The organism is Streptomyces sp. NPDC038135 (assembly GCF_055601245.1).
In genome coordinates, this window is sequence record NZ_JBVJXS010000003.1 from 167,526 (window position 1) to 280,747 (window position 113,222).

Consider the following 113,222-nt stretch of genomic DNA (forward strand, 5'->3'; position numbering starts at 1 on the left):
CACCATGGTCATGAGCAGCGAGCCGCCCCACACCAGGAACGAGGCGCGCGTCACGGACGTACGGCGGAGCCTGCGCGTCGCCCACAGGCCGGCGGCCAGCAGGATCAGCGCGGCCGGGATCAGCCAGGAGATCTGGCTGCCGATCTCCGAGCCGAACATCCGGTCCCAGCCGGTCTCGCCCCACTGGCCGGAGCCGCCCGCGCCGCCACCGCCGCCGACGCTGCCTGTCTCGTCGCCGCTGATCCGCCCGAGGCCGTTGTAGCCGAAGGTCAGTTCGAGGAAGCTGTTGTTCTGCGAACCGCCGATGTACGGGCGGGAGGAGGCCGGCCACAGCTCCACGACCGCCACCCACCAGCCGCCCGCCACCACGAGCGCGACGGTCGCCAGCGCCAGTTGCGCGAGCCGTTTCCGCAGCCGGACCGGACCGCACACGGCGTAGACGACGGCCAGCGGCGGCAGGATCAGGAAGGCCTGCAGGGTCTTGGCGAGGAACGCGAAGCCGATCGCGACGCCCGCCCACACCAGCCACCGGGTCCGCCCGTCCTCCACCGCGCGCACGACGAAGTAGCAGGCCAGCGACATCAGCAGGGCCAGCAGCGCGTCCGGGTTGTTGAACCGGAACATCAGCGCGGCGACCGGGGTGAGCGCGAGGACCGCGCCCGCGACCAGGCCGGCGGCGGGGCTGAACCGGCGGCGCACCGCGGCGTACACGACCGCCACCGTGCCGACGCCCATGAGCACCTGGGGCGTGAGGACCGCCCACGAGTTCAGGCCGAAGATCCGCACCGACAGCTCCATCGGCCACATGAAGGCCGAGGGCTTGTCGACGGTGATGGCGTTGCCCGCGTCCAGCGAGCCGAAGAAGAACGCCTTCCAGGACTTGCTGCCCGCCTGAACGGCAGCCGAGTAGAAGGAGTTGGCGTAGCCGGAGGCGCTCAGGCCGTACAGGTAGGTGGCGAGGGTGAGGGCCAGCAGGCCGAGGAGGGCGGGCCGCGCCCAGCGCGGGTCCTCGGGGCGGCCGCGCCACACCCGGGACACCAGGGGCCGGCGGGGCTCGGCCGCCTCCGGGGCCGGCGGGGGAGCCGAGGGGGGCGGGCCCCAGCCGGCGGCGGCGCCCTGCTGGGCGGGCTGGTCGAAGTGCGTGCTCATCGGGGGTCCCCCGGGTCGGTGTCGTGAGGGCGCACCGGCTGCAGCGGCAGGGTGCCGTCCCTCCAGGTGCCGTCCGCGGCTTCACCGGCGCGGACCTGGGCGGTCGTTTCGTGGTGGCCGTACGCCGGGTGTGGCAGCGGGCGGCGCGGGAGCGGCCCGTCCGGCCGGTACGGCGCGGGCGTGGCGTGGGCCGGCGCGGACGTCGTGGCGTACGTCGGCGAGGACGCCGTGGCGCGGGCCGGCGTGGACGGGGTGTACGCGGACGGGGTGTACGCGGACGGGGCGTACGCGGACGTGGCGTACGGGGACGGGCTGCACGCGGACGGGGCGTGTGCCGATGGGCTGTGCGCGGCCACGGTGAAGTGCGGGCCGTCCTCCGGACGGTCCGGGAACACCCAGGCCCGGAAGAGCAGGAAGCGCAGCACGGTCGCCGCGAGGTTGGCGGCGATGAGCACCGCCAGCTCGGTGGAGTGCGCGGGGCTGCCGCCCGCCGCGTTCAGGGCGGCCAGGGAGCCGCTGGTCAGGGCGAGTCCGATGGCGAAGACGACCAGGCCCTGCGCCTGGTGCCGGACCGCGCCGCCCCGGCCGCGCACCCCGAAGGTCAGCCGGCGGTTGGCGGCCGTGTTGGCGACCGCCGAGACCAGCAGCGCGAGCGCGTTGGCCACCTGCGAGCCGGAGAACTGCCGGAAGGCGCTGTACAGCAGCAGGTAGAACAGCGTCGACAGGCCGCCGACCACGCAGAACCCGACGAGCTGGCGGGCGAGGCCGCGGGGCACGTCCTGGATCTCGCGGTCGCGCGGGTCGTCCCCGAAGGGCCGGGCGAGCCGGTCCAGCGGCAGCGAACCGGTGGCCAGCGCCCGGCCGACGCGCCACACGCCCTTGAGGTCGTCGGTAGCGGTCCGCACGATGTGCACCGTCGAGTCGGGGTCGTCGACCCAGTCGACCGGCACCTCGTGGATCCGCAGCCCGGCCCGCTCGGCGAGCACCAGCATCTCGGTGTCGAAGAACCAGCCGGTGTCCTCCACCAGCGGCAGCAGCACCTGCGCCACGTCCCGCCGGATGGCCTTGAAGCCGCACTGCGCGTCAGAGAACCGGGCCTGCAGCGAGCCGCGCAGGATCAGGTTGTAGGCCCGGCTGATGAACTCCCGCTTGGGGCCCCGCACCACCCGTGAGGCACGGGCGAGCCGGGAGCCGATCGCCAGGTCGGAGTGGCCCGAGATCAGCGGCGCCACCAGCGGCAGCAGGGCGTTGAGGTCGGTGGACAGGTCGACGTCCATGTACGCGAGGACCGGCGCCTCGGAGGCGGACCACACCGTCCGCAGGGCCCGGCCGCGGCCCTTCTGCTCCAGCCGGCAGGTGGTGACCTCGGGGAGCTGGGCCGCCAGCCGTGCCGCCACCTGGGGCGTGCCGTCCGTGGAGGCGTTGTCCGCGACGGTGATGCGGAAGGCGTACGGGAAGGTGCGCGCGAGGTGCTCGCGCAGTCTGCGCACGCACGGCTCGAGGTCCTTCTCCTCGTTGTAGACGGGGACCACTACGTCCAGGACAGGCGTACCGGCGTTTCCGGCCGGGAGGTGCTCCCGCGCCGGCAGGGCGCCGGAAGAAGGGTCGGTTCGCATGACGCCGACTCTCGTCAGGCGCCCTGTTCCGCCCATGTGGTGGCCCTGTGCTGTGCCTGTGAGTGCGAGTCCCGGTCCGTACCGGGGGCCGGATTCACCTCGGCGGGGCCGAGCGCGGGCAGGTGCACGGTGAAGACCGTCCGCCCCGGCACGCTGTCCACGGTCACGGCGCCGCCGTGCGCGGCCGCGACGGCCTGCACGATGGCGAGCCCCAGACCGGTGGACCCGGTGGCCCGTGAGCGGGCGGAGTCCCCGCGGGCGAACCGCTCGAAGACGCGCGGCAGCAGGCCGGCCGGGATGCCCGGCCCGTTGTCCTCGACGTCGACGCGGAGCCACGCCCCGCGCCGCCGCACGCGCGCGGTGACGGTCGTCCCCGGCGGGGTGTGGTTGCGGGCGTTGCCCAGCAGGTTGACCAGCACCTGCTGCAGGCGGGCCGCGTCCGCGGAGACCGGGGCCGGTGCGTCGGGCAGGTCGAGCCGCCAGTTGTGGTCAAGCCCGGCCGCGCGGGCGTCGCTGACGGTGTCGACGACGAGCGGCACGAGATCGGTCTGCTCGAACCGCAGCGGGCGTCCGGCGTCGAGCCGGGCCAGCAGGAGGAGGTCCTCGACGAGCAGCGTCATCCGCCCCGCCTCGGACTCGATGCGGCCGAGGGCGTGCCGCGTGTCGGGGCCGACCTCCTCGCGTCCGCGCCGGGTGAGTTCGGCGTAGCCGCGGATGGAGGCGAGCGGGGTGCGCAGTTCGTGGCTGGCGTCCGCGACGAACTGCCGTACCCGGGTCTCGCTCTGCTGCCGGGCGTGCAGCGCGCCGTGCACGTGGTCCAGCAGGCGGTTGAGCGCGGCGCCCACCTGGCCGACCTCGCTGTGCGGGTCGCACTCGGCGTCGGGCACCCGCTCGCTCAGGTTCACCTCGCCGGTGTGCAGGCGCAGTTCGGAGACCCGGGTGGCGGTGGCGGCGACCCTCCGCAGGGGGCGGGTGGCGACACCGACCAGCGCGTAGCCCGCGATGACGGCGGCGGCCAGACCGGCCGCGGTGACGCTGATCTCGACGAGGATCAGGGTGTCGATCGTGTTGTCGACCGAGGTCGTCGGTACGGCGACGTAGTAGGCGCCGTTGTCGCCGGTCCGGTACTCGACCCGGTACTCGCCGAGGCCGGGCAGGCCGACGGTGTGCTGTCCCCCGTCCTCCCGCGGCACCGCCTGGAGGACGGCGATCTGCGCCTTGGTCAGCGGCTTCGGCTTCATCTCGTAGTCGCTGGGGGACTGCTTGCCGCGCTCGGCCTCGGTGATCACACCGTCCTCGACCACGGCCGCGACGGTGCCCTGCGGCTGCGGGCCCTTCGTGACGAAGTCGGCGAGGACCGGGGGACGGGTCCTGGGCTTCTGCCCGTGCGGCGCGATGCCGCCCCCGGGCTGCTCGCCCGGCGGGCCGAAGGAGCCGGACGCGCGTGCGGCGACCTCGTCGAGCTGGCCGTTGAGCTGGTCGTAGAGATGCGAGCGCAGCGCCAGCGTGGTGACGGTGCCGATCACCGAGCAGACCACGGCGATCAGTACCACCGACGCGACGACGAGCCGGGTCCGCAGGGTGCGCGGCTGGCCCGCTCGTCTGCGCGGACGCGGCCGTCGTCGTCCGCTCATGACACGGCGGGCTTGATCAGGTAGCCGGCTCCGCGCCGAGTGTGGATCATCGGTTCCCGGCCGGCGTCGATCTTCCTGCGCAGATAGGAGATGTACAGCTCGACCACGTTGGCCTGCCCGCCGAAGTCGTACGACCACACGCGGTCCAGGATCTGCGCCTTGCTGAGCACCCGCCGCGGATTGCGCATCAGGAAGCGCAGCAGCTCGAACTCGGTCGCGGTCAGGTGGATGTTGTCCCCGCCCCGCGACACCTCGTGACTGTCCTCGTCCAGGGTCAGGTCGCCGACGACGAGAGTGGAGTCGGGCCGCCGGTCGGCGGCGCCGGAGCGCCGGATCAGCCCGCGCAACCGGGCCACGACCTCCTCCAGGCTGAACGGCTTGGTGACGTAGTCGTCGCCGCCCGCGGTGAGCCCGGCGATCCGGTCCTCCACCGCGTCCTTGGCGGTCAGGAAGAGCACGGGCACGTCGGGCAGTTCGCGGCGCAGCCGCTGGAGGACGGCCAGGCCGTCCATGTCCGGCAGCATCATGTCCAGGACGACGGCGTCGGGCCGGAACTCGCGGGCCGTCCGGACGGCGCCCTGCCCGTCGCCCGCGCTCCTGATCTGCCAGCCCTCGTAGCGCAGAGCCATGCTCAGCAGTTCGGTGATCGACAGCTCGTCGTCCACCACAAGCACGCGGACGGGGCTCCCGTCCGGCCTCAGCAGTTCGGTGCGCCCCTGGGGCGAGATCGTGGTCATGCCGGACACCCTGTCGGGGCCCTCTGAGAAGACGCTTTCCCCCGTCTGTGATTTCGCTGAGAAACACACAGGCGGCTCTCAGGGAACACCTGGGAACCGCCCGTCCCCGCCCGCGCCTTCAGAACAACCCGTCCGGCTCCCTGGCGAACTCCCGCACGGGGAGGCTGATTTCACCGGCCTCCGACGACCGGGGGACCACCTCCCAACCGGTCATCAGACGCGTGTCGAGGACGACGACCCCGTGCCGTCCGCCGACCGCCAGATGCAGATCGGGCCCGGCGGCAGCGACCAGCTCCCCGCTCACGGCCCCGCCCGGCACCAGCTCCGTCACGTCGCCGGTGGCGGCCCGCGCCGCCGGGGCGAGGAGCCCGAATCGCTCGACGTGGTCCACCACCCGGCAGGGCTCCCGGCCCAGCGACTCCGGCCAGCCGCCGAGAGCGACGGCCCGCGCGTGCAACTCCTCCACCTCGGAGGCCCGTTCGGCCGCCGTCCCGGGCAGGGCCGCCCGCACCGCCCGCTTTTCGGCGTACGGGATCCGGTCCGGCACCCGGAGCGCGGCCCGCAGCAGCTCCTCCGTCCGCCGGGCGGCCATCAGCGGGCCGGCGCCCAGCCAGGAGAAGCAGACGGCGCCCTGCTCCAGCAGCCGGGCCGGACCGCGCTCGACGGCGGTGATCCCGACCTTGACCATGCCGGGCCCGAACCAGGCCAGGTACACCCGGTACGGCCGCGGATCGTCGGCCAGGGTGTCGGCGGCCACCGAGTGCGCCCGGTCCAGCCGCGCGCACTCCTCGCACCGGGCGCCTCTGCTCCGGCCCGGCACCCCGGCCGCCACCGGACACGTGTTCCCCCGCGCCCCCACACACCGCCGCACGGCCCCCTCCGGCACGGCGAAGGCCACCCGCTTCCCCCAGGACAGCCCACTGCGCCGGCCCCCGTCCCAGACCAGCACGGGGCCGTCCGCCGTCCACCGCAGCCCCGAGCACTTCCACACGCGTCGCATCACCCGCGAGCGTAAGGGCGACCACTGACAGCGCCCTGGGCCCCTGGCCGGCCCGGAGGTTTCACTCGACAGGCGCCAGAGGCCTGGCTCCGGCGCCGGCCTCACCCGGCACCACCACCACCCGCGCGCGCCGCCGCCCCCGTCCCGCGAGGCGGCAGCCGACGCAGCCCGGGTGCCCTTCGCGGGCCTGGGCGTCCCGGACCCGCATGCCCCACTGGTGCCGCGGCCGCACGCCGGGCGGCTTGCCCCAGCCGGACAGGTGCAGCGCCCAGGTCACCAGCACGCTCGCCGCGACGACCACCAGGCCGCCGGCCACCCCTGCCGCCGAGGCCGCGCAGACACCCCAGCCCAGCACGGCGGTTCCGGCGGTCGCGACACCGACACCGGTCCAGCCGGCGCTCGTGTGACCCTCGTCGTACAGACTCATACGGCAGCCTCCAAGGACAGCGACAGCTTTCCCTCACGAGCTAAGACATTTACCGAACGAATATCTCACGAGCTAAGGGATTACGGAAGATGGACGGCACGCCCCGACCGCCCGCCGATCCGGCGCAGGCGCTGTCGGCGATGGACCACCTGATCGCCGCCCACCTGATCGGCCAGCAGGAACTGGCCCGGCGACTGGGCCTGAACGTCACCGACCTCACCTGCTTCGGCTTCGTCCTGGAGGCGGGCGAGGCACTGCTCACGGCCGGCGACCTCGCGGCCCGGGCCCATGTGACCACCGGCGCGGTCACCGGAATCCTCAACCGTCTCGAACGCGCGGGCTTCGTCACCCGCCGCCCCGACCCGGCCGACCGCCGCCGCGTCCGGGTGGCCCCCGTCCCGGACGCCGTGACCCGCGTCGAGGCCGTGTACGCCGGCCACTACCAGCGCGTCACGGCCCTGTTCGCCGACTACTCCCCCGAGGAACTCTCGGTCATCACCGACTGGTTCACCCGGGCGACGGCCCTGGCCCACGAGTACCTGGAGAAGCTGAACCGCAACGACCCGGAGGAGGACTGCTGACCGCCCACCCCGGCACCGGGCTCGCGCCACCGCCGGCGACCGTCCACACCCGGCGCCGATGCGCGGGCCCGGGGCCTCGGGGCCGGCGCTTTCGTCGGGGTCGACACGGTGGCCGCATCCCTACAAAACGCCGAAGGCCCCGGATCTCTCCGGGGCCTTTAACCTGTGTGCACTCGGCAGGATTCGAACCTGCAACCTTCTGATCCGTAGTCAGATGCTCTATCCGTTAAGCTACGAGTGCTTGTTCTTTTGTTTTCGTCTTCCGCTCCCGGCCCTTCCGGCCCGCTCGCGGCGACAGGAAGAACATTACATGACTGCCGCCGTCATGTGAAATCCGATCCGCATACCCCTTGTGACCTGCGAAAACGTGGATCAGGGCGGTTGGAGCCGACAACGCCGAAGCCCCGGTCCTGGGACCGGGGCTTCGGGATGAGCGCGGAGGCGGAGGGATTTGAACCCTCGATGGGCTTTAAGACCCAAACCGCATTAGCAGTGCGGCGCCATAGACCGGACTAGGCGACGCCTCCAGCACAACCACTCACGCGAGCGCGCGACTGGTGCGTGCAGATGATGACACAGTCGAGCGTGCTGTCACCAATCGACCCCTACGGTACTAGGCACCCGGGTCACAGGGCAAAGGGCTTCGCCCGGCGGTGCGGCGCCGCAACGTCCGGGCGCCGTGGGCGTTGATCAGGGCATGGTCTCTGTCATGTCGGTCGTCCCGCGGGGCGTCCTGGTGTCGGCCCTCGCCGCCCTCTCGGTCCCGTCCCTGTCCGTCCTCACCGCCGCACCGGCAACGGCCGCCCCGGCGGCAACGGCGTCCCCGGCAGTAACGGCGGCATCGGCGGCCCCGGCTGCCACCGCCGTGCCCACCCCGCCCGGCGCGGCCCTCATGCCCCCGCCGGCGCGGCCCGAGGACGAGACCGGTGATCACCTGACCGTCGTCGTTCGGCACGCCGGCCGCGGGCTGGACGGTACGTACCAGGTGTCCTGCCACCCCACGGCCGGGACCCACCCGGACGCGGCGGGAGCCTGCCGGACGCTCGACGCGAACACGCAGTGGGGGCGCGACACCTTCGCCCCGGTCGCCCCCGACAGCGTCTGCACCCTGGTCTACGGCGGGCCGGCCACCGCCCGGGTCACCGGCACCTGGGCCGGCCGCCCGGTCGACGCCGCGTACGACCGGGGCAACGGGTGCGAGATCGGGCGGTGGGACCGGATGGTGCCGCTGCTGCCGGACCTCGGTTCGCCCGCCTAGGCGGTGCCCTGCGCGGCCGCCGCGCAGGTGGCGGCCGTCGCTCACGTAAAGGTCCCGCGAAGGTCTCGCGGATCCCGGACCAGGGCGCGGCACGACCGGGACGCGGCCCGGCCGCACGACGGACGCGTACGGTCACATGTTCGCCGTCACTTCGTCGTGCGACCTCCCTCTCATCCGGCGTCGCGAGCGCAACCCGTGCCTTTAGACTCCCTCGCGTGACACCCTGCGGGCCGGTTGGCAAGATGGCCCGAGCGGTAGGCAAGGTGCGGTAACAAGGAGGAAGCGTCTCGTGAGCAGCAGGCCATCCCGAGGCGCTGCTCGCCTCGCAGCCATACTCGACGCGCTGCCCGATGCGTTGGTCCTGGTCAACGCCAACGGAACCGTCGTCAACGCCAACACCATCGCCCTGGAGGCCTTCGAGGCGCCGGGGACCGCGCTCGTCGGGCGCGGGCTGCTCGATCTGCTGCCGCAGTTCGACTCCCGGCTCATCCCCGGCTCCATGCGGCGGCCCGATCACATGGACCCGCGCGGGCGGACCAAGCCGACCCGCATGATCGCGCGGCGGACCGACGGGACGGAGTTCCCGGTCGAGGTCACGAGCGCGAATCTGGAGAACGGGCAGCAGGCGTACGACGGTTACGGCTACACCGGTGACGAGCTGCTGATGCTCGTGGTGCGGGACCTGTCGGGAACCGTGGACACCGAGGCCGAGCTGGCCCGTTCGCAGCGGCAGACCGAGATGATCCTGCGGGCGGCCTCGGAGGGTGTCGTCGGCACGGACACCGACGGGCGGATCGTGCTGGTCAATCCGGCCGCCGCCCAGATACTGGGATACCGGGCCGGTGAGCTGGGCGGCAAGGAGCTGCACACCCTCGTGCTGCACTCGCGCGCCGACGGCTCGCCCTTCCCGTACGCGGAGTCCCCGCTCGCCGACACCCTGCGCTCCGGACGCAAGCACCGGGTGCGCGGCCAGGTGCTGTGGTCCAAGGCCGGGGAGCAGGTCGCGGTCGATCTGACCACCGCGCCCGTGCGCGACGGCGACCAGCTCGTCGGCGCCGTGATGACCTTCGCCGACCGCCGGCCGTACGACGACCTCGCCGACGAGAAGTCCGCCCTGGAGAAGGCGCACGCCGAGGAGTTGGAGCGGCTCTCCGAGGAGCACGCCTCCGACCTGACCGCGCTGCGCCAGGCGCACGTCACCGAACTCGAGGAACTGCGCGAGCAGCACCAGGAGGAGCTGGCGGCCGGCGAGGACCGGTACGCCGCCCTCGGCGAGCGGGAGAAGGACCGTTACGAGGCGCTCGCCGGGCGGCACGAGCAACTGCTCACGCTGCTGGGGCGGTCGCTGCGCGGGCCGCTGGACGAACTCCGCCGCGAGCTGGCCGTTCTCGCCGCCGACGACGCCGGCCAGCTCTGGCCGGAGGCCAACCAGGTGCTGCACCACCTGTCCGCCGGGTACTCGCGCATCACCACGCTGATCGACAACGTGCTCGGCTACCAGCACCTAGACGCGGGCAGCGAGGACATCACCCGGACGAAGGTGATGCTGGACGCCGTCGTCGCGGCCGGGGTGGACGGGGCCGTCGAGCTGATCGGGCCGGGACGGGTGCAGTTCGCCGTGCACGCGCCGCCCATCGAGGCCGAGGTCGACGCCCAGCGTCTCGCCACCGCGCTCGCGCATCTCGTCGCCGACGTGGCCGGGGTCGACGCCACCGGCAACGCGCCCGTCTCGGCGGGCGGATACATGGACAACACGGTCGTGGTCGCGGCCGCCCAGCGCGGTGAGGTCGCGCGGATCGAGGTGCGCGGGCCGTACAGCGGGGGAGACCCGGTGCACGAGCCGATCGTGCGGGGCATCGTCCGGGCGCACGGCGGGGTGCTGCAGACGCACGAGGTGCCCGGCATGAGCGGCAGCGCGTTCGTGCTCGAAGTGCCGCTCGGCGGTGGGGCCGGGGCGGTCGCCGCCCCGGCCCCGGCCGCGGTGGAGGCCGCGGCGGAGAGCGCCGGACCGGGTGCCGGTGGCGGACGGCGCCGGGCCCGCCGGGCCTCGACCGACGCCTTCCTGGAGAGCGACGTTCCGGCCGAGTCCGGTGAGCCCGCCGACGGCGGGGCGGAGTCGCCCTCGCCGACCGGGCGCCGCAGGCGTGCGGCGGCCGCCGTCGAGGCGGCGGCGCCGGTCGTGGCCGAGGCCCAGGACGGCGCGACCGGACGGCGGCGCGGCCGGGCCGCCGATCCCGGCGCCGGTGGTGACGGCGTGAGCGAGGGCGCCGTGATGACGGCGGCCGAGCATGCCGCGGGCACCGCCGCCGCGGGCAACGGGCTCGGCGCCGCCGTGCCCCCGCAGGGCGTGCCCCTGCCTTCGGGCCGCCGTGCCCGGCGTGACTCCGACGCACCGCAGGCCGCCCTGCCGCCCGCGCTGCCCGCGGCCGGTGCGGAGCAGGCCGGTGCGGCCGACGACGCGCAGCCGACCGGCCGGCGCCGCCGGGCCCTGGCCGCGGCGCAGGAGCGGGCGGCGGCGCAGGAGGCCGGCGCCCGTACGGTCTTCGCCCTGCCGCCCGCCGACGCCGACCGCTCGCCCGGACCCACCGCGACGGCGACGGGTGTCGCCCAGGTGACCGGTCAGGCGCCGGTGGCCGCTCAGGCACCGGTGACCGCTCAGCCCCCGGTGGCCGTCGCCGGCGGCACTGACGGCACGGACGACGACGGTCGGCACGACGCCATGACGCCCGATCAGGCCGAGGACCACACCCCGCCGCAGCCGCACCCCACCAGCGCGCCGACCGGCCGCCGCCGACGGGCCGTGGCCCGGCCGGACGAGGCGGCGCGGGCGGCGGAGCCGGTTCAGGGCGCCGCCCCGGCCGGGGACGCGCACGCCCAGACGGGTCCCGCTCAGGCGGCTCCGGCCGTCCCGGCCCAGGCGGGTCCTGCGCAGCCGGTTCCCGGGCAGGCCGTCGCCGGGCCGGCCGGGCAGCCGATGCCGACGCCGGGGCACGGGCTTCCGGCGCAGGGTGCGGCCGCGGCGGCGGGTCCCGGTCAGCCGGGCGGTGCGCCTCAGGCCGGTGTGCCGGCTCAGGCCGGTCCCGGTCGGCCGGCGGCGCTGCCGCACGCCTCCGTACCCGCGCAGGGCACCCACGGCCAGGGCGTACCCGTACCCCCCGGCCGGCCCGTTCCGGCACAGGTGGCGCCGGGCGGACCCGTACCCGCACAGGGCGCTCACGGCCGGCCCGTACCGCCCGCGCAGGGCACCCACGGCCAGGGCGTACCCGTGCAGGGCGCCCCGGCCCAGGCGGTGCCCGTGCCCGCGCAGGCCGGGCCCGAGGCGCACCCCCCGGTCCAGGGGCAGCGGGCCGTCGGGCAGGCCGCTCCCCCGGCCGGTGCTCCGGCCGCCCAGCCGTTGCCCGCCGAGGCGGCCGCCGGCCGGGCGCCGGCAGCCCAGGGCGGGCCGGCCACCCCGGCCGCAGGCGCCCCCGCGGCCGCCGTGCCGCACCAGTGGCCCGGCGCCGACGCCACCTCCGGCGCGGGCGTGGCCGTACCCCCGGCCGGTCCGGCCGCCACCCCTGCCACAGGCACCCCGCTTCCCGCGGAACACGCCGCCGCTCAGCCGCTGCCGCCCGCGCAGCCCCTGCCCGCCGAGGCGCCGGGGAACGCCGGCGATCCGAACTCCACTCAGGGCCGGGCGATCAGTGTCCGTACGCTCGGGCAGGGCGTGCCGTTCGCGCGGCAGGCCCTGCAGGTGCAGCAGCCGACGCCCACCCCGCCCCCGCACACCCCCGGCGGATCCGGGCGCCGGCGGAAGCTGGGCACGCCGCCCGACCCGGCCGCACGCCAGGAGACGCAGCCGGAGCAGGGCGCCCGGCCGCATCCGCCGGCCGAACAGCCGCCCGCCCAGCCCTCGCTCGCCGGGCAGTCCAGGCTCGCCCCCACCGCCGAGGGCGGCGGACGGTCGTACGCCATAGGCGCCCCGGACGCGAACGCGGCCGAGGGACCGGAGCCGCTGGACGGTCCCGGCGGGGCCGTGGAGGTCGCCGACACCCCGCGCCCGCAGCCGCTGGACGACGAGCTGCCGCCGGAGCCGCTGGACAACCCCCGCCGGCTGCTGGTGTGGCCCGCACCGGACGTGACGACCCAGCAGGCGCTGAGCGACCGCGGCTACCGGCCGGTCGTCGTGCACTCCCGTGAGGAGGTCGACGCTCAGATCGCGGCCTTCCCCGCCGCGCTGTTCGTGGACCCGCTCACCGGCCCGATCACCCGTACCGCGCTGCAGTCGCTGCGCCAGGCGGCGGTCGCCGCCGAGGTGCCGGTGCTGGTCACGGCCGGACTGGGGCAGGCGACGCGCGAGGCGGCGTACGGCGCCGACCCCGCCGTCCTGCTGAAGGCGCTGGCGCCGCGGGACAGCGAGCAGCATCCGCCGCGCGTGCTGCTGATCGAGGAGCACGCGGAGATCGCGCTGGCGCTGACGTCGACGCTGGAGCGGCGCGGTATGCAGGTGGCGCGGGCCGCGAGCGACGGCGACGCGGTGACGCTGGCGGGGCAGTTCCGGCCGAACCTCGTGGTGATGGACCTGATGCAGGTGCACCGCCGGCAGGACGGGTTCAGCGGGATCATCGACTGGCTGCGCGCGAACGGGCAGCTCAACCGCACCCCGCTCGTCGTCTACACCGCGGCCGTCGATCCGGCCGACCTGCCCAGGCTGGGCTCCGGTGAGACCGTGCTGTTCCTCGCCGAGCGGTCCACCAGCCCCGAGGTGCAGAGCCGGATCGTCGACCTGCTGGCCGGCATCGGCACGAACTGAGCGGCGAGGGCGCTCCGCCGTCGTACCCGCCCCGCACGAACGGACAGCCCCCGGCGCGCAGCCGGGGGCTGTCCGTTCACACGGCGATCGTCAGCCGAGCCTGGTCACGTCCAGGTCGCCTGCCGCGTACTGCCTGCGGAGCACCTTCTTGTCGAACTTGCCGACGCTGGTCTTCGGGACCGTCGGGATGATCGTCCAGCGCTCGGGGAGCTGCCACCGGGCGATCTTTCCCTCCTCGGCGAGGAACGCGCGCAGCGTCTCGAAGTCGGCGCTCGCGCCCTCCCGCAGGACCACCGTGGCGAGCGGACGCTCGCCCCACTTGTCGTCCGGCACGGCGACCACGGCGGCCTCCGCGACGTCCGGGTGGGACATCAGCGCGTTCTCCAGCTCGACCGAGGAGATCCACTCGCCGCCGGACTTGATGACGTCCTTGGCGCGGTCGGTGAGGGTGAGGAAGCCGTCGGGCGAGATGGTGCCGACGTCGCCGGTCTTCAGCCAGCCGTCCTCGCTGAACTTGTCGGCGGGACGCAGCGGTTCGCCGTCGGGGCCGTTGTAGTAGGCGCCCGCGATCCACGGGCCGCGCACCTCGAGCTCGCCCGCCGACTCGCCGTCCCACGGGATGCGCTCGCCGCCGGGGCCGGTGAGCCGGGCCTCGACGCCGACCGCGAAGCGGCCCTGGGTCAGGCGGTACCCGAACTCCTCGTCGGTGCCGACCGCGTGGGCCGGCGGGCGGGCCACCGTGCCCAGCGGGGAGGTCTCCGTCATGCCCCAGGCGTGGCAGACCCGCATGCCGAGCGCGTCGAAGGCCTCCATCAGGGAAGGCGGGCAGGCCGATCCGCCGATGGTGACCTGGACGAGGGCGGAGACGTCACGGGGGCGGGCGGTCAGCTCGGCGAGCAGACCCTGCCAGATGGTGGGGACGGCCGCCGCATGGGTCGGCCGCACCTGTTCGATCATCTCGGCGAGCGGGGCGGGCTGCAGGAAGCGGTCCGGCATCAGCATGTTGACGCCGGTCATGAACGCGGCGTGCGGCAGGCCCCAGGCGTTGACGTGGAACTGGGGGACCACGACCAGCGAGGTGTCCTGGTCGGTCAGGCCCATCGACTCCGCCATGTTGACCTGCATGGAGTGCAGGTAGACCGAACGGTGGCTGTACACCACGCCCTTGGGGTCGCCGGTGGTGCCGGAGGTGTAGCACATCGCGGCGGCCTGGCGCTCGTCCAGCTCCGGCCAGTCGTAGGCGGTGGGCCGGCCGGCGATCAGTTCCTCGTACTCGTGCACGCGCGCGGTGGCGCCCTCGAGCGGGGCGCGGTCGCCGGGACCGGAGACGACGATGTGCTCCACCGTCGGGAGCTTCGTCAGCAGCGGCGCGAGCAGCGGGATCAGCGAGCCGTTGACGATGACGACGCGGTCGGCGGCGTGGTTGACGATCCACACCAGCTGCTCGGCGGGCAGCCGCAGGTTCAGGGTGTGCAGCACCGCGCCCATGGAGGGGATGGCGTAGTACGCCTCGACGTGCTCGGCGTTGTTCCACATCAGCGTCGCGACGCGGTCGTCGTCCCGGACCCCGAGTCCGTCCCGCAGCGCGTGGGCGAGCTGTGCCGAGCGGGCCCCGATCTCGGCGAAGGTGCGGTGGTGCGGCTCGGCCTCTCCGGTCCAGGTGGTCACCCGCGACTCCCCGTGGACCGCCGACCCGTGGGTCAGAATCCTCGAGATCAGCAGCGGTACGTCCTGCATGGTGCTCAGCACGGCGGTCCTCCCGGGCGACTTTGCCTACGCGGTGGTCGAGGTTGCGCTGATTCTGCGCACATACCGCGCGGTATGTCACTAGGAGAGGCGACACAGTTTGACGACGGTCGTCCGAGTCCGGCCGGCCCCGCGCGACGGCCCTAGCGGACCAGGCCCAGTTCGGGGTCCTCGCGCAGCTTGCTCAGGGCCCGGGAGACCGCCGACTTCACCGTGCCCACCGAGACGCCGAGCACCTCGGCCGTCTGGACCTCGCTGAGGTCCTCGTAGTACCTGAGGACGACCATCGCCCGCTGCCGCGCGGGCAGTCTGGTGATCGCGCGCCACATGGCGTCGCGCAGCGCCTGCCGCTCGGCGGGGTCGCCCGCGCCGGGCACGGGCTCGGGTTCGGGCAGCTCCTCGCAGACGAACTCGTCCACCCTGCGCTTGCGCCATTGCGAGGTACGGGTGTTGAGCAGCGCCCGGCGCACATAGCCGTCCAGCGCCCGGTGGTCCTCGATCCGCTCCCAGGCCACATAGGTCTTGGTCAGCGCGGTCTGCAACAGGTCCTCGGCGTCGCTCGGGTTGGCGGTCAGCGACCGCGCGGTGCGCAGCAGCACCGACTGGCGGGCCCGCACGTACGACGCGAACGACGGGAACGAGTGGGTCTGCCGCGCCGGTGCGGCGGCGGCCGAGGCGCTGGTGCAGACGGGTGTGGTCATGGCTCCACGCTAGGAGCGGACCGGCCGCCCTGGGATCGGCCCCAGGTCCCGATGCCGGGTCCCCCTCAGGTTGTAGGGGTGGGGCCGTCCCCACCTCCTGAAGGTGGACCGCGTGATGACGGCCCCTGAGGGTTCTCCCCTGCGGGCCCGCCCTCGGGCCGCCGGGTTCAGGCCCGCGACAGGCCCTCGGGCCGCCGGGTTCAGGCCCGCGACAGGCCCTCGGGCCGCCGGGTTCAGGCCCGCGACAGGCCCTCGGGCCGCCGGGTTCAGGCCCGGCGCCGGCGTCCGCGGGTCCTGCCGCCACCGGGGCCGGCGAACCGGGAAACGGCTGCGCGGCGGTGCCGAAGCACCGCCGCGCAGCCGTCCTACGACCCTGAAGCACGCCTCGCGGGGACCCTCACCACAAGGGCCCCCGCCCCCGGCTCACCACAGCGGGGTGAAGCGGAAGGCCACGTTCTCGGTGCCCTGCTGGAGGGCCGTGAGATCGGAGCCGTTGACCTGTGCGACGTTCCCGCCGTTGTCGCGGCCGACGCCGCTGCCGCCGAGGCTCGTCACGCCGGCGATGGATCCGTCGCCCGCGAGGGCGCCGTTGTCCGCACCCGCGACGCCGGTGAAGAGGGCGGCTGCGAGTGGTAGTGCGGAGACGGCGGCCAGAACGCGGGCGGTACGGATACGTGCCATGTTGTCCCTCCAGAACCGGGCTCCTTCCGGCCGAGGCGGCCGGAAGGTCCGTGAAGTGCGGCTGGCGCCAGGGCGGTTGGCCGACCGCCCCGGCTGGTGTGAACGACGTCGCGCATCCAGACTTGCCCACCGAATCCCGGCGAACCACCCCTTAAGTCCTCATTCGCACGCAAGCGTGATGACATATCGATAAACCCCTTTCGCCGCCTTTCCCCACTCCGCGCCGCACCGGCTCGCGACCCGAACTCCCCCCTCCCCGACCGGCACAAGGGACGAATCGTTCCGCCCCGTTCCCGGCGAAAATCCCCCGTTCCCGGCACGTCACCCCGCCTCCCTCTTCCCTTTTTCGAACGTACGTACGAACATGGATCCATGGCCACCACCGACCGGCAGGCCGCGACGCTGGCCCTCGCACACGCCCTGTCAGCCGCCGAGCGCGGACTGGCCGTCATCCCCCTGTCCCGGAGCAAGCTCCCGGCCCTGCGCTCCCCCCACCACGACGGCTCCGGCCCGGCCTCCTGCCACGGCGAGTGCGGCCGTTTCGGGCACGGTGTGTACGACGCCTCAACGGACCCCGCCCGCATCCGCGAGCTGTTCGCCGCCGCGCCCTGGGCCGGCGGCTACGGCATCGCCTGCGGGCTGCCCCCGCACCACCTCATCGGCGTCGACCTCGACACCAAGACGGGCACCGACGCCTCGGCCGCGCTGCGCGAACTGGCCCTGCGGCACCTGTTCACGATCCCCGCGACGGTCGTGGTGATCACTCCGAGCGGCGGCCGCCACCTCTGGCTGACCGGCCCGCCGGACGTCGTCGTCCCCAACTCCGCGGGACGGCTCGCCCCCGGCATCGACATCCGGGGCGCCGGCGGCTACCTCGTCGGCCCGGGTTCCCGCACCGACCACGGCGTGTACGCGACCGCCCCGGGGACCGCCCACCTGGGCCCCGCCGCCTGCCCGCCGGCCCTGCTGCACCTGCTCCTGCCCCCGCCGCGCTCGGCACACCCGGCACCGCCGCCGGCGGGCGACCACGGGCGGGGACTGATCCACTTCGTGCTCACCGCGCACGAGGGCCAGCGCAACACCCGCCTGTTCTGGGCGGCCTGCCGCGCCTACGAGAACGGCATCGGCCCCGCCCTGCTGGTCCCCCTGATCGAAGCGGCCGTCGACACCGGCCTGACCGAACGCGAGGCCCGCGCGACGATCGCCTCGGCCGCCCGCATGACGGGCCACCGGCCCTGACGCCCCGCGCGCCGGGCGTCACCGCCGGGGATAACCGATGGAACAGGAATCCACCGTTGGTTAGCCTCGCGCGAATGGAGATTCGGGCTTTCGAAGAAAGTGACTGGCCGCAGACCTGGCCGTTCATGGAGCCGATAATCCGCAAGGGGGACACCTTCTGCTACGACCCGCTCCAGAGCGAGGCGCAGGCCCACGAGATGTGGGTGGTCCCGCCGCCGGGGCACGTCGTGGTGGCGGTGGAGGACCGGCGCGTGATCGGCACCTCGAACATGTATCCCAACCGACCGGGGCCCGGTTCGCACATCGCCAGCGGGAACTTCATGGTCGCGCCCGAGGCACGCGGGCGGGGCGTCGGCCGGGCACTGGGCGAGTACCTGCTCGACTGGGCGCGCGGCAGCGGCTTCACCGGCGTGCAGTTCAACGCCGTCGCGGCCTCCAACGCACCGGCGCTCGGACTGTACGACCGTCTCGGGTTCGCCGTCGTCGGCACCGTTCCCGGCGCGTTCCGGCATCCGTCGCTGGGCCCGGTCGGCCTGCACGTCATGTACCACGCATTCGAATCGGTCCGCGGATAGGCCGCGCCGGGCGGCCGCCCCGCACCGGGCCCGGCGCTAACGTGGCAGCGCGTCGAAAGCCCGACAGCGCCGAAGGAGCACGCGGCATGGAGATCGTGACGTCCCAGAAGATCACCACGTTCCTGATGTTCGAGGGGAACGCGGAGGAGGCGATGGCCTTCTACACCTCGCTCTTCGACGACGGCGAGATCGTCGGCGTCACCCGCTACGGCGCCGACGGCCCCGGCAAGGAGGGGACCGTGCAGCACGCCACGTTCTCGCTCGCCGGCGGGCAGTTCATGTGCATCGACAGCCCCGTGAGCCACGGTTTCACCTTCACCCCCGCGATGTCCCTCTTCGTCCAGTGCGAGGACGAGGCGGAGATCGACCGTCTCTACGCGGCCCTCGTCGACCGGGGCACCGCGCTCATGCCGCTCGGAGACCACGGTTTCAGCCCCAAATTCGGCTGGGTCAACGACCGCTTCGGCGTCTCCTGGCAGCTGAACCTCCCCGCCTGAGCCCGCCCGCCCCCGGCCCCCGGCGCCAGCGGCCGGCCGGGAACCCGTACGTCCCCTCTTCCATCCTCCTGATCAACGAGTCCCGAACCGCACTGACCACGACCAGGCGGCCGGGGCTCATCACCGGGGGAAGGACCCGACTCTTGCGCGACAAGCTCGGACGTACGATCACCGGCGCAGCAGTGCTCGCCCTCACCGCCACCGGTGCCATCACGGGAACGGCCCACTGGGCCTGGATGTGAGATGCCCAGGTTCAAGCGGAGCCACACAGCGGCCGGATGGCTGGCGGCAGCCGTGCTGCTGACGTCCGGATGTACCGCCCTCGACAGCAGCTCTGCCGACGACGCGGGGGAGGGCGCGTCCTACGAGCAGGCGTACGCCGACCACGAGCCGTTGCACGTGGTCGGCTACCCCTCCACCGGCTCATTGCGGGTCGTCCAGGAACTCGTGTGGGACATCGCCGACGGCAAGGCGGACGAGCTGCGCAAGCTGGCCACCGGCGACAGCGGCGAGGCGGAGGCCAGGAAGACCGGCGAGAACTGGATCAAGGCTTTCGGCACCGGCGCCGACGGGAAGGTGACGGGTGACTTCTACGACGGCGGTTCGGAGCGCCAGGTCGTGGTCCTGTACTTCCACGACACCCGGCAGAAAGCGGAGTTCACCGTTCGACTCGACGGCGACACGGGCGGGGAGAACTGGCGCGTCCTGATGAAGTCGCCCGATTTCAAGGACGCCACCCGGACCCCCGGCTGGGCGCCGAAGGAACCGGGAGGAACCGGCTCCAGGATGAAGAACAACGGCTGACCAGCCGGCTCCCACGCGGAAGGGGTGCCCCTCGACGAGGGGCACCCCTTCCGGCATGCGACGCTCATGACCTGTGCGGAGGCGGTGGGATTTGAACCCACGGTGACATCGCTGCCACGACGGTTTTCAAGACCGCCTAGCTACTACCGTCTACAGCCTTTTGACCTGCTCCTTTCCTAGAACGTCAGTGTCCTGGGCCGCTTTCTGGCCAGAGGATGGCCACCGAGCAGTCTCCCGGCCCACCTACAGTCGGCCTGTACGGTCAAGATCACCACTCGCCACGAATGCGGTTTGCGTCGAGGAGCCGTGCCAGTGCACTGCTGCGGGCGAACAAGTTGGGAAGCGGCCGAACCACTGGTGGGCGCTAGCCCTTCAGCGCCGTGATCAACGCTGCCAGAGCAGAAAGCATGCCTGCCCCTGCGGTGATCCCAGTGAGCCAAAGCGTGGCCCTGGTGTAGCGAGTCTCGCTAGTCTCCTCATTGAGAGGGCCGTCCATCTTCGTCACGGCGGTACTCCACCCTCCGGCCCGGTTGTCCGCCAGCCAGGCCCTAGCAAGTTGCGCCCCGTTCTCACCGTGCCAGCGGTGAGAACGGGGCATCCGTGACTCTGAGTGAAGCTGTCCGGGTCCCGAGAGACCAACTAGACGGCCACTTACGGCAACACCCGGACGCCAGCTGCTGAGTTGACCTAGGCTTCTTCCCTGCTGCGCGGACAGGGACGGACGCACACGGACATCGCCGGACGTGAGCGGCCACGCGCGGACGCCTAACAGGGGGGCCATGAGTAACAGCTTGGTTAAGCAGCTGAATGATCTTCACGCGCGGGCAGGTCATCCGACCTACAGGGAGCTTGAGCGCCTCGTGCGAGCCCAGCAAGGCCGGCTACCTATGGGCCGCTCCACTATCCAGGAGAAGCTCTCCGGAAAAACTCCAGCGAAACTCACGCAAGTCTTGTCTCTGGTTGCCGCTATGGCAGAATACGGACGACTCAACGGTGCGCCGCTAACTCCACAGGAGGTCGATGAAAACAGTTGGCGGGCGAAGTATGTTGCGGCAACTGGTAATCAGGTACACACCCAAAGCCCTGAAATACAAAATGCGTCACCGATGCAGCCAAAGCGAACATGGGACCCGGCGCCTCTCAGGCATGCGGGAATGACAGATCTCGTGGACTTAGTCGCACAATCTGAGGGCGCACCGCCTGTGACGTGGATTCCGCACGTAACGAGCGAAATGTTTCGTGCCGGAATGTCCTGCGAAGGCCTCATGGAATGGCTTGCGGGCGGGAGTGTTAAAGACGTAGTTGAGTGCACGCAAGCACTCAATCAAATATTCCCGTTGCCGTCAGAAGAGGCTCCTACCCCCTGGGGCAACTGGTCTCCGGCTTACGGCGCATCGATAAGTCATTTGCTTCGCTATGCCGCTCGATTTCACGGACCCAACTCGGCACCGATGCTAGTAGTTGGTCTCCGTCGGGCTAACATCGGACACCTGGTGACACCGCTCCTTGCGTCTATTGCCACGTGGCACCTTGCCCACAATATCGAGAAGTCCGTTCAGCTACTTCGAGCGGCTGAACTATCCCTAGATGCTTCGAACCTCCTACGAAGCGTTGGAGGCCAGCGGGCGGATACACGAGTGCTCGAAGTCGTTCACCATTTCTTCGACACTGAGGCAATTAAGGACGCCGAAACGGTCTTGAGCGGCATGGCTTCCACCAGCGCAAAAAGGCTCATCATAGCACTTCGCGACCCCAGATCTAAGGGCTCTCAAGAATCCTTTATCCAGGCAATCCCTTGGAATCAGCGTTCAAAATATGCCGCTACATTGCGAGGCCAAGGTTTCAGCGAACTCGCCGATCAAATAGACCCCCCAGATACGGGATACAGCGACGAGCCACCTTTCTGAGGCGCTTGCAGCGACGAGCCTAACCAAGCAAGCGGAGGCAGTCCGACATGCCTCATGAGTCGACGGTTTCCGAAGCAGCATCCGTGGTCACGGACAAGCGACCGCTCTGATCTATGCGTCCGAGGTTCGCCCCCAGTCGGGGTTTCCATTCACGTCCAGCGGCATGGCTTCCAGACCTAGGTACCGAGGCCCAGCACCCGTCGCCGATCCCGCCAGCCGCTGATACAGAGCACCAGAACGCCTATGGGCAAGGTCGACGGTCCTGACATGTGCGAAGCCCTGCGATTCGTAGTACCGCCCAAGGGCTGGATTCGTCTTCCATGCGTCGACACGAAGCCAGGACTTACCCAACTTCGCTGCCTTTTCGGAGGCCCAGTCGAGCATCGAAGCACCCAACGAGATTCCGGCAGCATTCGCACGCACGATGATTCTGTGCGCGTAAAGGGCATCATCGGGGAAGTCGTTCGCAAGCCAGAATTCAGGGTCGGCGAACGCATCTACCGTGATGGTGCCAAGATATTCAGCGCCGTCGACAACCAGGTATGCGGAACCCCGCTTGATATCTTCAGCGATCTTTTCCCTGTTGGGAGGATATTGCCACTGGTTGATTCCCCGCGCCTTCAACCGCTGGCCAGCCTCATCCCACATGGAAGCGATGATGTCGGCTTCATTTCGGCCGGCAGGCCGAATGGTGACGTCATCATGCATTGCTTTCCCCTGTTCCCAGCTCATAGCGGAGCACGTTCCGGTCTGTAGGCATTGCCGTAACGGTGACCCGCACCGGACCCGTCTCTGTGTAGCCGACCCGGGCCCTGACTAGCAGGGGAATCCCGGCCTCAACAGCCAGATCCGTGGCCTGCTTTGGGTTGGGCATCACTGCTGTGACGTCATCCACGTATCGAATTTGCTTATGCCCGATACTTGCCATGTACGCGATAACCCCTTCGGGGATATCGGCCGGTTCAGCGATGGGCGTGTTTTTAACAAGCTCGTGTGGATAGTAAGAATCCTCCGTCGACCACGGCTGTTCGTCTACAAACCGAAGCCGTCGCCGAACTAGGACGAGAGCGTCAGGCTGCAATCCGAGGCGCCGGGCGATATCCGGGCTGGCGGTCTCGATGCTGACTGAGATCTGTTGGCTCGGCGTTCGCCCCTGCTCCTGAATGTCTTGCACCCACGCATCCACACCCGCAGCCAGTCGCCTGTTGTGCTCTTCCGATCGGGAGGAGTTGTAAACGAGGACATCCTGCCGGTGGACCATGTAGGCACGACCCTGGTTGGCGAACACGAGCCCTTCGGCCACAAGCCGTTGCAGCCCGAGGCGCACAGTGTTGCGGGAAGCGTCGTACAGCTCCATCAGCTTCCGCTCGCTCGGCAGCTTGCTGCCCGGCGGATACTCCCCACTGTGGATCTTCGCCCGCAGGCTGGCCGCCAACTGCATGTACAGGGGATCTGAACGCGTCGCCATGCCCCCATCATGCCCCAGCCGTCCCACTGGTTGGTACAAGAGGAACCAAAAAGCTTGACAGCTCACACCGAGCGGTGCAGCATCATGGCTGCGCACTGGTTGGTACCAGTAAGACCAGAGGTGCCAATCGCTTGTCGTGCAGTCAGCGGGGATCGAGCTTCTTGTGCTTGATCCCAAGGGGTCCGGGACAGAGCGGGCCGAGGGCGCACCCGACCCTGGTCATTCGGGAGGGCTTAGACCGAAAGGTCACGTCTCCATACGCCTGAAATGGGAGCCCGTGTTCCCAAAGGAGACACACGCACCATCACACCGCCGCAGCGCTCGCCGCTGCGGCCGGTTGCCTCCGCTGCTCGTCTCGTACGAGCAGCGCTGAGGGGAGCCGGATGTTCCGACTTCAACGGCAAGCGCCCCCGGAGCGGCTACTCCGGGGGCGCGGTTCGGGCCGTTCCTGTGTGAGAGGAACCAGACCCAATGAAGAACATCGTCACTGTTCAGGACGCTGTTACCGCGTTCGCCGACTGGCGCGAGCCGACGGCTGCGGAGCTGGATGCGATCGAGCAGGAGTTGCCGCTGATCCTGGCGGAAGTTGACCTGCTCGACGCGCAGATCGTCACCCTGGACCGCGCCCCGTCCGAGCTGGACGCCCGCCGTACCCGCCGGGCGCTGGCCCGGGTGCTGGCGGAACGGGCGGCGCTGGCGAACCACGCGGCCACGGTGAGCCTGCCGGGCGGCGCGGCATGAACCGCAAGGGACGCATCCTGCTGGTACTCGCGCTGGTCGCGGTGGTCGGTATGGCGTTCCGCGTCTCGTGGAACGCACTGCGGGACATCGCCGGCGCCGTCGGCGCGGACGAAACGGCGGCGACGCTGTACCCGTTCGTGGTCGACGGACTCATGGCGCTCGCCCTGGTCGCCACCCTCGTTCTGGCCGACCGTGACCGGTCGTTCGCGCTCAAGGTCCTGGGCACCTACACGGCCGCCTCACTGGTCCTGAACTATGTGCACGGCCTGGTGCCCGAGCTGCACGGCCGTGGCGTCGACTGGGGACGGCTCGCCGACTGGGACCCCGCGAACTGGGCGCTCGTCCTGCTCGCAACGTCGCTTCCGGTCGGGTCGATCTACTTCGGGTCCGACCTGGTCGCCAAGGTGCTGCACCACCGCCCGGCCCCGATCCCGATCCCGGATGCGAATGCGGAGGAATCCACCAAGACCGAGATGATTCGGTCTACGGCTGACCTGCCGGAATCGACCCCGGTCCCGGCCACCGTGTCGGTGGTGCGGGTGCCCGATCCGGTCCCGGTGGACCTGGGGAAGTCGGCTCTTCCGTTCAAGCCCGTGCCCGCCCTCGCCCCGGTCGAGTCGGCCCCGGCCCGGTCGACCGTGGGTCGGTCGGTGGCGGCTGAGTCGACCCGGCCGCCCCGGACGACGTACCGGGTCCCGGACGCCGCCAAGACGCCCCGGACCCGGCGCACCCCGGAACAGCTCATGGCCGAGGCCCGCACCCTGACGGCCGACTGGCCCGACGGAAAGGTGACCGCCGAAGGTATCCGCCGGGCCCTGCGCACTTCCCCGGTCAACGCCCGCAAGCTGCGTGACGCGGTGCTCGCCGAGCGAGCCGCGTGATGGGGGCGCTGCCGGTCTTCCGGTGGCGCCTCGCCCCGGACGGCTACGCCACCCGCCGACAGCTCCGCGCCCAGGGCTTGCGGCCGGGTGGTCAGGAAGTGGCGGCGCAACTCGAACGGCCGCGCCGCCGCCGGCCCCCGCTCATCGCCTACCTGTACCGGGTCGACCTGGCCAAGCCCGTTCGGCCCATGACGGACGCGAAACGGGCAGCGCTGGCCAAGGCCAACGCCGCCCGCCGTGTCTGCCCCGCCTGCCTGCGTGATGCGGGCTACGTCATCCCCGCCGCGCTGGGCATGTGCGTGCCCTGCGCCTTCCCTGAACGCGCCCAAGCCCTGAGGAGTGCCTGACATGGGCAAGCCCGACACCCGCCGCCTGGACAAGGCCATCCAGCAGACGAACCGCAAGCTCGAAGCCGTCCGCAACCGCGAGATGTGGCCGCTGGACGGCCGCGAGCGCCGCGCCGTATTGGGAGCGCTCGCGTCCGGCTCCTATCGGATCACCCGGGGCGACAGCACCGCCCGTGCTGAGCGGAAGCTGGACACCGCCTGGCAGTCGGCGGAGACCCGACTGGTCGCGGAGATCGCCGCGCTGCACACCGAGCGCCAGCGCGTGGTGAACGAGGCCGCCGCCGCCCGGGCCGCGAAGAAGTCCTCCGGCTGGTGGTGACCAGCCCGGCCGGGCCGCACTGGTCCGGCCCTCTCGCCGCACCTTCCCCTCTCGCTTCGCCCCGCGTCGGGGCAGTCAGGAGTCTGCCGTTATGATCGGCACCGTCGTCCACCTGCACAAGGAAGAGCCCGAGCCCCTCGCCAACGAGGCGGCCGTGACCACGCTGACCGTGGTCCCCGACCCGCCGGCACCCCGGCCGGTCCCGCTGTGGCTGCGTTCCGGACGCGCCGTGCGCACAGTGGTCACGCACGAGGCCACGAAGACGACCGCCCGCACGGTGGCCAGGCACGGCCTGTACGTCGTCGGCGGCGCGCGGATCGTGGGCCGCCGGGCGTGGGACGGCCGCACCGCCGCACGGTACGAACGGATGTTGCGCGCGGCGGAAGCCGCGGGGAACTACGAGGCTGCGGCTGAGTGGGAGGAGCGCGGGCAGCGCTTCCGCGACGCTCGCCACCGCCGCCGCATGGATCTCCTGCACTCGCCCCTGGACGTGGCCAAGGGCGCCGCCGTGAGTGCCGGTATGGGCATCGGCGGCTTGGTCCTGCTCGGTATCGCGATGGCTGTAGCCACGAAGGACGCCACGGATGTGGTCACGCCGCTGATGGCGGTCGTGAAGTTCATCAACCTGCTGATCACCATCGTGCAGGTGGTGTGGGGCCCGCTGCTCTCCATCGGCCCGTTCCTCACCCTGCTCGCCCTCTGGGCCGTCGGCAGCAAGCAGCAGGCCGCACCTCAGTGGGCCCTGCCGGCAGGCGCCCGCAGCAACGAGGGCGAGCCGATCACGCCGTCGATCGTGGTCAAGGCCCTGCGCGACCTCGGCGTCCCCGCCCTGCGTAAGGCGATTCAGGAGATGGGCGACGCCGGCGCGTCGATGCTGTCCCCGATCGTCATCGCCGGATGCGGCGTCGAAGTCGACGTCACCCTCCCCTCCGGAGTGTCCACGATCGAGGTGCAGAACCGACGCCGCAAGCTCGCCGAGAACCTCTCCCGGCACGAACACGAGGTGTTCATCACCATCCCGACCGCCGCCCGCACTGTCCGCCTGTGGGTGGCCGACTCCGGGGCCCTGGACGAGCCGATCGGCCCCTCGCCGCTGGCCACCGACGACACCATGACTGCCGACTACGCCAAGGGCCGCGCCCCGTGGGGTCAGGACCTGCGCGGCGATGCCGCCGCCCTGAGCCTGTATCAGCGGCACCTGCTCATCACCGGCCTGTCGAACCAGGGCAAGACCGTGGCCCTGCGGTCCCTGGCGCTGTGGCTGTCGCTGGACAAGTCGGTGCAGTTCCTCATGGGCGACCTCAAGGGCGTGGGCGACTGGGCCATGTTCGACGGCCTCGCCCTCACCCTCATCCAAGGACCCACCGATGAGCACGTGATCCAGGTGACCGAGATGGTGGAAGGTGCGGTGGAGGAGATGAACCGCCGTATCCAGGCCCCGCCCGGCACCGTGTTCCCGCCGCTGATCGTGCTGGTAGATGAGGCGCAGGTGGCGTTCATGTGCCCGGCCAAGGACGAGGACAAGCGCCCCTACGGCGGCGCGAAGGCCAACTCCCGGTACTTCATGGCCGTCCGCAAAATCCACAACCAGGGCCGCGCCGTCAACGTGCTGATGTGGCAGGGCACCCAGGACCCCACCAACGAGAACCTTCCCAAACTGGTCCGCGAGGGCGCCCACACCCGCGCCTCCCTCGCGCTAGGCACCGAGTCGCAGGCCCGCATGGCGCTGGGCGACAAGGCCGTCGACGGCGGGGCGGCTCCGAACCTGCTGCGGCCGGGGCTGGACCGGGGAACCCTGGTCGTCGCCTCCGACGGCATCACCATCCCGGCCGGACAGTCGTCCATCACCGTGCGCACGCACTACATCGACGACGCCACTGCCGAAGCCATCACCGACCGCGCCAAGGCCCTGCGCGACGGCGTCACCACCCTGCACGCCGTCGAACGGGGCGAGGAACGCGACCCGCTCGCCGACATCGCCGCCGCCATCGGCGACGCACCCCGCCTCCGCACCCAGGACGTCATCAAGCGACTGTCCGCGCTGAACCCGGACGCCTACGGCGACTGGTCGCCCGGCGACCTCACCCGGGTCCTGGACGGCACCGGCGCCGAGCCTTACAAGTCCGACGGCCGCATGGTCGTCTCCCGCGACCACATCGCCCGCGCCCTCGCCAACCGCGACACCGAGGATTCCGCTTCCGACTCGGAATGACAGGGAGCCGACCCCGCCCGGGTCAGGGAGGCAGGGAGAACTCCCTCACCCCCTCCCTGCCCCGCCTCCCTGGCCCTGACCAGCGGAGATGATCGCTCAGGGAGGCAGGGAGGCACCCCAGCTCAGAGGCCCGAAACCCCCTCCACACGGCATCCCGAAGGGGGTGCCTCTGCCTCCCTCACCGCACACCAGAAGGGATTCCGCATGTACCCCGAACCCACCCCGATCGCCCCCGCCGGCCGGACCGTCGACCTCCACCACCCGACTCCGCTCACCCCGGCCACCGTCATCCCGGCCCCGCTCGTACCGGTGCAGCCGGGTGCCGTTCCGACCGTGGCGAGCATCGTCCTTCCCGACGGCCGGGTCGTCACCGGCTACGCCATCCACCAAGCCCAGCCCGAACCCCTCGCGGCCAAGCCGCCCGTGTCCCGGGCGGCGGTGAACGTCGCCCTCGGAGGCGTCGGGTTCCTCGCGGTGTCCGGCGGTCTGCTGCTGCTGACCACGTTCATCACCGCGCTCACCGCGCTCATCGCCCAGCTCATCACCCTCGCCGCCGTCATCTTCGGCGGCTGGATCGCCGTCGAGGTCCTCAGTGCCAACCGCCACGGCACCGGGACCACGGTCAACATCCGCAAAGCCGTCTTCAAGCGCAACCACTTCCACGGCTGAACCGACCCGAAGGAGCCCCGTCCATGTTCGCGATCCGCATCGTCTGCGACCCCGCCGAGGCCGACAGCATCACCACCGCCCTGCGCCGCCTGTTCGTTACGGGCACCGCCCGGCAGTACCCGGCCCGAGACGGCAACAACGTCCGCCTGTACCTCACCGCCGAAGAGCGCGAGCTCGACACCACCGCCCCGGCCGCCGAGGCCGACGGCATGACGCAGTGGCCCTGGTACCTGCCCACCGACCGCTAGCTACGCCAAGGGCGGCCCCCACCGTCTCGCCAAAGCCGCGGGGCCGCCCTTGTCCCAGCACCGATTCCCAAGGAACTGGAGATATCCAGCATGACGCAACCGACCGACGTTCGGGGAGAGTACGTGCGTGCCGCTCTCTGCCTGGCAGCCTCCGGCATCCCGGTGCTGCCGTTACGGGCCGGGAAGGTGCCGTTCGGGAACTGCCGCCGCTGCGCGGACAACGCGTGCGGCGGCCGACCGAATATGAAGACCCCCGGCCCCTGTGCCTGCCCGCAGCCGTGCCACGGCTGGGCCGCCGCCACCACCGACACCCACACCATCGACTCGCCCACATGGGCGCGGGCGTGGCGTGAGGCGGCGGCGGTGGCCTACCACCCCGGCGGCGCAGGCCTCACCGTCGTGGACCTGGACAACGCGGCCGCCGTCGCCTGGGCCCATGAGACGCTGCCCGCCACCCGCACCGTGGCCAGCACGCGCGGAGAGCACTGGATCTACCGGGGTGCCGTGCGGTCGGTGAACGCGGTCCGGCCGGGCGTGGACATCAAGTCCACGATGGCTTACGCCCGGTGGCTCGGCCCTGGTACCGGCAGCATGGCCGAGCTGCCCGATGCCGTGCGCGCGCTGGCCGTCAAGGAGCCGACCACACCCCGGCCGATGCCGCAGGCCGTCCACGTGCCCGCACCGGCCGGGGCCGGGGAGTGCCCTCACCGGACGCCCGCCTATCTGCACCGGGGCATCGCGATGGCGGAGCAGCGCATCACCGAGGCCCGCAGCGCGGTCCACGCCACGGTCTACCGGACGTTCCTCGCGGTGCTGTCCACGCACGGCCGGTGCGGCTGCCTGACCGACACCCACATCGCCCGGCTGTTCACCGCCGCTCAGGCCAAGGGTGAATCGCCCCGGCACTGCACCGACGCGTGGACCAACGCCCGCACCAGGTTGGGACTGTGACCATGTCCGACGACGAGAAGAACCCGGCCCGCGAAGTCATCGCCGACTACGCGCAATCACACTTCCGGTACTTCCGCACCGCCGACGGAACCGTGTACGCGCAGAAGAACGGCCACCCCGTGGCCCGTCCGATGCGCTCCCAGGGCACGACGGGCAGTCACCGGCAGGAACTCATGGTCGGCCTGTTCAAAGACGGGCTCGGCGTGTTCAACGGGACCGCCCTCAAAGAGGCGCTGGATTTGATCGAAGCGCTCGCACTGTCTGAGGCGGTACAGCCCGTCCACATCCGCGTCGCCCCCGGCTTCGACGGCGCGACGTGGCTGGACCTGGGCCGCGATGACGGGCAGTCCATCCGGATCCACCCCACCGGCTGGGACATCGCGATTCCGGACCCACGCGAGGTGTGCTGGCGGCGCACCCAGCTCACCGGAGAACTGCCCCTGCCCGCCAAGGACACCGACGGCAAGGGCATCGACCTGCTGATGCGACTGTGCAACTTCGCCACCGCGGAAACCGAGTGCCTGGCCATCGCCTGGCTCATCGGCTGCCTCGGCCCCTCCGTGCCCGTCCCCGCCCCCTTCCTCACCGGCCCGCAGGGCGCGGGCAAGTCCACCGGCGGCCGGATGCTCGTGCGGATCATCGAAGGCATGACCGGCGACCTGCGCCGCGCCCCCAGGGACGAGGAGAACCTGATCGCGGCCGTGGCGGCCGGATGGGTCACCGCCCTGGACAACCTCTCCCACATGACCCCGGAACTGTCCGACGCGATGTGCTGCATCGTGACCGGAGCCGAGAACGTCAAGCGCGCCCTGTTCACCGACGGGGACGTGTTCCGCGTCGGCTACCGCCGGCCCCTGCTCCTGACCGGGATCGACGTGGGAGTTATCCGGCCCGACCTCGCCGAACGGCTCCTGCCGCTGCGCCTGGAGAGGCCGAAGGTGCGGCGCACCGAGGCGGAGCTGTGGGCGGAGTACGCGGAAGCGCTGCCCATCGTTCTCGGCTCCCTCCTGGACCTCACCGTCAAGGTCCGGGCGGTCGAGGCGGAGACCCCCACCGATCTGAGGATGGCGGACTTCGCCCACCTGTGCGCGCAGCTCGACGCCGCGACCGGCCTGGGAGCACTCACCGCCTACCGGGCCAGCCTGGACGACCTCAACGACGACGTCATCGAGGGCGACCTCCTGGCGCAGACCGTCCTCAGGCACGCCGCAGAACTCGAACCGGGCGCCGAGCAGCGGATGACCTCCACCGAGTGGCTGCACTGCCTCAGCCGCCTCTACAGCGGCGAGGACTTCCGCGCCCTGCCCAAAGGCTGGCCCACCACCGGCAAAGTCCTCTCAGACCGCCTCAAGCGCCTCCAGCCCACCCTCGCGGCCCGAGGCGTCATCATCGACTCAGGCCGCACCAAAGAGGGCCGCTACATCGAGATGACCCGCTCACCCGCCCCGCCCGCGCAGGAACAGCAGGCATTCTGACCGGCACCACGCCGACCGCAACAGCAAGAAGAGCACCCGGGCGGGGCGTGCTCCTCTTGCTGTTCGGCGGCAGCGCCGCCCAGTAGTCGCGCCGCGCAGCGGCTCCTTCTTCACGTCCTGAGCCGCACCGCACCACCACAGACACGGCCCCTTTTTTCCTAAGTAGGAAATCCTGCGTCACCTGCGTCACCCGGGCCTCGAAAACGGCCGGTGACCTGCGCAGACGAGGGTGACGCAGACGGCCTCTGTCTGCGTCACCCTGCGTCACCTGCGTCACCCGATGACGCGGGCCTGCGTCACCGGTGACGCAGGCCCAATGCCCTGCGTCACCCAAAACCCGCAGGCCAGAAGCCCGGATGACGCAGATGACGCGGGTGACGCAGAAATCCGCACCTCGGACACACACGGCCCCAGAACGACCTCACGAAGAAGGAGTCACCACCTTGGCCGGCACCAAGATGCTCAAGCTCCCCGAAGTCCTCGAAGAGATCGAGATGAGTCGCGCCGCCTTTTACCGCATGCGCGCTCGGGGCAAGGCGCCGAAGCTCATCAAGCTGCCCAACGGGCAGCTCCGTTGCCGCCGCAGCGACTTGGACGCGTGGTGGGCCAACTGCGAGATGAGCGCCTGAACGTGCCCGCCCAGAGGGACCCCGCCAACCGGCAGGGTCCCTCTCGTGTGAAGGAGAACAATGCACAGCTACGACGTGCGCCTTTGGAATGTCCGGAAGCGTCCGAGTAAGGCTGCACCGTTCCAACTGCGGTGGCAGGTGGACGGTAAGGAGCATCAGGAGAGGTTTGCTACCAAGACGCTCGCCGACGCGCGCCGCGCGGAGCTGCTGACTGCGACGCGCAAGGGCGAGCCGTTCGACACGGAGACCGGGCTTCCCGTCTCCGAGGTGCGCGAGCGGAACCGCACGAACTGGTACTCCCATGCGCGTGCGCACGCTGCCCGCAAGTGGCCGACGGCAGCAGCAAAGCACCGCGCGAGCATCGCGGAGAGCCTGACCATTGCCACGATGGCGCTCTGCCCCCCGGGGAAGGGTCGACCGGCGGACGATCTCTTGCGCCGTGCGCTCTACCAGTGGGGGTTCAACGCGGGACGCCACGACCAGCAACCGCCGGAAGCGGAGGCCAAGGCACTGGCGTGGGTGGAGCACAACGCGCCGGCGGTGGTCGACCTCGACAGCGCCCAGCGCGTGCGCACCGTGTTGGAGCACCTGGCCAAACGGCAGGACGGGAAGCCCGCCGCCGCCAATACGTTCAGGCGCCGTCGCGCGGTGCTGAGCAACTGCCTGCGCCTGGCCGTCGAGCATGAGTTGCTGCCCGGCAACCCGCTGCACCGCGTCCACTGGGAGACCCCCAAGGCCGTGGAAGAACTGGACGCGCGGAGCGTCGCCACACCGGCGCAGGCGCGTGCCCTACTGGACGCCGTCCGTGCGCAGGGTCCCCGCGGAGCCCACCTGGTCGCGTTCTTCGCCTGCATCTACTACGCGGCAATGCGGCCCGAGGAAGTGTCCATGCTCAGCGCCGATCAATGCGACCTCCCATCGGAAGGGTGGGGGCGTCTCATGCTCGCCGGCGCACGGCCACAGGTCGGGTCGGCATGGACGGACGACGGCAAGCCTTACGAGGAGCGGCAGTTGAAGCACCGGGCCCGTCGCGCAGTCCGCCCGGTGCCGATCCCGCCCGTGCTGGTCGGCATCCTGCGGGATCACCTCGAAGCGTCCGGCGCCACGGCCGACGGCCGGTTGTTCAGCGCCGTGCGCGGCGGTCCGGTCCGGTCACAGGAGTACGGAGCCGTGTGGAAGGAGGCCCGCCGGAAGGCGCTCACGCCCGCGCAGGTCGCCTCTCCGCTGGCCGCCATCCCGTACGACCTGCGACACGCGTGCGTGTCCTTCTGGCTCCGCTCCGGGGTGAGCCTGGCCGAGACCGCCCGCCGCGCGGGACAGAGCGTCGCGGTACTCCAGCGCTACTACGCCAAGGTGCTGGACGGCGAGGAGGAAAGGATGAACGCGCTCATCGAACAGGGTCTGGCGGAGCAGGAGAGCGGGGCCGAGGGGCTGTGATTTCTGGCCGCAGGTTGGCCGCACGCGCTGGTCAGAGGTGAGATACCGGCGGATCGGGGTGAGACAGGGTTCATGCAGAAGGGGTGCCCCGGACGATGGGGCACCCCTTCTGACCTGCACTGTCTATGACCTGTGCGGAGGCGGTGGGATTTGAACCCACGGTGACATCGCTGCCACGACGGTTTTCAAGACCGTTCCCTTAGGCCGCTCGGGCACGCCTCCCCGCGGCCGCCCGTGATCGGCGGCGCGCGTACAGATTACCGGGCCGCCGCCGGGGCGTGGGTACACCGGGGTGCCGCCGGTTTCCGAGCGGCACCCCGTGCGGAGGCGTCAGCTGTCGCCCGCCCGGGAGCCCAGGGTGAGGTCCACCGTGTGCTCCTGGCCGCCGCGCTTGTAGGTGATCGTGACCTTGTCGCCGGGCTTGTGGGTCCAGATCTCGCCGATCAGGGTGGGGCCGCTGTCGATCACGTGGTCGTCCAGCTTGGTGATCACGTCGCCGGGCTTCAGGCCGGCCTTGTCGGCCGGGCCACCGGACTCGACCGCGGCGGAGCCGGACGCGCCCTGGTCGGTGATCTTGGCGCCGGCCGTGGAGTCCTCCAGCGACACCGAGGCGCCGATCTTGGCGTACACCGGCTTGCCGGACTTGATGAGCTGCTGGGCGACGTACTTGGCCTGGTTGATCGGGATCGCGAAGCCGAGGCCGATCGAACCGGACTGCCCGGAGCCGAAGCCGCCGCTGCTGCTGGACTGAATCGCCGAGTTGATGCCGATCACCGCGCCCGAGGCGTTCAGCAGCGGGCCGCCCGAGTTGCCGGGGTTGATCGACGCGTCGGTCTGCAGGGCGCTCATGTAGGACGCCTTGCTGGAGGAGCTGCCGTCACTGGAGGCCACCGGACGGTTCTTCGCGCTGATGATGCCCGTGGTGACGGTGTTGGACAGCCCGAAGGGGGCGCCGATGGCGATGGTCTCGTCGCCGACGGCCACCTTCTCCGAGTTGCCGAGCGCGAGCGGCTTGAGGTCGGAGGGGGCGTTCTTCAGCTTGATGACGGCGACGTCGTACCCCTGGGCGTGCCCGACGACCTCGGCGTCGTACTTCCTGCCGTTCGGGAAGGTGGCGGAGAGCTTGCCGCCGTCCACCGCGTCGGCCACCACGTGGTTGTTGGTGACGATGTGGCCCTGGGTGTCGAAGACGAACCCGGTGCCCGTGCCGCCCTCGCCGCTGGTGCTCTCCGCCTCGATGGTGACGGTGCTGGGCAGCGCCCGGGAGGCCACGTTGGCGATGGTGCCGGGGGCGCGCTTGACCTGGGAGGCGCCGTCGGAGGCGGAGACGGTGGTGGAGCCGGAGCTGTCGCTGTCCTTGGCCAGGGTGTAGCCGATCCCGCCGCCCAGGCCGCCCGCGACCAGCGCGGCCACCAGGACCGCCGCGACCAGCCCGCCGCGCCCGTTGCCGGGCTTGGGGGCGGGCTGCTGGTACGACGAGCCCCAGCCCGCGCCCGCCGCGCCGGAGCCGCCGTCGCCGTAGGAGGGCGCGGCGGTGGGCGGCGGCCAGGAGCCGTCGGGGGCGGGGGCGCCGGGGGCGCCGTAGGGCTGGTGGGCGTCGGAGGCAGGGCCGGGGGTCCCGTGCGGCGGGCCCGCGGGGGCCTGCGCCGCGGGGGCCGGGTACTGCGCCGGGGTTCCCTGGGGTACCGGCGGCAGCGGGGTCGTCGGCGCGCCCCCGTCGGGCGCGGAGCCCTGCGGGGAAGCAGCGGGAGATGCCACCGGCACGGGAGGTGCGGACGGGGCCGGGGGTACCGCGTTGCCCTCGTTCTCGGTGCTCACAGCTCTTCTCCTCGATCCACGGCTGTTGTTCCAGGTCGCACTCGGACACACTCGCTCAGGCACGCTCGTCGGGGCGTGCACGCCGGTCGCCCGTGCGACAGGGGCCCGGTGCGACAGCTGCGCATGTTTCGGTGTTCCGCTTGTATGCAGTCAGCTTTTCCCATGGGCCGTCAGAGCACCATAAGCGGTGGCTGTGGGTCCAGGGCCACTCTTTATATGGGATATTTCTCGCAAAAGTCTGACCGAGGTGCAGAACGGATGCCACTGCTCGCCGCACGCCCCGTCGGCGCCGCCCCCGTGTACCCCCCGTCGGTGGCACCATGACGCGGTGACCCACGCACCACACCACACCATCCAGGTCGTCGCCCACCGGGGGGCCTCCGAGGACGCGCCGGAGCACACCCTGGCCGCGTACAAGAAGGCGATCGAGGACGGGGCGGACGCCCTCGAGTGCGACGTACGGCTCACCGCCGACGGCCATCTGGTCTGCGTCCACGACCGCCGCGTGAACCGGACCTCCAACGGCCGCGGGGCCGTGTCCGCGCTGGAGCTGGCCGATCTCGCCGCCCTGGACTTCGGCTCCTGGAAGACCCGCGAGGCCTGGCGCGGACGGGACGAGGAGCCCGACTGGGAGCACCGGCCGGAGGACCCGGCGGACACCTCGGTGCTCACGCTGGAGCGGCTGCTCAAGCTGGTCGCGGACTCCGGGCGCCGGGTGGAACTGGCCATCGAGACGAAGCACCCCACGCGCTGGGCGGGCCAGGTCGAGGACCGGCTGCTGCAGCTGCTGAAACGGTTCGGGCTGGACGCTCCGGCCTCGGCGGCCGAGTCGCCGGTACGGATCATGAGCTTCTCGGCCCGCTCGCTGCACCGGGTGCACGCCGCCGCCCCGACGCTGCCCGCGGTCTACCTGATGCAGTTCGTCTCCCCCCGGCTGCGCGACGGCCGGCTCCCCGCGGGCGTGCGCATCGCGGGCCCCTCGATCCGCATCCTGCGCAGCCACCCGGCGTATGTGGAACGGCTGAAACGAGCCGGCCACCAGGTCCACGTCTGGACCGTGAACGAGCCCGCGGACGTCGACCTGTGCGTCGGCCTGGGCGTCGACGCCATCATCACCAACCGCCCGCGCGCGGTGCTCTCCCGGCTGGGCCGCTGACCGGAAGGGCACACCGGCCGCGCGGGGCCGTCCCGCGCGGCCGGACACAAGAACCGGGTGAGGACCGGTGCACGCCCCTTGACCCCGGCCGGAGGGCTGCAGCATCCTCCGTTCTCGGCCACACCCACGAAATCCAGCCACAAAGTGACCAGACCGTCACAGGGAGTGCTCCGGCGTATTCGCCATGTGTGCAGACGTTGCGAATGCGTCAGCGGAAGAGGACTGGCCGGTTTCCGGTACAGGCCATTGGGGCATCCACACCGTGGCGTGGGGCGAAGGAGGTCTCGGGGGTGGCGTTGGTGGTGGCACAGGAGGTGCCCACGTCGTCGAGCATGGCCGTTCCCCATGGCCCTGCGGGCGTGGGGAAGGCGAGACACCGGATGCGGGCGCAACTGCGCAGCGGCGGGGTGTCGGAGTCGGTGGTCGACGACGCCGTACTGATCCTTTCCGAACTCTTGAGCAACGCCTGCAAACACGGGCGGCCGCTCGGGGACGCCCCGGCCGGGGACGGCGCGGTACGCGCCGCGTGGAAGGTGGACGCGCGCGGACGGCTCATCGTCGAGGTGACCGACGGCGGCGGCCCGACCCGCCCCGCCCCGGCGACCCCGTCGGTCACCGCGCACGGCGGCCGCGGGCTGAACATCATCACGGCGCTCGCCGACGACTGGGGCGTGCGCGACGACACCCAGGGCGAGGTGACGGTCTGGGTCGTGGTCCACGAGGACGTGCACGATCCGGACGCCGGGTGCCGGCGCGGTGGTTTCGCTACGCGCGTCACCGCGGCCCCGGTTGCGGCCATGGCCGAACTGGACTTCGCGGACGCGTTCGACGATCTGGGCTGAGCCCGCGCCCTCGTCGGCGGAGCGCGGGCGTACGCCGCCGGCATCGCCCGCGTGTCCGTTGTCCACAGGTTCCCGTGGGTCAGGGCGTGAACGGCTAGGCTCCCGCCCGTACCAGAACGAGCCGTAACCGGGAGACCCCACGATGGCCAAGAAGCGACCCCAGACGAAGGCCAAGCGCCCGCAGCAGGCAGACGGGGACATCCCGGTGGTCGGCGCCCGCGAGCCCTGCCCCTGCGGCAGCGGCCGGCGCTACAAGGCGTGCCACGGCCGGGCCGCCGCGCACGCCGTGACCGAGCTGGTGCGCCGCCCGTTCGAGGGGCTGCCGGGCGAGTGCGACTGGGTGGCGCTGCGCGAGCTGGTGCCGGCCGCCACGGTCGAACTGACCCTCGCCGGCGGTCTGCCCGAGGGCGTCCCCTCGGTCACGCTGGCCACGGTGCTGCCGATGGCCTGGCCCGCGCTGCGCCGCGACGACGGCTCGGTCATGCTCGGCCTGCAGAACGACACGCCCTCCGGGGACATCAGCCGCGACCTCGCCGACACCCTGCGGCGCGCGCTCGAGGCGACGCCGGGCTCCCCGGTGGAGGGCCGCCGCGCGCCCGCCGAGGGCCCCAGGCTGCAGGAGCTGCTGGACCCGGAAGGCCCGTTCGAGCCGGTCGTGCACAGCGGGTTCGAGTTCTGGGTGCCGGACGCGGAGAACGCGACGCCCGAGGTGACCGCCTCTCTCGAGCGGGCCAACGCCGCCGCGATCCCGACCGCGAAGCTGTCCGGGGTGGACGCCGCGTACTGGTGCGAGACCCCGGAGAAGAACCACCTGCGCTGGGTCATGCCGCATCCGGAGGAGCAGCTTCTGGACGCTCTCGCCCGGTTGCACGCGGCGGGCCGGTCCAGCCTCGGCGAGGGCACCCGGCTGGTGGGCTCCTTCCGTGCTCACGGGCTCACGGTGCCGGTCTGGGACCTGCCGAGCGGGGTCACGGCCGAGGACGTGGAGAAGCCGGCCGCCGAGTTCGCCGAGCGGCTCGCCGTCGCCCTCGCGTCGGGGGAGCCGCTCACCCCCGAGGAGCGCCGGGCCCGCGGTGGACTGACCAACCGGCAGGTCACGCTCAGCTGACGTGCCGCGACGCCCGCCTCACGGCTGACCGACCGGTCAGCCGTGGGGACGGAACGGGAATCAGGTGACTCCTGTCACAACTGCCCGGACCGGCCTCGGAATCGGTGTCCGAATAGCCGAGATCGAATTTGCTAACCGCCGATCTCTTGTTACCGTTCCAGTAGCCCGGTTGCTGGTGCATCCCCCGTCGCCAGCAACCGGGCCTTTCCATGTCCGCACCCGGTCGACAGACCACCGCGACGCGTCAACTGCCTTGCGTCAGTTCGGAGTTGCTGCCCGAGCGCAGCAGCAGCGGCTCGTCGGCCCCGCGTACGGCGAACTCGGTGACGGCCGTGTAGGCGTCCGGCGCGCCCCGGGTGTGCTCGCGAGGCGTCTCGCAGGTGGCGGGTTCGTCGTCGGAGCCGGCGGCGCAGTGGATCTGCACGGTCCGGCCGCCGGGTCCCATCATGCTCAGCACGGGTTCCATGGCCTCGCCGGTGGCGTTGCGGAAGTAGGTGCGCGCCCAGGTGTCCTCGCCCTGGGTCAGCACACAGGTCTGCGCCTCGACGCCGTCCGACGACGAGAGTTCCGGCCCGCAGCGGGCCGCGGTGGCCAGACCCAGGCCGAGCACCCGGGGCGAGCGCGAGGGGCCCGCGGAGGGCATCTTCGCGTCGCCGCCCGCGGCCGGTCCGGCGGCGTCACGGCCGCCCGCCCGCCGGGGCGCCGCGGCGTCGCCCACCTGTCCCGTGGACGCCACGGCCAGCGGCAGGGCGACCACGGCCACCACGATGCCCGCGAGGGCGAGCAGACGGAGCCTTCGGGAGTCCGGCCCGCCGCGGTGCGGCGACCGCGTGCGGCCACCCCCAGAAATGCGCAGCATGTAGCGGAAGATAACGATCGCGGACGGGCGGAGGCCGTGTCCGCGCCGGACACTCCTACAACTCGGGCGCGCTCACACCCGTACGAGTGAGGGCGTCGACCACGGCGTCCACCACCGCCTCCACGTCGGGCACCCACGGCGAGGCCGAACCGGGCAGCGGGGCGCGCTCCCAGCGGACGGCGCCCTCACCGGTCTCGGACGGCGGCAGGGCGATGTAGCCGCCCTCTCCGTGGAAACGCAGGGAGCCGGGCACGAAGTCCTTGGCGTAGAGCAGTTCGCCGAGCTGCTCCATGGAGTACGGCTTGACGAGCACCGCCCAGCGGGTGGGCGCGGCGACCACCGGGCCGAGGCGCATGCCCCGCCGGTCGAGCAGGTCGAGGGCGCGGGCCGCCGCGGGCGCCGGCAGGCTGACCGCGCAGGGCGCCGTGCCGCCGGTGGCGAGGACGATCGGCGCGGCCGGCCGGTTGGTCCACCACCAGCGCACCATGCGCGCGTCGGTGGTGGCCGCGAGCAGGCCGGGGTCGAAGGGGTGGGCGCCGGGCACCGTGCACTCCGGGTCCGGGCAGGCGCATCGGGCCCGGCCCTGCGGGTCGGGCGCCACACCCGGGAGTACCGGCCACTGCCATTCCGTCGCGAAGGTCAGGGCCGCGCTGATCGGCTCAGGCCTCCCGTCGTTCCGCCTGGACAGGAGCCTGCGTCGCCTTCCGAGGATCTCGCGCATGAGCGCTCGTTCCTTTCCGTTGCACCGCTGGCAACACCGTGGACCACATCACACCATGTGTCGATCACTGCACTGTGCGTACCTGTTGGCGCATCACACCCCCGCGCACGGCGGGGGGACCCCGGGGGTCGGTCGTCGGCCGCGTCCTCAGTGCGTCCATCGGAGCACGGGTGCGGCGCGGGGGTGGCGAAGTATGGCGTTTTGCCGTCGCGCGTGTTTCTCTCCGCCTCCGCCACGGGAGGATGGGGCTCGGCCGTCGATGGTTATGACGTCCGGGTCCGGCGCCAGGTTCCGGGTGGCCCCCAACCACCCCTGGCCTTCATCGAGTACGTACCCAGCACGACCGTTGTGACGCTCCGTGGAACGACGCCAGTCGACCGCAGAGAGCCGTCACCCGAGGCAGTTTTAGGCCAACTTGGCAGTAAGGCAAGGGTTTCGAGAGAAAGCCACTTCAAACCCATGGACACCAGGAATCCCCGCAGGACAATGCTGGACATCCCCTCACGAGTGCGTGTACATGTGGAGACACTGCAGGCGGCGCAGAATGACATGGGGGTTTGCGATGCTTCTGAGCAATACGCACCGGTCTGAAGGCCGGACGCCATGAACGCCCCCCACCCCCCGAAAGTGGCCGGAATCGATCCAACGGTTCCCACTCCCGCACACACTGTCGCGCCCGCACCCCCCGCACCGGACGCCGCCCAGGCACCCGACGCCGCGCTCGCGTCCAGGAGCACCCCCGCTCCCGCCGGCCCCGCCCCCGGGACGCTGCTCCAGGACCGGCTGGCCGGCTGGGTCTCGGATCTCACGACCCTGCACGAACTCACCGAGCGCCTCTCCGCGACCGACGCGCTCGAGCCCGCCCTCCAGGAACTGCTGCACGCCGGTTCCGCCCTGGTCGGCGCGCGCCGCGGCCTGATCGCCCTGGAACCCGGCGACGGACTCGGCCCGCGCACCACCGCCGGTCTCGGACTCGGCCGCGCCGATCTCGGCCACCTCGAGACCGTGCCGCGGGACGCCCTGCCCCACGGCGCCCTCCTGGACGCCGGCCGGGGCGCCGGCGCGCACGACGGGATCGCCCACCCCGACCTCTTCGCCGAGGACGGTCTCGACCCGCGCCACCGCGAGGTGGCCGCCCGCCTCGGCTACGCCGCCAGCTACGCCCTGCCCCTGTCCACCGGTTCCGCCGGTCACCTCGGCGCCGCCGTGTGGCTCTACGACGAGCCCGCCGAACCGGACGAGCGCCGCCGCCATTTGGCCGGCCTCTACGTCCGGCACGCCTCCGAGCACCTGGCCCGGCTGCTCGAAGTGGAGCGCACGCGCGCGTGCATGGCCACCATCACCGAGGAACTGCTCCCGTCCCGGCTGCCCCGGGTGGCCGGCGTCCAGCTCGCCGCCCGGCACCGCACCTCCCCGCGCGGCGGCGGCGACTGGTACGACGCGCTGCCGCTGCCCGACGCGGCCCTCGGCCTCTCCGTCGGCTCGGTCACCGGCTCCGGGCCCAGCGCGGTCGCCGCCATGGGCCGGCTGCGCGCCTCCCTGCGGGCCTACGCCGTGATGGAGGGCGAGGATCCGGTCGCCGTGCTGTCCGACCTGGAGCTGCTGCTACGGCTGACCGAGCCCGCGCGTTCGGCCACCGCGCTGTTCGCCTACTGCGAACCGGCGCTGCGCCGGGTCACCCTGGCCGGCGCCGGGCACAGCCCGCCGCTGCTGATCGGCGAGCGGCGCACCGAGTTCGCCGAGACCTCCGTCTCCGCGCCGCTCGGCATGCTCGCCTGCTGGGAGGCGCCCAGCGTGGAGGTGCAGGCCGAGGCCGGGGACACCGTCCTGCTCTACACCGACGGGCTGCTGCACCGTACCGGCGACCCGATGGACCGGGCGTTCGCCCGGCTGCACGCGGCGGCCGCGGGCATCCCGCGCGCGCTGCGCCACGACCCCGAGGCGGTCACCGACCACGTGCTGCGCACGGTGCTGCCGGACGGCCGGGACACGGCGGACAGCCCGGAGGACGTGGTCCTGCTCGCCGCCCGCTTCGACTGAGATCCGCCCGCCGCCGAGGCCCGGGCGGCCCCGGGCCGGCCGGTATGACCGGCCATAACAGCCGTCGCGGCCCCGGGCCGCCTCCGGTGCGACCGTACGATGATGGAGGTCCCCGCTCGGCCACAAGCAGGAGCGTCGCGGGCCCGGGGGAGATCACAAGGCGTATCGAGGAGGATCACGTGGCCGACGAGCTCAACCCGGCTGTCACCGACGAGGCTGCCACCGCAGCTGGTCCGGAAGCCGAGGCCGAGGAGCCCATCAAGCAGCGGAAGAACGGCCTGTACCCGGGCGTCTCCGACGAGCTGGCCGAGAACATGAAGTCCGGCTGGGCCGACACGGAGATGCGTGACCTGCGGCCCGTTCCGCAGGCCGCCGAGACCGCGCGCCGCCGCGCCGCGCTGTCCGCGCGCTTCCCCGGCGAGCGCCTGGTCGTCCCCGCGGGCAACCTGAAGACCCGCTCGAACGACACGGAGTACGCCTTCCGCGCCTCCGTCGAGTACGCCTACCTCACCGGCAACCAGACCGAGGACGGCGTCCTCGTCCTGGAGCCCACCGCCGGCGGGCACCGGGAGACGATCTACCTCCTGCCCCGCTCCGACCGCGAGAACGGCGAGTTCTGGCTGTCCGGCCAGGGCGAGCTGTGGGTGGGCCGCCGCCACTCGCTCACCGAGTCCGAGGCGCTCTACGGCATCCCGGCCGCCGACGTGCGCGAGCTGGCGGAGCTGCTGCGCGAGGCCACCGGCCCGGTCCGGGTCGTGCGCGGCCACGACGCCGGCATCGAGGCGGCCCTGACCGACAAGGTCACCGCCGAGCGCGACGAGGAGCTGCGCGTCTTCCTCTCCGAGGCCCGGCTGGTCAAGGACGAGTTCGAGGTCGGCGAGCTGCAGAAGGCCGTCGACTCCACGGTCCGCGGCTTCGAGGACGTGGTGAAGGTCCTCGACAAGGCCGAGGCGACGAGCGAGCGCTACATCGAGGGCACGTTCTTCCTCCGCGCGCGCGTCGAGGGCAACGACATCGGCTACGGCTCCATCTGCGCGTCCGGCCCGCACGCCTGCACGCTGCACTGGGTGCGCAACGACGGCCCGGTGCGCTCCGGCGACCTGCTCCTGCTGGACGCCGGTGTGGAGACGCACACGCTGTACACCGCCGACGTCACGCGCACGCTGCCCGTCAACGGCACGTACAGCGAGATCCAGAAGAAGATCTACGACGCCGTGTACGAGGCCCAGGAGGCCGGCATCGCGGCGGTGAAGCCGGGCGCCAAGTTCCGCGACTTCCACGACGCCGCCCAGCGCGTGCTCGCCGAGCGGCTCGTCGAGTGGGGCCTGGTCGAGGGCCCGGTCGAGCGCGTCCTGGAGCTGGGTCTGCAGCGCCGCTGGACGCTGCACGGCACGGGTCACATGCTCGGCATGGACGTCCACGACTGCGCGGCCGCGCGCACCGAGACGTACGTGGACGGCACCCTGGAGCCGGGCATGGTCCTCACCGTCGAGCCGGGCCTGTACTTCCAGGCCGACGACCTGACGGTCCCGGAGGAGTACCGGGGCATCGGCGTCCGCATCGAGGACGACATCCTCGTCACCGAGGACGGCAACCGGAACCTCTCGGCGGGCCTGCCGCGCCGCTCCGACGAGGTCGAGGCTTGGATGGCGTCGCTCAAGGGCTGACCGCACCCACCGACCGCCGATGGCCGGGCGCCCGCGGGGGCGTCCGGCCATCGGCGTTCGCGGCGGGTCCGGGAGCCTCCCTCACGGAAGGGGGGCGTGGTCGTGGAGCACGCGCTGGAAGAGCCGGCAGTCCCGCCATGCGCCGTTGATGTGCAGGTACCGGGGGGCAAGACCGATCGGCGTGAAACCGCACTTCGCCAGCACCCGCTGCGAGCCGGTGTTGCAGGTCAGCGTCGACGCCTCGATCCGGTGCAGCCCGACCGTGTCCCGGGCGATCCGGCAGACCTGTTCCACCGCGGCGCTGGCCAGCCCCTTGTTCTGCTGGTCGGCCGCGACCCAGTATCCGAGGTGGGAGCTGCAGAAGGGACCGCGGGAGATCCCGGACAGGGTGATCGCCCCGACGATCCGGCCGTCCGCGGCCTCGAACACCCACGGCACCACGGAGCCCTCGGCGCGCTGCCGCAGCAGCCCCGCTATCCGCTCGGCCTGGCCCCCGGCGGTGAAGAAGACCTCCGGCCGGACCGGCTCCCAGGGCTCCAGATGCGCGCGGTTGCGCACGTAGGCGGCGGCGAGCGCGACGGCGTCGTCCGCGGCGAGCGGGCGCAGGACCGCTCCGCCGGGCATCCCCGAACCGCCCAGGTCGTCGACATGCATGCGGGCACCCTAGCGGCGCGGGCCCGGACCGGCGCCCGTCATGCCGTGAGCAGCGACGGGTCCTTCTTCCACTTGAGGATCTTGTCGAAGCTGACCACGGTCCCGCCCCGGCCCGGCTTGCCGCCGATGTGCACGTGATCGGCGAGTTCCCGGATCAGACAGAGCCCGCGGCCGTGCTCGGCGTCCGACCGCGCGGGCCTGAGCTCCTGGGCCATGGTGAAGCCGGGCCCCGAATCGGCCACCTCGATACGGCACTTCTCGCCGTCGAGGTAGGCGGTCACCCGGTACGCCTCCGAGCAGCCCGTGCGGACACCGTCCCCGCCGTGCTCGACCGCGTTCGCGCAGGCCTCGCTGAGGGCGACGGACAGGTCGTAGGAGACCTCCGGGTCGACGCCCGCGGTCTCCATGGTGCCGATGAGCAGCCGGCGGGCGAGCGGGACGCTGGCGGGCTCGCGGCGCAGATGGAGTGACCACCAGATGCTCATGCTCCAGCCTCCCGGCCGCGGCTCGACATACCGTTACCTATTGCCGCGCGTGCCCGGCCGTAAGCACACCGTTCCCGTGCGGCCGCCCAGAAGGACGACGCGCCCCGGACGGAAACGGTGTACGGAAGATCCGATTCCGGCGGAAGGGGATCTTCCGGTCAGGTCAACGGCGTTCGCGGGATGACCGGATCCGGCGACCTGCCGCGGGTCGCGGTCGGGTCCAGTGCGATGATGACCCCGCCATGACTGCCCCCCACCCCCGCACGGCACCCTCCGGAGCCGGGCTCCGGATGCTACGGGCCGCGGTGTTCGCCGCGGTCTGCGTCGTGCTGGCCGCGGCCGGGCACACGCTGGCCTCCTGCGCGCGGGTACCCCTGTGGACGCTGGGCGCGGGATTCGCGGGCTCCCTGCTGATCGTGGCGCCGCTCGCCGGGCGGGCGCGGTCGCTGCCGGGCATCGCCGCGCTCCTCGCGCTCGGCCAGACCGTGCTGCACACGCTGTTCGGACTGGGCCAGCACGGGGCCGCGGGCGCGACGCCCATGGGCCCCATGACCACGCCGGACAGCGACGGCGTGCTCGTCGAGCGGGCCGCCCGGCTGCTGTGCGGGTCCAGCGCCTCGGCGCTCACCCCCGGGCACGCCTACCGGCTCCTGCTCGACGCGCACCTCGTCGACCCCGCGGGCGCCCCCGCGGGCGCCATGCCGCCCATGCACCACATGGCCGCCGGCTCCGGCGGCTCGCCGGCGTCGATGCTGCCCTCCGTGCCGATGGTCCTCGGCCACGTCCTCGCTGCCGTCATGACCGGCTGGCTGCTGCGCCGGGGCGACCTGGCCGTACTGCGGCTGATCGAGCTGTCGGCGCACGGAGTCACCGAGGGGGCGCTCGTGCGTTCCCTGCGCGCCGCGCTCGCGCTGACCCGCGTCCTGTGCGCCGGGCTGCTGCCCGCGGCCGAGCCGCACCCGCGCGGCCGCCGGGCCGCCCGCGACGAACCGCCCGCCCCGCGCACCACCGCACTCCAGCACACGGTGATCCGGCGCGGCCCGCCCGCGGCCGCGTTCCTCCTCGCCGCCTGACACGACGCGAGCACCACCGCCCCGGAGCCGGAAACGGACGAGCCGGACGGGAGGGGCCGCCGTCGTGCGGCACGCGCGCGCATCTCACCCGGTGGCACGCCGAACGGCTCCGCCACGCGCACGCGTACTCCCGATCACCACCGAACTCACTCGAAGTGGAGTGCTCCCTGCCATGAAGGCTTCTCGTATCGCCGCCGCCACCGCCGTCGCGGGCTCGGCCGTCCTCGCCCTGTCCGGCCCCGCCTTCGCGCACGTCAGCGTGCAGCCCGAAGGATCCGCGGCCAAGGGCGGCTACGCGGTCGTCGACTTCAAGGTCCCCAACGAGCGCGACGACGCCTCGACCGTCAAGCTCGAGGTGAACTTCCCCGCCGACCACCCGCTGGCCTCCGTCATGCCCCAGCCGCTGCCCGGCTGGAGCGTCAAGGTCACCAAGTCCAAGCTCGACAAGCCGCTGACGATGCACGGCGAGAAGATCGACGAGGCCGTCACCAAGGTCACCTGGACCGCCGACGGCAAGGGCGTGGAACCCGGTTACTTCCAGAAGTTCCCGCTCTCCGTCGGCGCCCTGCCCGAGGACACCGACCAGCTCGTGTTCAAGGCGATCCAGACGTACTCCGACAAGGAGGTCGTGCGCTGGATCGAGGTGCCGCAGGAGGGCCAGGCCGAGCCCGAGAACCCGGCCCCGGTGCTGGAGCTGTCCGCCGCCGCCGACGACCACCACGGCACCTCGGCCGGCGCCGACAAGGCCGCCGACGAGACCGACGGCAAGACCGGGCAGACCGCCGCCGCCGACGACAACGAGGGCGCGAAGAGCGGCAGCGACACCACCGCCCGCGTGCTCGGCGTGGCCGGCATCGTCATCGGCGCCGCGGGCGTGGCCTACGGCGTCCTCGCGGGCCGCCGCCGGACCGCCTGATCACCGTTCCGCACGCGCACCGGGGGTCGTGCGACCCTTTCACCGGACCCCCGGTGCGCGCCGGAGTCATCACATCTGGGACATTTTTCTATGCGCAAGAAGACGTTCGCCGCGGCCGCGCTGCTCGCCGCCGCCTCCTTCACCCTCTCCGCCTGCGGCAGCGGTGACGACACCTCGTCGCCGGTCTCCGTGGTCTCCGAGGAGTCCGACTCGGGCAAGGCCGCGACCATCCTCGACCGGCCGTTCGAGAAGCCGGACCTGGTCCTGACCGACACGCACGGCAAGAAGTACGACCTGCGCGCCGAGACCAAGGGCCACCCCACGCTCGTCTACTTCGGCTACACGCACTGCCCCGACATCTGCCCGACGACGATGAGCAACATCGCCGTCGCCAAGAAGGCGCTGCCCAAGGCCGAGCAGGCCGATCTCAGGGTCGTCTTCGTCACCACCGACCCCGACCGCGACACCCCCGCCGAGCTGGGCAAGTGGCTCAAGGGCATCGACCCTGGGTTCACCGGTCTGACCGGCGACTTCGCCACCATCCAGGCCGGCGCCCGCTCACTGGGCATCTCCATCGAGCCGACGACCAAGGACAAGAACGGCAAGACCGTCTCGGTGCACGGCACCCAGGTCATCGCCTTCTCCCCGAAGACCGACGGCGGCTACGTCCTCTACGGCGAGGACACCACCGTCGACGACTACACCAAGGACCTGCCGAAGCTCGTCGAGGGAGCCAGGCCGTGAGGCGTGCCCTCCTGCCGGCGGCCGTGCTCGCCGGCGCCCTCGCCCTGACCGGCTGCGGCTCCGGTTCCGGAGCGGACTCCGGCTCGGGCTCCGCGGCGGCCGAGCTGTCCGTGAGCTCGGTCTACATGCCCCAGCCGGTCTCCCCCGACATGGCCGCGGGCTTCCTGACGATCACCAACCAGGGCGGCGCGAAGGACGCGCTGACCTCGGTCGGCAGCGACGTCGCCGGCCGGGTCACCATGCACAGCACCGTCGGCGGGGCGATGCGGGAGAAGTCCTCCTTCGCGATACCCGCCCACGGCAGGCTGGTCTTCCGAAGCGGCGGCAACCACCTGATGTTCGAGGAGCTGAAGCGCAGGCCGAAGCAGGGCCAGCACGTGACCCTGAAGCTCACGTTCGCCGAGTCCGGGCCCCTCACCGTCGAGATGCCGGTGAAGTCCGCCACGTACAACCCGTCGACCGGACACTGAGGGAGGGACCACCTTGACGCGGACCATCACCCCCCGCCTGCGCACCCTGGTGCTGCTGCTCATCGCCGTCACCGGCGCGCTGCTCGCGGGCGCCGGTCCGGCCTCCGCGCACGCCGCGCTGACCGGCAGCGACCCCGCGCAGGGGGTGGTGGTCGACAGGGCGCCCACCCAGGTGTCGCTCACCTTCTCCGAGAAGGTGGCCATGAACGACGACTCGGTGCAGGTCCTCGACCCCAAGGGCCGGAAGATCCAGGCCGGTGCGCCGGTCAACGTGAGCGGGACCACCTACGCGGTGAAGCTCAAGGGCGGCCTGGCCAAGGGCACCTACACGGTCGGCTACCAGGTCGTCTCGGCGGACAGCCACCCGGTCGCCGGCGCCTACACCTTCTCCATCGGGGCGCCCTCGCAGACGGTCGTCTCCGGTGTCGGCACCACAGCCTCCGACACGGCCGTCGGCCGGCTCTACTCCGCCGGACGGTACGTCTCCTACGCCGGCTTCATCGTGCTCGCGGGCGGCGCCGCCTTCGTGCTGCTCTGCTGGCAGCGCGGCTCGGGCGTACGGCCCCTGCAGCGGCTGGTGGTGGGCGGCTGGCTGGCGCTCACCGCGTCCACGCTCTGGCTGCTGCTCCTGCGCGGCTCGTACACCTCCTCCGGGAAGTTCGGCGACGTCTTCGACCTGGACCTGCTCGGCCAGGTGCTGCAGACCAAGACCGGCGCGGCGCTGGTCTCCCGGCTGCTGCTGCTCGCCGCCGCCGCACTGTTCATCGCCGTCCTCTTCGGCGCCTACAACCGGCGGGAGGAGGCCGAGGAGAAGCGCGACCTCACCTTCGGGCTGGCCGTCGGCGGAGTGGTCGTGGCCGCCGGGCTCGCGGCGAGCTGGGCCATGGCCGAGCACGCCTCCACCGGACTCCAGCCGGGCATCGCCATGCCCGTGGACGTGGTCCACCTGCTGGCCGTCGCCGCCTGGCTGGGCGGCCTCGCCGCCCTGCTCGTCGCCCTGTACCGGGCGCCCGCCGACACCCCGGTCGAAGCCGCCGCCGTCCACCGCTTCTCCCGTCTCGCCTTCGCCTCCGTCCTCGCCCTGGTCGCCACCGGCGCCTACCAGTCCTGGCGCCAGCTCGGCTCCTGGTCGGCGTTCACCGAGACCCGGTACGGGCAGCTGCTGCTCGTCAAGATCGCGCTGGTGGCCCTGCTGGTCGGCCTCGCGTGGATCTCCCGGCGCTGGACGGGACGGCTCGCGGACCCGGCGGCCGAAGCCGCAACGATCGGGGAGCCGGAGCGGGAGTCCGTCTCCGCGCCGGTCTCCGCCGGCCGGGAGGACGCGGAGGGCGCCCCCGGTGGCGGCGAACGCGCCGCCCAGCTCGCCCGGCAGCGGGCCGCGGTCGACGCCGCCCGGCAGAAGCGCCGGCGGGACGCCGACCCGAACCGCTTCGGGCTGCGCCGCTCGGTGCTCACCGAGGCCGGTGTCGCGGTCGTGCTGCTCGCCGTCACCACCTGGCTGACCCAGACCGAGCCGGGCCGCACCGAGCTGGAGGCCAAGGCCGCCTCCTCGTCCTCCTCCAGTTCCTCGTCGTCGTCCGGCGCGCTGACCCTGGACATGCCCTTCGACACCGGAGGCGCCGACGGCAAGGGCCTGGTCCGGATCGACTTCGACCCCGCGCGCGTGGGCGGCAACGAGATGCACGTCTACGTCCAGCGGCCCAACGGACGCGCCTTCGACGTCCCCGAGGTGAAGGTCGCCCTCACCCTCGCCGCGAGGAAGATCGGGCCGCTCCCGGTCACCCCGGACCACATCACCACCGGCCACTGGGCGGCGAGCGGGGTGCAGATTCCCATGGCGGGCGACTGGAAGGTCGCCGTGACCGTGCGGACCTCCGACATCGACCAGGCGACCGTCTCCAAGAACGCGCAGATCGGCTGAACCACACCATGCCCGACCAGTCCCTTCCCGAGACCCGCACGCCCGGCTCCCCGGCATCCGGGACGAGCGCCCACCACGGCGGCGCAGCCGAGGGCCACGGTGGTGTCTCCCGGCGTGCGCTGCTCGGCACCGCCGGGGCCACCGGGCTGGTGCTCGGCGCGGCCGGCGGGGCCGTGGGATACGCCTCGGCGCCCGCCCAGGCCACTCCGCTGACCTCGGTGGGCGCCGGCCGGGCGATGTTTCACGGGAAACATCAGCCCGGCATCACCGAGGGACTCCAGGCCCGCGGCCACCTCGTCGCCTTCGACCTCGCGGCGGGGGCGGGCCGCAAGGAGGCTGCGGCCCTGCTGCGCCGCTGGTCGGCGACGGCCGAGCGGCTGATGGCGGGTGAGACGGCCCCGCACGGCGACACCGGTGTTGCCCGCGACGCGGGACCGTCCTCGCTGACGATCACCTTCGGTTTCGGGCACAGCTTCTTCGGCCGGACCGGCCTGGAGAAGCAGCGCCCGGCGGCCCTGGACCCGCTGCCCGACTTCTCCTCCGACCGGCTCGACAAGGCACGCAGCGACGGCGACCTCTGGGTGCAGATCGGCGCCGACGACGCCCTCGTGGCCTTCCACGCACTGCGCGCCATCCAGAAGGACGCCGGGCACGCGGCCCGCGTCCGCTGGCAGATGAACGGCTTCAACCGCAGCCCCGGCGCCACCGCGCACCCCATGACGGCCCGCAACCTCATGGGCCAGATCGACGGCACCCGCAACCCCAAGCCCGCCGACGCCGACTTCGACCGGCGGATCTTCGTGCCCGCCTCGGCGGAGCCCGCGTGGATGGCGAACGGCTCCTACGCCGTCGTACGCCGTATCCGCATGCTCCTGGACGACTGGGAGACGCTGTCGCTCGCGGCCCAGGAGGCGGTCATCGGGCGCCGCAAGGACACCGGGGCCCCGCTGTCCGGGGGCGACGAGACGACGCCGATGGACCTGGACAAGACCGACGCCCAGGGCGAGCCGGCCGTTCCCGTCAACGCCCACGCCCGGATCACCCGGCCCGACCGCAACGGCGGCGCGGCCATGCTGCGACGCCCGTTCTCCTTCCACGACGGCATCGACCAGGACGGCACGCCGGACGCCGGGCTGCTCTTCGTCTGCTGGCAGGCGGACCCGCTGCGCGGCTTCGTCCCGGTGCAGCGCAAGCTCGACCGGGGCGACGCCCTCTCGCGGTTCATCCGGCACGAGGCCAGCGGCCTGTTCGCGGTGCCCGGCGGCGCGGCCGCGGGAGAGTACGTGGGCCAGCGGCTTCTGGAGGGGTGAATCCGGCCGGGGAATCACCCCTGCGGGGATTCAAACCACCCGGTCGAGTGGCGTCGATGAGACACGGAAGCCGCGCGCCCCGGCGCCCATTAGGGTGAGGACATGCCAGCGAGCTATGCGTATCTCGGTCCCGAAGGCACCTTCACCGAAGTCGCCCTGCGCACGCTTCCGGAGGCGGCCACCCGGGAGCTCATGCCCTACGTCTCGGTGCAGTCGGCGCTGGACGCGGTGCGGGCCGGCGAGGCCGAGGCCGCGTTCGTGCCGATCGAGAACTCCGTCGAGGGCGGCATCACCACCACCCTGGACGAGCTGGTCGCGGGCGAGCCGCTGACGATCTACCGCGAGGTGCTGCTGTCGATCACCTTCGCGCTGCTCGTCCGGCCGGGCACCCGGCTGGCGGACATCAAGACGGTCTCCGCGCACCCGGCGGCCCAGCCGCAGGTGCGCAACTGGCTCAGGAACAACCTGCCGGACGTCCACTGGGAGTCGGCCGCCTCGAACGCGGACGCCGCCCGGCTGGTCCAGGAAGGCCAGTACGACGCCGCCTTCGCGGGCGAGTTCGCCGCCGCCCGGTACGGCCTGGAGGCCCTGGAGACCGGTATCCACGACGCGGAGAACGCGCAGACCCGCTTCGTGCTCGTCGGCCGCCCGGCCCGGCCCGCGGCACCGACCGGCGCCGACAAGACCTCGGTGGTGCTGTGGCAGCGGGACGACCATCCCGGCGCCCTGCGCGACCTGCTGGGCGAGTTCGCCTCCCGGGGCATCAACCTCATGCTGCTGCAGTCGCGGCCCACCGGCGCCGGCATCGGCAACTACTGCTTCTGCATCGACGCCGAGGGGCACATCTCCGACCGGCGGATGGCCGAGGCGCTGATGGGACTGAAGCGGATCTGCCTCCAGGTGCGGTTCCTCGGCTCCTACCCGCGCGCCGACATCCTCCCCGGCGAGGCCCGGGCCACTCCCGCGGGCACGTCGGACGGGGAGTTCGTGGCGGCCGCCGACTGGGTGGCGCGCTGCCAGGACGGCCGGTTCTGAAGCGGCCGTAGACTGCTCCGGTCAGTCCTACCTGCATATCTTCGTTATCCACAGAAGTTATCCACAGGCCCGCTTCTCGACCTGGGGACAAGTCGACAAGGGCGCGCGATCCCGTCGACAAATCGCCCTGCAAGTCCCTCTTGCGGCCACCGTCCCGCACGTCACCCTTCGTCCACCCGTTTCCTTTGGTTCATCTTTTGGGGCGACCCCTTTCCACTCGAAAGTGGGTGTCATCCCAGCTCGCGGCGAGAATTCCTTCGCCGGGCCGAAACTTCCGGAGTGATCAATTCCGGAATCCACAGAGTTTCCGCACAGCCTGTGGATAACTCCCCTGGGGGGCCGGATCGCTGTGGACAACGGCCTCTCCAAGTCCCGCCCCCCGCAAGGAAATCCGGTCAACCGGGAATCCGCCGCCTGCCTCGTTCCAGGGATTGAGACACCTTTTCTTGACACCCGCCACCACTCTGCGCAATTGGCCCGAAACGGCATGTAAGGCGCGAGTCGCAATAGTGAGTCGTGACCTGCGAGCTCGCACCGGTAGCCTTGCTCGCGTGATTGACCTTCGCCTGCTCCGTGAGGACCCCGACCGTGTGCGCGCGTCCCAGCGCGCCCGTGGAGAGGACGTCGCGCTCGTCGACTCCCTCCTGTCTGCCGACGAACGGCGCAGGTCCTCCGGCGTCCGCTTCGACGAGCTGCGCGCCGAGCAGAAGTCGCTCGGCAAGCTGATCCCCAAGGCCACTCCGGAGGAGAAGGCCGAGCTGCTGGCGCGCGCCGAGCAGCTCAAGGCCGACGTCAAGGCCGCCGACGCGGAGCGCGACGCGGCCGACGCCGAGACCCAGCGGCTGCTGCAGCAGCTCGGCAACCTCGTCCACCCCGACGTGCCCGTCGGCGGCGAGGAGGACTTCGTCACGCTGGAGACGCACGGCGTCATCCGCGACTTCGGCGCCGAGGGCTTCGAGCCCAAGGACCACCTGGAGCTCGGCCAGGTGCTCGGCGCGATCGACGTCGAGCGCGGCGCCAAGGTCTCCGGCTCCCGCTTCTACTTCCTCACCGGCGTCGGCGCCCTGCTGGAGCTGGCCCTGGTCAACGCGGCGATCGCGCAGGCCACCGAGGCCGGCTTCACGCCGATGCTGACCCCGGCGCTGGTGCGCCCGCAGTCCATGGCCGGCACCGGCTTCCTCGGCCAGGCGGCCCAGGACGTCTACCACCTCGACAAGGACGACCTGTACCTGGTCGGCACCTCCGAGGTCCCGCTGGCGGCCTATCACATGGACGAGATCATCGACGCCGACCGGCTGCCGCTGCGGTACGCGGGCTTCTCGCCCTGCTTCCGCCGCGAGGCCGGCTCGCACGGCAAGGACACGCGGGGCATCTTCCGCGTGCACCAGTTCGACAAGGTCGAGATGTTCTCCTACGTGACTCCCGAGGACTCCCAGCAGGAGCACAAGCGCCTGCTGGAGTGGGAGAAGCAGTGGCTGACCTCGCTGGAGCTCCCGTTCCGCGTCATCGACGTGGCCTCCGCGGACCTCGGCGCCTCGGCCTCCCGTAAGTACGACTGCGAGGCGTGGATCCCGACCCAGGGCAAGTACCGCGAGCTGACGTCGACCTCGGACTGCACCGAGTTCCAGTCCCGCCGCCTGTCGATCCGGATGCGCGACGGCAAGCAGGTCCGCCCGCTGGCCACCCTCAACGGCACCCTGTGCGCCGTACCGCGCACGATCGTGGCGATCCTGGAGAACCACCAGCTGCCCGACGGCTCGGTCCGTGTTCCCGAGGTGCTGCGCCCGTACCTGGGCGGCCGGGAGGTCCTGGAGCCGGTCGCCAAGTGAGCGCCGGATTCCCCTTCCAGCTGATCGCGACCGATCTCGACGGAACGCTTCTGCGCTCCGACGAGTCGATCTCGCGGCGCACCCGTGACGCGCTCGCCGCGGCCACCGCGGCGGGCGCGGCCCACATCGTCGTCACCGGCCGCGCGGTCCCCTGGACCCGCCACATCCTGGACGACCTCGGCTACGACGGCCTCGCCGTCTGCGGCCAGGGCGCCCAGGTGTACGACGCCGGCGCGCACCGCCTGCTGACCTCGGTCACCCTCGACCGGCAGCTCGCGGGCGTGGCCCTGGCGAAGCTCGAGGCCGAGGTGGGGCCGCTGTACCTGGCGGCGAGCCGGGACGGCCTGGACGGCGAGGTGCTGGTGGGGCCGGGCTACGCGGTCACGGGCAACCTCCCCGCCACCCCGTTCACGGACGCGGCCGACCTGTGGTCCGCCCCGTTGAACAAGGTCTACATACAGCACCCGACGCTCGGCGACGACGAGCTGGCGGACGTGGCCCGGCGTGTGGCCGGCGGTTTCGTCACGGTGGCGATGGCGGGCGCGGGCATCGTGGAACTGCTGCCGCTCGGCCTCTCCAAGGCCACGGGCCTGTCCCTGGCCGCCCGCCGGCTGGGGGTCAAGGCCGCGGGCACCATCGCCTTCGGCGACATGCCCAACGACATCCCGATGTTCGCCTGGGCCGCCCACGGCGTGGCCATGGCCAACGCCCACGAGGAACTCCGGGCGGTGGCGGACGAGGTCACCGCCTCCAACGAGGAGGACGGCATCGCGGCGGTCCTGGAGCGGCTGCTGCCGTAGTCCGCGCGACGTACGACGACGGCGCCGCCACCCGCCCTGGTGGCAACGTCTCGCGGAGGATGCACGACTCGAACGTGCGCGGGCTCTCACACCCGACCTCGGCCCGCTCCGGCTCGACCTCGGCCCGGTGATCGAAACCGGCCTCGTGATCGAACACGGTGCGCGCCAGTGCCTTACCGCTCGGCCAATCCTCCGGGTGGGCGGCCCACGCGAGAGCGACATCGCGTGCTCGAAGCGGCCGCCCCGGGCAGCTCCCCTGAGCTCCACGGAGCGGTGGCTTTCACTCCGGAGCCCGCCCCGGGCTGCCCTGACGGGAGCCGGGCGTACTGTCGTGCATGGACATCGCCCAGCTCCTCTCCCGGTCCGTGCGCCGGGTCCGTCCCGGCCGGTGGGGCACAACCACTGTGCTCCGCGCGGGGGTTGGGCGCCACCGGATTAACCGGGCCCGCGACCGTCCTACCGGCGCCGCCATCTGCGCCGGCGCGCCTTGCCGAAGAACCATCCCGCGGGCGGCTCGTCCGACCGCCAGGGCTGCGGCTCCGGTGACTCGGCGCGCCAGCGGGCGGCGAGCATCCGGGCCCGCGCGGACGGCTCGGAGGTCTCCGCGGCCCGTACGAACGCCTCGTCCAGGACGGTCTCGTCCCAGTCGTCGCCCTCGGCCCCGGCTCCGCCGTGCTCCGGTGTCCGCTCAGCCATCGCGGCCTCCCAGCCGTACGTCCGCTGCGTCCAGTGTGCCCACGCGGAGGTGAAGGCCCCGTCAAGGTGGACCGGGGCCCCCGCGGAACTACTCCTCGCCCGCCAGCTTCAGTGCCCGCAGCTTCTGCCCGGCGTACCAGGTCGCCAGGACGGTGACCACGACGAGCAGCACGGTGGCCGTCGTCAGCCCGACGTCCGAGGTCACCAGGTCCCCGCCGGCGACCTTCTGGGCGACGGCCAGCGACCACTGCTGGACGCTCAGCGTGCGCGCGCCCGGCACCAGGGAGCCGAACAGGGCCTCCCAGACGAGCGCGTAGACGAGCCCGAGGACCACCGCGTGCCGGGACACCGTGCCCAGCAGCAGGAACAGCGCCGAGTAGGCGATGGAGGAGACCAGCGCGGCGACCGTGTAGGCGACGGCGATCTGCTGGCCGTTGCCGTTCAGGATCAGGCCCGCGAGCATGGTCGGCACGGCGGAGAACACCATGGTCACCGCGATCGCGACGATCAGCTTCGTCAGGATGATCGTGGGCCGCTTCAGCGGCTTGGACAGCAGGTACACCACGGAGCCGTCGTCGATCTCCGGGCCGATCGCGCCCGTGCCCGCGATGACTCCGATGATCGGCACCATCGTGGCGAGCGCGAAACCGCCCAGGACGTCGGCGGCCGTCTGGTCGTCCGCGCCGGTCAGGGCGCGCACGGCCACGGAGATCACGAGCAGCAGCAGCGGCAGCGCGCCGAGGATGAGGGCCCGGCGGCGGCCGAGCAGGGCCCGGTAGGTGAGCCGGGCGACGGTGGGGTCGTACATCAGGGCCTCCTACGCCGCGACCAGATACGAGAAGACGGACTCGAGGGACTCGTCGGACGGCGAGACCGTGAGCAGCCGGATGCCGTGGTCCCGGGCGACCTTCGGCAGCAGCGCGGTGAAGCGGCCGAAGTCGACGGCCTGGATGCGCAGCGCGCCCTCGGCGACGTCGACCTCGATGCCGGACGTCGACGGGTCGGCGATCAGCGCGGCCGCGAGGGCGCGGTCGTCGCTGGAACGCACCAGGTAGCGGTGCGGCCGGTCGGTCATCAGGCGGCGGATCCTGCGGAAGTCGCCGCTGGCGGCGTGCCGGCCGGCGACGACCACCTCGATGTGCCGGGCGAGCTGCTCGACCTCCTCGAGGATGTGCGAGGAGAACAGCACCGTGCGGCCCTCGTCGCCCATCCGCCGCAGCAGGTCCATGAGCTGCATGCGCTGGCGCGGGTCCATGCCGTTGAACGGCTCGTCGAGCAGCAGCAGCGAGGGGTCGTGGACCAGCGCGGAGGCCATCTTCACGCGCTGGCGCATGCCCTTGGAGTACGTGGAGATCTTCCGGTCCTGCGCGTACTCCATCTCGACCGTGGCGAGCGCCCGCTGGGCGGCCTTGGCGCCGAGTCCGTGCAGCTCGGCGTTGGCGACGACGAACTCGCGGCCGGTGAGGAAGTCGTACATCGCCTCCCGCTCGGGGACGATGCCGATGTGCTGGTAGATGGCCTCGTTGCGCCACACCGGCTGCCCGTCGAGGGTGACCGAGCCGGTGGAGGGGGCGAGGAAGCCGCCCATCATGTTGATGAGGGTGGACTTTCCCGCGCCGTTCGGGCCGAGCAGGCCGGTGACCCCGGGGCCGATGGTCATGGTGATGTCGTTGACGGCGACCACGTTGCCGAACCAGCGGGAGACGTGGTCGATGCTGAGGGTCGTCACAGCCCCACCTTCTTGTAGCGGCGGATCAGAAGGGCGTAGCACGCGGCGATCAGGCCGAGCGCGACCAGGACGTACACCACGCCCTCGCCGCCGGTCGGACCGGTGCCGCCGGGGAAGCCGGAGTCGCCGCCGAGGAACGCGGACTGGACGCCGTCGATCAGGGTGACCGGCGAGAACAGGCCGATCCACGGCACGGCGCCGGTGCTGCCCTGCACGTCGGCGATGGCCTGGAGCGTGGAGACGGCTCCGTAGGAGATGGTCAGCACGGCGATCACGGCGGCGATGCCGAAGCCGCGGCGCGGGGTGACGGCGGCGATGACCAGGCCGATCCCGGCGAACAGCAGGGACAGCAGGGCCACGGAGACCAGTCCCTGGGCGAACTCCTCGGTCTGCTGCGCGAAGCCCATCTTGGCCAGCAGCGCGCCCGCGTACATGACCAGCAGGGGAGCGCCGGTGAGGACGAACAGGGCCGAGGCGAGCGCGGCGAACTTCGCCCGCACGTAGTCGGCGGTCTCGATGGGCCGCGAGAAGTACAGCGGCACGGTCTTGAAGCGCAGGTCGCGGGAGACGGACTGGGGCGCCTGCGAGGCGACGTACAGGCTGATCACGGCCTGCATGACGATCGCCCAGCGGGTGTAGGCGTGGGCGAGCGGCAGGGAGTGCGCCTTGGTGGCCACCGCGACGGCCACCATGATGGCCGCGGGCACGCACATCACCACGAACAGCAGCATCGGCAGCACCTTGGACTTCACCGAGCGGCCGAGGCCGTAGGCGCCGCGCAGGGACTGCGAGTACAGCGAGCGGCGGGCGTAGGCGCGGCCGAGCCGCGGGCCGTCGTAACCGCGGTAGCCGATGTCGTGGATGCGGGACTGGTCGCCGCCGGCGGTCACCGGCGCGGGCTGCTCAACCGCCATGGCCGACGGCCTCCTTCCGCTGCTCGTCGCTGCTGGTGAACACCTCGGAGATGTGGTGCCGGCGCTGCTCCATGCGCACCAGCCCGAGACCGAGGTCGGCGACGACGTCGCGCACCAGGTCGTACGTCTCCTCGCCGGGGGCGGTCAGCAGCAGGATGCGTCCGGCGCCCGGCAGGCCGCCGCCCTCGTCGTGGGTGTCCACCCCGCGCGCGAGAAGCGCCTCGCGGACCGCGCGGGTGCCGTCCGGGTGGCTGTCGCTGTCGGTGACCTCGATCGCGAGGGTGGTCGTGGTCTGGGTGAAGTCGGTGGTGGAGCTGGAGCGCAGCAGCTTGCCGCCGTCGATGACGACGACGTGGTCGCAGGTGCGTTCCAGCTCGCCCAGCAGGTGCGAGGTGACCAGGACCGAGATGCCGAAGTCGGTGTGGATGCGGCGGATCAGGCCGAGCATCTCGTCGCGGCCGACCGGGTCGAGGCCGTTGGTCGGCTCGTCCAGGAAGACCAGCCGCGGGTCGTGCACCAGGGCCTGCGCCAGCTTCACCCGCTGCTTCATGCCGGTGGAGTAGCCGCCGATGGGGCGGTAGCGCTCCTCGTACAGACCGACATGGCGCAGGGTGTCCGCGGTGCGCTCACGCGCCGCGGTGGGCGGCAGGCCGGACATGCGCGCCATGTGCACGACGAACTCGGTGGCCGAGACGTCGGGCGGCAGGCAGTCGTGCTCCGGCATGTAGCCCACCCGCTCGCGGATGGCGGCGCCCTCGGTCGCCACGTCGAGGCCGAGCACGGCGGCGCGGCCCTCCGTGGCGGGGGACAGACCCAGCAGGATCTTGATCAGGGTGGACTTGCCGGCGCCGTTGGCCCCGACGAGTCCGGTCACACCGGGTCCGATGTCCATGGACAGCCGGTCGAGCGCGGTCACCCGGGGGAACCGCTTGCTCAGGCTCTCGGTCGCGATCACAGTCACGCTACGAAGGTAGTGACGCCTGCCACGCCGGTCGTCAGACCTCAGAGCCGTCTTCACGTCAGACTCCAGGAGGACGGCACCCTGAGCGATCCCCTGCCCCGGACCTACCCGGCGGCCCTGCGCCGTCCGTCGTCCCCAGCCCTTGATCCACCCTATTGACGCCGCCTCTAACAACTGGAACATTCGCCGGTGTCAAGTTACGGACGCGTAGCGCAGTCGACGGACGGGGCGGCATGACGACGGCAGTGAGCAGCGAACTCTCCGCGGAGCTGCGGGGATTCAGGCGGGTGCAGCGCCTCGCCTACGAGTGCGCGGAGGCCGTCGCGGCACGTCTGGAGCCGGGCGTCACCGAGCGCGAGGCGGCCCGGATGCAGCGGGAGTGGCTGCGGGAGCGCGGGGTGCGGGACTGGTTCCACCTCCCCTTCGCCTGGTTCGGCGACCGCACGGCGTTCGTGGACTTCCGCCTGCCGCTGCAGTTCTTCCCGACCGGCCGCCGGCTGGAGCCCGGGATGCCGTTCATCCTGGACATGGCCCCGGTGTACGAGGGGTGCACGGCGGACATCGGCTACTCGGGCTCGCTGGGCGTCAACCCGGTGCAGGAGCGGCTGACGGCGGATCTGGAGGCGCACCGCGAGCTGATCCTGCGGGAGGTGCGCGAGCGGCGCCCGCTGCGCGAGATCTACCAGAACGTGGACCGCCTCATGGTGCGCCAGGGCTACGCCAACCGGCACCGCGCGTACCCCTTCGGGGTGATCGCCCACAAGGTGGACCGGGTGCGGGCCCGCCGCTTCTCTCCGCATCTGTTCGGCTTCGGCACGCAGTCCCTCAAGGGGCTCGCCGCCGACGCCCTGCACGGCCACCGCGAGGGCTGGTCGCCCCTGTGGTCGCCGTACCGCTTCTCCGACCACCCGCCGCGGCCGGGGCTGTGGGCGGTCGAACCCCACCTCGGGTTCCGGGGTACCGGCGCGAAGTTCGAGGAGATCCTGGTGGTCACCGACTCCCGGGACCCCGCGGAGAGCGCCTTCTGGCTGGACGACGATCTGCCGCACGTGCGGCGCTGGGCGGAGGCGAAGTGACGCTGAAGGGGGCGCGTGAGCGCCGGGTGGACACCGGAGGGGTCGAGCTGTGCGTGGCCGAGCTGGGCGATCCGCAGGCGCCCACGGTGGTGCTGGTGCACGGCTACCCGGACAGCAAGGAGGTCTGGTCGGAGGTGGCCGCACGCCTCGCGGACCGCTTCCACGTGGTGCTGTACGACGTCCGGGGCCACGGCCGATCCACGGCGCCGAAGCCGCTGCGCGGCGGCTTCACCCTGGCCAAGCTCACCGACGACTTCCTGGCCGTGGTGGACGCGGTGAGCCCGGACCGGCCGGTGCACCTGGTGGGCCACGACTGGGGCTCGGTGCAGTCCTGGGAGTTCGTCACGGTGGGCCGCACGGAGGGCCGCATCGCCTCCTTCACCTCCATGTCCGGGCCGTCGCTCGACCACTTCGGGCACTGGATCAACGCGCGCGTGAAGCGTCCGACGCCCCGCCGGGTGGGCCAGCTCCTCGGTCAGGGCGCCAAGTCCTGGTACGTCTACCTGCTGCACACCCCCGCCCTGCCGGAACTGGCCTGGCGGGGTCCACTCGGCAAGCGCTGGCCCCGGATCCTGGAGCGGGCCGAGAAGGTCCCCGCCGGTGACTACCCGACCGCGTCGCTGCCCTCCGACGCGGCGCACGGCGCCTGGCTGTACCGGGACAACGTCCGCGCCCGCCTGCGCAGGCCCCGCCCGGACGCGTTCGCGCACGCCCCCGTGCAGCTGATCACGCCCCAGGGCGACGCGTTCCTGTCGGAGCGGCTCTACGACGACCTGGACGCATGGGTGCCGCGGCTGACCCGCCGTACGCTGCCCGCCAAGCACTGGATCCCGCGCACCCGGCCCGACCAGGTGGCCTCCTGGATCGGGGAGTTCGTCTCGAGCGTCGAGGGCGGGCGGCCGGAGCCGAAGGCCGCCGGCCGCCACGCGGACCGGTTCGGCGGGCAGCTGGTGCTCGTCACCGGCGCGGGCAGCGGCATCGGCCGGGCCACGGCGTTCGCCTTCGCCGAGGCCGGGGCACGGGTGGTGGCCGTCGACCGCGACGCCGAGGCGGCCGCCCGCACCGCCGAACTGTCCCGGCTGATCGGCGCCCCCGAGGCCTGGGCCGAGACCGCGGACGTCTCGGACGAGCAGGCCATGGAGCAGCTGGCCGAGCGGGTGCACGGCACGTACGGCGTCCTGGACGTCCTGGTCAACAACGCGGGCATCGGCCTCTCGGGCTCCTTCCTCACCACGACCACCGACGACTGGCGCCAGGTGCTCGGCGTCAACCTGTGGGGTGTCATCCACGGCTGCCGGCTCTTCGGCGCGCGCATGGCCGAGCGCGGGCAGGGCGGCCACATCGTCAACATCGCCTCGGCGGCCGCCTACCAGCCGTCCCGGGCGCTGCCCGCCTACAGCACCTCCAAGGCGGCGGTGCTGATGCTCTCCGAGTGCCTGCGGGCCGAACTCGCCGGACGGGACATCGGGGTCACGGCCGTCTGCCCGGGGCTGGTCAACACCAACATCACCGCCACGGCCCGCTTCACCGGCGTCGACGAGGCCGAGGAACGCCGCCGCCGGCAGCGCTCCGCCCGCCTGTACGGCCTGCGCAACTACCCGCCGGAGAAGGTCGCGGACGCCGTCCTGGACGCGGTGGCCCACAACAGGGCGATGGTCCCGGTGACCCCGGAAGCCCGGGGCGCCCATCTCCTGTCCCGGTTCCTGCCGGGCGCGCTGCGCAGGCTGGCCCGCGTGAACCCGAGACTGTGAGAAGACGGGACGACTGGGGGCAGTAGGCGATCAAAGCGCGCGCATCGCCCGCTCGTTGTCCACAAGTTGCCCAAACAGCTTGTGGATAACGCCAGTTGTCTGTGGACCAAACCTCGAGACGGAAAACCACCTGCGTGATCCGCGTCTCTCCCGCACCCTGGAGGGATGGACGACAGACGCACCGTGAAGGTGTCGAAGTACCTCTCGAAACACCTCCGCCACCAGCCCGAGCGCATCGGCCTCACGCTGGACCCGGCCGGCTGGGTCGAGATCGACACCCTGATCGCCGCGGCCGCCGCGCACGGATTCCGCTTCACCCGCGGGGAACTCGACCATGTGGTGGCCGCCAACGACAAACGGCGCTTCGCCGTGGAGGGCACCCGGATCCGCGCCAGCCAGGGACACAGCGTCGAGGTCGACCTCGGCCTGCCCCCCGCGTCCCCGCCGCCGTACCTCTACCACGGCACCGTCGCCCGCAGCCTGGACGCGATCCGCGCCGAGGGCCTGCGGCCCATGAACCGGCACGACGTCCACCTGTCCGCCGACCGCGAGACCGCGACCCGGGTCGGCGCCCGCCGCGGCCGGCCCGTCGTCCTCGCCGTGGACGCGGGCGCCATGCACCGCGACGGCCACGTCTTCCACGTCAGCGCGAACGGGGTGTGGCTCACCCGGGCGGTACCGCCCGGCTACCTGCGCTTCCCCGCCGCGCACTGACCGCCGGCCGGCGCCCTCGCGCGGGACCCGGCCCTTCGTGTCGCCCGGCGGCCCCGGACGGTGACCGGTTTCGGCCGTTGCCGGGGCGCCCCCGTACGCTCGGACCCATGAGTCTGCGTCTGAGCACCGTGATCCTGCCGTACCGCCGCTGGAGCGAGGGCGGCCGCGTGGCCTGGGTACGGGCCGAGGAGCTCGGTTTCCACACCGCGTACACCTACGACCACCTGTCCTGGCGCAGCTTCCGCGACGGCCCGTGGTTCGGCGCCGTGCCGACCCTGACCGCCGCCGCGGGCGTCACCGGCCGGCTGCGTCTGGGCACGCTGGTCACCTCCCCGAACTTCCGGCACCCGGTGACCCTCGCCAAGGAACTGATCTCCCTGGACGACATCTCCGGCGGCCGCGTGACCCTGGGCATCGGCGCGGGCGGCACCGGCTTCGACGCCACCGCCCTCGGCCAGGAGCCGTGGACGCCGCGCGAGCGTGCCGACCGGTTCGCCGAGTTCGTGCCGCTGCTCGACCGGCTGCTCACCGAGGACTCCGTGACGTACGAGGGCCGGTTCTACTCGGCGGTGGAGGCGCGCGACATCCCCGGCTGTGTGCAGCGGCCCAGGCTGCCCTTCGCCGTGGCGGCCACCGGCCCCCGCGGGCTGCGGCTCGCCGCGCGGTACGGACAGGCATGGGTGACCACCGGCGACCCGAAGCTGTACGAGAACGGCACCCCTGAGGAGTCCGTCGCCGCACTGCGCGGGCAGACCGAGAAGCTGGCCGCGGCCTGCGCGGAGGCCGGCCGGGACGTGGCCGAGCTGGACAAGGTGCTGCTCACCGGCTTCACCCCGGACCGCGGCAGGCCGCTGGAGTCGCTGGACGCGTTCGTGGACTTCGCGGGCCGGCACCGGGAGCTGGGCTTCACCGAGATCGTGCTCCACTGGCCGATCCCGGACTCCGACTTCGCCGCGGACGAGAAGGTCTTCGAGCGGATCGCCATGGAAGGCCTCGCCCAGCTCGCCTGATGCGGGGGCGCGGACGTCGTCCGTCGGCCGACTGTGGTGTGTCGGTGGACTCATCTGTGCGGACTCTCGCACGGGCGTGCGGGCATATGCGCCAGAATGGCCGGGTGACCTCAGCGACCAGACAGCCCGGGACCCCGGCCGCCGCCTTTCGGCCGCGGCTGATCGCCACCGACCTCGACGGCACCCTCCTGCGTGACGACAAGTCGGTCTCCCCGAGGACGGTCGCCGCACTGGCCGCCGCGGAGGAGGCGGGCGTCGAAGTCTTCTTCGTCACCGGCCGGCCGGCCCGGTGGATGGACGTCGTCAGCGAGCACGTGCACGGCCACGGTCTGGCGATCTGCGGCAACGGCGCCGCCGTGGTCGACCTGCACGGCGGCCCGGGCACCCACCGGTTCGTGAAGGTGCGGGAACTGGCCCGCCGGAACGCGCTGGACGCCGTGCGGCTGCTGCGCGACGCGGCCCCCGGCACGGTGTTCGCGGTCGAGCAGACGTACGGCTTCCACCAGGAGCCCGCCTATCCCAAGCTGCACATGGAGACGCCGGACAACCTGCTGCCCGCGGAGGACCTGCTCGCGGCCGACGGCCCGGACTCCGACCAGCCGGTCCTGAAGATCCTCGCCTACCACCCCGACCTCGACCCGGACGCCTTCCTCACGCTGGCCCGGCTGGCGGTCGGCGAGCGCGCCAACGTCACCCGTTCCAGCCCCAGCGCCCTGCTGGAACTCAGCGGCCCCGGCGTCTCCAAGGCCAGCACCCTCGCCCTGTGCTGCGCCGAGCGCGGCATCTCGCACGAGGAGGTCGTCGCCTTCGGCGACATGCCCAACGATGTCGAGATGCTGACCTGGGCGGGCCGGTCGTACGCGATGGGCAACGCCCACCCGGACGTCGTCGCCGCCGCCTCCGGCCGCACCGTCGCGAACAACGAGGACGGCGTGGCGGTCGTCATCGAGCGGCTGCTGGCCGAACGGGACTGACGCCCGCCCGGTCCGGCCGTACCTGTCCCGGCGCGCCCCTCAGCGCGCCGCCACCAGCGACTGGGCGGCCGCCTCCCGGCGGGCCATCGTCCGCAGCGGCCCGTCCACGGCGGCCAGTTCCGCGTACGTTCCCCGCTGCGCCACCCGGCCCTCGGCGAGTACGACCACCTCGTCCACCGCGTCGAGCCCGGCCAGCCGGTGGGTGATCAGCAGCGTCGTACGGCCCTCGGTGGCGGCCAGCAGATCCGCGGTGAGCGCGTCGGCCGTCGGCAGATCCAGGTGCTCGGCGGGCTCGTCCAGCACGAGCACCGGGAAATCGGCCAGCAGCGCGCGGGCCAGGGCGAGGCGCTGCCGCTGACCGCCGGACAGCCGGGCCCCGTGCTCGCCGACGAGCGTGTCCAGCCCGTCCGGCAGTCCGTCCACCCAGTCCAGCAGCCGGGCCCGGGACAGCGCGTCCCGCAGTCCGGGCTCGTCGGCGTCCCTCCGGGCGAGCAGCAGGTTCTCGCGCACCGTGCTGTCGAAGAGGTGGGCGTCCTGGGCGCACAGTCCGACGAGCCGCCGCACGTCGTCGCCGTCCAGGGCGTAGGCGTCCACACCGCCGAGCGTGTACGAGCCCGCCCCGGCGTCGAGGAACCGCAGCAGCACCTGCGCGAGGGTCGTCTTCCCGGAACCGGACGCGCCGACCACGGCGATCCGCCGCCCGCGCTCAAGGGTGAGATCCAGTCCGACCAGGGCGTCGCGGTGCCGGCCCGGGTGACGGGCGGTCAGGTCCCGGACCACGAGCGGGAAGGGCGAGACGGGGGCCTGCCGCGGCCGCTCCGGCTCGGTGACGGGCTCCGGGGCGTCGAGCACCTCGAACACCCGCTCCGCGCTGCGGCGCACCCGCTGGCGATGCCGCACGGCGAGCGGCAGCCCCAGTACGGCCTCGAAGACGGCCAGCGGAGTGAGCACCACCACGGCCATCGCCACTCCGCCGAGCCGGCCCGTGGCCACCGCCTGGGCGCCCAGCCACGCGGTCGCGGTGACGGTCAGCCCGCAGACCAGTGCGGTGAGCCCGTCGCCCAGGGCGGTGGCGGTCGCTCCGCGCGCCGCGATCCGGGTGAGCGTGCCGTCGGCCCGCCGGGCCGCTGCGGTGCGGGCCGGCAGGGCGCCGGCGACCGTCAGTTCGGCGGTGCCGGTGAGCAGGTCGGTCACCCGGGTCGCGAGCGCACCGCGGGCGGGCGCCAGTCGCCGCTCGGCGCGCCGGGCCGTGGCGGCGGTGACCAGGGGGACACCGGCGCCCGCCAGGAGCAGACCCGCGGCGAGGGCGGCACCGGCCTCGGGCAGCAGCCAGGCCGTGAAGGCGACGGAGACGGCGGAGACGGCGGCGGCGACCCCGGCGGGCAGCAGCCAGCGCAGCCAGTAGTCCTGGAACGCGTCGACGTCGGCGACCAGCCGGGTGAGCAGGTCGCCGCGGCGGGCCGTCCGCAGACCGGCGGGCGCCAGCCGCTCCAGCCGCCGGTACACGGCGACGCGGGTGTCGGCCAGCATCCGCAGCACGGCGTCGTGCGAGACGAGCCGCTCGGCGTACCGGAAGACGGCCCGGCCGATCCCGAACGCCCGCGTCGCCGTCACGGCCACCATCAGATACAGCACCGGCGGATGCTGCGAGGCCCGGGAGATGAGCCAGCCGGAGGTGGCCATCAGTCCGACCGCGCTGCCCAGCGCCAGAGCGCCGAGCAGCAGCGCGAGCAGCAGCCGGCCGCGCCGGGGACCCGCGAGGGCCCGCACCCGGGACAGGATCCGGCCGCCCCGTGCCGGGACACCGGTGTCCGGCTCCGTCCCGGCCGGGCCGCTCCCCTCGGCCGGGCGCCCGCCGGAACCGCCGGTGCCGGCGGCGGGCGTCACAGCGGCGGCCGTCCCGACGGCGGGCGGCTCGGGGACGTCCAGCCGGACGACCCGGTCCGCCACCTCCAGCAGCGCCGGTCGGTGCGCCACCAGCAGCACCGTGCGGCCGACCGCCAGCCGCCGCACCGCTGCCACGACGTCGGCCTCCGTCGCCCCGTCCAGCGCGGCCGTCGGTTCGTCCAGCAGCAGGACGGGCCGGTCGGCGAGGAAGGCACGGGCCAGCGCGAGCCGCTGGCGCTGGCCGGCGGACAGTCCCGCGCCGTCCTCGCCGAGCACCGTCCCGGCGCCCTCGGGAAGCGCGTCCACGAACTCCAGCGCACCCGCGTCCCGCAGCGCCCGGCGCACGGCGTCGTCGTCCGCCTCGGGCCGGGCCAGCCGTACGTTCTCCGCGATGGTCCCGGCGTACAGGTGCGGCCGCTGCGGCACCCACGCGATCCGCGAGCGCCACTGCGCGAGGTCGAGGTCGGCGAGGTCGGTCCCGGCGACGTGCACCCGGCCGTCGACGGGACGGACGAAGCCCAGCAGCACGTTCAGCAGACTCGTCTTGCCCGCGCCACTCGGTCCGACCAGGGCCACGGTCTCCCCGGGCTCCACGGTGAAGGACACACGCGTCAGGGCGTCGGCCGAGCGCTGGGGATAGCGCACGGTCACCGCGTCGAAAGCGATGGCGCCCGAACGCACCGGCGCCGTGCCGGACGCCGGCATCGGTGTCTCCAGCACGGCGAAGATCTCCTCCGCAGCGGCCAGCCCCTCCGCCGCCGCGTGGTACTGCGCCCCCACCTGACGCAGCGGCAGATAGGCCTCAGGTGCCAGCACCAGGATGACCAGCCCGGTGTACAGGTCCATGTCGCCGTGGACGAGGCGCATGCCGATCGTCACGGCGACCAGCGCGACCGAGAGCGTGGCCAGCAACTCCAGGGCGAACGAGGAGAGAAAGGCGATCCGCAGGGTCCGCATGGTGGCCTGGCGGTACTCCCCGGTGATCCGCCGGATGGACTCGGCCTGTGCCTTGGCCCGGCCGAACACCTTCAGCGTGGGCAGCCCCGCGACCACGTCCAGGAAGTGACCGGACAGCCGGGACAGCAGCCTCCACTGACGGTCCATACGGGACTGGGTGGCCCAGCCGATCAGCATCATGAAGAGGGGGATGAGCGGCAGGGTGGCGACGATGATCGCCGCCGAGACCCAGTCCTCGGTCACGATGCGCGCCAGCACGGCCACCGGGACGACCACCGCGAGCCCCAGCTGGGGGAGGTAGCGGGAGAAGTAGTCGTCGAGGGCGTCGACTCCGCGCGTGGCCAGGGTGACCAGCGAGCCGGTCCGCTGCCCGCCGAGCCAGCCGGGACCCAGCTGCACCGCACGGTCCAGGATGCGCCCGCGCAGTTCCGACTTCACGGCCGAGCTGGCCCGGTGCGCCGCGAGCTCGGTGAGCCATGCGATGACCGACCGGCCCACGGCGACGGAGGCCAACAGCAGCAGGGGCGTGCGCAGTTCGGCACTCGCCTGGCCGCGCTGGAACGCCCCGGTGACCACCTCGGCGATGAGCATCGCCTGGACGATGACCAGCCCGGCCCCGACGGCTCCCAGAGCGACGACCGCCACCAGGAAGAGACGGGTGGCACGGGCGTATCGCAGCAGGCGCGGGTCGATCGGTTTCACGTGAAACATGCCCTTCCATCCGGAGGGTGCGTTTCACGTGAAACACACCCTCGGCGGGTCTCAGTGCGCGGCGTCGGCTATGTGCTGCGTACCGATGCGCTTGCGGAACACCCAGTAGGTCCACCCCTGGTAGAGCAGCACGAGCGGGGTGGCGATGGCCGCGCACCAGGTCATGATCTTCAGGGTGTACGGGCTCGACGACGCATTGGTGACCGTGAGGCTCCAGTCACTCTGCAGCGTGGACGGCATGACGTTCGGGAAGAGCGACAGGAAGAGCATCGCCACGGCCGCCACGATCGTCACGCCGGACAGCGCGAACGACCATCCCTCGCGCCCCGCCTGGTTGGCCACCAGCGCCGCCACCAGGGCGACGACCGCCACGACCAGCGCCACCAGGCTCTTGGCGTCACCGCTCTCGGCCTGCGTCCACAGCAGGAAGGCGAGCGCCACCACGGCGGTGACGAGCCCGACCCGCAGCGCCAGCTTCCTCGCCCGCAGCCGGATGTCACCCACGGTCTTCAGTGCGGTGAACACCGCCCCGTGGAAGGTGAACAGCGTCAGCGTCACCAGGCCGCCGAGCAGGGCGTACGGATTGAGCAGATCCAGGAGGCCGCCGACGTACTCGAAGTTCCGGTCGATCTTCACGCCGTGCACGATGTTGCCGAAGGCCACTCCCCACAGGAACGCCGGGACCAGCGAGGTCCAGAAGATGGCCGTCTCCCAGTTGCGCTGCCAGTTCTCCTCGGGCCGCTTGGCCCGGTACTCGAAGGCGACACCCCGGACGATCAGGCAGACCAGGATGACCAGGAGCGGAAGGTAGAAGCCGGAGAAGAGCGTGGCGTACCACTCCGGAAAGGCGGCGAAGGTCGCGCCGCCCGCCGTGAGCAGCCACACCTCGTTGCCGTCCCAGACGGGCCCGATGGTGTTGATGAGCACACGGCGCTCGGGCCGGTCGCGGGCCAGCAGCTTGGTAAGGATGCCGACGCCGAAGTCGAAGCCCTCCAGGAAGAAGTAGCCGGTCCACAGGACGGCGATCAGGACGAACCAGACGTCGTGAAGTTCCATGACTGTCCCCTCGGCCTAGTACGAGAAGGCCATCGGCTTGTCGGCGTCACGGGAGTCGCCGCCGATCTTCGTGGGCGGGTTGAGGTCGGCCTCGGTCAGCTCGGGCGGGCCGGCCTTGACGTACTTCGCGAGCAGCTTGACCTCGACGACGGCGAGGATCGCGTACAGCGCGGTGAAGACGAGCATCGAGGTGAGGACCTCGCCCTGGGAAACGCCGGGGGAGACCGCGTCTCGGGTCTGCAGGACGCCGTAGACGGCCCACGGCTGCCGGCCCATCTCGGTGAAGATCCAGCCCCAGGAGTTGGCGATCAGCGGGAAGGCCAGGGTCCAGATCGCGATGCGCCAGTACCAGGTGGTCAGCTTCGGGCCCAGTGCCTTGTTGGGGAGCAGGACCAGGTGCGGCACCTCGTCGTCGCCCACCCGCAGGTGCTGCGGCAGCATGAACCTCTTGCGGGTCAGCCAGAGCCCGGCGAGGCCGATGGCGAAGGAGGCCATGCCGAAGCCGATCATCCAGCGGAAGCCCCAGAAGGTCACCGGGATGTTGGGCCGGTAGTCGCCGGGCCCGAACTTCTGCTGCTCCGCCTTGTTGACGTCGTTGATGCCGGGCACGTACGAGGTGAAGTCGTCGTTGGCGAGGAAGGACAGCAGGCCCGGGATCTCGACGGCCACGCTGTTGTGGCCCTTCTCCACGTCGCCGTAGGCGAAGACGGAGAACGGCGCAGGTGCCTGCCCGTCCCACAGCGCCTCGGCGGCCGCCATCTTCATCGGCTGCTGCTTGAACATGACCTTGCCGAGCACGTCACCGCTGACCGCGGTGAGCAGGCCGGCGATGACCACGGTGATCAGACCGAGCCGCAGCGAGGTCTTCATCTCGCGGACGTGCTTCTTGCGTGCCAGGTGGTAGGCGGCGATGCCCACCATGAACGCGCCACCGGTCAGGAAGGCGGCGGACAGGGTGTGGAAGGCCTGGCTGAGCGCGGTGTTCTGGGTCAGCACGGCCCAGAAGTCGGTCAGCTCGGCCCGTCCCCGCACCTTGTCGATCTTGTAGCCGACCGGGTGCTGCATCCAGGAGTTGGCCGCGAGGATGAAGTACGCCGACAGGATCGTGCCGATCGACACCAACCAGATGCAGGCCAGGTGGATCTTCTTGGGCAGCTTGTCCCAGCCGAAGATCCACAGGCCGATGAACGTGGACTCGAAGAAGAAGGCGATCAGGGCCTCGAAGGCGAGCGGGGCACCGAAGATGTCACCGACGAAGCGCGAGTAGTCCGACCAGTTCATGCCGAACTGGAACTCCTGCACGATGCCGGTGACCACACCCATCGCGATGTTGATCAGGAAGAGCTTGCCCCAGAACTTCGTCGCCCTGAGGTACTTCTCCTTCTCCGTGCGCACCCACGCCGTCTGCAGCCCGGCCGTCAGCGCGGCCAGGGAGATCGTCAGGGGGACGAACAGGAAGTGGTAGACGGTGGTGATGCCGAACTGCCAGCGCGCCAGTGTCTCCGGCGCCAGAGCCAGGTCCACGTCGTCACTCTCCTTACTACGCCGTGGTACAGCGGCGGTTTGCTCCCTTTGTTCCGCACATACAGGAGCAATCGGGACGCGCTTGTGAACGCGTTCACATTCACAAGCCATTATGACGCACTGGTATTCGGCAACCGCATGGGGGTACCCCTCGTACGCCCACGGCAGAACGGATCAACGAAAAGGGCCCCGCACATGGCGGGGCCCAGTCGTGGCCGACAGCGCTCAGCCGCCGACCGTCCGTTCTCAGCTCTCCCTGTGGAACGCCTCCGCGACCTTGAGGAAGATGTCGTTCGCCTCGGTCTCCCCGACCGTCACCCGCACGCCCTCGCCCGGGAACGGCCGGACCACCACACCGTGCTGCTCGCAGGCCGCGGCGAACTCGACCGTGCGCTCCCCCAGCCGGAGCCACACGAAGTTGGCCTGGGTCTCCGGCACCGTCCAGCCCTGCGCGCGCAGCGCGTCGACCACCCGCTTGCGCTCGCACACCAGCGAGCCGACCCGGCCGAGCAGCTCGTCCTCGGCCCGCAGCGAGGCGATCGCCGCCTCCTGCGCGAGCTGGCTGACGCCGAAGGGCACCGCCGTCTTGCGCAGCGCCGCCGCCACCGGCTCATGCGCGATCGCGAAACCGATGCGCAGCCCGGCGAGACCGTAGGCCTTGGAGAACGTGCGCAGGACGCAGACATTGGGCCGCTCCCTGTACAGCTCGACGCCGTCGGGCACCTCGGGATCGCGGATGAACTCACGGTAGGCCTCGTCCAGCACCACGAGCACGTCCTTGGGCACCCGGTCGAGGAACCGTTTCAGCTCGGCTCGCCGCACCACAGTGCCGGTCGGGTTGTTGGGGTTGCAGACGAAGATCAGACGCGTCCGCTCGGTGATCGCGTCCGCCATGGCGTCCAGGTCGTGCACGTCGCCGGGCGTGAGCGGCACCTGGACCGAGCGCGCCCCGCTGATCTGCGTGATGATCGGGTACGCCTCGAAGGAGCGCCAGGCGTACATCACCTCGTCGCCGGGCCCGCTGGTCGCCTGGATCAGCTGCTGGGCGACGCCCACCGAACCGGTCCCGGTGGCCAGGTGGGCGAGCGGGACGCCGAACCGCTCAGACAGCTCCTCCATCAGCCCGCTGCACGCCATGTCCGGGTAGCGGTTGAAGTTGCAGGCGGCCGCGGTCACGCTCTCCATGACGCCGGGGAGCGGGGGATACGGATTCTCGTTGGAGGACAGCTTGTAGGCGACCGGCCCGCCGGCCGCGGCCGGCTTGCCCGGCTTGTAGGTGGGGATACCCTCCAGCTCGGCGCGCAGCTTGGGGCTCGTCTCGCTCACCGCAGTCCTCCTCGCGACCACCGGCGACCCGTCGACGCCGCCGGCTTCCAATACTCAACACCTTATGAGGATTCGGTCCCGCTGCGTACAGGTGCGGGAGGACGGGAGTCCCGCCTCTTCCGTCACACAGGCATCAGGGGCATCACCGTACGAAGGCGTACGTTCCAGGGGGCGCGCCACACATATATCTACGCGCCGGTGGCTCACGCCCTGGCGCGCATCCCTCGTGCAGGTGAGTTGAGACCTGTTCGAGACATCGGCCCCTCGGCAGGCCCACACCCGTCGGCACGTCACGTCCTATCATTGGATCGTTCAACTACCTTTGTTTCCAAGGCAGTTAGCCGTCCACAGCCATGCAGAAACGTGCCTGTCAACGCGTGCATATGCGTCCGCACTACCCCACCGCATGAGCCCTACTATCGGCTCGCCATGACAGCAGCAGGGAAGCACCAGGTGAGCCGCGCGGAAACCTCACGGCGAGGAAGCCGGCCGAGCCGGGCGGGCATCAGAGACGTGGCCGCCGCCGCCGGGGTCTCCATCACGACCGTGTCCGACGCCCTCAACGGCAAGGGCCGGCTCCCGGACGCCACCCGGCGCCATGTCCGCGAGGTCGCCGACCGGCTGGGGTACCGCCCTTCGGCCGCCGCCCGCACCCTCCGTACCGGCAAGTCGGGGCTGATCGGCCTGACCGTGACGACGTACGGGGATGAACCTTTCACCTTCACGGAGTTCGCCTACTTCGCCGAGATGGCCCGGGCCGCCACCTCGGCCGCGCTCGCCCGCGGCTACGCCCTGGTCATCCTGCCCGCGACCTCCCGCCACGACGTGTGGTCCAACGTCGCCCTGGACGGCACGGTCGTCATCGACCCCTCCGACCAGGACCCGGTGGTCAGCGAGCTCGTCCGGCAGGGCCTGCCGGTCGTGTCCGACGGCCGCCCGGCCGGCTCGCTCCCGGTCACCGCCTGGGTCGACAACGACCACGAGGCCGCCGTCCTCGACATCCTCGACCACCTCGCCGACGCCGGCGCCCGCCGCATCGGCCTCCTCACCGGCACCACGACGGACACGTACACCCATCTGTCCACCACCGCCTACCTGCGCTGGTGCGAGCGGGTCGGCCAGGACCCGGTCTACGAGGCCTACCCCGCGCACGACCCCTGTGCGGGCGCCGTTGCCGCCGACCGGCTGCTCGCCCGGCCCGACCGGCCCGACGCCGTGTACGGCCTCTTCGATCCCAACGGCACCGACCTCCTCGCCGCAGCCCGGCGCTACGGCCTGCGCGTCCCCGACGACCTGCTGCTGGTGTGCTGCAGCGAGTCCACGGTGTACGCCAACACCGAGCCGCCCATCACCACGCTCTCCCTGAAGCCGCGCCGGATCGGTACGGCCGTGGTGCAGCTGCTCATCGACGCCATCGAGGGCGTCGAGTCGGACCAGCCCGTCGAACAGGTGATACCGACGGAGCTGATCGTGCGTACCTCATCCCAGCGACGGCCTCCCCGCACGACCGTCAGCCCGCCGCGGGCCCCGGAGCGGGGGTAGCAGACGGGTCTCCGCCCGGCGGCCGACCGGGGACACCACGGGATGGCCGCCTTTGGGGGGACACGGAGGCGAGGGGGACACTGAGGTCCGGAGCGTCGGGGCCGGGCCCCCGCGCGGCCCACCCGCCCGCCCGGCGCCGCGACGCGCGATCGGCTCCCCCCCGGGACGGAACGGCCGGCCGTCGCGCGGCACGGATCACCGCTGTCGGGCAACCAGTCGAAACCCCGCCCAAACGGAACGAAAGCCGCGGTGAACTGTCGTCTCGCTCCGATTCACCACCCCTGGGTCATCACACGGAGCGACGCGCATTCCTATGATGGGCCCACGACACCGCGGGGCCGCTGCGACCAGGCAGTCCGAAGCGGTGCAGTTGCGGCGCGATGGTGGAGGGGTCTGATGACTCAGGGGGCCGGTCAGGGACCCGAGACGGAGCGGACGGCGACGTTGCGCGACTTCCGGGTGCCCGCGTACGTCAACGAGACCGGTCCGTACGTCCGCACCCACCCGGGTGACACCGTGCCGCCGATGGACGAGGCCTACCCCGAGGGCTACACGCCCACCCAGCGCGACCTGCCCGTGATCAACCGCGGCGACACGCTGCAGGTGTCCGTCGAGCCGGGCCCGGCGGCTCCGGACCCGCAGCCGTCGACCGGTCCGGGCCCGCTGTACGTCGTGGGCGACGTCCACGGCTACCTGAACGAACTGCTGGCCGCCCTGCGGGAGAAGGGGCTGGTCGACGCCGAGGGCAGGTGGAGCGCGGGCACGGCCCGGCTGTGGTTCCTCGGCGACTTCACCGACCGCGGCCCCGACGGCATCGGCGTCATCGACCTGGTCATGCGGCTGTCCGCCGAGGCGGCGGCCGCCGGCGGCTACTGCAAGGCCCTCATGGGCAACCACGAGCTGCTGCTGCTCGGCGCGAAGCGGTTCGGCGACACCCCGGTCCACTCCGGCGCGGGCACCGCCACCTTCCAGGCGGCCTGGCTGCTCAACGGCGGCCAGAAGACCGACATGGACCGCCTCCAGGACCACCACCTGCAGTGGATGTCCCGTCTCGACGCCGTGGAGGAGGTCGACGGGCATCTGCTCATCCACTCCGACACGACCGCCTACCTCGACTACGGCGACTCGATCGAGGCGGTCAACGACACCGTCCGCGAGACCATCACCCGCAACGACGCGGACGAGGTCTGGGACCTGTTCCGCAAGTTCACCAAGCGGTTCTCCTTCCGCGACGAGGGCGGCGCGGAAGCCGTGCGCTCCCTCCTCGACACGTACGGCGGCACCCGCGTCGTTCACGGTCACAGCCCCATTCCCTACCTGCTCGGCGAGGTCGGCTCCGAGGACACCGAGGAGGACGAGGGCCCCTCGGTGGAGGGACCGCACATCTACGCCGAAGGGCTCGCCATCGCCATGGACGGCGGCGTGACCATGGCCGGGAAGCTGCTGGTGCAGCAACTACCGCTGAGCGTCTGAGCGTTCACGGCACTGATCGGGTCCGTCCGGATGCGACCAGGTCGGCACCCAATTTCCGGCAACCCCCTGTCACCGCGTGGTGTGACGGCTCTACCATCGGCTTATCCGTAGCAGGCTCCCCTCCGTTTCTGCCCGACGGCTCGCCGGCGTGCGAGCCCCAAGCCCTACGGAGCATCGGGGGATGCACATGAACAGCGTTCCGCAGCACCTGCTGAGCGAGGACCGCCAGGAATTCGAGCGGATCCTCGATGAGGCGCTGCGCTCCGCACCCCAGCGACCCGAACTCGCCGCTGTCGGACAGCGGCTCAACCCGGAACAACTGCGCACCATGGCACTCAACGCCACCGCGCTCATCACGGCGGCCGCGGCGACCGAGTACCAGCACTACGTGAAGGCCCGCGAGGAACTGCGCCGCCCGGCGCCGTCCATCCCCTCGGCCGCCGACGACACCGGTTCCGCGGAACCGGGCGCGGGCCCGGTGGGTCTCGCCACCGCCCTCGGCGAGGCCGCCGAGACGACCGGCGCGGGTGCCGTCGCCGTGGTCGCGGTGCTGGCGCCCGTCCTCGCGGGGACGGCCGCGGCGATCTTCCTGCTCGTGGGCTACATCCTGAAGATGCTGGCCCCCGGCCAGGCCTTCGCCCAGACGATGCTCACCGCGGGCTGGGTGTTCGGCGCCGTGACGGCCGCCGCGATCGTCGTCGCCGGTGCCGGGCTGCTGCTCACCGCCCTGCGCAACAGTGCGGCCGCGGAAGCCGGAGCCCATGACGCGGCCGACGCGGAGGTGAGCAGGGCCAGAGAGGCCTGGCAGGAAGCCCTGCTGGAACGCGGTGTCCTGCCGTTCCTGCGGGACGCCCTGGCGCAGCCCGGTACGGAGCCGCTGCACCGCACCGCGCCCGCCGCTCCGACGAACCGCATGCCGCGTCTCGGCTACGGCCGCCCCGGCTTCAGCAGCCCGGACGACGGCTCCGTCTCCGGCCGTCCGAGCTTCAGCAGCCCCGACTACACCAGTCCCGACTTCGGCGGCCCGGAGCACCAGCCGGAATAGCCGGCCCGCGCCCCGCCACGGGGCGCCGGCCGGACCCTGGCCGGCGCCCGTCGCGGCCGGATCAGTCGGCGATCGGCAGGTACACCCGGTTGCCCGACGCCGCGAACTCCTTCGACTTCTGAGCCATGCCCTCCTCGACCTCGGCCCGGGTGCCGCCGTGTTCCCGGCGGATGTCCTGGGAGATCTTCATGCTGCAGAACTTCGGCCCGCACATGGAGCAGAAGTGGGCCGTCTTGGCGGGTTCGGCCGGCAGGGTCTCGTCGTGGAACTCCCGTGCCGTGTCCGGGTCCAGGGCGAGATTGAACTGGTCCTCCCACCGGAACTCGAAGCGGGCGTCGGACAGCGCGTCGTCCCACTCCTGAGCGCCCGGGTGCCCCTTGGCGAGGTCCGCCGCATGGGCGGCGATCTTGTAGGTGATGACCCCGGTCTTCACGTCGTCACGGTTGGGCAGGCCCAGGTGCTCCTTGGGCGTGACGTAGCAGAGCATCGCCGTGCCCCACCAGGCGATCATCGCGGCGCCGATGCCGGAGGTGATGTGGTCGTAGGCCGGCGCGATGTCCGTGGTCAGCGGGCCGAGCGTATAGAACGGAGCTTCATCGCAGATCTCCTGCTGAAGGTCGATGTTCTCCTTGATCTTGTGCATCGGGACATGGCCCGGGCCCTCGATCATGGTCTGTACGTTGAAACGCTTGGCGATCCGGTTGAGTTCCCCGAGCGTGCGCAACTCCGCGAACTGCGCCTCGTCGTTGGCGTCCGCGATCGAGCCGGGCCGCAGCCCGTCGCCCAGCGAGTACGTGACGTCGTACGCGGCAAGGATCTCGCAGAGCTCCTCGAAGTTCTCGTAGAGGAACGACTCCTTGTGGTGCGCCAGGCACCACGCCGCCATGATCGAGCCGCCCCGCGACACGATGCCCGTCTTGCGGTTGGCGGTGAGCGGCACATACGGCAGGCGCACGCCGGCGTGGACGGTCATGTAGTCCACGCCCTGCTCGGCCTGTTCGATGACGGTGTCCTTGTAGATCTCCCAGGTCAGTTCCTCGGCCTTGCCGTCGACCTTCTCCAGTGCCTGGTAGAGCGGAACGGTGCCGATGGGGACGGGGGAGTTGCGCAGCACCCACTCGCGGGTGGTGTGGATGTTGCGGCCGGTGGAGAGGTCCATGACCGTGTCGGCGCCCCAGCGCGTCGCCCAGGTCATCTTCTCGACCTCCTCCTCGATGGAGGAGGTGACCGCGGAGTTGCCGATGTTGGCGTTCACCTTCACCAGGAAGCGCTTGCCGATGATCATCGGCTCGATCTCCGGGTGGTTGACGTTGGCCGGCAGCACCGCGCGGCCCGCCGCGATCTCCTCACGGACCACTTCGGGAGAGACGTTCTCCCGGATGGCCACGTATTCCATCTCCGGCGTGATCTCGCCTCGGCGCGCGTACGCGAGCTGGGTGACCGCCTGACCCTCACGGCCGCGGCGCGGCTGCCGTGGGCGCCCGGGGAACACCGCGTCCAGGTTGCGCAGTCCGCCGCGCGGCGAGGTGTGCTTGATTCCGTCGTCCTCGGGGCGGACGGGACGGCCCGCGTACTCCTCGGTGTCACCGCGGGCGGTGATCCAGTTCTCCCGCAGCGGCGACAGGCCCCGGCGGACATCGGTGCCGACGAGTGGATCGGTGTACGGGCCCGAGGTGTCGTACAGCGTGACCGACTGCCCGTTGGTGAGGTGCACCTGACGAACCGGCACGCGCAGGTCGGGGCGTGAACCCTCGATGTACGCCTTGTGCCAGCCGACGGACTGTCCGGCCTCCGGGGACTTCTCGTCCTGAACGGAGGCAGGCGTGCGTGCGTCCTTGTTGGTCATGAGACCTACTCCCTACGCCGGCATTACCCGGTAACAGGTTCGGCGGTCGACGCAGCGGCTTCCGTTTCCGGATGTCTCCCGGGGAATCGCGTTCCACGTGAAACATCGCGTATACGGAGGTCAGCGCCCTCTCAGCCCGGTGCTCCGAGCTCCCGCGTGTGCAAAGGTGCCTCCACGCTAGCGTCAGTTCGGGCGCGGTGAACAGTGGGCCCCCGTCGTTCTTGCGATGATCGGGCGGTGACCACGACGGAGCAGCACCCGTACCCGCCCTCCGAGCCGCCGCGCCACGGCGGCTCCGAACCAGGCCATGGCCATGGCCATGGCCACTCACACGGTCATAGTCACAACCACGGACCAGCCGCGCCTGTTTCGAAGCACCTGCGCAAGGTGATCGCGGCGATCCTCGTCCCGTTCACCGCCGCCGTCGTGGTGGGCCTGGTGATTCTGTGGCCCGGAGGAGCGCCGCCGCACGAGCGCACCGGTGTCGGCTTCGACAGGCAGACGCAGCAGGCCACGGTCACCCAGGTGACCGAGCTGAGCTGCAAGTCGGCCACCGCCTCGGGCGGTACGGCGGCGGGCGGTAGCTCCGCACCAGGGGACGGCTCGGCCCAGCACGAGGCCAACGGCACCTGCAGGAAGGCGACGATCCGGGTCGACACCGGCAAGGACCAAGGCCGGACCTTCACCGAGATCGTGCAGCCGGACCAGTCACGGCAGTTGCACGAGGGCGAGAAGGTCGTGGTCGCCTACGAGCCCTCGGCGCCGAAGGACCTGCAGTACTCGGTGACCGATGTGAACCGCAAGCTCCCCATGGCGCTGCTGGCGGGCGTCTTCGCGCTCGCCGTCGTGGTGGTGGGCCGGCTGCGCGGGGTCATGGCCCTGGTCGCGCTGGCCGTGAGCTTCATGGTGCTGACGTTCTTCATCCTGCCCGCGATCCTGCAGGGCTCGAATCCACTCGTGGTGGCGGTCGTCGGGTCGAGCGCCATCATGCTCATCGCGCTCTACATGTGCCATGGCCTATCGGCGCGTACGTCGGTCGCGGTGCTCGGCACCCTTGCCTCCTTGCTGCTCATCGGCGTGCTCGGCTCCGGGTTCATCGACTGGGCCGCGCTGACCGGCAACACGGACGACAGCACCGGACTGATCCACGGCCTGTTCCCGTCGATAGACATGAGCGGTCTGCTGCTGGCCGGGGTCATCATCGGTTCGCTGGGTGTCCTGGACGATGTGACGGTGACCCAGACGTCCGCGGTCTGGGAGCTCCACGAGGCGAACCCGGCGATGGGCTGGCGTGAGCTGTACCGGGCGGGCATCCGGATCGGCCGCGACCACATCGCCTCGGTCGTCAACACCCTCGTCCTGGCCTACGCCGGTGCCGCGCTGCCGCTGCTCCTGCTGTTCTCGATCGCGCAGAGCAGCGTGGGCACGGTGGCCAACAGCGAGCTGGTCGCCGAGGAGATCGTGCGCACGCTGGTGGGTTCGATCGGGCTGGTGGCCTCGGTCCCGGTCACCACCGCCCTCGCCGCCCTCGTGGTGTCGGCCGACCGGACCGGGCCGGCCGGTGGTGCGGGCTCCGAGGCGCTGCCCGCCCCGGCACGCGGCGGCCGGGGACGACGTCGGAAGCGCTGAGCGGGGCAGCAGGCCGGCACACCACCGAAGAAGCGTTCCTGCGGTGTCCCGGGCGGCAGTGGGTGGGCGCGCGTCCGGCGCCCCGCCGCCCACGGACCGTCAGCCGGCGCTCTGCTCCTCGGCCAGGATGCGGTCCAGAGCCTCGTCGAGGTGTGCGTCGAAGTCGGCCAGCGCGCCCTCCTGCCCGAGCGGCACCAGCTTGTCCGTGCGATCGAGGAAGGCCACGAGCGGCGGCGTCGAGGAGCGGAACAGGGCCTGGTCGCTGCCCACCTGAAGCCGGATCAGCACCTCGCCCAGCATCTCGGTGTCGGCGGGGGCGATGTGGACATCACCCTCCCCGCACGGCCGCCCGACTCCGTCGATCAGGAGCTCCCGCCCGAAGGCCCAGGTCACCGGGGCGTCACCGGGCAGATGGAAGGTGAGCCGCACGGCGTAGGGATCACAGGTCTCGTAACGCAACTCCACCGGGATGCGGAAGGAGAGCTCCTCGGACACGAGAAAACTCATCATGACTTCTGCCTGTACGGATTCGCGCATCGCCTACCCCGTCATATGACGTCGACCGGCCGGGAATGATCCCCCTCGACTGTGACTCAAATCTTGCTCAACGTGCACGACAGATCACAAGGAGTGAGATTTCAGATACTGATAGAGAGCGACAGCGCGCCCAGATGGCGCCCGATCCCGGCCTGCAGCCGCAGGGCCGCGGGCAGCAGCTGCTCGCTCTGATGTACGGGGAGTGAGATGGCCATCGCGGCTGCCGTCGTGCCCACCGTGATGGGGATCGCCGCGCAGACCGTCCCGAGCGCGTACTCCTGCCGCTCCACCACCGGCTCCATGCGCGGCGTTCTCGCCAGCCGGCGCAGCAGGGCGTTGTCGTCCCGCACCGAGTACGGCGTCAAGGACCGCACCGGGTAGCGGCTCAGGTGGTCCCGGCGGGCCTCCTCGTCCAGCTGGGAGAGCAGGCACTGCCCGATGGCGTGCGCGTGCCCGGTCTCACGGAAGTCGGCCCACTCCTCGACCGCGGGGGTCTCCCGCGAGTCGGAGACGCACACGACCTCGATCTCACCGGCCCGGTACAGGGCGTAGTACACCGGGGCGCCGAGGGAGTCGCGCCAGTAGGCGAGGGTGTCGGCCACCGTGCCGCGACGTTTCTGCTGCGCTCCGCTGCTGCTCAGCCGCTCGGCCGCGTCGCCGAGGAAGAACAGCCCCTTGTCGCGGCGCAGATAGCCCTCGTGCACCAGGGTGCGCAGGAGGTGGTAGGCCGTGGGCAGCGCGAGGCCGGTCTCGCGGGCGAGTTGTTTGGCGGGGGCGCCGTACTCGTGGACCGCGACGGTCTCCAGCAGGCGCATCGCCCGCTGGACGGAGCCGATGAGGGTCGCCGCCTGCGGCTGCTCCGGCACCTCCGGAGGCCGTGCGCGTCCTGGGCCGGCCGCGGGTCGCGGTTGTCCCGGGACGGCCGCCGCACGCGGCCGCTGCACCTGGGGCACGCAGGGTCGCGGTGGAACGGGGGGTGCGTGGGGTTCCGCCGGTGCGGTGTCAACCGTGGCCAAGGGTCACTCCGGGAGCGCGAGGTGGGGCAGCCCGTGCGAACACGGGTGAGGGTGTGTGCCACGCGCGGGGCCGGCCCCGCGCGGATTCCGAACCTAGCCGTCCGCCACCCGGTGCGTACGGCACGCCGGGGAAACTTCCCTCCCCCGAGGGAACCGGTGACTTCCGTTACCGGTCACCGGCTCCCGCGCCCTTACCAGTCGCTGCGCGACGAGGAGTTCGACATGAACTTGCGCACGATGTAGATCAGTCCGCCGACCAGCGCCACGAAGACCAGCGCCTTGAAGAGCAGGCCGATCACGAAGCCGATGACGGTCGCTATCAGGCTGCCGAACACGACCAGGGCGATGACGGGCACCGCGACCCACTTAACCCACCACGGCAGCCCCGCGAAGATCTCTCGCATTGCCCTCGTCCTTTGCTCCGTTGCGTCCACGACGTCCTGCGCGGTCCTGGACACAGTCCCGATGTCTGCCATCGATGCTAGGGCCGCCGAGGGGTCGTGCGGGCGTCTCGCACCCCTTGTCTCCCCCTGACCCGACCCTTAGGGAACCCCGAGCCCGGACCTCACGCCTCGGGCGGAGAGAACACGACCAGTACCCTCAGGTCCTCGCTGATGTGGTGGAACTTGTGGGCGACGCCCGCCGGCACGTACACCACGCTGCCCCGGGCCACCTGGGTGGTCTCCAGGCCGACCGTGATCGACGCACGGCCGCTGACGACGAAGTAGACCTCGTCCTGGTTGTGCGGCTTCTGCGGGTCGTGCTCGCCCGCGTCGAGGGCGTACAGGCCCACCGACATGTTCCGCTCCCGCAGGAACTGCAGGTAGGCCCCCTCGTTGGCGGCGCGCTCCGCCTCCAGTTCGTCCAGCCGGAATGCCTTCATCGCCGTTGTCCGCCCTCGCCCCTGCTCGCTCTGGATCCGGTCTGCCACGATCAGACACATGAAGAATTTCGTAGTCAAGACGATCGCCAACGCGGCCGCTCTCGCGATCGCCGTGTGGCTGCTCGACAAGATCACTCTGACGGGGGACAGCACGGGCAAGAAGGCCGGCACGCTGATCGTCGTCGCGTTGATCTTCGGCCTGGTCAACTTCCTGGTCAAGCCGATCGTGAAGGTGCTCACCTTCCCGCTGTTCCTGCTGACGCTGGGGCTGATCACCCTGGTCGTCAACGCGCTGATGCTGCTGCTGACCTCCTGGGTGTGCGGCAAGCTGGACCTGAGCTTCCATGTGGAGGGCTTCTGGACGGCCGTGCTCGGCGGACTGATCATCTCCGTGGTCTCCTGGGCGCTGAACCTCGTCCTGCCCGACGAGGACTGAGCGCGCCATGACCTACCGCGTCTGTTTCGTGTGCACCGGCAACATCTGCCGTTCCCCGATGGCCGAGTCCGTCTTCCGCGCGCGTGTGGCGGAGGCGGGCCTCGAGGACCTGGTGGAGATCGACAGCGCCGGCACCGGCGACTGGCACGAGGGCGAGGCCGCCGACCCGCGCACCGTCAGCGTCCTCGACGAGCGGGGCTACCGCAGCGAGCACGTCGCACGGCGGTTCCAGCCCGCCTGGTTCGCCCGCCTCGACCTGGTGATCGCCCTGGACACCGGCCACCTCAAGGCCCTGCGCCGCCTCGCGCCCACCGAGGCGGACGCTCGCAAGGTCCGTCTGCTGCGCTCCTACGCCCGCCCCTCCTCCGGCCGGCGCACCACGGCGGACGCTCCGGAGGACGCCTGCGACGACCTGGACGTGCCGGACCCGTACTACGGGGGCCCGGACGGCTTCCTGGAGTGCCTTGAGATGGTGGAGGAGGCGAGCACCGGTCTGCTCGCCGCCGTACGGGAACAACTGGAGGGACGGATCGCATGAGCGGATCCATCAAGGGCGCGGACCACACCGGCGACGGGACGCGCGCGGTACGGGCCGGACTGCCCGAGCCGGTCAAGCACGAGCCGACCCTGCCCGGGCCCGTGTTCGCCGCGCACTTCCACCTGCCGGGCGAGGTGACGGGACCGTACTCCTACGGCCGTGACGACAACCCCACCTGGACGAACCTGGAGCGCGCCATCGGCGAGCTGGAGGCACCGGGACGGGAGGACGTCGCGACGCTGGTGTTCGCGTCGGGCATGGCGGCGATCTCGGCGGTGCTGTTCTCCCAGCTGCGCGCCGGCGACGCGGTCGTCCTGCCCTCGGACGGCTACCAGGTGCTGCCGCTGGTCCGCGCCCAGCTGGAGGCCTACGGCGTCGAGGTGCGCACCGCGCCCACCGGTGGAGACGCCCAGCTCGAGGTCCTCGACGGCGCGCGGCTGCTGTGGATCGAGTCGCCCTCGAACCCGGGGCTCGACGTGTGCGACATCCGGCGGCTGGTGGAGGCCGCGCACGCGCGGGGCGCCCTGGTCGCCGTCGACAACACGCTCGCCACTCCGCTCGGCCAGCGTCCGCTGGAGCTGGGCGCCGACTTCTCCGTGGCCAGCGGTACCAAGCAGCTGACCGGCCACGGCGACGTCCTGCTGGGCTACGTCGCGGGACGCGACGACGAGGCGATGGCCGCCGTGCGCCGGTGGCGCAAGATCGTCGGAGCGATCACCGGGCCGATGGAGGCCTGGCTCGCCCACCGCTCCATCGCCACGCTCCAGCTGCGCGTCGACCGGCAGAACGCCACCGCGCTGGCGGTCGCCGAGGCCCTGCAACAGCGGCCCGAGGTCTCCGGGCTGCGCTATCCGGGGCTGCCCGACGACCCGTCGCACAAGGTCGCCTCGCAGCAGATGCGCCGCTACGGCTGTGTGGTCTCCTTCACACTGCCCACGCGCGCGCGTGCCGAGCGTTTCCTGGAGGCACTGCACCTGGTCGAGGACGCGACGAGCTTCGGCGGAGTGCGGTCCACCGCCGAGCGCCGCCGCCGCTGGGGCGGGGACGCGGTCTCCGAGGGCTTCATCCGCATGTCCGTCGGCGCGGAGGACCCCGAGGACCTGGTGGCGGACGTGCTGCGCGCGCTCGACGAGTCGGCCGAGTGAGCCGGTCAACGGCTGCGTTCCCAAGTCGGCAGACGGTCCGAGCCTCCCCCCTCGTGGCTCGGACCGTCCTCGGTTCTGCGCGCGAAGAACCGCGCGCACAAGGCTAGTTGACTCTCCGTCAGTGTCCAATCACGGTGGCGACAGAGACCTATCGACTTATTTATAGTTGGTGCCTGCCCGGGGGCCGGAAAAGGGCAGGGAAGGGGAGGGCGCGCCATGGACCTGGCCTTGCTGCGCACTTTCGTCACCGTGCACCGGGCCGGTTCCTTCACCCGCGCCGCGGCCCTGCTCGGCCTCTCCCAGCCGGCGGTCACCTCCCAGATCCGCACCCTGGAGCGGCAGGTGGGCCGCCCGCTGTTCCTGAGACAGGCCCGCGGGGTGACGCCGACGACCGTCGGCGACGAACTCGCGCACAAGGCCGCACCCCACCTCGACGCCCTGGTCGAGATAGCCGAGAGCGCCCCGGACGACGGGCCCTCGTTACGGACGCTGCATCTCGCCGGCCCGCCGGAGTTCACGGCCGAGCGTGCACTTCCCGCGCTGACCCGCCTGACCGGCGAGGACGGCCGGGGCTTCGCGCTCCGCGCCTCCTTCGGCACCGCGGAGGAGGCTCTGGAAGGGCTGGCCGCCGGACACCACGACCTGGCCATCAGCACCGCCCGACCGCGCGGCGCCCTGCTGACCGCGACCCCGCTCTGCGACGAGGAGCATGTGCTGGTCGCCGCTCCCCGCTGGGCCGACCGGATCGGCCCGGGAACGCTGCGCCTCAAGGGGGCGGTGGCCCTGAAGAACCTGCCCGTCGTGGAGGTCCACGAGTCACTGCCGTTCGTCTCGCGCTACTGGGCCTCCGTGTTCGACTCCCGTCCGGCCGCCTCGGGCAGGGTCATCGTTCCCGACCTGCGCGCCGTGCTCTCCTGCGCGATCGCGGGCGCGGGACTCGCGGTACTGCCCCGCTATCTGAGCGCCCCTGCCCTGGAAAGCGGCGAGATCACGACGCTGTACGACCCCGCGGTACCGCCGCTGCGCACCTACTTCCTGGCCGTGCGCACCGGATCGCTCGCCATGCCCCACATCGCCCGGGGACACGAGTGGCTGCAGCGAGCCGCGGCCGGCTGGGGCTGAGGCAGTCCGCCCGACTCCACGGCTCGCACACGAGCGGTGTCGAAGGCCTGATGTTTCACGTGGAACGAGCCGGGCCACATTCCCTCCATGACCGTCCGACCCGTGGTCAAGCGCACCGCTCGCGCCGTTCTGCTCGACGGTGACGACCTGATCCTGATCAAGCGCACCAAGCCCGGCATCGATCCCTACTGGGTCACCCCCGGTGGCGGAGTCGAAGCCGCGGACCCGACCGTCGTGGACGCCCTGCACCGAGAGGTGTACGAGGAACTCGGCGCCAAGATCACCGACGTCGTGCCCTGCTTCGTGGACACCGTGGAGCACATCGGCGAGGACGGCGGCGCGACCGGCGTGAAGGTGCAGCACTTCTTCGTCTGCCGGCTGGAGTCCATGGACCCGTCGCTGCGTCACGGCCCCGAGGTGGAGGAACCACTGGGCGAGTACGAGATCGTCCGTGTCCCCTTCACCCGGGTCGGCATCGCGTCCGTCCACCTCGTGCCGTTGTCCCTGAGGCATTACCTCGACGGCAATATCGAGGGGGTACGCGCCATGCACGCCCCCGACCTCGGATAGGAGGCACGGGCCCACGGTCCGAGAAAGTTTCACGTGAAACGCGGTGCTCACGCGGCCCCGCGTGAACGGGCCACGTCCTGGCCGAAAGCGTCCACGTCCGCAGGGAAACAAGTGGACGTACAGGGGGCTGGTCGGACAGCCTGACCTGCGTGCCGACTCCTTCACTCGCCACCCTGCCCGTCCGGCGTCTGACGCTCCACGATCTCTCCTCGTGCGCCGACCTGTCCGAGGACCGGGGGTGGCCACGCGAGGAACACAAGTGGGGCTTCCTCCTCACGGCAGGCAAGGGCTACGGCATCGACGACCCCGACGGCGGGCTCGTCGCCGCATGCGTCGTCACCGAGTACGGCTCCTGGGAGCGCTCGTCTCTCGGCGCCATCGGCATGGTCCTCGTTGCCGGACGCCACGCCCGGCAGGGCGTCGGACGCCGCTTGATGCGGCATGTCCTGTCACTCATGGACACCACTCCGCTGACCCTGTACGCCACGCCCTTCGGCCGTCCGCTCTATGAGGAGCTCGGTTTCAAGATGACGGGCCGGTCGGAGATGCTGAGAGGGCACTTCGCCCCCGGCGGCCCGGAGTGCCGGGTGGCGACACGGGCGGCCGTCGCCGAGGACCTGCCCGCGATGCTCCGGCTCGACCAAGAGGTGTTCGGCGCCGACCGCACGTCCCTCATCACCCGCCTCCCCTCCTTCGCCGACCAGCTCCGTGTGGCCGAGGAGGACGGCCGGATCATCGGCTACACGGCCGCGTGGCCCAACATGGACACCCATGTCGTCGGCCCGCTGATCGCCCGGGACACGGAGACGGCCATGGCTCTCATCACCTCGCTCGCGGCCCGCACGCACCGCCCGCTGCGCACCGACATCGACGTACGGCACGAGGAGCTGCTGTCCTGGGCCAGGGCACGGGGACTGGCTCCCGTGACCGTCAACGCCGTCATGACGTACGGCATCACGGACCTGCCGGGGGACTGGCGGCGTCGGTTCGCGCCGCTGACCGTGGCCGCGGGCTGAGCGCCGGCCCCCGCTCCGGTGCGAGGGCCGACGCCGCCGGGCGCGGAGACCGGTCAGACGAGCGCCGCAACGGCCGCCGCGGCGAACCCGTGGTCCTGCTCGGGTGCGCCGCCGCCGACGCCGATCGCGCCGATCAGACGGCCGTTCCGGTGGACGGGGAGACCGCCCGCGATGAAGAGCAGGGGCCGGTCGAGGGCGGTGGGCAGCGTGTGGAAGGGGCCGCCCGGCTGTACGGCGTCCACGAGGTCGGCGGTGGCCGCGTTGAGCTGGAGCGCCGTGTAGGCCTTGCGGGTGCTGGTCTCGCCGGAGATCAGCACCGCTCGGTCGTCCCGGCGGAAGGCGAGCAGGTGGCCGCCGGCGTCCAGGACGGTGACGCTGACGGTGACGCCGGCCTCTTCGGCCGCCCGGCGGGCCGTTGCGACGAGCAGCTCTGCGTCCTCGATGGTGAGGGTTGTGGCGGTGGTGGTGCTCATGGGGGGGCGTTCTCCTTGTGCGGTGGTGCGTGAGGTGAGGCCGCGCGGGCCGGGGCGCTGACGCGCCCCGTGCGCCGGGCGACGACCGGCTTCGGACTGCTGTCCGGCCGCCGGTTGGGTTCAGTGGTGGACCGGGGTCCGCTGCCCGGTGGGCGCCGCCGAGGAGATCACCGTGTCGTGCGGACTCTGGCGGCGCTCGAGCGCGGCCGAGAGCACGGCCAGGACCAGGGCGCTCGCGGCGAGGGCGGCACCGACCCAGTTGGGCGCGGTGTAGCCGAGGCCGGCCGCGATGACCATGCCGCCGAGCCAGGCGGAGAGTGCGTTGCCCAGGTTGAAGGCGCCGATGTTGACGGCCGACGCGAGCGTCGGGGCGCCGTGTGCCTGGTCGAGGACGCGCTTCTGCAGCGGCGGAACGGTCGCGAAGCCGAGGGCGCCGATCAGGGCGATGGTCACGGCGGCGGCGATCTTGTTGTGCGCGGTGAGTGTGAAGAGCGCGAGGACGACGGCCAGCGCGCCCAGGGAGACGTACAGCATCGGCATCAGCGCGCGGTCGGCGAACTTGCCGCCGATGAGGTTGCCGCCGACCATGCCGAGGCCGAACAGGACCAGCAGCCAGGTGACCGAGCCGTCGGCGAAGCCCGCGATGTGCGTCATCATCGGCGCGATGTAGGTGATGGCCGCGAAGACCCCGCCGAAGCCGAGGACGGTCATCGCCATGGCGAGCAGCACCTGGGCGTTCTTGAACGCGGCCAGCTCGTGGCGCAGGTGCACGCCCTCCGGCCGTGGCAGGTCCGGCACCAGCCGGGCGATGCCGGCCAGGCCGACGACGCCCAGGGCGGCGACGATGCCGAAGGTGAAGCGCCAGCCGACGTTCTGGCCGATCAGCGTGCCGAGCGGAACGCCGACGACGTTGGCGACGGTCAGGCCGGTGAACATCATGGCGATGGCTCCGGCCTTCTTGTGGGGGGCGACCAGTTCGGCCGCGACGACCGAGCCGATGCCGAAGAACGCGCCGTGGGCGAGGGACGCGATCACTCGTCCGATCAGCATGACCGCGAAGGCCGGGGCCACCGCGGAGAGCAGGTTGCCGACGATGAAGAGCCCCATGAGGAGCATCAGCATCCGCTTGCGGGGGACCTTGGTGCCGAGCACGGTCATCAGCGGTGCGCCGATCACCACGCCGAGGGCGTATCCGGTCACGAGCAGGCCGGCCGTGGGGATGGAGACCCCGAAGTCAGCCGCGACCTCAGGCAGCAGCCCCATGATCACGAACTCGGTCGTTCCGATTCCGAAGGCCCCGATCGCGAGGGCCAGAAGCGCGAGAGGCATGTGGAGTACACCCTTCCCAGACGATTGCAGGAGCGCTTTGCGTGCGTTCACAATAGTTGCAGACGCGGGCTATATGCAACCGCCGTCTATTGCGGAAATGCTCTACCCTGGATCCAGCCGCTCGGGACGGAGGAAGACGCCCATGACTGCGACGGACCCTGCGCTCACCGCCCTTGCCCAGGGCTGGTGCGCCCTCTCCCTGCTGCACGGGAGGATCGAGGCGCACATCGAGCGCGCCCTGCAGGCGAAGCACGACCTGAGCGTGCGCGAGTACTCCCTGCTCGACGTGCTCAGCCGCCAGCACGAGGGCGAGGGCGGCCATCTGCAAATGAAGCAGGTCGCCGACGCGGTCGTCCTCAGCCAGAGCGCCACCACTCGGCTGGTGACCCGTTTGGAGGACCGCGGTCTACTGGAGCGCTACCTGTGCCCCACCGACCGTCGTGGCATCTACACCAACGTCACGGAGACGGGCCTGCGCCTGCTGGACGAAGCGCGACCGACCAATGACGCCGCCCTCCGCGACGCTCTGGACGAGGCGGCCCGGAATCCCGAACTGGCCCCACTGGTGCGGGTCGTGGAGTCCCTGAACGTGCCCGCATAGGGTGCGGCCATGGGAGATCTTGAGATACGCGCGGCGACCGCGCCTGACGTGCCCGCGATCGTGGCCATGCTCGCCGACGATCCGCTCGGGGCCCAGCGCGAATCGCCCGACGACCTGTCGCCGTACCTGGCAGCCCTGGAACGGCTCACCGCGGATCCGAACCAGCGGCTCGTCGTCGCGGTACGCGAGACCCGGGTCGTCGGCACACTCCAGCTCACGATCATTCCCGGCCTCTCCCGCAAGGGAGCCACCCGCTCGATCATCGAAGGCGTGCGCATCCACGCCGACGAGCGAGGCAGCGGTCTGGGTACGCACCTCATCCAGTGGGCGATTGAAGAATCCCGGCGGGCGAACTGCCACTTGGTGCAGCTGACCTCCGACAACAGCCGCACCGACGCCCACCGCTTCTACGAGCGGCTCGGCTTCACCGCCTCCCACGTCGGCTTCAAGTTGCAGCTCTGAAAAGGCCGTTGGCGGGCGTTTCACGTGAAACACCCGCCAACGGCCGTCTTGTTCTGTCAGTCCGCGATCCCTCGCCAGCCAGCCGGATCCACTCCGCCGGGCACCCCGGCGCCGTCCTCATAGGGCTGCCGTGTGAACACGAACGATCCGAGGTCCAGATGGATCACGGACCCGTCCGGGCGCCGCACGGCACGCAGGATCTCTCCCGCGTAGTAACCCTCCAGTCCGGTCCAGGTGCCATCGCCGTTGGAACGGAAGCGCGCCCGCCGCCCGGCACCGGCCATCGGCCCCAGGGAGACGAGGCCGTCCGCCGTCACCCGCAGGGCGAAGGCATACGTTCCCCAGTACCACTGCCCGGCCAACTCAAGGACGGCCGGGTCGGCCACATCCAGCGGACGCCAAGGCGCGGGAATCCGGGGCTCGGCCTCCGCGACGATGCGCACGAGATCGGCGCCCACAGCTGACACCGCCGGACCGGACGTGCAGTTGGTCAGCACCACGGCCGCCACGTCGTCCTCCACGCTGATGCTGAGGTTCGCGAGGAACCCCGGCAGCGAGCCGGAGTGACCCACGATCAGCCGGCCGTCACGCCGCTGGATCTGCATGCCCAGGCCGTAGGCGGCGCCGTCGACGACGTCCGAGGTCTCCGCCGGGGCCGCGGGCGTGCGCATCTCCTGGACGGATGCCGCGCTCAGCACCCGGTCGTCTCCCCCGGCCAGGAAGGCGGCGAAGCGCGCCAGATCGGCCGTGGTGGACCAGAGCTGCCCGGCCGGCGCCATCCGGCCCAGATCCTCCAGAGGCTCGGGCAGCAGAGCGTCAGCCCATGGATGCACGGCCCAGCCACCGGCGTGCGGAGCCTGCGGCTGAGCACTGGTACGGGTCAGCCCCAGGGGTTCCAGCACCTCCCTGCCGAGCACATCCGTCCAGGCTGCACCCCGCAGTCGCTCCACCAGCGCACCGAGCAGGGTGTAGCCGGGATTGGAGTAGTGGTGCCGCCTGCCGACAGGATGCAGCACCGGCCGCTCTCCCAGGACATCGCTCAGCTCCGGACGCAGCGAACCGGGGGTCCGCTCCCACCAGGGCGCGGGTGACTCCGCCGCGAGACCACTGGTGTGCGCGAGCAGTTGGGCGACGGTCGCCTCCCCCGCGCCGGTGCCCGGCAGATGCTTCTCCAGCGGGTCGTTGAGGTCGAGCAGGCCCTCGTCGCGCAGCCGAAGTACCAGGACGGCGGTGAACGTCTTCGTGATCGAGCCGATCCTGTACTGCACGTTCTCGTCCGGCGCGTGCCCGTCGACCGAGGAGCGCGCACCGTGCCACACGGTCCGCCCGTCCCGTACGACCGCGGCGACCAGCGAGGGTGTCCGCCCTTCGGTCTGGGCGACGGCGATGCGATGCAGCAACGCCCGCCGCGTACCGGGGAGCAGCTCTTCCTGGGATGTCGTCATGCCCCCAGTTCAGCGGCTGTGCCGACGCACGTCGAGTCCATTTCACCGGCCCCGCGCGCGACGACCGCGCCCCATGAGCCGGCCGTCAGGTCTGGGCCATGTCCACGAAGCGTGAGTAGTGGCCCTGGAAGGCCACCGTGATCGTCGCCGTGGGGCCGTTTCGGTGCTTGGCCACGATCAGGTCGGCCTCGCCCGCACGCGGGGATTCCTTCTCGTACGCGTCCTCACGGTGCAGCAGGATGACCATGTCGGCGTCCTGCTCGATGGAGCCGGACTCACGCAGGTCGGAGACCATGGGCTTCTTGTCGGTGCGCTGTTCGGGGCCACGGTTGAGCTGGGAGAGCGCGATGACCGGGAGCTCCAGCTCCTTGGCGAGCAGCTTGAGGTTACGGGACATGTCCGAGACCTCCTGCTGACGGCTCTCGGCACGCTTGGAACCGCCGGACTGCATCAGCTGCAGATAGTCGATGACCACGAGCTTCAGGTCGTTGCGCTGCTTCAGCCGCCGGCACTTCGCCCGGATCTCCATCATCGACAGGTTCGGGGAGTCGTCGATGTAGAGCGGGGCGGCGGACACGTCCGGCATACGCCGGGCGAGCCGGGTCCAGTCCTCGTCCGTCATCGTGCCGGACCGCATGTGGTGCAGGGCCACGCGGGCCTCCGCCGACAGCAGTCGCATGGCGATCTCGTTGCGTCCCATTTCTAGGGAGAAGATGACGCTGGGGAGGTTGTTCTTGATCGAGGCCGCCCGGGCGAAGTCCAGCGCGAGCGTGGACTTACCCATGGCGGGGCGGGCCGCGATGACGATCATCTGACCCGGGTGCAGGCCGTTGGTCAGGGAGTCGAAGTCCGTGAACCCGGTCGGCACGCCGGTCATCTCGCCGCTGCGCGAGCCGATCGCCTCGATCTCGTCGAGGGCGCCCTCCATGATGTCCCCGAGCGGGAGGTAGTCCTCGCTGGTGCGCTGCTCGGTGACGGCGTAGATCTCGGCCTGGGCGCGGTTGACGATCTCGTCCACGTCGTCATCGGCCGCGTATCCCATCTGCGTGATGCGGGTGCCGGCCTCGACCAGGCGGCGCAGCACCGCGCGCTCGTGCACGATCTCCGCGTAGTACTCGGCGTTCGCCGCGGTCGGCACGGTCTGCACGAGGGTGTGCAGATAGGACGCCCCGCCCACCTTGTTGATCTCACCGCGCTTGGTGAGTTCGGCGGCGATGGTGATCGGGTCGGCCGGCTCGCCCTTGGCGTAGACGTCGAGGATCGCCTGGTAGATCGTCTCGTGCGCGGGCTTGTAGAAGTCGTGGCCCTTGAGGATCTCCACGACGTCGGCGATGGCGTCCTTGGACAGGAGCATGCCACCGAGGACGGACTGCTCGGCGTCCAGGTCCTGCGGAGGCAGCCGTTCGAAGGAGGAGCCCCCGCCGTCCCACCCACCGCTGTCCCGGCCCCGGTCGTGCTGTTCGTCACGGCCCCGGCCGCCGTCGCTCCGCCGACGGGAGGCCGGCAGACGATCACTGGGCCCGGCTTCGGCCCACGGATCGTCCAAGGGCTCGGAAATGCTCACCGAGCGACCTCCTCCCGTCCGCACGGCGGACCTAGCCGTGCCCTCTGTTGTACGGCACGACACTGACAAATAAGAGACCCAACTCCGGTTCTCACGCGTTCGTTTTGTGACGCTTCCCGGGTCGGAGGAAGGAGCGGGCGACGGACAACGTTAGGCCTGTCGGCAGCGTCAGCCAATCTGGTTATCCACAGGCCATGTGGACGACGGCCCAGATGCTGTGGAGAACTTCCCGAAACCTGTGCACGACCCGGTGGACAGCGTTGTGAACAAGCCCTCCCCACTCCGCGCTCCACCCCTCTGAACTGCGGATTTACCGTCCACCGGCTGTGCAGAAGAAAAACTTCCCCAGTCGGATCAAGATCGGTATGGATGGTCCGCACGGCCGCACGGCCCACAATCACAAGTAAGGGTCCAAAGCCGATTGCATCTCTTACCTGTGGACGATTAGATTGGTGCTCATGACACAGGCTCCCGCGATCCCCAAGGCCACCCGCCGCAGGCACGACCAGGAGATCATCGCGCTGGCCGTTCCGGCCTTCGGTGCGCTGGTCGCCGAGCCCCTTTTCGTGATGGCCGACAGCGCGATCATCGGCCACCTGGGAACCGCCCAGCTCGCCGGCCTGGGGGTGGCGTCGGCCCTCCTCACCACCGCCGTGAGCGTCTTCGTCTTCCTCGCGTACGCCACCACGGCCGCCGTGGCCCGACGGGTCGGCGCCGGCGATCTCCAGGCGGCCATCCGCCAGGGCATGGACGGCATATGGCTCGCGCTGCTCCTCGGTGCGGCGGTCATCGCCGCCGTCCTCCCCCTGGCCCCGGGCATCGTGGATCTGTTCGGCGCCTCGGCCACCGCGGCGCCGTTCGCCACGACATACCTGCGCATCTCCGCGCTCGGCATCCCGGCGATGCTGATCGTCCTGGCCGCTACCGGTGTACTGCGTGGCCTGCAGGACACCAGGACCCCCCTCTACGTCGCCATCGCGGGTTTCGTGGCCAACGCCGCGCTCAACGTGGGGCTCGTCTACGGCGCCGGACTGGGCATCGCCGGATCCGCCTGGGGCACCGTGATCGCCCAGTGCGGCATGGCGGCGGCCTACCTGATCGTGGTGGTGCGCGGAGCCCGGCGGCACGGGGCCTCGCTGCGACCGGACGCCGCCGGTATCCGGGCCTCCGCACAGGCCGGAGCACCACTGCTCGTCCGCACCCTGTCGTTGCGGGCGATTCTCATGATCGCCACAGCGGTCGCCGCACGCCTCGGCGATGCCGACATCGCCGCACACCAGATCATCCTGTCCCTGTGGAGTCTGCTGGCCTTCGCCCTCGACGCGATCGCCATCGCCGGCCAGGCCATCATCGGTCGCTACCTCGGGGCGAACGATTCCGAGGGCGCCCGGCTGGCCTGCCGTCGGATGGTCCAGTGGGGCGTCGCCACCGGCGTCGGGCTGGGGGTCCTCGTGGTGGCCGCCCGCCCCCTGTTCCTGCCGCTGTTCACCAGCGACTCCCTGGTCAAGGACACGGCACTGCCCGCGCTGCTGATGGTCGCCCTCTCGCAGCCCGTCTGCGGAATCGTGTTCATCCTGGACGGAGTCCTGATGGGCGCCGGAGACGGCCCTTATCTGGCCGGTGCCATGGTCGTCACCCTGGCGGTCTTCGCGCCGGCGGCGCTGCTCGTGCCCGCACTCGGCGGCGGCCTCACCGCCCTCTGGGCAGCCATGACCCTGATGATGACGGTCCGCATGATCACTTTGTGGTTGCGGACCCGCTCGGGTCGCTGGATCGTGACGGGCGCGACCCGCTGAACGGATCAGCCGGCTCGCGTGGATCCGGTTTCACGTGAAACAGGACCGCACCGCGACAAGCCACGCGTCATACGAAGAGGGGCCACCCCGATGGGGTGGCCCCTCTCTCAGCTGTTCAAGCCGAGCGCGGCGTTACGCCGAGACAACCTCGATGCTGACCTTGGCGGCAACCTCGGGGTGCAGACGCACGGACGTCTCGTGGGCGCCCAGGGTCTTGATCGGCGCACCCAGCTCGATGCGGCGCTTGTCGACCTCGGGGCCACCGGAAGCCTTGATCGCGGAAGCGACGTCGGCCGGGGTGACGGAACCGAAGAGACGACCGGCGTCGCCCGAACGGACGGCCAGACGCACCTTGACGCCCTCGAGCTGGGCCTTCACAGCGTTGGCCTGCTCGATGGTCTGGATCTCGTGGATCTTGCGAGCGCGACGGATCTGCTCGACGTCCTTCTCGCCACCCTTGGTCCAGCGGATAGCGAACTTCCGCGGGATCAGGTAGTTGCGAGCGTAGCCGTCCTTGACGTCGACGACGTCGCCGGCGGCACCGAGGCCGGACACCTCGTGGGTGAGGATGATCTTCATTAGTCGGTCACCCTTCCCTTAGCGCGCGGTGGACGTGTAGGGCAGCAGCGCCATCTCACGGCTGTTCTTCACGGCCGTGGCGACGTCACGCTGGTGCTGCGTGCAGTTGCCGGTCACGCGGCGGGCACGGATCTTGCCGCGGTCGGAAATGAACTTCCGCAGCATGTTCGTGTCCTTGTAGTCCACGTACGTGACCTTGTCCTTGCAGAAAGCGCAGACCTTCTTCTTAGGCTTGCGCACAGGCGGCTTCGCCATGATGTTTCTCCTGTGTGATCAAGAAGTGGGGATACGAGCCCTAGAAGGGGGGCTCGTCCGAGTAGCCGCCACCGCCGCCGGAGCCGCCGCCCCAGCCGCCGCCGCCCTGGTTGCCACCGGCGGGAGCGCCGGTCGCCCACGGGTCGTCGGCAGGAGCGCCGCCCTGCTGACCGCCCTGCTGGCCGCCGCCGGAGCCGCCGCCCCAGCCGCCGCCACCCTGGCCGCCACCGCCGCTGTAACCGCCCTGGCCACCGCGTGCGCCACCGGAGGTCTTGGTGACCTTCGCCGTGGCGTTGCGCAGGCTGGCGCCGACTTCCTCGACGTCCAGTTCGTAGACCGTGCGCTTGACGCCCTCACGGTCCTCATAGGACCGCTGCTTCAGCCGGCCCTGCACGATGACGCGCATGCCTCGCTGGAGCGACTCGGCGACGTTCTCCGCCGCCTGGCGCCAGACCGAGCAGGTCAGGAACAGGCTCTCGCCGTCCTTCCACTCGTTCGTCTGGCGGTCGAAGGTGCGGGGAGTGGACGCGACGCGGAACTTCGCGACCGCCGCACCGGACGGGGTGAAGCGCAGCTCGGGGTCGTCGACAAGATTGCCGACTACCGTGATGACGGTCTCGCCTGCCATGGGGAACCTCTCGGCGGGTTTGCTGCTGGCTGCTTGCTGCTACTCGAATCCCGAGATCAGCTGAGCGGGTGGCTCAGTGGGTCTCGGGACGGAGGACCTTGGTCCGGAGGACCGACTCGTTCAGGTTCATCTGGCGGTCGAGCTCCTTGACGACCGCAGGCTCGGCCTGCAGGTCGATGACCGAGTAGATGCCCTCGGGCTTCTTCTTGATCTCGTACGAGAGACGACGACGGCCCCAGGTGTCGACCTTCTCAACCTTGCCGCCGCCATCGCGGACGACGGACAGGAAGTTCTCGATCAGCGGGGAGACAGCGCGCTCCTCGAGATCGGGGTCGAGGATGACCATCACCTCGTAGTGACGCATGTGGAACCCACCTCCTTTGGACTCAGCGGCCACGGTCGTTCCGTGGCAGGAGGGTCGTGATGCGTACGCAACGGTATCGGCCGCCACTGACAATCGACGGGGATCCAGGGATCCCGCAGTGCGGCCGCAGATATTTCTGGCAGGCCTGGGCAGACACCGGTGCAGACGGTACAGACTACCTGCACACCCGCTTCCGGTTGAAATCCGGCGGTGAGCACCGTCAGTCTGTACACATCGGGTGTGTATGGCGCTACGGTGCGCCGCGATCCGCAGGAGGTGCCCCATGGCACAGCAGGCATTGCGACCCAACACCGCCGGATCCCTCTTCGCCACGGACGGCAAGCCCCATCCCCTCCAGGACGCCCTCATGGCGGTGACCCTGGTTCTGGGCGTGCTGGCCTTCATCACGTCCTTCTTCTCCGGTCTCCACCTGATCGCTTCCTGGGCGGGCCTGGTGGGACTCGTGATCGGGGCCTACGGCCAGTGGATCTCGGTGACGACGCGTGAACGGTTCGGCCTGATCCTGGGTCTGGGCGCCTCCGGCGTCGGCTTCATGCTCGGCATGGCGAACGGCGGACTGTTCGGCGGACTCGTCGGCTGAGCCCGCCGGCCTCGACACCCCGCTGACACACCGCGCGGACGCCCCGGCGAGCGACAGGCCGGGGCGAAGGTGGTGTGCGCCCAGTCAGGGTGGTCGTAAGGCGCAGTAGGCTTCGGCGCGTGAGCCGGAGCCCCTGAACCCATGGGGACACACCAGCCCGAGGAGCGCCCCGACATGAGCCTGACCCTGAGGACCATCAGCCGCGAGCAACATCTGGCCTACATCCAGAGCCTGCCGTCGGCGAGCCACATGCAGGTCCCGGCCTGGGCCGACGTGAAGGCGGAGTGGCGCTCGGAGCACCTCGGCTGGTTCGACGAGCGCACCGGCGACATGGTCGGCGCGGGCCTGGTCCTCTACCGCCAGCTCCCCAAGATCAAGCGCTACCTCGCCTACCTCCCCGAGGGCCCGGTCATCAACTGGTTCGCGCCGAATCTGGACGACTGGATCCAGCCGATGCTGGCCCACCTCAAGCAGCAGGGCGCCTTCTCCGTGAAGATGGGCCCGCCGGTGATCATCCGCCGCTGGAACGCGGAGACCATCAAGAAGGGCATCCAGAGCCCGGACGTGAAGCGCCTGCGCGACATGGAGGCCGACTTCATCGAGCCGCGCGCCTTCGAGGTGGCCGACAAGCTGCGCCGCATGGGCTGGCAGCAGGGCGAGGACGGCGGCGCCGGCTTCGGCGACGTCCAGCCCCGCTACGTCTTCCAGGTGCCGCTGGCGAATCGTTCCCTGGAGGACGTGCACAAGAACTTCAACCAGCTGTGGCGCCGCAACATCAAGAAGGCCGAGAAGGCCGGCGTCGAGGTCGTCCAGGGCGGTTACCAGGACCTCGCCGAGTGGCAGCGGCTGTACGAGATCACGGCCGTGCGCGACCACTTCCGGCCCCGCCCGCTGTCGTACTTCCAGCGCATGTGGACGGCCCTCAACACCGAGGACCCCAACCGCATGCGGCTGTACTTCGCCCGCCACAACGGCGTGAACCTGTCGGCCGCGACCATGCTGATCGTCGGCGGCCACGTCTGGTACTCCTACGGCGCCTCCGACAACATCGGCCGTGAGGTCCGGCCCTCGAACGCGATGCAGTGGCGGATGCTGCGCGACGCCTACGCGCTCGGTGCCACCGTCTACGACCTGCGCGGCATCTCGGACTCGCTGGACGAGACGGACCACCTGTTCGGCCTGATCCAGTTCAAGGTCGGCACCGGCGGCCAGGCCGCGGAGTACCTCGGCGAGTGGGACTTCCCGCTGAACAAGCTGCTCCACAAGGCGCTCGACATCTACATGTCGCGCCGCTGAGCGCGGGACGTTTGATTCCATAGCCTTCACAGCTCTCCACCCCACTGACATACGGCAGCCACGAGAAAGGGTCCGGGTCCGGCCATGGCGCTCACGCTTTACGTCGACACCGCGCGCTGGCGGGCGCACCACAAGCACGTGCAGGAGCAGTTCCCGGGCCTCGTCCCGGTCTGCAAGGGCAACGGCTACGGCTTCGGACACGAACGGCTGTCGGAGGAGGCCACCCGGCTCGGCTCGGACATCCTCGCCGTCGGCACCACGTACGAGGCCGCGCGCATCAAGGACTTCTTCGGCGGCGACCTGCTGGTGCTGACGCCGTACCGGCGCGGCGAGGAGCCCGTTCCGCTGCCGGACCGGGTGATCCGTTCGGTGTCGTCGGTCGACGGCGTGTACGGCCTCGTGGGCGCGCGCGTCGTCATCGAGGTGATGTCCTCGATGAAGCGGCACGGCATCAGTGAGCAGGACCTGCCGCAGCTGCACTCCGCCATAGAGAACGTCCGGCTGGAGGGCTTCGCCATCCACCTGCCGCTGGACCGCACCGACGGCTCGGACGCCGTCGAGGAGGTCATCGGCTGGATGGACCGGCTCCGCGCGGCCCGGCTGCCGCTGCACACGATGTTCGTGAGCCACCTCAAGGCCGATGAACTGGCGCGGCTGCAGCAGCAGTTCCCGCAGACCCGGTTCCGCGCCCGCATCGGCACGCGGCTCTGGCTGGGGGACCACGACGCCACCGAGTACCGCGGCGCGGTCCTGGACGTCACCCGGGTGGCCAAGGGCGACCGCTTCGGCTACCGGCAGCAGAAGGCGGCCTCGGACGGCTTCCTGGTGGTCGTGGCGGGCGGTACGTCGCACGGGGTGGGTCTGGAGGCCCCTAAGGCGCTGCACGGCGTCATGCCGCGCGCCAAGGGCGTCGCACGGGCCGGCCTGGCCACGGTCAACCGGAACCTGTCCCCGTTCGTCTGGGGCGGCAAGCAGCGCTGGTTCGCCGAGCCGCCGCACATGCAGGTGTCGATCCTCTTCGTCCCCTCGGACGCCCCGGAGCCGAAGGTGGGCGACGAGCTGGTGGCCCATCTGCGCCACACCACAACGCAGTTCGACCGAATCGTGGACCGTTAGGCCGGACCGCCGGACGACACGGGCCCCGAACCAGGAAGGCCGTACACGCATGGCGCGTGTACGGCCTTCTTCCTGCTCATCCAGGCACCGGTTCGCTCAGAGCGAACGCTCCCCGTTCGGCGGCGGGCCCGCCCGTCCCCAGTCCACCTGGGGCGCGTCGAAGTGGGCGGCGTGGCGCGGGGGATGAGCTGCGGCGCCCAGCACGAAGACGTCCTCGGCGCCGTCGAGTACTCCGCCCGAGGGGTCGTCGTCGCCTGAGCGGCGCACCACGTCCCGCTCGGGCATCAGGATGTCCCGCACGACGACGGCGCACAGGTAGAGCGTGCCGAGCAGGTGCACCGCGATCACCCAGTCGTACCCCAGCGTGGGCAGTCCCTTGTGAGCGTCCCCGCTGGTCGTGTAGGCGAGGTAGAACCAGATGCCCAGGAAGTACGCCACCTCGCAGGCCTGCCAGATCAGGAAGTCCCGCCATCTGGGCCGGGCGAGGACGGCCAGCGGCACCAGCCACAGGACGTACTGCGGGGAGTAGACCTTGTTGGTCAGGATGAAGACCGCGACGATCAGGAAGGCCAGCTGGGCGAAGCGCGGCCGGCGCGGGGCGGTCAGCGTCAGCGCGGCGATGCCCAGGGAGCACAGTGCCATCAGAACGACGGCGGCGTTGTTCACGAAGTCGGTGGAGGGCGGGTTGCTCGAGTTCTGCGCCCAGATCAGCCAGAGCGATCCGAAGTCGACGCCCCGGTCGTGGCTGAACGTGTAGAACTTCGACCACCCCTCGAAGGCGAAGAGCATCACCGGCAGGTTCACCACCAGCCAGGCGACGGCCGCACCGCCCACGGCCCGGAAGAACTCCCGCCACTTGCCGGCCCGCCAGCACAGCACCAGCAGAGGGCCCAGGAGAAGGATCGGGTAGAGCTTGGCGGCGGTGGCGAGCCCCAGGAGAACACCGAAGGCCAGTGAGCGGCCCCGCGACCACATCAGCATCGCGGCGGCCGTCAGGGCCACCGCGAGCAGGTCCCAGTTGATGGTGGCGGTCAGGGCGGCCGCGGGGGCCAGAGCGACCAGCAGTCCGTCCCAGGGGCGCCGCGCATGGGTGCGGGTCACGCAGACGGCGACGACGGCCGCGCACGCCATCAGCAGTCCGGCGTTGACGAACCAGTACCACTGCTCCTGGTGCTGAATGCCGCCGCTGCCCGGAGTGAGCCAGGAGGCGACCTCCATGAACACGCCGGTCAGCACCGGGTACTCGAGGTAGTCCATGTCGCCCGGGAGCCGGTCGAAGTACGGCACCAGCCCGTCGGCGAATCCGCGTCCCTGGTAGAGGTGGGGGATGTCCGAGTAGCAGGCGTGGGTGTACTGCGAACTCGCACCGAAGAACCAGGCGCTCTGGTAGCAGGGCGCCTTCTGCACCAGGCCGAGGGCGAACATACCGATCGCCACGAGCACGATGATCCGCAGCGGGGTCCACCAGGTCGTCCCGAGCAGTGCGCGCTGGCCGATCGGCCCGCCGATCAGCTCGCTCCCGGCCGCGGCGACCTCGTCCTCACGGGTCGGCCGCACCGGCTCCGCGCCGACGGGCCGTACGGGCTCGGGCTCGTGCACGCCCGCGGGCGTCATCTCTGCACTGGGCATGGGGCACATCCTGCCGTACGAGTCTGGGTGTACGCCGAGGGCCGCCGCACCTGGTGAGTGCGACGGCCCCATGTTTCACGTGAAACGTGCTTGGCGGTCGATATGGCCACCAATCGGTCAGACCGACCGGTGGGCTAGCCGTTCTGGCCCGAGAAGAGGCCTCCGTTGCCATTGCCTCTGGTGTTGCCGGTCCCGGTCGTGTCCGTGACCGTGGGCGTGGGCGTGGATCCTCCGCCGCCCGTTCCACCTGTGTCCGTGCCACCGTTGCTGCCGTTGCAGTTGTTGCCCCAGCCCCACTGGCAGGTGTCGCTGGGCGACGGAGACGGGGACGGGGACGTGAGGCTCGGCGACGGACTCGGCGAGTCGCTCGGCGTCTGGCTCGGCGTGATGGTGACCGACGGGGTCGGGGAGGGCGCGCCGGCTTCGTCGTGGACCTTGCCGATCCTGAACGCGTCCGGGAAGCCCGGGTCGTTCGCGCTCTTCAGTGCGGCCCTCATGTACTCGGTCCACACCTGCGTCGGGATGTCACCACCGTGGATGGAGTCCTTGCCCGCGGTGCCGTTCATGGAGAGCAGCTTGTGGTTCTTGGGGTTCTCTCGGAACATCGCCACCGAGGTCGACAGCTGCTGGGTGTAACCGACGAACCACGCCGACTTGTTCTTGTCGGTGGTACCGGTCTTGCCCGCCGCCGTACGGCCCAGGGCCTTGGCGTTCTGGGCCGTACCGTTCTGGATCACGTTCTGCAGGACGTCCGTGACGTTGTTGGCGATGTTCGACTCCATCGCCTGCTTGACCTTGGGCTTGGAGAAGCCGGGCTGATCCACGCCGTCCTTCTTGACGGCGGTCACCGAGTACGGGTCCGCCTGCTTGCCCGACGCGGCGAAGGTCGCGTAGGCGTCGGCCATACGGATCGCGCTGGGGGTGGAGGTACCGATGGCGAACGACGGGTTGAGGTCCACCGACATGCTCTGGTCGAGGATGCCGGCCGAGCGGGCGACATCGCGGACGTGTGACATGCCGACATCGACGCCCAACTGCACGAAGGGCGTGTTGATGGACTGCTCCATCGCCTTGCGCAGGGTGATGTAGCCCCACGGGTGCGGGCTCTCGTTCTTCTGGAAGAAGAACGAGTTGTCCTTGTTGAGGTAGTACGACCCGTCCGGCTTCTTCACCTTGAGGTGGTCGTTGCCGTTGTACTTGCTCAGCGGGGAAATTCCCTCGCCGTTGGAGTCGTACGTGCCGTACTGCATGGCCGCTGCCAGCACGAACGGCTTCCACGTCGAACCGACGGGGACACCCTGGGTGTCGGCGTTGTTCGTGAAGTGGCCGTTCTCGTAGCCGTCACCGCCGTACAGGGCGACGATCGCACCGTCTTCGGGAACCACCGAGGCCGCACCGAACTGGACGTACTTGTCGAGCGCGCGCTTCGGGTTCAGCCGCTCCTTCTGGATCTTCTTCACCGCGGCGCTCAGAGCGTTGACCTTGTCCTTCTTGAAGGTCGTGTAGATCTGGTAGCCACCCTGGTCGAACTGCTGCTCAGAGATGTTCGAGTGGTTCAGGACGTACTTCTTCGCCGTGTCGGCCAGGTAGCTGATCTGGCCGGTCATGCCCTTGGTCGCCTTGCGGTCCTGGGGCATGGGGTACCTCTTGATGGCGTCCTGGTACTGGACGTCGGTGAGGTGCTTGTCCTTGTGCATCTCGCCCAGGATCCAGGCCCACCGGGCCTTGGACCGCTGGAGATTGGCGTCGGCCGTCGCAGACTTGTCGAGGCTCTCGTTGCCCGCCGGGTCGTAGTACGTCGCTCCCTTGAGCAGCGCGGCGAGGAAGGCGCACTCGCTGGGCTTCAGGTCGACGGCGTCCTTGTTGTAGTAGGTCCGCGCGGCGGCCTGGATCCCGTAGGCGCCACGGCCGTAGTACGAGGTGTTGAGGTAGCCCTGCAGAATCTGCGGCTTCTTGAGCTTCGTCCCCACCTTGATGGAGATGAACATCTCCTTGAACTTGCGGGTGACGGTCTGGTCCTGGCTGAGGTACGTGTTCTTGACGTACTGCTGGGTGATCGTCGAACCACCCTGCGTCTGACCGCCGCGCGCCATGTTGGCCAGAGCCCGCGCGATACCCATGGGGTCGACGCCCGAGTCCTGGTAGAAGCTCTTGTTCTCGGCCGAGATCACCGCGTACTGCATGGCCTCGGGGATCTTGTCGATGGTGACGTTCTGACGGTTCACGCCCGTGCCCGTCGCGACCATCTGCGACCCGTCGGCCCAGTAGTAGACGTTGTTCTGGGACTTGGCCGCGTCGTTCTCATTGGGGATGGAGACCATCGCGTAACCCACACCGACCATGGCCACCAGGCTGCCGACGAGGCCGATGAACAGTCCGGTGACGAGTTTCCAGGAAGGCACCCAGCGGTGCCATCCGTCCTGGTTGTGCCGTGGGTAGTCGATGAAACGCTTCTTGGCGGGCGCGGCCGGACGGCCTCTGCCGCGTCCGGGCCCGGCCGGTTCGGCGCCCCTGCGCCGGCCGCCGCCTCGCTGCGCGGCCCGGCGGGCCTCGGCACGGCTGCCGTAGGTGCGCTCCTCACCCCCTGAGCCATAGGACTCCGACCCATAGGAACTGGACCCATAGGAGTCGGCAGAGGACCCGGTGGCGCCTCGCGGTGCCGCACGGCGGCCGGAGGCCGAGCCGGACTGGCCGCGTCGGGCCGCGGCACGTCCGCCTCCCTGCGGCTGCGGCGGTTTGCGACGGTGCTCGCTCATCGAACGACTACTCCTCGGGCAGGCGCACCCTTGCGCGCCTGGAAACGGCGGCTGGTTTCCGGTCCCCCCGAAGTACGGATGTGGTCGGTTCCGCATTCACCCGTACTGCTCCAGGGACGAGGACGCCCCCAGACGTCACTCGGTTCCCGGTGATGTGCATGCCGCACAGACTACGCACCGCCAAAACCCGCCGAGGACCGAAGTTCACCCCAAAACAGGCAACTTGCCTCCTACGAATCGGTGATGTGATCCCGTTCACCGTCCTCCCTCTTGTCGCGTGCGGAAGGCCGTTCTATCGTCGTGATGTATCGAGTCGATACATCAGTGTGAGATAAAGACGCGGTGGACCGAGAGGAGGCGATCATGAGCCGGCGTTCCGGCATCCTTGAGTTCGCCGTCCTCGGCCTGCTGCGCGAGTCCCCGATGCACGGCTATGAGCTGCGCAAACGACTCAACACGTCACTGGGTGTGTTCCGGGCGTTCAGCTACGGGACCCTGTACCCCTGTCTCAAGACGCTGCTCGCCAACGGCTGGTTGATCGAGGAACCGGGCAGCACCCACGAGGACGCCCTGGCCGCTCCCCTCACCGGGCGCCGCGCCAAGATCGTCTACCGGTTGACGGCAGAAGGTAAGGAGCACTTCGAGGAGCTGCTTTCGCAGACCGGTCCCGACGCGTACGAGGACGAGCACTTCGCCGCACGGTTCGCCTTCTTCGGGCAGACCTCGCGCGATGTGCGCATGCGCGTACTGGAGGGCCGGCGCAGCCGCCTGGAGGAGCGTCTCGAGAAGATGCACGCCTCCCTGGCGCGCACCAGGGAGCGCCTCGACGACTACACGCTTGAGCTCCAGCGCCACGGAATGGAGTCCGTGGAGCGCGAAGTGCGCTGGCTGAACGAGCTCATCGAGAGCGAGCGGGCCGGGCGGGACCTGAAGGGTCCCGCGTCCGGGGGCGCCGCTCAGCAGGACACCACCACTGGATCGACGGGCGGCCTGCCCCGGACCGGAGAGAACTTCGGTACGGATACGCCCGGCGACACCGCCACGTGAGTCCCACTCAGGGCCTCACTCGTACACACAGGGAGCAACCGGAATGGGTTCGGTTCGCGTAGCCATCGTCGGCGTGGGCAACTGCGCCGCGTCGCTGGTGCAGGGCGTCGAGTACTACAAGGACGCCGACCCGGCGTCCAAGGTCCCCGGCCTGATGCACGTGCAGTTCGGCGACTACCACGTCGGTGACGTCGAGTTCGTCGCCGCGTTCGACGTCGACGCGAAGAAGGTCGGTCTCGACCTCTCGGACGCCATCGGTGCCAGCGAGAACAACACCATCAAGATCTGCGACGTCCCGAATACGGGCGTCACGGTCCAGCGCGGCCACACCCTCGACGGTCTGGGCAAGTACTACCGGATGACCATCGAGGAGTCCGCCGAGGAGCCCGTGGACGTCGTCCAGGTCCTCAAGGACAAGCAGGTCGACGTCCTCGTCTGCTACCTGCCCGTGGGCTCCGAGGACGCGGCGAAGTTCTACGCCCAGTGCGCCATCGACGCCAAGGTCGCCTTCGTCAACGCCCTCCCGGTCTTCATCGCCGGCACCAAGGAGTGGGCGGACAAGTTCACCGAGGCCGGCGTGCCGATCGTCGGTGACGACATCAAGTCCCAGGTCGGCGCCACCATCACGCACCGCGTGATGGCGAAGCTGTTCGAGGACCGCGGTGTCCGCCTCGAGCGCACGATGCAGCTCAACGTCGGCGGCAACATGGACTTCAAGAACATGCTCGAGCGCGACCGCCTCGAGTCGAAGAAGATCTCCAAGACGCAGGCCGTCACCTCCCAGATCCCCGACCGGGACCTCGGCGAGAAGAACGTCCACATCGGCCCGTCCGACTACGTCGCGTGGCTCGACGACCGCAAGTGGGCGTACGTCCGCCTCGAGGGTCGCGCCTTCGGTGACGTTCCGCTGAACCTGGAGTACAAGCTCGAGGTCTGGGACTCCCCGAACTCCGCGGGCGTCATCATCGACGCGCTGCGCGCCGCGAAGATCGCCAAGGACCGCGGCATCGGCGGCCCGATCCTGTCGGCTTCGAGCTACTTCATGAAGTCCCCGCCGGTCCAGTACTTCGACGACGAGGCCTACGAGAACGTCGAGAAGTTCATCCGCGGCGAGGTCGAGCGCTAAGCACTGCGGTCCGGCCGCCCGGCGCGCCGAAGAGAACGCTCCTGCCAGGGCCGCGAAGGGTCCCCGGGTCTCCTGACCCGGGGACCCTTCGCCTATGTGAGGGTGGGGCCCATGCCCGTCGTCCGTGACCTGCGCGTCCTACTGCGTCTGCGGGACTTCCGCCGCCTGCTGACCGTGCGCCTGCTCTCCCAGGGAGCCGACGGCGTCTACCAGGTCGCCCTGGCCGCCTACGTGGTCTTCTCCCCGGAGAAACAGACCTCGGCGGCGGCGATCGCCTCGGCCATGGCCGTCCTGCTGCTGCCCTACTCGCTGGTCGGCCCCTTCGCCGGCGTCCTGCTGGACCGCTGGCGGCGCCGTCAGGTCTTCCTGTACGGCAATCTGCTGCGCGCCCTGCTGGCCGGAGCGACGGCCGTACTGATGGTCAGCCACGTGCCGAACTGGCTGTTCTACGCCTCCGCGCTGTGTGTGACGGCCGTCAACCGATTCGTACTCGCCGGGCTGTCGGCCGCGCTGCCGCACGTGGTCGACACCGAGCGCCTGGTGATCGCGAACTCCTTGTCGCCCACGGCGGGGACCCTCGCCGCGACGGCCGGGGGCGGCCTGGCCTTCGTGGTCCGGCTGGTGGCGTCCGACTCCGATGCCGCGGTGGTACTGCTGGGGGCGTTCCTCTATCTGTGCGCGGCGCTGACCGCCCTGAGCCTGGCCCCCGCTCTGCTCGGCCCCGACCGGGAGCCCGCACAGCCCCGCCTGCGGACCGCGCTGCTGGACACCGCACGTGACCTGCTCTCGGCCGTCCGGCATCTGGCCGCACCCCGCCGCCGGGAGGCTGCCTGGGCGCTGGCCGCCATGACGCTGATGCGCTTCTGCTACGGAGCGCTTCTCGTGCTGCTGCTCATGCTGTGCCGCTACGCACTCTCCACGACCCCCGAGGAGGGGCTGCGACTGCTCGGACTCGGTCTGGCCGTGTCCGGGGCCGGCTTCTTCGCGGCCGCCGTGGTGACACCCTGGGCGGTGGGGCGGCTCGGGCCGGGCCGCTGGATCGCGCTGTGCGCCGGCACGGCCGCCGTACTGGAGCCCGCCCTGGGCCTCCCCTTCGCCACCGCCCCACTCCTGACGGCAGCGTTCGTCCTGGGCCTGATCACCCAGGGAGCCAAGATCGCAACGGACACGGTCGTCCAGGCATCGGTGGAGGACGCCTTCCGGGGCCGGATCTTCGCGCTCTACGACGTCCTGTTCAACATCGCCTTCGTCGGGGCCGCCGGAGTCGCCGCACTGATGCTCCCGCCGGACGGGCGTTCGGTCCTGCTCGTGGTGTTCGTCGCGCTGATCTATGGCGGTGTGGCCATGGGCATGACCCGCTTCGAGCGCCATCGTGGCCGGGACAGACGAGGGGGCGATGTTTCACGTGAAACATCGCCCCCTCGGTAGAACAGCGGATGGTCGTGTTTCACGTGAAACACGACCGGCCACCACACCTCAGTCCTGCTGGGACCACCAGTCCTTGAGGGCCGCCACCGCCTCGTCGTGCGCCATCGGGCCGTTCTCCAGGCGCAGCTCCAGCATGTGCTTGTACGCCTGCCCGATGACGGGACCGGGACCCACGCCCAGGATCTCCATGATCTGGTTGCCGTCGAGGTCCGGACGGATCGCGTCCAGCTCCTCCTGCTCCTGGAGCTGGCCGATCCGCTCCTCCAGGCCGTCATAGGCGCGCGACAGCGCGACTGCCTTCCGCTTGTTCCGCGTCGTGCAGTCGGATCGGGTCAGCTTGTGCAGACGGTCCAGCAGTGGACCGGCGTCCCGGACGTAGCGCCGCACCGCCGAGTCGGTCCACTCACCGGTGCCGTAGCCGTGGAAGCGCAGGTGGAGCTCGACGAGTCGTGAGACGTCCTTCACGAGCTCGTTCGAGTACTTCAGAGCCGTCATTCGCTTCTTGGTCATCTTCGCGCCGACCACCTCATGGTGGTGGAACGAGACGCGGCCGTCCTTCTCGAAGCGCCGGGTGCGCGGCTTGCCGATGTCATGGAGCAGCGCGGACAGGCGGAGCGCGAGGTCCGGCCCCTCCTGCTCCAGCGCGATCGCCTGCTCCAGCACGATCAGCGTGTGTTCGTAGACGTCCTTGTGCCGGTGGTGCTCGTCACTCTCCAGCCGCAGGGCCGGCAGCTCGGGCAGCACATGGTCGGCCAGCCCGGTGTCGACCAGAAGGGTCAGACCCTTGCGCGGCTGCTCGGAGAGGATCAGCTTGTTCAGCTCCTCCCGGACCCGCTCGGCGGAGACGATCTCGATCCGCCCGGACATCTCCGTCATCGCGCTGACGACCTCGGGAGCGACCTCGAAGTCCAGCTGGGCGGCGAAGCGGGCGGCCCGCATCATCCGCAGCGGATCGTCCGAGAACGACTCCTCGGGCGTCCCGGGGGTGCGGAGCACCTGGGACGCGAGATCCTGAAGGCCTCCGTGCGGGTCGATGAACTCCTTCTCCGGCAGCGCCACGGCCATCGCGTTGACCGTGAAGTCGCGACGGACGAGGTCCTCCTCGATCGAGTCGCCGTAGGACACCTCGGGCTTGCGCGAGGTGCGGTCGTACGCCTCCGACCGGTAGGTGGTGATCTCGATCTGGAACTGCCAGTCGGTGTCCTCGACCCGGGCGTTCTTCTGCGCGCCGACCGTCCCGAAGGCGATCCCCACCTCCCAGACAGCGTCCGCCCACGGCCGCACGATCTTCAGTACGTCCTCGGGTCGCGCGTCGGTGGTGAAGTCCAGGTCGTTGCCGAGCCGGCCGAGCAGCGCGTCCCGGACCGAGCCGCCCACCAGGGCGAGCGAGAACCCGGCCGCCTGGAAGCGGCGGGCGAGGTCGTCGGCGACGGGGGCCACCCGCAGCAGCTCGCTGACAGCGCGGTGCTGCGCCTGGCTCAGGGCAGAGGGAGTGTCTTCGTTGGCGTTCGGCACAACAGAAGAGGGTACGTGTCCGCAGCGGCCCAGGTCGCCTCCATTGAGCGGCGCGGACCCTCCCGGCATACCCGCACAAGCCCAGTGCTTACGGCGTACAAGCGCTCTCTCCTCGATACTGGATATAGAGGACGTGGCGCCACTGTTCCCTGGTCTTGCTGGGCAGACCGCGGCACTTCCACTCGGCGCGCCTCGTTACCATGCGTGGACGCACATTCCGACGACCACTGACGACGACGAGGGACGGGCGAGCGCGTGGCCGAGGCGGCTGACTTCCAGGGGACCAGTGCCTCACCTGCCCGCCGGTGGCTGCGGCGCACCGGAGCGCTGCTCGCCGGTGCGCCGCTGCTGGCGGGACTCCTGCAGCTGTCCGCCGCCGCGCCCGCGCAGGCCGCCTCGTCCAGCCCGGTGTCCGTCTCCTTGGATTCGCTCACCCCCGGCGCCCCGACGGACGGGGACACGGTGACCGTGTCCGGCACAGTGACGAACACCGGCAAGCAGAACGTCACCGGCGCCCATGTGGGCCTGCGGGTGGGCCCCCTGCTGAACACCCGCTCGGCGATCGACGCCGTCTCCCGCCACCCCGACGACCTCCGTACCCGCACCGGCCCCGAGGTCGGCGGCAAGTACGTGGAGAAGTTCGCCAAGCTCGCCCCCGGCGTCGCGCAGCACTTCAGCATCTCCGTCCCGGTCGACCAGCTCGACCTGGGCCAGGACGGCGTCTACGAGTTCGGAGTGGCCCTGTCCGGCCAGACCTCCGCCCAGCCCTGGGACCAGACGCTCGGCATCCAGCGGACGTTCCTGCCGTGGCAGCCGTCCGACGCGGACACCAAGACCAGGACCACCGTCCTGTGGCCGCTGATCTCCACGTCCCACATGACGGCGCGGACGGGCCCCGGCGAGCTGCAGACGCCGGTCTTCCTCGACGACGACCTGGCCAAGGAGATCGCACCGGGCGGCCGGCTGGCGCAGATGCTGGACCTGGGCAAGGACCTGGACGTCACCTGGGTGATCGATCCGGACCTGCTGGCCTCGGTGGACGCCATGGCGGGCGGTTACCGGCTCCAGGGCGAGGACGGCACCACCACGGTCGGCCCGCACCAGGCGGTCGCCAAGCAGTGGCTGGCGAAGCTGCAGAAGGCCGTCGTGGGCAAGGAGGTCGTCGCCCTGCCCTTCGCCGATCCGGACCTGGCCTCCCTGGCCCACCGCGGTACCAGCGTCACCGGCTCGCTCAGCCACCTCAAGGACGCCACCGACGTCGCCGCCACCACCGTGAAGACCGTGCTTCACGTCACACCGACGACCGACTTCGCCTGGCCCGTGGACGGCGCGGTCGATCCCTCGATCATGAAGGTCGCCACCTCCGCCGGAGCCGACCGCGTGATCGCCAGCAGCGACAGCCTCCAGGAGACCGCCGGACTGCCCTACACCCCGTCCGCGGCCCGCCCCGTCGGCGGCGGTACGACGGCGGTGGTCTCCGACGCACGGCTGTCCACGGCCTTCGAGGACGACCTGACCAAGGCGGGCTCGGCGACGCTCGCCGTCCAGCAGTTCCTGGCGCAGAGCCTCGAGGTGCACGCGCAGACGGACGCGCAGCGCAACATCGTGGTCGCTCCCCAGCGCATGCCGTCGGCGAGCCAGGCCCAGGCGATGGCCGCGGCGGTGAAGCAGCTCCAGGGCAGCACCTGGTCCCAGGCACAGAACCTCACCGCGGCCGCCAAGGCCAAGCCGGACCCGGACGCCACCACCCGCATCCCGTCGACGTCCGCCTACCCGGCCTCGCTGCGCAGGCAGGAACTCCCGAGGACGGCCTTCGAGCAGATCGCCCGCACCCAGGACAAGCTCGACAACTTCAAGGTGGTCCTCAGCGACCAGTCCCGGGTGATCACCCCGTTCGGACGGGCCATAAACCGCGAGATGTCCACGTCCTGGCGCGGTCGCGGCGCGGACGCGGACAGCTTCCGGGGCGATGTCGAGGCCTGGCTCGACGATCTTTCCGACCAGGTCAAACTGATCGACAAGTCCGAGACGAAGCTCTCCGGGCGCAGCGCCACCATTCCGGTGACCGTCCAGAACAACCTCGTGCAGCCCGTGAGCCACCTGGTCCTGCGGCTCACCTCGACGCAGCCGACCCGCCTGAAGATCGGCGGCAAGGCCTACGACGAGCAGCGTGTCGAGGTGTCCGGCGGCCACAGCCAGTCCGTGAAGTTCACCACCGCGGCCAACGCCAACGGCCGCGTCACGGTCACCGCCCAGCTCTACACCCAGGACGGCCAGGAGTACGGCGACCCGGTCAGCTTCGACGTGAAGGTCACCGAGGTCACCCCCACCGTCATGCTGGTCATCGGCGGCGGTGTGCTCCTGCTCGTCCTGGCCGGGTTCCGGATGTACACCCAGCGCAAGCGCGCGGCGGCCCGGCGGGCGGACGACGACGGTCCCGGCACGGAGGGTGGCGGAACCGACGAGGATCCGGGGAACCCCGACGCCTCCGGAGACCGTCTCCCCGACCAGTCCGACGCCCCGTCCGGGGCCGAGGGCCCGGAGCAGCCGAGTGACCCTGCGCCGGACACCGCACCGGAAAACACCGACCCGTCCGGGACGGGTGAGAGAGTGGACCGTTGAGCGATGTCGTGGCCGGTGTGGCCCGGGACGATGAGGTGGGGTAACCATGAACGCGCCGTACGACGGTGATCGCGGCCAGGGCGCGGCCGGCTCGGGCTACCCCGAGCCGCCGCATGAGCCCGGCCAGGTGCCGCCGCAGCACGCGGGGGACATGTACCTCCAGGACGCCTACGACCAGGACCCCTACCGGGCGCAGGACCTCGCCGCCCAGGACCCGGTCGCCGAGGCGCTGTACGACCGTGCCGCGCACCCGCCGCCGCCCCCGGGCACCTACGAGCAGCAGCAGCCGCTGTACGCCCCGCCGGCCCAGTCTCCGCACGCGCCGGACCCGCGGGTCTGGGCGCAGACCCCGGCGCCGGAGCCCGACGGCGCGGCCCCCTTTCTGCCGTACGGCGACGATCCCCGCACGACCCAGTTCGTGGGCGTGGACGACCTGGTCACGCACTCCGGTGAGGAGTACCACGAGCCGGACGCCTTCGCGCACCTCTTCCGGGACCAGCAGCAGGGCGGCGGGCCCGCGCCGATGGATCCCCCGGCCGTCCCCGGGCCGGGCGCGGGTCAGGGTCCCGCAGGCTCCTCCCCGGCTCCGCCGAACGCCCAGGGCCCGCAGCACCCGAACCGGTACGCGGAGGTGTCGTACCAGGCAGGGTCCGCCGCGCCCGGCGGCTCCGCTCCGTCTTCCGTGCCGGCACCGGCGGCGGCTTCCGAGCCCGCCGGATCGGCGGCCGCCGCCACGGCCACCGCACCTGCTCCGAAGAAGGGCGGGAAGGCCGCGGGGCTGCTGAAGTCCAGCGCGGTCATGGCGGCGGGCACGATGGTCTCCCGGCTCACCGGGTTCGTCCGCTCCGCGCTGATCGCCGCCGCTCTGGGTCTCGGCGTGCTCGCCGACTCGTTCCAGGTGGCCTACCAGCTGCCCACGATGATCTACATCCTCACCGTCGGCGGTGGTCTGAACTCCGTCTTCGTGCCCCAGCTCGTGCGCTCCATGAAGGAGGACGAGGACGGCGGCGAGGCCTTCGCCAACCGGCTGCTGACCCTCGTGATGGTGGCCCTGGCCGCGCTGACCGGTCTCGCGATGTTCGCGGCGCCGTTGCTGGTGCGGCTGCTGTCCCCCACCGTCGCCGACAATCCGGCGGCCAACGACGTGGCGGTCACCTTCACCCGCTACTTCCTGCCCTCGATCTTCTTCATGGGCATCCACGTGGTGATGGGTCAGATCCTGAACGCGCGGGGCAGGTTCGGCGCGATGATGTGGACCCCGGTCCTGAACAACATCGTCATCATCGTCTCGCTCGGCATGTTCATCTACGTCTACGGCACCGCGGCCAACTCCCACCTGGGCGTCGAGAGCATCCCGCCCCAGGGCCAGCGGCTGCTCGGCGTCGGTGTGCTGCTCGGTCTGGTGGTGCAGTCGCTCGCGATGATCCCGTACCTGCGGGAGACGGGCTTCCGGATCCGGCTGCGCTTCGACTGGCGGGGCCACGGCCTCGGCAAGGCCGCGATGCTCGCCAAGTGGACGGTCCTGTTCGTGCTGGCCAACCAGTTGGGCGCCATGGTGGTGAGCCAGCTGTCCACCGCGGCCGGCGCCGACTCGGGCGGCAAGGGCACCGGCCTGGCCGCCTACGCCAACGCCCAGCTGATCTGGGGTCTGCCGCAGGCCATCATCACGGTGTCCCTGATGGCGGCGCTGCTGCCGCGCATCTCGCGCTCGGCCGCCGAGGGTGACGGCGGGGCCGTCCGCGACGACATCTCCCAGGGGCTGCGCACCACCGCGGTGGCCATCGTGCCCATCGCCTTCGGCTTCCTCGCGCTCGGCATCCCGATGTGCACGCTGATCTTCGGCTCCGCGGGCATCGGCTCGGCCACCAACATGGGCTACGTGCTGATGGCCTTCGCCCTCGGTCTGATCCCGTACTCGGTGCAGTACGTCGTCCTGCGCGCCTTCTACGCGTACGAGGACACCCGCACCCCCTTCTACAACACCGTCATCGTGGCGGCGGTCAACGCGGCCGCCTCCGGACTCTGCTACTTCCTGCTGCCGGCCCGCTGGGCGGTGGCGGGCATGGCCGCCTCGTACGGCCTCGCCTACGCGATCGGAGTGGGCGTCGCCTGGCGCCGGCTGCGCAAGCGGCTCGGCGGTGACCTGGACGGCGCCCGGGTGCTGCGCACCTACGCCCGGCTTGCCATCGCCTCGCTGCCGGCGGCCCTGCTCAGCGGTGCGGCCTGCTACGGCATCGGGCACACTCTCGGCCAGGGCGTCGTCGGTTCGTTCGCCGCGCTGATCGCCGGTGGCGCGGTCCTGCTCGGCATCTTCTTCGTCGCCGCCCGCAAGATGCG

Annotated in this window: 100 protein-coding genes and 5 tRNA genes (2 of these 105 cut by a window edge); 59 read left to right on the forward strand and 46 right to left on the reverse strand. The window is 71.1% G+C overall.

What is annotated here, in order from left to right; all coding sequences use genetic code 11:
- The 6 genes from ACZ7JA_RS09195 to ACZ7JA_RS09220 all read right to left on the reverse strand — a co-directional run.
- Nucleotides 1-1,149: the 5' portion of a glycosyltransferase family 39 protein gene (locus ACZ7JA_RS09195; RefSeq protein ID WP_470807797.1), read on the reverse strand. 1,062 nt of this gene lie to the left of the window's left edge; only the first 1,149 of its 2,211 coding nucleotides appear in the window; its start codon is at nt 1,147-1,149; the stop codon falls past the left edge of the window.
- Nucleotides 1,146-2,765 carry a bifunctional glycosyltransferase family 2/GtrA family protein gene (locus tag ACZ7JA_RS09200; RefSeq protein WP_470807798.1) on the reverse strand — a complete coding sequence of 540 codons (1,620 nt, stop codon included), beginning with the start codon at nt 2,763-2,765 and terminating at the stop codon, nt 1,146-1,148. The genes ACZ7JA_RS09195 and ACZ7JA_RS09200 overlap by 4 nt, the downstream gene beginning before the upstream one ends.
- A gap of 14 nt (nt 2,766-2,779) precedes the next feature.
- Entirely contained in the window at nt 2,780-4,399 is a 1,620-nt protein-coding gene (locus ACZ7JA_RS09205) for an ATP-binding protein (protein WP_470807799.1), read from the reverse strand.
- A complete protein-coding gene (locus ACZ7JA_RS09210; RefSeq protein WP_470807800.1) occupies nt 4,396-5,136 on the reverse strand; it encodes a response regulator transcription factor in 741 nt (246 codons plus the stop codon). The genes ACZ7JA_RS09205 and ACZ7JA_RS09210 overlap by 4 nt, the downstream gene beginning before the upstream one ends.
- A gap of 118 nt (nt 5,137-5,254) precedes the next feature.
- On the reverse strand, nt 5,255-6,136 hold the full coding sequence (locus ACZ7JA_RS09215) for a DUF2797 domain-containing protein (protein WP_389451766.1): 882 nt from the start codon (nt 6,134-6,136) through the stop codon (nt 5,255-5,257).
- A gap of 61 nt (nt 6,137-6,197) precedes the next feature.
- Nucleotides 6,198-6,563: an HGxxPAAW family protein gene (locus ACZ7JA_RS09220; protein ID WP_470807801.1), complete on the reverse strand. Its 366-nt coding sequence runs from the start codon at nt 6,561-6,563 to the stop codon at nt 6,198-6,200.
- Nucleotides 6,564-6,652: 89 nt separating this feature from the next.
- On the opposite strand from ACZ7JA_RS09220, the gene ACZ7JA_RS09225 reads away from it, so the two are divergent.
- A complete protein-coding gene (locus tag ACZ7JA_RS09225; RefSeq protein WP_351661527.1) occupies nt 6,653-7,144 on the forward strand; it encodes a MarR family winged helix-turn-helix transcriptional regulator in 492 nt (163 codons plus the stop codon).
- A gap of 168 nt (nt 7,145-7,312) precedes the next feature.
- Here the strand turns inward: ACZ7JA_RS09225 and ACZ7JA_RS09230 are convergent.
- Both ACZ7JA_RS09230 and ACZ7JA_RS09235 read right to left on the reverse strand, forming a co-directional pair.
- A tRNA-Arg gene (locus ACZ7JA_RS09230) sits at nt 7,313-7,385 on the reverse strand.
- 195 nt (nt 7,386-7,580) lie between these two features.
- Nucleotides 7,581-7,671: transfer RNA gene (locus ACZ7JA_RS09235), tRNA-Ser, on the reverse strand.
- A gap of 182 nt (nt 7,672-7,853) precedes the next feature.
- Here ACZ7JA_RS09235 and ACZ7JA_RS09240 point away from each other — a divergent pair.
- Both ACZ7JA_RS09240 and ACZ7JA_RS09245 read left to right on the forward strand, forming a co-directional pair.
- Nucleotides 7,854-8,402 (forward strand): SSI family serine proteinase inhibitor, encoded by a 549-nt coding sequence (locus tag ACZ7JA_RS09240; RefSeq protein ID WP_450746517.1) that lies wholly within the window; start codon nt 7,854-7,856, stop codon nt 8,400-8,402.
- 289 nt (nt 8,403-8,691) lie between these two features.
- Nucleotides 8,692-13,194 carry a hybrid sensor histidine kinase/response regulator gene (locus ACZ7JA_RS09245; RefSeq protein WP_470807802.1) on the forward strand — a complete coding sequence of 1,501 codons (4,503 nt, stop codon included), beginning with the start codon at nt 8,692-8,694 and terminating at the stop codon, nt 13,192-13,194.
- A 90-nt stretch (nt 13,195-13,284) separates the two neighbouring features.
- Here the strand turns inward: ACZ7JA_RS09245 and ACZ7JA_RS09250 are convergent, their stop codons facing one another.
- From ACZ7JA_RS09250 to ACZ7JA_RS09260, 3 genes are all read right to left on the reverse strand, one after another.
- On the reverse strand, nt 13,285-14,943 hold the full coding sequence (locus ACZ7JA_RS09250) for a long-chain fatty acid--CoA ligase (RefSeq protein ID WP_351661536.1): 1,659 nt from the start codon (nt 14,941-14,943) through the stop codon (nt 13,285-13,287).
- A 140-nt stretch (nt 14,944-15,083) separates the two neighbouring features.
- Nucleotides 15,084-15,641: a SigE family RNA polymerase sigma factor gene (locus ACZ7JA_RS09255; RefSeq protein ID WP_470807803.1), complete on the reverse strand. Its 558-nt coding sequence runs from the start codon at nt 15,639-15,641 to the stop codon at nt 15,084-15,086.
- A 423-nt stretch (nt 15,642-16,064) separates the two neighbouring features.
- A complete protein-coding gene (locus tag ACZ7JA_RS09260; protein ID WP_401130221.1) occupies nt 16,065-16,322 on the reverse strand; it encodes a hypothetical protein in 258 nt (85 codons plus the stop codon).
- Between the two features lie 372 nt (nt 16,323-16,694).
- Here ACZ7JA_RS09260 and ACZ7JA_RS09265 point away from each other — a divergent pair, with 372 nt between their 5' ends.
- The 4 genes from ACZ7JA_RS09265 (at nt 16,695) to ACZ7JA_RS09280 (ending at nt 19,437) form a co-directional block, all read left to right on the forward strand.
- On the forward strand, nt 16,695-17,561 hold the full coding sequence (locus tag ACZ7JA_RS09265) for a bifunctional DNA primase/polymerase (protein ID WP_470807804.1): 867 nt from the start codon (nt 16,695-16,697) through the stop codon (nt 17,559-17,561).
- A gap of 74 nt (nt 17,562-17,635) precedes the next feature.
- Nucleotides 17,636-18,136, forward strand: coding sequence for a GNAT family N-acetyltransferase (locus tag ACZ7JA_RS09270; RefSeq protein ID WP_470807805.1), 501 nt, complete (start codon nt 17,636-17,638; stop codon nt 18,134-18,136).
- A gap of 86 nt (nt 18,137-18,222) precedes the next feature.
- Nucleotides 18,223-18,633 (forward strand): VOC family protein, encoded by a 411-nt coding sequence (locus tag ACZ7JA_RS09275; protein ID WP_351661550.1) that lies wholly within the window; start codon nt 18,223-18,225, stop codon nt 18,631-18,633.
- 243 nt (nt 18,634-18,876) lie between these two features.
- The gene (locus tag ACZ7JA_RS09280) at nt 18,877-19,437 is read left to right on the forward strand and encodes a hypothetical protein (RefSeq protein ID WP_351661553.1); all 561 of its coding nucleotides are present in this window, start codon (nt 18,877-18,879) and stop codon (nt 19,435-19,437) included.
- 79 nt (nt 19,438-19,516) lie between these two features.
- Here the strand turns inward: ACZ7JA_RS09280 and ACZ7JA_RS09285 are convergent.
- Nucleotides 19,517-19,598 (reverse strand) — tRNA-OTHER (locus ACZ7JA_RS09285).
- A 618-nt stretch (nt 19,599-20,216) separates the two neighbouring features.
- Between ACZ7JA_RS09285 and ACZ7JA_RS09290 the strand changes: the two genes are divergently transcribed.
- Nucleotides 20,217-21,344 carry a hypothetical protein gene (locus tag ACZ7JA_RS09290; RefSeq protein WP_470807806.1) on the forward strand — a complete coding sequence of 376 codons (1,128 nt, stop codon included), beginning with the start codon at nt 20,217-20,219 and terminating at the stop codon, nt 21,342-21,344.
- Nucleotides 21,345-21,455: 111 nt separating this feature from the next.
- Here the strand turns inward: ACZ7JA_RS09290 and ACZ7JA_RS09295 are convergent, their stop codons facing one another.
- Nucleotides 21,456-22,052: a GNAT family N-acetyltransferase gene (locus ACZ7JA_RS09295; protein ID WP_470807807.1), complete on the reverse strand. Its 597-nt coding sequence runs from the start codon at nt 22,050-22,052 to the stop codon at nt 21,456-21,458.
- A complete protein-coding gene (locus ACZ7JA_RS09300; RefSeq protein ID WP_470807808.1) occupies nt 22,045-22,812 on the reverse strand; it encodes a GntR family transcriptional regulator in 768 nt (255 codons plus the stop codon). Before ACZ7JA_RS09300 ends, ACZ7JA_RS09295 begins: the two co-directional genes overlap by 8 nt.
- Nucleotides 22,813-23,283: 471 nt before the next feature.
- Between ACZ7JA_RS09300 and ACZ7JA_RS09305 the strand changes: the two genes are divergently transcribed.
- The 11 genes from ACZ7JA_RS09305 (at nt 23,284) to ACZ7JA_RS09355 (ending at nt 32,721) form a co-directional block, all read left to right on the forward strand.
- Nucleotides 23,284-23,553, forward strand: a complete 270-nt coding sequence (locus ACZ7JA_RS09305) for a DUF6284 family protein (protein ID WP_470807809.1) — start codon at nt 23,284-23,286, stop codon at nt 23,551-23,553.
- The gene (locus ACZ7JA_RS09310) at nt 23,550-24,434 is read left to right on the forward strand and encodes a DUF2637 domain-containing protein (RefSeq protein ID WP_470807810.1); all 885 of its coding nucleotides are present in this window, start codon (nt 23,550-23,552) and stop codon (nt 24,432-24,434) included. The genes ACZ7JA_RS09305 and ACZ7JA_RS09310 overlap by 4 nt, the downstream gene beginning before the upstream one ends.
- Complete coding sequence (locus ACZ7JA_RS09315; RefSeq protein WP_470807811.1) at nt 24,434-24,781, forward strand: RRQRL motif-containing zinc-binding protein; 348 nt, start codon at nt 24,434-24,436, stop codon at nt 24,779-24,781. Before ACZ7JA_RS09310 ends, ACZ7JA_RS09315 begins: the two co-directional genes overlap by 1 nt.
- A gap of 1 nt (nt 24,782) precedes the next feature.
- On the forward strand, nt 24,783-25,100 hold the full coding sequence (locus ACZ7JA_RS09320) for a hypothetical protein (protein WP_470807812.1): 318 nt from the start codon (nt 24,783-24,785) through the stop codon (nt 25,098-25,100).
- A 91-nt stretch (nt 25,101-25,191) separates the two neighbouring features.
- On the forward strand, nt 25,192-27,312 hold the full coding sequence (locus ACZ7JA_RS09325; protein ID WP_470807813.1) for a P-loop NTPase family protein: 2,121 nt from the start codon (nt 25,192-25,194) through the stop codon (nt 27,310-27,312).
- Nucleotides 27,313-27,516: 204 nt separating this feature from the next.
- Entirely contained in the window at nt 27,517-27,981 is a 465-nt protein-coding gene (locus ACZ7JA_RS09330) for a hypothetical protein (protein ID WP_470807814.1), read from the forward strand.
- Between the two features lie 23 nt (nt 27,982-28,004).
- The gene (locus ACZ7JA_RS09335; RefSeq protein ID WP_470807815.1) at nt 28,005-28,229 is read left to right on the forward strand and encodes a hypothetical protein; all 225 of its coding nucleotides are present in this window, start codon (nt 28,005-28,007) and stop codon (nt 28,227-28,229) included.
- Nucleotides 28,230-28,319: 90 nt separating this feature from the next.
- Entirely contained in the window at nt 28,320-29,180 is an 861-nt protein-coding gene (locus ACZ7JA_RS09340; RefSeq protein WP_470807816.1) for a bifunctional DNA primase/polymerase, read from the forward strand.
- Nucleotides 29,181-29,182: 2 nt separating this feature from the next.
- Nucleotides 29,183-30,655 carry an ATP-binding protein gene (locus ACZ7JA_RS09345; RefSeq protein ID WP_470807817.1) on the forward strand — a complete coding sequence of 491 codons (1,473 nt, stop codon included), beginning with the start codon at nt 29,183-29,185 and terminating at the stop codon, nt 30,653-30,655.
- A gap of 443 nt (nt 30,656-31,098) precedes the next feature.
- On the forward strand, nt 31,099-31,284 hold the full coding sequence (locus tag ACZ7JA_RS09350) for a helix-turn-helix transcriptional regulator (protein ID WP_470807818.1): 186 nt from the start codon (nt 31,099-31,101) through the stop codon (nt 31,282-31,284).
- Between the two features lie 60 nt (nt 31,285-31,344).
- Nucleotides 31,345-32,721, forward strand: coding sequence for a tyrosine-type recombinase/integrase (locus ACZ7JA_RS09355; protein WP_470807819.1), 1,377 nt, complete (start codon nt 31,345-31,347; stop codon nt 32,719-32,721).
- A 135-nt stretch (nt 32,722-32,856) separates the two neighbouring features.
- Here the strand turns inward: ACZ7JA_RS09355 and ACZ7JA_RS09360 are convergent.
- Both ACZ7JA_RS09360 and ACZ7JA_RS09365 read right to left on the reverse strand, forming a co-directional pair.
- A tRNA-Ser gene (locus ACZ7JA_RS09360) sits at nt 32,857-32,943 on the reverse strand.
- A 108-nt stretch (nt 32,944-33,051) separates the two neighbouring features.
- A complete protein-coding gene (locus ACZ7JA_RS09365) occupies nt 33,052-34,539 on the reverse strand; it encodes a S1C family serine protease (protein ID WP_470807820.1) in 1,488 nt (495 codons plus the stop codon).
- A gap of 328 nt (nt 34,540-34,867) precedes the next feature.
- Between ACZ7JA_RS09365 and ACZ7JA_RS09370 the strand changes: the two genes are divergently transcribed.
- The 3 genes from ACZ7JA_RS09370 to ACZ7JA_RS09380 all read left to right on the forward strand — a co-directional run bounded on the left by ACZ7JA_RS09370 (nt 34,868) and on the right by ACZ7JA_RS09380 (nt 37,645).
- Nucleotides 34,868-35,695, forward strand: coding sequence for a glycerophosphodiester phosphodiesterase (locus ACZ7JA_RS09370; RefSeq protein WP_470807821.1), 828 nt, complete (start codon nt 34,868-34,870; stop codon nt 35,693-35,695).
- Nucleotides 35,696-35,898: 203 nt separating this feature from the next.
- Nucleotides 35,899-36,537 (forward strand): ATP-binding protein, encoded by a 639-nt coding sequence (locus ACZ7JA_RS09375; RefSeq protein WP_351661563.1) that lies wholly within the window; start codon nt 35,899-35,901, stop codon nt 36,535-36,537.
- A gap of 142 nt (nt 36,538-36,679) precedes the next feature.
- Entirely contained in the window at nt 36,680-37,645 is a 966-nt protein-coding gene (locus tag ACZ7JA_RS09380) for a DUF5926 family protein (protein ID WP_351661566.1), read from the forward strand.
- A gap of 244 nt (nt 37,646-37,889) precedes the next feature.
- On the opposite strand, the gene ACZ7JA_RS09385 is transcribed toward ACZ7JA_RS09380, so the two are convergent.
- Together ACZ7JA_RS09385 and ACZ7JA_RS09390 are read right to left on the reverse strand one after the other, a co-directional pair.
- Nucleotides 37,890-38,504, reverse strand: a complete 615-nt coding sequence (locus tag ACZ7JA_RS09385) for a hypothetical protein (protein WP_470807822.1) — start codon at nt 38,502-38,504, stop codon at nt 37,890-37,892.
- A 55-nt stretch (nt 38,505-38,559) separates the two neighbouring features.
- Nucleotides 38,560-39,225 (reverse strand): bifunctional DNA primase/polymerase, encoded by a 666-nt coding sequence (locus ACZ7JA_RS09390; protein WP_351661571.1) that lies wholly within the window; start codon nt 39,223-39,225, stop codon nt 38,560-38,562.
- 603 nt (nt 39,226-39,828) lie between these two features.
- On the opposite strand from ACZ7JA_RS09390, the gene ACZ7JA_RS09395 reads away from it, so the two are divergent.
- Nucleotides 39,829-41,265: a PP2C family protein-serine/threonine phosphatase gene (locus ACZ7JA_RS09395; protein ID WP_450748520.1), complete on the forward strand. Its 1,437-nt coding sequence runs from the start codon at nt 39,829-39,831 to the stop codon at nt 41,263-41,265.
- Between the two features lie 179 nt (nt 41,266-41,444).
- Nucleotides 41,445-42,932, forward strand: coding sequence for an aminopeptidase P family protein (locus ACZ7JA_RS09400; protein ID WP_351661576.1), 1,488 nt, complete (start codon nt 41,445-41,447; stop codon nt 42,930-42,932).
- An 81-nt stretch (nt 42,933-43,013) separates the two neighbouring features.
- On the opposite strand, the gene ACZ7JA_RS09405 is transcribed toward ACZ7JA_RS09400, so the two are convergent.
- The gene (locus ACZ7JA_RS09405) at nt 43,014-43,586 is read right to left on the reverse strand and encodes a GNAT family N-acetyltransferase (RefSeq protein WP_389300108.1); all 573 of its coding nucleotides are present in this window, start codon (nt 43,584-43,586) and stop codon (nt 43,014-43,016) included.
- Nucleotides 43,587-43,624: 38 nt separating this feature from the next.
- The gene (locus tag ACZ7JA_RS09410) at nt 43,625-44,071 is read right to left on the reverse strand and encodes an ATP-binding protein (protein WP_351661579.1); all 447 of its coding nucleotides are present in this window, start codon (nt 44,069-44,071) and stop codon (nt 43,625-43,627) included.
- 242 nt (nt 44,072-44,313) lie between these two features.
- On the opposite strand from ACZ7JA_RS09410, the gene ACZ7JA_RS09415 reads away from it, so the two are divergent.
- The 9 genes from ACZ7JA_RS09415 (at nt 44,314) to ACZ7JA_RS09455 (ending at nt 54,169) form a co-directional block, all read left to right on the forward strand.
- Complete coding sequence (locus ACZ7JA_RS09415) at nt 44,314-45,144, forward strand: hypothetical protein (protein ID WP_470807823.1); 831 nt, start codon at nt 44,314-44,316, stop codon at nt 45,142-45,144.
- Nucleotides 45,145-45,316: 172 nt separating this feature from the next.
- A complete protein-coding gene (locus ACZ7JA_RS09420; protein ID WP_351661585.1) occupies nt 45,317-46,060 on the forward strand; it encodes a YcnI family copper-binding membrane protein in 744 nt (247 codons plus the stop codon).
- 90 nt (nt 46,061-46,150) lie between these two features.
- Entirely contained in the window at nt 46,151-46,804 is a 654-nt protein-coding gene (locus ACZ7JA_RS09425; RefSeq protein ID WP_470807824.1) for an SCO family protein, read from the forward strand.
- Nucleotides 46,801-47,274, forward strand: coding sequence for a copper chaperone PCu(A)C (locus tag ACZ7JA_RS09430; protein ID WP_470807825.1), 474 nt, complete (start codon nt 46,801-46,803; stop codon nt 47,272-47,274). Before ACZ7JA_RS09425 ends, ACZ7JA_RS09430 begins: the two co-directional genes overlap by 4 nt.
- A 13-nt stretch (nt 47,275-47,287) precedes the next feature.
- A complete protein-coding gene (locus ACZ7JA_RS09435) occupies nt 47,288-49,195 on the forward strand; it encodes a copper resistance CopC/CopD family protein (RefSeq protein WP_470807826.1) in 1,908 nt (635 codons plus the stop codon).
- Nucleotides 49,196-49,203: 8 nt separating this feature from the next.
- Nucleotides 49,204-50,505 carry an iron uptake transporter deferrochelatase/peroxidase subunit gene (gene efeB, locus ACZ7JA_RS09440; protein WP_470807827.1) on the forward strand — a complete coding sequence of 434 codons (1,302 nt, stop codon included), beginning with the start codon at nt 49,204-49,206 and terminating at the stop codon, nt 50,503-50,505.
- Nucleotides 50,506-50,607: 102 nt separating this feature from the next.
- A complete protein-coding gene (gene pheA, locus ACZ7JA_RS09445) occupies nt 50,608-51,540 on the forward strand; it encodes a prephenate dehydratase (RefSeq protein WP_351661600.1) in 933 nt (310 codons plus the stop codon).
- A 551-nt stretch (nt 51,541-52,091) separates the two neighbouring features.
- A complete protein-coding gene (serS, locus tag ACZ7JA_RS09450; RefSeq protein WP_351661603.1) occupies nt 52,092-53,369 on the forward strand; it encodes a serine--tRNA ligase in 1,278 nt (425 codons plus the stop codon).
- Nucleotides 53,366-54,169, forward strand: a complete 804-nt coding sequence (locus tag ACZ7JA_RS09455; protein ID WP_351661606.1) for an HAD family hydrolase — start codon at nt 53,366-53,368, stop codon at nt 54,167-54,169. The genes serS and ACZ7JA_RS09455 overlap by 4 nt, the downstream gene beginning before the upstream one ends.
- 53 nt (nt 54,170-54,222) lie before the next feature.
- Here ACZ7JA_RS09455 and ACZ7JA_RS09460 read toward each other — a convergent pair.
- The 6 genes from ACZ7JA_RS09460 to ACZ7JA_RS09485 all read right to left on the reverse strand — a co-directional run bounded on the left by ACZ7JA_RS09460 (nt 54,223) and on the right by ACZ7JA_RS09485 (nt 58,463).
- A tRNA-OTHER gene (locus tag ACZ7JA_RS09460) sits at nt 54,223-54,363 on the reverse strand.
- Between the two features lie 262 nt (nt 54,364-54,625).
- Nucleotides 54,626-54,865: an SGM_3592 family protein gene (locus tag ACZ7JA_RS09465; protein ID WP_393432582.1), complete on the reverse strand. Its 240-nt coding sequence runs from the start codon at nt 54,863-54,865 to the stop codon at nt 54,626-54,628.
- Nucleotides 54,866-54,953: 88 nt separating this feature from the next.
- Nucleotides 54,954-55,673 carry an ABC transporter permease gene (locus ACZ7JA_RS09470; protein ID WP_351661612.1) on the reverse strand — a complete coding sequence of 240 codons (720 nt, stop codon included), beginning with the start codon at nt 55,671-55,673 and terminating at the stop codon, nt 54,954-54,956.
- A gap of 9 nt (nt 55,674-55,682) precedes the next feature.
- Nucleotides 55,683-56,594: an ABC transporter ATP-binding protein gene (locus ACZ7JA_RS09475; RefSeq protein WP_351661615.1), complete on the reverse strand. Its 912-nt coding sequence runs from the start codon at nt 56,592-56,594 to the stop codon at nt 55,683-55,685.
- Entirely contained in the window at nt 56,591-57,508 is a 918-nt protein-coding gene (locus ACZ7JA_RS09480) for an ABC transporter permease subunit (protein WP_351661618.1), read from the reverse strand. The genes ACZ7JA_RS09475 and ACZ7JA_RS09480 overlap by 4 nt, the downstream gene beginning before the upstream one ends.
- Nucleotides 57,498-58,463, reverse strand: a complete 966-nt coding sequence (locus ACZ7JA_RS09485; RefSeq protein WP_351662153.1) for an ABC transporter ATP-binding protein — start codon at nt 58,461-58,463, stop codon at nt 57,498-57,500. Before ACZ7JA_RS09485 ends, ACZ7JA_RS09480 begins: the two co-directional genes overlap by 11 nt.
- A gap of 239 nt (nt 58,464-58,702) precedes the next feature.
- Between ACZ7JA_RS09485 and ACZ7JA_RS09490 the strand changes: the two genes are divergently transcribed.
- From ACZ7JA_RS09490 to ACZ7JA_RS09510, 5 genes are all read left to right on the forward strand, one after another.
- Nucleotides 58,703-59,545, forward strand: a complete 843-nt coding sequence (locus tag ACZ7JA_RS09490) for a M24 family metallopeptidase (RefSeq protein ID WP_470807828.1) — start codon at nt 58,703-58,705, stop codon at nt 59,543-59,545.
- Entirely contained in the window at nt 59,542-61,296 is a 1,755-nt protein-coding gene (locus ACZ7JA_RS09495; protein WP_351661623.1) for an SDR family oxidoreductase, read from the forward strand. The genes ACZ7JA_RS09490 and ACZ7JA_RS09495 overlap by 4 nt, the downstream gene beginning before the upstream one ends.
- Before the next feature lie 165 nt (nt 61,297-61,461).
- Nucleotides 61,462-62,010: an RNA 2'-phosphotransferase gene (locus ACZ7JA_RS09500; protein WP_470807829.1), complete on the forward strand. Its 549-nt coding sequence runs from the start codon at nt 61,462-61,464 to the stop codon at nt 62,008-62,010.
- Between the two features lie 107 nt (nt 62,011-62,117).
- Entirely contained in the window at nt 62,118-63,020 is a 903-nt protein-coding gene (locus ACZ7JA_RS09505; protein ID WP_470807830.1) for an LLM class flavin-dependent oxidoreductase, read from the forward strand.
- Between the two features lie 86 nt (nt 63,021-63,106).
- On the forward strand, nt 63,107-63,994 hold the full coding sequence (locus ACZ7JA_RS09510) for a Cof-type HAD-IIB family hydrolase (protein ID WP_351661631.1): 888 nt from the start codon (nt 63,107-63,109) through the stop codon (nt 63,992-63,994).
- A gap of 39 nt (nt 63,995-64,033) precedes the next feature.
- Here the strand turns inward: ACZ7JA_RS09510 and cydD are convergent, their stop codons facing one another.
- The 4 genes from cydD to hisC form a co-directional block, all read right to left on the reverse strand.
- Nucleotides 64,034-67,549 (reverse strand): thiol reductant ABC exporter subunit CydD, encoded by a 3,516-nt coding sequence (gene cydD / locus ACZ7JA_RS09515; protein WP_470807831.1) that lies wholly within the window; start codon nt 67,547-67,549, stop codon nt 64,034-64,036.
- 51 nt (nt 67,550-67,600) lie between these two features.
- Nucleotides 67,601-68,605 carry a cytochrome d ubiquinol oxidase subunit II gene (gene cydB / locus ACZ7JA_RS09520; RefSeq protein ID WP_389451829.1) on the reverse strand — a complete coding sequence of 335 codons (1,005 nt, stop codon included), beginning with the start codon at nt 68,603-68,605 and terminating at the stop codon, nt 67,601-67,603.
- A 15-nt stretch (nt 68,606-68,620) separates the two neighbouring features.
- Nucleotides 68,621-70,129, reverse strand: coding sequence for a cytochrome ubiquinol oxidase subunit I (locus ACZ7JA_RS09525; protein WP_389300144.1), 1,509 nt, complete (start codon nt 70,127-70,129; stop codon nt 68,621-68,623).
- Nucleotides 70,130-70,375: 246 nt separating this feature from the next.
- Nucleotides 70,376-71,455: a histidinol-phosphate transaminase gene (hisC, locus tag ACZ7JA_RS09530; RefSeq protein WP_470807832.1), complete on the reverse strand. Its 1,080-nt coding sequence runs from the start codon at nt 71,453-71,455 to the stop codon at nt 70,376-70,378.
- A gap of 429 nt (nt 71,456-71,884) precedes the next feature.
- Here hisC and ACZ7JA_RS09535 point away from each other — a divergent pair, with 429 nt between their 5' ends.
- The 3 genes from ACZ7JA_RS09535 to ACZ7JA_RS09545 all read left to right on the forward strand — a co-directional run bounded on the left by ACZ7JA_RS09535 (nt 71,885) and on the right by ACZ7JA_RS09545 (nt 75,515).
- Complete coding sequence (locus ACZ7JA_RS09535) at nt 71,885-72,997, forward strand: LacI family DNA-binding transcriptional regulator (RefSeq protein ID WP_351661644.1); 1,113 nt, start codon at nt 71,885-71,887, stop codon at nt 72,995-72,997.
- Nucleotides 72,998-73,393: 396 nt separating this feature from the next.
- Nucleotides 73,394-74,470: a metallophosphoesterase gene (locus ACZ7JA_RS09540; protein WP_389300151.1), complete on the forward strand. Its 1,077-nt coding sequence runs from the start codon at nt 73,394-73,396 to the stop codon at nt 74,468-74,470.
- Nucleotides 74,471-74,651: 181 nt separating this feature from the next.
- Entirely contained in the window at nt 74,652-75,515 is an 864-nt protein-coding gene (locus ACZ7JA_RS09545; RefSeq protein WP_470807833.1) for a hypothetical protein, read from the forward strand.
- 61 nt (nt 75,516-75,576) lie between these two features.
- On the opposite strand, the gene thiC is transcribed toward ACZ7JA_RS09545, so the two are convergent.
- Nucleotides 75,577-77,361 (reverse strand): phosphomethylpyrimidine synthase ThiC, encoded by a 1,785-nt coding sequence (gene thiC, locus ACZ7JA_RS09550; protein ID WP_351661652.1) that lies wholly within the window; start codon nt 77,359-77,361, stop codon nt 75,577-75,579.
- 237 nt (nt 77,362-77,598) lie between these two features.
- Between thiC and ACZ7JA_RS09555 the strand changes: the two genes are divergently transcribed.
- On the forward strand, nt 77,599-78,990 hold the full coding sequence (locus tag ACZ7JA_RS09555; RefSeq protein WP_470807834.1) for a YibE/F family protein: 1,392 nt from the start codon (nt 77,599-77,601) through the stop codon (nt 78,988-78,990).
- A 99-nt stretch (nt 78,991-79,089) separates the two neighbouring features.
- On the opposite strand, the gene ACZ7JA_RS09560 is transcribed toward ACZ7JA_RS09555, so the two are convergent.
- From ACZ7JA_RS09560 to ACZ7JA_RS09575, 4 genes are all read right to left on the reverse strand, one after another.
- The gene (locus tag ACZ7JA_RS09560) at nt 79,090-79,527 is read right to left on the reverse strand and encodes an SsgA family sporulation/cell division regulator (protein ID WP_351661658.1); all 438 of its coding nucleotides are present in this window, start codon (nt 79,525-79,527) and stop codon (nt 79,090-79,092) included.
- 101 nt (nt 79,528-79,628) lie between these two features.
- Nucleotides 79,629-80,543, reverse strand: a complete 915-nt coding sequence (locus ACZ7JA_RS09565) for an IclR family transcriptional regulator (RefSeq protein WP_389300159.1) — start codon at nt 80,541-80,543, stop codon at nt 79,629-79,631.
- Between the two features lie 191 nt (nt 80,544-80,734).
- Nucleotides 80,735-80,947, reverse strand: a complete 213-nt coding sequence (locus ACZ7JA_RS09570) for a DUF5326 family protein (RefSeq protein ID WP_199211200.1) — start codon at nt 80,945-80,947, stop codon at nt 80,735-80,737.
- Nucleotides 80,948-81,108: 161 nt separating this feature from the next.
- Nucleotides 81,109-81,426, reverse strand: coding sequence for a cupin domain-containing protein (locus ACZ7JA_RS09575; RefSeq protein ID WP_389451950.1), 318 nt, complete (start codon nt 81,424-81,426; stop codon nt 81,109-81,111).
- A gap of 58 nt (nt 81,427-81,484) precedes the next feature.
- On the opposite strand from ACZ7JA_RS09575, the gene ACZ7JA_RS09580 reads away from it, so the two are divergent.
- The 6 genes from ACZ7JA_RS09580 to ACZ7JA_RS09605 all read left to right on the forward strand — a co-directional run bounded on the left by ACZ7JA_RS09580 (nt 81,485) and on the right by ACZ7JA_RS09605 (nt 86,253).
- Nucleotides 81,485-81,862, forward strand: a complete 378-nt coding sequence (locus ACZ7JA_RS09580) for a phage holin family protein (RefSeq protein WP_351661667.1) — start codon at nt 81,485-81,487, stop codon at nt 81,860-81,862.
- A 7-nt stretch (nt 81,863-81,869) separates the two neighbouring features.
- Nucleotides 81,870-82,400 carry a low molecular weight protein-tyrosine-phosphatase gene (locus tag ACZ7JA_RS09585; RefSeq protein WP_351661670.1) on the forward strand — a complete coding sequence of 177 codons (531 nt, stop codon included), beginning with the start codon at nt 81,870-81,872 and terminating at the stop codon, nt 82,398-82,400.
- Nucleotides 82,397-83,545: a cystathionine gamma-lyase gene (locus tag ACZ7JA_RS09590; RefSeq protein ID WP_470807835.1), complete on the forward strand. Its 1,149-nt coding sequence runs from the start codon at nt 82,397-82,399 to the stop codon at nt 83,543-83,545. The genes ACZ7JA_RS09585 and ACZ7JA_RS09590 overlap by 4 nt, the downstream gene beginning before the upstream one ends.
- Before the next feature lie 216 nt (nt 83,546-83,761).
- Complete coding sequence (locus tag ACZ7JA_RS09595) at nt 83,762-84,667, forward strand: LysR family transcriptional regulator (protein WP_351661676.1); 906 nt, start codon at nt 83,762-83,764, stop codon at nt 84,665-84,667.
- A gap of 87 nt (nt 84,668-84,754) precedes the next feature.
- Nucleotides 84,755-85,237: an NUDIX hydrolase gene (locus ACZ7JA_RS09600; protein ID WP_351661679.1), complete on the forward strand. Its 483-nt coding sequence runs from the start codon at nt 84,755-84,757 to the stop codon at nt 85,235-85,237.
- A gap of 149 nt (nt 85,238-85,386) precedes the next feature.
- The gene (locus tag ACZ7JA_RS09605; protein ID WP_470807836.1) at nt 85,387-86,253 is read left to right on the forward strand and encodes a GNAT family N-acetyltransferase; all 867 of its coding nucleotides are present in this window, start codon (nt 85,387-85,389) and stop codon (nt 86,251-86,253) included.
- Between the two features lie 53 nt (nt 86,254-86,306).
- On the opposite strand, the gene ACZ7JA_RS09610 is transcribed toward ACZ7JA_RS09605, so the two are convergent.
- Nucleotides 86,307-86,726 carry a GlcG/HbpS family heme-binding protein gene (locus ACZ7JA_RS09610; protein ID WP_351661684.1) on the reverse strand — a complete coding sequence of 140 codons (420 nt, stop codon included), beginning with the start codon at nt 86,724-86,726 and terminating at the stop codon, nt 86,307-86,309.
- A gap of 120 nt (nt 86,727-86,846) precedes the next feature.
- Nucleotides 86,847-88,055 (reverse strand): MFS transporter, encoded by a 1,209-nt coding sequence (locus ACZ7JA_RS09615; protein WP_450742575.1) that lies wholly within the window; start codon nt 88,053-88,055, stop codon nt 86,847-86,849.
- Nucleotides 88,056-88,197: 142 nt separating this feature from the next.
- On the opposite strand from ACZ7JA_RS09615, the gene ACZ7JA_RS09620 reads away from it, so the two are divergent.
- Both ACZ7JA_RS09620 and ACZ7JA_RS09625 read left to right on the forward strand, forming a co-directional pair.
- Nucleotides 88,198-88,656: a MarR family winged helix-turn-helix transcriptional regulator gene (locus tag ACZ7JA_RS09620; RefSeq protein ID WP_351661690.1), complete on the forward strand. Its 459-nt coding sequence runs from the start codon at nt 88,198-88,200 to the stop codon at nt 88,654-88,656.
- A 9-nt stretch (nt 88,657-88,665) separates the two neighbouring features.
- Nucleotides 88,666-89,118, forward strand: a complete 453-nt coding sequence (locus ACZ7JA_RS09625) for a GNAT family N-acetyltransferase (RefSeq protein WP_389300182.1) — start codon at nt 88,666-88,668, stop codon at nt 89,116-89,118.
- A gap of 56 nt (nt 89,119-89,174) precedes the next feature.
- Here ACZ7JA_RS09625 and ACZ7JA_RS09630 read toward each other — a convergent pair whose 3' ends face one another.
- The gene (locus tag ACZ7JA_RS09630; protein WP_470807837.1) at nt 89,175-90,563 is read right to left on the reverse strand and encodes a serine hydrolase domain-containing protein; all 1,389 of its coding nucleotides are present in this window, start codon (nt 90,561-90,563) and stop codon (nt 89,175-89,177) included.
- 85 nt (nt 90,564-90,648) lie between these two features.
- Nucleotides 90,649-92,127 carry a replicative DNA helicase gene (gene dnaB, locus ACZ7JA_RS09635; protein ID WP_351661698.1) on the reverse strand — a complete coding sequence of 493 codons (1,479 nt, stop codon included), beginning with the start codon at nt 92,125-92,127 and terminating at the stop codon, nt 90,649-90,651.
- Between the two features lie 458 nt (nt 92,128-92,585).
- Between dnaB and ACZ7JA_RS09640 the strand changes: the two genes are divergently transcribed.
- Nucleotides 92,586-93,923, forward strand: a complete 1,338-nt coding sequence (locus ACZ7JA_RS09640; protein ID WP_450748484.1) for an MATE family efflux transporter — start codon at nt 92,586-92,588, stop codon at nt 93,921-93,923.
- 132 nt (nt 93,924-94,055) lie between these two features.
- On the opposite strand, the gene rplI is transcribed toward ACZ7JA_RS09640, so the two are convergent.
- The 4 genes from rplI to rpsF all read right to left on the reverse strand — a co-directional run bounded on the left by rplI (nt 94,056) and on the right by rpsF (nt 95,749).
- Complete coding sequence (gene rplI, locus ACZ7JA_RS09645; RefSeq protein ID WP_351661704.1) at nt 94,056-94,502, reverse strand: 50S ribosomal protein L9; 447 nt, start codon at nt 94,500-94,502, stop codon at nt 94,056-94,058.
- 18 nt (nt 94,503-94,520) lie between these two features.
- Nucleotides 94,521-94,757 (reverse strand): 30S ribosomal protein S18, encoded by a 237-nt coding sequence (gene rpsR / locus ACZ7JA_RS09650; protein ID WP_003949403.1) that lies wholly within the window; start codon nt 94,755-94,757, stop codon nt 94,521-94,523.
- 40 nt (nt 94,758-94,797) lie between these two features.
- Entirely contained in the window at nt 94,798-95,385 is a 588-nt protein-coding gene (locus tag ACZ7JA_RS09655; RefSeq protein WP_389300191.1) for a single-stranded DNA-binding protein, read from the reverse strand.
- A gap of 73 nt (nt 95,386-95,458) precedes the next feature.
- Nucleotides 95,459-95,749, reverse strand: a complete 291-nt coding sequence (rpsF, locus tag ACZ7JA_RS09660) for a 30S ribosomal protein S6 (protein ID WP_004985983.1) — start codon at nt 95,747-95,749, stop codon at nt 95,459-95,461.
- Between the two features lie 283 nt (nt 95,750-96,032).
- On the opposite strand from rpsF, the gene ACZ7JA_RS09665 reads away from it, so the two are divergent.
- From ACZ7JA_RS09665 to ACZ7JA_RS09675, 3 genes are all read left to right on the forward strand, one after another.
- The gene (locus ACZ7JA_RS09665; RefSeq protein ID WP_351661711.1) at nt 96,033-96,350 is read left to right on the forward strand and encodes a hypothetical protein; all 318 of its coding nucleotides are present in this window, start codon (nt 96,033-96,035) and stop codon (nt 96,348-96,350) included.
- Nucleotides 96,351-96,524: 174 nt separating this feature from the next.
- Entirely contained in the window at nt 96,525-97,646 is a 1,122-nt protein-coding gene (locus ACZ7JA_RS09670) for a lipid II:glycine glycyltransferase FemX (protein WP_351661714.1), read from the forward strand.
- 84 nt (nt 97,647-97,730) lie between these two features.
- Nucleotides 97,731-98,762 (forward strand): alanine racemase, encoded by a 1,032-nt coding sequence (locus ACZ7JA_RS09675; RefSeq protein WP_351661717.1) that lies wholly within the window; start codon nt 97,731-97,733, stop codon nt 98,760-98,762.
- Between the two features lie 96 nt (nt 98,763-98,858).
- On the opposite strand, the gene ACZ7JA_RS09680 is transcribed toward ACZ7JA_RS09675, so the two are convergent.
- Nucleotides 98,859-100,391, reverse strand: coding sequence for a glycosyltransferase family 87 protein (locus tag ACZ7JA_RS09680; protein WP_351661719.1), 1,533 nt, complete (start codon nt 100,389-100,391; stop codon nt 98,859-98,861).
- 134 nt (nt 100,392-100,525) lie between these two features.
- On the reverse strand, nt 100,526-102,793 hold the full coding sequence (locus ACZ7JA_RS09685; RefSeq protein WP_470807838.1) for a transglycosylase domain-containing protein: 2,268 nt from the start codon (nt 102,791-102,793) through the stop codon (nt 100,526-100,528).
- 717 nt (nt 102,794-103,510) lie between these two features.
- Here ACZ7JA_RS09685 and ACZ7JA_RS09690 point away from each other — a divergent pair.
- The 3 genes from ACZ7JA_RS09690 to ACZ7JA_RS09700 all read left to right on the forward strand — a co-directional run bounded on the left by ACZ7JA_RS09690 (nt 103,511) and on the right by ACZ7JA_RS09700 (nt 106,748).
- A complete protein-coding gene (locus ACZ7JA_RS09690; RefSeq protein ID WP_351661724.1) occupies nt 103,511-104,194 on the forward strand; it encodes a PadR family transcriptional regulator in 684 nt (227 codons plus the stop codon).
- Between the two features lie 43 nt (nt 104,195-104,237).
- Nucleotides 104,238-105,320, forward strand: a complete 1,083-nt coding sequence (locus tag ACZ7JA_RS09695; RefSeq protein ID WP_351661727.1) for an inositol-3-phosphate synthase — start codon at nt 104,238-104,240, stop codon at nt 105,318-105,320.
- 111 nt (nt 105,321-105,431) lie between these two features.
- Nucleotides 105,432-106,748, forward strand: coding sequence for an MFS transporter (locus ACZ7JA_RS09700; protein ID WP_470807839.1), 1,317 nt, complete (start codon nt 105,432-105,434; stop codon nt 106,746-106,748).
- Between the two features lie 48 nt (nt 106,749-106,796).
- On the opposite strand, the gene ACZ7JA_RS09705 is transcribed toward ACZ7JA_RS09700, so the two are convergent.
- Nucleotides 106,797-108,263 (reverse strand): CCA tRNA nucleotidyltransferase, encoded by a 1,467-nt coding sequence (locus ACZ7JA_RS09705; protein ID WP_470807840.1) that lies wholly within the window; start codon nt 108,261-108,263, stop codon nt 106,797-106,799.
- 255 nt (nt 108,264-108,518) lie between these two features.
- On the opposite strand from ACZ7JA_RS09705, the gene ACZ7JA_RS09710 reads away from it, so the two are divergent.
- Nucleotides 108,519-110,885 (forward strand): DUF6049 family protein, encoded by a 2,367-nt coding sequence (locus ACZ7JA_RS09710; RefSeq protein WP_470807841.1) that lies wholly within the window; start codon nt 108,519-108,521, stop codon nt 110,883-110,885.
- A gap of 46 nt (nt 110,886-110,931) precedes the next feature.
- Nucleotides 110,932-113,222 carry the 5' portion of a murein biosynthesis integral membrane protein MurJ gene (murJ, locus tag ACZ7JA_RS09715; protein WP_470807842.1) on the forward strand. 55 nt of this gene lie beyond the right edge of the window, so only the first 2,291 of its 2,346 coding nucleotides appear in the window; its start codon is at nt 110,932-110,934; its stop codon lies off the right edge, out of view.

Bases quoted from the DNA above. Each gene is read 5' to 3' on its own strand.
- ACZ7JA_RS09200 (WP_470807798.1), bottom strand. From the start codon at position 2,765: ATGCGAACCGACCCTTCTTCCGGCGCCCTGCCGGCGCGGGAGCACCTC.
- ACZ7JA_RS09205 (WP_470807799.1), bottom strand. From the start codon at position 4,399: ATGAGCGGACGACGACGGCCGCGTCCGCGCAGACGAGCGGGCCAGCCG.
- ACZ7JA_RS09210 (WP_470807800.1), bottom strand. From the start codon at position 5,136: ATGACCACGATCTCGCCCCAGGGGCGCACCGAACTGCTGAGGCCGGAC.
- ACZ7JA_RS09215 (WP_389451766.1), bottom strand. From the start codon at position 6,136: ATGCGACGCGTGTGGAAGTGCTCGGGGCTGCGGTGGACGGCGGACGGC.
- ACZ7JA_RS09220 (WP_470807801.1), bottom strand. From the start codon at position 6,563: ATGAGTCTGTACGACGAGGGTCACACGAGCGCCGGCTGGACCGGTGTC.
- ACZ7JA_RS09225 (WP_351661527.1), top strand. From the start codon at position 6,653: ATGGACGGCACGCCCCGACCGCCCGCCGATCCGGCGCAGGCGCTGTCG.
- ACZ7JA_RS09240 (WP_450746517.1), top strand. From the start codon at position 7,854: ATGTCGGTCGTCCCGCGGGGCGTCCTGGTGTCGGCCCTCGCCGCCCTC.
- ACZ7JA_RS09255 (WP_470807803.1), bottom strand. From the start codon at position 15,641: ATGACCACACCCGTCTGCACCAGCGCCTCGGCCGCCGCCGCACCGGCG.
- ACZ7JA_RS09260 (WP_401130221.1), bottom strand. From the start codon at position 16,322: ATGGCACGTATCCGTACCGCCCGCGTTCTGGCCGCCGTCTCCGCACTA.
- ACZ7JA_RS09265 (WP_470807804.1), top strand. From the start codon at position 16,695: ATGGCCACCACCGACCGGCAGGCCGCGACGCTGGCCCTCGCACACGCC.
- ACZ7JA_RS09270 (WP_470807805.1), top strand. From the start codon at position 17,636: ATGGAGATTCGGGCTTTCGAAGAAAGTGACTGGCCGCAGACCTGGCCG.
- ACZ7JA_RS09275 (WP_351661550.1), top strand. From the start codon at position 18,223: ATGGAGATCGTGACGTCCCAGAAGATCACCACGTTCCTGATGTTCGAG.
- ACZ7JA_RS09280 (WP_351661553.1), top strand. From the start codon at position 18,877: ATGCCCAGGTTCAAGCGGAGCCACACAGCGGCCGGATGGCTGGCGGCA.
- ACZ7JA_RS09290 (WP_470807806.1), top strand. From the start codon at position 20,217: ATGAGTAACAGCTTGGTTAAGCAGCTGAATGATCTTCACGCGCGGGCA.
- ACZ7JA_RS09295 (WP_470807807.1), bottom strand. From the start codon at position 22,052: ATGCATGATGACGTCACCATTCGGCCTGCCGGCCGAAATGAAGCCGAC.
- ACZ7JA_RS09300 (WP_470807808.1), bottom strand. From the start codon at position 22,812: ATGGCGACGCGTTCAGATCCCCTGTACATGCAGTTGGCGGCCAGCCTG.
- ACZ7JA_RS09305 (WP_470807809.1), top strand. From the start codon at position 23,284: ATGAAGAACATCGTCACTGTTCAGGACGCTGTTACCGCGTTCGCCGAC.
- ACZ7JA_RS09310 (WP_470807810.1), top strand. From the start codon at position 23,550: ATGAACCGCAAGGGACGCATCCTGCTGGTACTCGCGCTGGTCGCGGTG.
- ACZ7JA_RS09315 (WP_470807811.1), top strand. From the start codon at position 24,434: ATGGGGGCGCTGCCGGTCTTCCGGTGGCGCCTCGCCCCGGACGGCTAC.
- ACZ7JA_RS09320 (WP_470807812.1), top strand. From the start codon at position 24,783: ATGGGCAAGCCCGACACCCGCCGCCTGGACAAGGCCATCCAGCAGACG.
- ACZ7JA_RS09325 (WP_470807813.1), top strand. From the start codon at position 25,192: ATGATCGGCACCGTCGTCCACCTGCACAAGGAAGAGCCCGAGCCCCTC.
- ACZ7JA_RS09330 (WP_470807814.1), top strand. From the start codon at position 27,517: ATGTACCCCGAACCCACCCCGATCGCCCCCGCCGGCCGGACCGTCGAC.
- ACZ7JA_RS09335 (WP_470807815.1), top strand. From the start codon at position 28,005: ATGTTCGCGATCCGCATCGTCTGCGACCCCGCCGAGGCCGACAGCATC.
- ACZ7JA_RS09340 (WP_470807816.1), top strand. From the start codon at position 28,320: ATGACGCAACCGACCGACGTTCGGGGAGAGTACGTGCGTGCCGCTCTC.
- ACZ7JA_RS09345 (WP_470807817.1), top strand. From the start codon at position 29,183: ATGTCCGACGACGAGAAGAACCCGGCCCGCGAAGTCATCGCCGACTAC.
- ACZ7JA_RS09355 (WP_470807819.1), top strand. From the start codon at position 31,345: ATGCACAGCTACGACGTGCGCCTTTGGAATGTCCGGAAGCGTCCGAGT.
- ACZ7JA_RS09375 (WP_351661563.1), top strand. From the start codon at position 35,899: ATGCGTCAGCGGAAGAGGACTGGCCGGTTTCCGGTACAGGCCATTGGG.
- ACZ7JA_RS09380 (WP_351661566.1), top strand. From the start codon at position 36,680: ATGGCCAAGAAGCGACCCCAGACGAAGGCCAAGCGCCCGCAGCAGGCA.
- ACZ7JA_RS09385 (WP_470807822.1), bottom strand. From the start codon at position 38,504: ATGCTGCGCATTTCTGGGGGTGGCCGCACGCGGTCGCCGCACCGCGGC.
- ACZ7JA_RS09390 (WP_351661571.1), bottom strand. From the start codon at position 39,225: ATGCGCGAGATCCTCGGAAGGCGACGCAGGCTCCTGTCCAGGCGGAAC.
- ACZ7JA_RS09395 (WP_450748520.1), top strand. From the start codon at position 39,829: ATGAACGCCCCCCACCCCCCGAAAGTGGCCGGAATCGATCCAACGGTT.
- ACZ7JA_RS09405 (WP_389300108.1), bottom strand. From the start codon at position 43,586: ATGCATGTCGACGACCTGGGCGGTTCGGGGATGCCCGGCGGAGCGGTC.
- ACZ7JA_RS09410 (WP_351661579.1), bottom strand. From the start codon at position 44,071: ATGAGCATCTGGTGGTCACTCCATCTGCGCCGCGAGCCCGCCAGCGTC.
- ACZ7JA_RS09415 (WP_470807823.1), top strand. From the start codon at position 44,314: ATGACTGCCCCCCACCCCCGCACGGCACCCTCCGGAGCCGGGCTCCGG.
- ACZ7JA_RS09420 (WP_351661585.1), top strand. From the start codon at position 45,317: ATGAAGGCTTCTCGTATCGCCGCCGCCACCGCCGTCGCGGGCTCGGCC.
- ACZ7JA_RS09425 (WP_470807824.1), top strand. From the start codon at position 46,151: ATGCGCAAGAAGACGTTCGCCGCGGCCGCGCTGCTCGCCGCCGCCTCC.
- efeB (WP_470807827.1), top strand. From the start codon at position 49,204: ATGCCCGACCAGTCCCTTCCCGAGACCCGCACGCCCGGCTCCCCGGCA.
- pheA (WP_351661600.1), top strand. From the start codon at position 50,608: ATGCCAGCGAGCTATGCGTATCTCGGTCCCGAAGGCACCTTCACCGAA.
- ACZ7JA_RS09465 (WP_393432582.1), bottom strand. From the start codon at position 54,865: ATGGCTGAGCGGACACCGGAGCACGGCGGAGCCGGGGCCGAGGGCGAC.
- ACZ7JA_RS09470 (WP_351661612.1), bottom strand. From the start codon at position 55,673: ATGTACGACCCCACCGTCGCCCGGCTCACCTACCGGGCCCTGCTCGGC.
- ACZ7JA_RS09480 (WP_351661618.1), bottom strand. From the start codon at position 57,508: ATGGCGGTTGAGCAGCCCGCGCCGGTGACCGCCGGCGGCGACCAGTCC.
- ACZ7JA_RS09490 (WP_470807828.1), top strand. From the start codon at position 58,703: ATGACGACGGCAGTGAGCAGCGAACTCTCCGCGGAGCTGCGGGGATTC.
- ACZ7JA_RS09500 (WP_470807829.1), top strand. From the start codon at position 61,462: ATGGACGACAGACGCACCGTGAAGGTGTCGAAGTACCTCTCGAAACAC.
- ACZ7JA_RS09505 (WP_470807830.1), top strand. From the start codon at position 62,118: ATGAGTCTGCGTCTGAGCACCGTGATCCTGCCGTACCGCCGCTGGAGC.
- ACZ7JA_RS09510 (WP_351661631.1), top strand. From the start codon at position 63,107: ATGCGCCAGAATGGCCGGGTGACCTCAGCGACCAGACAGCCCGGGACC.
- cydD (WP_470807831.1), bottom strand. From the start codon at position 67,549: ATGTTTCACGTGAAACCGATCGACCCGCGCCTGCTGCGATACGCCCGT.
- cydB (WP_389451829.1), bottom strand. From the start codon at position 68,605: ATGGAACTTCACGACGTCTGGTTCGTCCTGATCGCCGTCCTGTGGACC.
- ACZ7JA_RS09535 (WP_351661644.1), top strand. From the start codon at position 71,885: ATGACAGCAGCAGGGAAGCACCAGGTGAGCCGCGCGGAAACCTCACGG.
- ACZ7JA_RS09540 (WP_389300151.1), top strand. From the start codon at position 73,394: ATGACTCAGGGGGCCGGTCAGGGACCCGAGACGGAGCGGACGGCGACG.
- ACZ7JA_RS09545 (WP_470807833.1), top strand. From the start codon at position 74,652: ATGCACATGAACAGCGTTCCGCAGCACCTGCTGAGCGAGGACCGCCAG.
- thiC (WP_351661652.1), bottom strand. From the start codon at position 77,361: ATGACCAACAAGGACGCACGCACGCCTGCCTCCGTTCAGGACGAGAAG.
- ACZ7JA_RS09560 (WP_351661658.1), bottom strand. From the start codon at position 79,527: ATGCGCGAATCCGTACAGGCAGAAGTCATGATGAGTTTTCTCGTGTCC.
- ACZ7JA_RS09570 (WP_199211200.1), bottom strand. From the start codon at position 80,947: ATGCGAGAGATCTTCGCGGGGCTGCCGTGGTGGGTTAAGTGGGTCGCG.
- ACZ7JA_RS09575 (WP_389451950.1), bottom strand. From the start codon at position 81,426: ATGAAGGCATTCCGGCTGGACGAACTGGAGGCGGAGCGCGCCGCCAAC.
- ACZ7JA_RS09580 (WP_351661667.1), top strand. From the start codon at position 81,485: ATGAAGAATTTCGTAGTCAAGACGATCGCCAACGCGGCCGCTCTCGCG.
- ACZ7JA_RS09585 (WP_351661670.1), top strand. From the start codon at position 81,870: ATGACCTACCGCGTCTGTTTCGTGTGCACCGGCAACATCTGCCGTTCC.
- ACZ7JA_RS09590 (WP_470807835.1), top strand. From the start codon at position 82,397: ATGAGCGGATCCATCAAGGGCGCGGACCACACCGGCGACGGGACGCGC.
- ACZ7JA_RS09595 (WP_351661676.1), top strand. From the start codon at position 83,762: ATGGACCTGGCCTTGCTGCGCACTTTCGTCACCGTGCACCGGGCCGGT.
- ACZ7JA_RS09600 (WP_351661679.1), top strand. From the start codon at position 84,755: ATGACCGTCCGACCCGTGGTCAAGCGCACCGCTCGCGCCGTTCTGCTC.
- ACZ7JA_RS09610 (WP_351661684.1), bottom strand. From the start codon at position 86,726: ATGAGCACCACCACCGCCACAACCCTCACCATCGAGGACGCAGAGCTG.
- ACZ7JA_RS09615 (WP_450742575.1), bottom strand. From the start codon at position 88,055: ATGCCTCTCGCGCTTCTGGCCCTCGCGATCGGGGCCTTCGGAATCGGA.
- ACZ7JA_RS09620 (WP_351661690.1), top strand. From the start codon at position 88,198: ATGACTGCGACGGACCCTGCGCTCACCGCCCTTGCCCAGGGCTGGTGC.
- ACZ7JA_RS09625 (WP_389300182.1), top strand. From the start codon at position 88,666: ATGGGAGATCTTGAGATACGCGCGGCGACCGCGCCTGACGTGCCCGCG.
- ACZ7JA_RS09630 (WP_470807837.1), bottom strand. From the start codon at position 90,563: ATGACGACATCCCAGGAAGAGCTGCTCCCCGGTACGCGGCGGGCGTTG.
- ACZ7JA_RS09640 (WP_450748484.1), top strand. From the start codon at position 92,586: ATGACACAGGCTCCCGCGATCCCCAAGGCCACCCGCCGCAGGCACGAC.
- rplI (WP_351661704.1), bottom strand. From the start codon at position 94,502: ATGAAGATCATCCTCACCCACGAGGTGTCCGGCCTCGGTGCCGCCGGC.
- rpsR (WP_003949403.1), bottom strand. From the start codon at position 94,757: ATGGCGAAGCCGCCTGTGCGCAAGCCTAAGAAGAAGGTCTGCGCTTTC.
- ACZ7JA_RS09655 (WP_389300191.1), bottom strand. From the start codon at position 95,385: ATGGCAGGCGAGACCGTCATCACGGTAGTCGGCAATCTTGTCGACGAC.
- rpsF (WP_004985983.1), bottom strand. From the start codon at position 95,749: ATGCGTCACTACGAGGTGATGGTCATCCTCGACCCCGATCTCGAGGAG.
- ACZ7JA_RS09665 (WP_351661711.1), top strand. From the start codon at position 96,033: ATGGCACAGCAGGCATTGCGACCCAACACCGCCGGATCCCTCTTCGCC.
- ACZ7JA_RS09670 (WP_351661714.1), top strand. From the start codon at position 96,525: ATGAGCCTGACCCTGAGGACCATCAGCCGCGAGCAACATCTGGCCTAC.
- ACZ7JA_RS09675 (WP_351661717.1), top strand. From the start codon at position 97,731: ATGGCGCTCACGCTTTACGTCGACACCGCGCGCTGGCGGGCGCACCAC.
- ACZ7JA_RS09680 (WP_351661719.1), bottom strand. From the start codon at position 100,391: ATGCCCAGTGCAGAGATGACGCCCGCGGGCGTGCACGAGCCCGAGCCC.
- ACZ7JA_RS09690 (WP_351661724.1), top strand. From the start codon at position 103,511: ATGAGCCGGCGTTCCGGCATCCTTGAGTTCGCCGTCCTCGGCCTGCTG.
- ACZ7JA_RS09695 (WP_351661727.1), top strand. From the start codon at position 104,238: ATGGGTTCGGTTCGCGTAGCCATCGTCGGCGTGGGCAACTGCGCCGCG.
- ACZ7JA_RS09700 (WP_470807839.1), top strand. From the start codon at position 105,432: ATGCCCGTCGTCCGTGACCTGCGCGTCCTACTGCGTCTGCGGGACTTC.